The sequence below is a fragment of the Streptomyces sp. NPDC107562 genome, assembly GCF_055657325.1.
Genome location: NZ_JBVKBE010000013.1, coordinates 1 through 113524, shown reverse-complemented (window position 1 = coordinate 113524; position 113524 = coordinate 1). Strand labels below are relative to the sequence as shown.

The window sequence follows — 113524 nt, the reverse complement described above, 5'->3', positions numbered from 1 at the left end:
CCGTCATCACGGCCGGTACGACGTCCGTCTTCGACAGCACGGCCAGCCTCGACGTCGGCGCCGTGTCGAACATCGCTTTCGCCGACCCGGCCGGACGCTTCCACGCCTTCCAGCTACGCAACGGCATCGACGGCCCCATCGTCGCGAGCCCGGACTTCGGCGCCCAGACGCCCGGCGCTACGTCCTTCGTGGACGGCAGCGGCCTCACCTGGACGCTTGCCGGAAACGCCGCCCTGACCAACCGGCACACCCGGCTGAGTCACGAGCTGGCGGCCGCCCCCACGGAGTGGCACCCCTCCGGCAAGCACGTATGGGTCTCGGCCACGACAGCGGGAATCCTGCGCCGCATGCGCCGCAGCAGCAAGGCCCTGGAATCGACGCTCCGCCGGCGTATTCCCTCCGGTAACCCCCTGGCGTATTGGCCCATGGAGGACGGACGGAACGCCACCCAGTTCTACTCGCCGATCCCCGGGGTGCGGCCTTTGACGACGCACGGCATGGACCTCGCTGCGGACGACACTCTCGCGGGGTCCAACGCGCTGCCCGCCGTCCGCGGCGGAGCCTCACTGGCGGGCAACGTGCCGGCCCCCGCTGGCAACCCGGCCCAGTGGCACACCGAGTTCATTTTTTACCTGCCCAACAACGGCCCGGCCACTGCGCGAACTGTCTTGCAGTGGCTGGGCACGGGCACGGTCAAGCGGTGGCGGCTGATGCTCACCACCAACGGGTCGAACGTCTTCGGCTACGACGATGACGACAACGTGATCACGTCCTCACTCCTGAGCCTGACCGGGGTGGGCGTGTTCAACGCGTGGTGCCGCTGGCAGCTGTTCGCCCGGCAGAACGGCGGCAACGTCGAGTGGAACCTTCGCTTCGTGCCGATCGGCGGCCAGGGGTCGGGCCTGATCACGACCAGCTTCCCGGGCACCGTTGGGCGCATCTCCGGGGTGCACGCTGGCAGCTGGCACAGCGACCTCGACGGCCTCCTCCTGGGCCACATCGGCGCCTTCACGACGATGAACACCACCATCTACAACAGCGCCGACCTCGGCTTCACCGGCGAGACAGCAGGCCGGCGCATGCAGCGACTCGTCAGTGAGGAGAACCTTCGCCTCACCGTGACGGGCCGCATCGACGAGCAGACCCGCGTCGGTCCCCAGCGTCCGGCCCAAGTCCTCGAACTGCTGGAAGAGGCCGCAGACGCTGACGGCGGCATCCTGTATGAGGACCGGGAGCGGCCCTCGCTGCGCTACCGGGACCGGAAGTCGATGTACAACCAGTCGCCGGCGCTGGTGCTGGACTACAACGCTCCTGGTCTGGCTCCGCCGTTGCAGCCGACGGGCGACGACGAGGCGACCGAGAACGACGTCGAGGTGCAGCGCGTCAACGGCAGCACTGCCCGCGCTGTCCTGGAGGATGGGCCGCTGTCGGTGCAGGACCCGCCGAGCGGGGTGGGCCCGTATCCCGTGTCGGTGCCGCTCAACTTGCACTCCGACGATCAGGCGGAACCCATCGCTTTCTGGCGGTTGCACCTCGGCACGTTCGAGGGCCGCCGCTATCCCCAAGTGCGGGTGATGGTCCACAGCGCTCCCGGGTTGCTGGACCAGGTCCTCGCGGTCGATGTCGGCGACAAGATCGTCATCAAGAATCCGCCGCCCTGGCTCGCGCCGGGTGACATCGAGTTGATCGTGCAGGGCTACGAGGAAGTTTTCGCCAGCGAGCGGCAGTGGGACATCATCTTCAACTGCACCCCGGGCCAGCCCTGGAACGTCGGCGAGATCGCGATCGCGGAAGACTTCAGCGACGCCACCTACGCGGTCACCATCACCCCCGGCGGAAACCTGCCGTGGGTGCGGTCGCAGGCGCACTACAACTCCGGCACCTGGGCGTTGAGGTCCGGGGCGATCGCCAACAACCAGACCTCCGACGCGATCGTCACCGTGCCGGCCGGGATGACCGCGTTGTCGTTCTGGTACTGGACGTCCAGCGAGGGCTCTGGGCCCGGGTTCGAGGGTGACCGGCTGCTGGTCCTCGTCGACGACGTGCAGGTCCTGCGCGCGCAGGGGAACACCCCGTGGACACCGGCCAGCATCGACGTCACCGGCAAGACTGCCGTGACCTTCCGCTACATCAAGGACAACTCCGCGACCGGCGGCGAGGACGCCGTTTACATCGACGACCTGCTGTTCACCGGGCGGGCACCGGTCCGGATCGACGCCAACGAGGGCGGATCGACGCTCGCCCTGGCGGCGTCGGACACGGCGACGCAGCTGCTCGTACACACGCCCGCCCGCACGGTGATGGCACCCACCCCGTGGATCACGTCCGAGGGGCCGGCGCCCGTCTATCCGGGGGACTTCCCGCTCGACATCCGGCTCGGCGGGGAGGCGGCCCGCGCGACCAAGTGCACGCCGGCAGCGTGGGACACCTTCACGCGCACTGTCGCCAGTTCGTGGGGCACGGCCGACAACGGGTTGCCGTGGGTGGACGCCAACGGGGCCGCCTCCGACCGGTCCGTCAACGGATCGGCCGGAGTGCTGACCCTGGCGTCGGCTCGGGACACGCCGCGCTTCGAGCGGATCGTCGGCAGCATCACGGACTGCGAAGTCCTGGTACGCATCAGCGTTGACCAGGTGGCCACTGGCGCGGCCCTGCTCCCGGCGATTCTGCTGCGCTACGTCGACGTGACGAACTATTACAGGGCGCGCCTGCACTTCGACACGTTGGGATTCCTGGCCGTGTCGATCACGCGCGGGACCACTGCTGTGGGCAGCTCGGTAGCGCTTGTCCCCACTTACAGCGCCGGACAGTGGATCTGGCTCCGCGCCCGCCTGACGGGGCACCGTGTGCAGGTACGCGCGTGGCCCGACGGCACGACCGAGCCGGGCGTCTGGCATGCCGACCAGACGGTCATCACCAGCCCGATCGCGTCCGGCCAGGTCGGCATCGCCGGGTCAGCGTTCGCCACCAACACCAACACCAACCCACAGCTCCGGTTCGACGATTTCCGCATCGTCACGCCCCAGATCATGACCGTCCAGAGGTCCCTCAACGGCATCACGAAGGCGCACACAGTCGGTACCGAAGTGCGTGTGGACCGGCCCGCCGTCATCGCCTTGTAGGAGGACCTCGTGACCTTCATCGCATTCCCGGGCTGGCTGCCCGGCATGATCATGACCGAGGAGCGGGCCAACTCTGCTGCTCTGTCGGGGCGGGTCGTCTTCAAGGCGACGCGCGACACCAACCAGTCCATCCCGACGACCGGGTCCGCCAACCCTGACAACGCCAACTCCCTCAGCTGGGAGACCGTCAACGTCGACGACCTCGGCGGCTGGTCGGCGGCATCACCCACCCGCTACACCTGCCAAGTCCCGGGCTGGTACAAGGTCGACGCGCGGGCCGGCTTCAACGGCTCGGTGGCCGGGACGGCACGCACGCTGGGCATCTTCGTCAGCGGGACACTCGCACCCGGCGGCCACTTCCGCAATTCGAGCTCGTTCACCAACTCCAGCCATACCGTGGACGGCTACCTCACGGCCCTACTGGGGGTAGGCGACTACATCCAGATCGCGCCAGGCCAGGACACCAGCAACCCCCTCCTGACGGCGACGGGCGGTGTCCGGCCCACGATCGAGATCCAGTTCGCGCACCCGGCGTAGCCCCTCACCACCCCGCAGCCCCGAGCCAGCCGGCCGGGGCTTTCTCATGCCCTGGAGGAATGCATGGCCGCAGTGGTCCATCCCGCGATTACCCAGATGCTCCGCAACTTCCGGTTCGACCACCTGCCCCCTCACCTCCAGGAGGTGAGCAAGCCCTTCCACGACCTGGCGCACCGGCTCGCCGGGACGCTGGCCGGTCCGGAAGTCACGAAGGCGCTGGACGACCTGTGGAAGGCGAAGAACTGGGCGGTTGTCGCCGCGTCCAATGGTGGGCAGGAGGGGAGCGGCTGATGGAACTCGTTACACGAGGGCAGCTCGGCTGGCCGGCTTCCGCTGCCCCCGCCCAGGCGACAGCGAAGGGTGTCAAGGTCCACTGGCTCGGCCAGGCGGTCTCCGCTGCCCTGGCCAAGGACCACTCCCGGTGTATCGCCCTTTGGCGCAGCATCCGGGAGGCCCACCTCGCGAACACCGAGGAGAACTACTCGGACATCGCGTACAACCGCGGTGCCTGCGTGCACGGCTACGTCCTCGAGGGCCGAGGGCCGGGCAAGCGAACGGGCGCCAACGGCAATCAGAAGCTCAACCAGGCCCACTACGCGATCGTGGCCCTGATCGGGGACGAAGGGCTTACCGAGCCGACCGATGAGCTCCTGCACGCGCTCCGCGACGGAATCGAGGACCTGCAGAAGCGCGGCGCCGGGAAGGAGATCCTCGGCCACCGGGACGGCTACAGCACCGAGTGCCCCGGCCCGGACCTGTACGCCTGGGTGAAGAAGGGCGCACCCCGCCCGGGCGGGAAGCCCGGCCCGCCATCGCCGGGGGCGACGCACCCGGTAGTCGACCTCTCCCAGCTCGTCGCCGCGCGGAAGGCCGATCCGCCCAAGCCCGGCACACCGGTCTCGTACGCCGGGACGAGGACCGTGGAGGCCGCCCTCGTTGCCGAGGGCCTCCTCACCAAGAGCCTGGCGGACGGCCACTTCGGCACCGCCACCGTCACGGCCTACGCGGCCTGGCAGCGGCGTTGTGGCTGGTCCGGCGCCGACGCCGACGGCACGCCCGGCATCGCTTCCCTCACCAAGCTCGGCAAGCGCCGCGGCTTCGACGTCAAGGAGTAGCCCATGTTCACCCTGCCCTTCTGGAAGGCGACCGGCGAGCGGTCGGTCCGCACCTTCGCCCAGGTCCTCGTCGGTACTCTCGGCCTCGAGGAGCTCGGCCTCATCAGCGCCAACTGGGGTGAGGGCCTGACGCTCGGCGCCGGCGCTGCGGTGCTCACCGTGCTCACGGCCGTGGCGACGTCTGGTGGTTCGGAGGGACCGGGTCTCACCGAGATCGTGAAGCGCCGGTGACCGTTCCGGATGCGACTGTTGCCGTGGAGCTGGAGCGGCTCCGCGGCACGGTCGCAACGGGATTCGCGGAGGTCAAGGGCTCGCTGTCGGTGCTCGTTGAGAGATCGGCGCGGCACGAGCAGGACCTGGTCCAGCTCCGTGACGACACGGAGAAGGACCTCGACGCCATCCGTGAGGATGTCGAGGCCTTGAAGAGGAACCGGTGGCCCCTGGCGGCCGTCGGTGCGCTGACGGGCGTCGCTGGCGCCGCGACGGGCGTGATCGCGCTCCTGACACGTTGATCTGGCCCCCTCCTGCCTTCGGGCGGGAGGGGGCTATTCGTCGTGTCTGGGGTCAGTGCAGGGCCTCGATGGCCCGGAGGACCAGGGCCCGCGCGTCCGCCCCGTACACGGCCATCCCGCGGAGCTTCTCGAAGGCCTTCAGGTAGAGGGCGACTTCTGACGGCTGGGTGACTCGCACGCGGGCGGACATCAGCTCCACGGACACCAGCTGGTCGTCGTAGACGTGGAATACCTCCTGGGGCCAGATCGTCCGCTGTGTCGTCCTCGGGATGATGCCGAGGGACACCGAGGGCAGGGCGCCGGCGGTCAGGAGGTAGCCGAGCTGGGCGGCCATGGCGTCGGCGTCGCCGAGCTGGTGGTAGAGAACGGCCTCTTCGATCACCATCACGAAGCGGTGGCCCGGCTCGTGCACGATCTTCGAGCGCTCCATGCGGGCGGCGGCGGCCTGGTCGACGTCGTCCGGCGCGTCGTACAGCTCGGCGACGCCGGCCAGGATGCCGCGGGCGTATCCCTCGGTCTGGAGTAGGCCTGGCACGAGGGTGGGCGAGTAGACCCTGAAGTGCTGCGTGTTGCGGAAGAGGTCGCCGGCGCTGTCCTGGAGGCGCCGCAGCCCGGCGCGTACTTGGCGTCGCCACTCCATGTAGGCGGACTCGGCGTCCCGCGACTGGGCGATGACGTCGGCGGCCTGGTCGTCGGCCTCGCACGCGTGGCACCAGCGGCGGATGTCGTCTGGCGTCGGTGGCGTGCGGGCGTTCTCGAGTCGGCTCGTCTTGGGGTGGGTCCAGCCACAGCGCGCGGCCAGCTCCTTCCCGGTCAGGCCTGCGTCGGCGCGCAGGTCTCGCAGCCGTCGGGCGACGCGTTCGCGCGCGGCCTGGGCTGAGGAGGAGGGAGAGGTGGCCATGTGCTGGGGCTGGACCCTTCGTGCTAGCTGATCTTGTACTCGTCGTGCGGGATGGCCCGTGCCCAGACCGCCTCGAAGGCGTCGGCGCACAGACGGGCTGCGTCCGGGTCCTCGCTGATCTCTCCTGGCGCGCTGGCCCCGTCCCCGGTGAAGTGGTTCCACCGGATCAGACGGCCGTCGAACAGCCAGAAGTCGTTTCCGGGCAGCGCGATGTCCGAAGCACGGCGTCGGGGCAGCCAGCGGACTTGTTCACCGGCGGCCACGTTCGCGGCCGTGCCCGCGTGCTCGTATCGGATGTATTCGCTGACCGGCTCCGAGACGATCCGGGCCCGCCGCACGGTGACGCCGCGGGCGATGGTCCGACGGATCAGCTCTGTCCACGGTGCCCAGTAGGCGGACTCGGGGTCGTCATCGACTTCGCCGGACATCTTCCAGCGCGTGAAGGCGTCTGCCTCCCCCGTCACGCCGTACGCGTCGCGCATCTCCAGATGGACCGCCGAGTGTTCGGCGGTGTCCAGTAGATCAGGAAAGCTGGGCACGCTCTGCGGCATCGCACGCCTCCCTCAGGATCGGCACCATGCGGGCCGGTACCCGCACAACTTGCTCGGTCTCGGGGATGCCGACGGCGTGGCCCGGCACCGTGAAGGCCGCGCACTCCGCTTCCGTGACCTGGTCGGGCTTCCACCCCTGAATGACCAGCTCGCCCCTGCTCTCGTCGACCCAGACGGTCGGGCTCTCGGACTGACCGGTGTTCGGGTCGATGCCGATGAACCGTAGTGACATGGCGGCCTCCCGCGCTCGGCGTGTACACGAATGTTCACACGCTGACGCGGATGGGCGACGGGGTCAAGAGTGCCTGCAAGCCGCTCAGCTGGATGACCGGATCTCAGCGAACATTCGTGAACATTGCTGGATGTGGCGCGGGTCACGCTCGTAGCGTCGGGAGGCACAAGTAACCCCGGCGAGGCGGCTACCTCCCGGGGCATGGCCGACTGGTTGGAGTCGACATGGCGCACGGTACCGCCCCCACCCACCACGTGTCCGCAGTGCGGCCCGTGGAGACCGAACCCGGGGTGCTGGTCCACCCCTCTTCAGACCGGCGCCTGGCAGTCGAGCACTGGCTCCTGTCGACCCTCCCCCCGTCCGACCACGCCCGAGCCCGCATGGAGTGGCAGGAGCACCAGGTGGCGATGCTGCCCCTGGGCGGCCTCTTCTCCGCCGTACGCATCCCTGGACGGCTGATCTTCGCGCTCGCCGCGAGCGACGACTCCGGCGTCGTCGACCCCTTCCTGGCTGACGCTCTGGGCGGCCCGGTCATCTGCGACCCCCACCATGGCGGCCGGTACTACGCCCTGGTGCCGGGCCGTGTCCCGATCACCTGGCGCGGAGCTGCTGACGACTGGCGCGAGCAGGACGTCGATGTCCTCGGACGCGAGACTCTCCTTGGCGTGCCCCGGGTCGACGCCACGACGTACGTCCCGAAGGTCTCGTACTGGTCAGTGCCGATGCCTTCGGCCGGCGAGTTGTGCGCGCCGCTCACGGTCGCTCGGCTGATCGCCGCGGGCCTCCACCAGCTGGCGGAGGAGGTCGGCGCATGACCGACCCGATGGCTGCCGCCTGGAGCGCCTACTGCGCCCACATCGCCGAGTGCGGGCAGTGCCACAAGGGCTTCGCTGTCCGGCATCCGGTCTGTGACGGAGCCAAGCAGCTCGGCCAGGACTACCTCGCGGCCTATCGGGAGACCCGCAGGCAGCGCGCCAGCGCGGTGTCGAGGGGGGCCGAGCGGTGAACTGCGCCCGGTGCAGCCGACCACTCACCGCAGGGGCCTGCGACGTCATCGCGAACCCTGGAGCCACCGCGGCCGGCGCCGACATCCCTGTCTGCCGTGGGTGGTGCCGGTCGACGCCGCCTCAGGCTCCTCCGAAGCGGGACATCGTCCTCAGTGACCCTGTCCCTCCGTTGCCTCGCTCCCGGAAGCGCCGCCGACCGCGCCGGTAGCGGGTGGGCGGCCGCCCCTCAGTCCCCCGCAGGGGCGGCCGCTTGGGTGCCGTGTTGGTGCCCCGTTGGTCGCGGGGCTGTGTGATGTGCGTCCGCAGTCCCGCAGCGCCAGCCGGTCTCCGGTTGAGCGCGGCCGCCCCGTCCTCCGTACTGGAGGGCGGGGCGGTTTACTGTCCTAGGAAGCGCCCCCCGCCGTATCGTCCGGCGGGGGGCGCCCTTCCGACCAAGGGCCGGGGCAGCCGGCCTCGGGTAGCCTCCCGAGCTCCTCGGCCGGGCAGACCCCTGTGCGCACCTGGGTCGGGCTTGTCTGGGGTTGTGCGTCAGGCGGACGGAGCGATCTCTTCCGCCTCCCCACCACGCACTTTACCCACAGCAGCCCCGCGTCTACAGGGTGTAGACCATTCGCGCACAAATCCTTCGCTGCCTGTTCGACCGACTATGCATGCGAATGTCCCGTTGATCCCCGCATGGTCGTGAGTGAATCTGTCGACTTGAGTGCGGCGAGCGTGGCAGGCTTCCCCTAGCAGCCTATTCGGATGAACGTTCGATTAGGCTGCTACTCGATCCGGTCGAGGACGGGAGGCCACGGCCGGACCGACAGCGCCCCCTGCCGAGTGAGTCGGCAGGGGGCGTCCTGCAAGAGTAGAGGGCCCCGCAGACATCACCCCGACCCAACCGGGCTTTGTTACGGGGTAGTAGTGGGGTAGCAAGATCCACAAATGTAGATGGCCGGTAGATCCTGGGGATCTACCGGCCATCTGACCAGGCGTTACGCCTCGGTGGGGCTAACAGGATTTGAACCTGTGGCCTCATCCTTATCAGGGATGCGCTCTAACCAACTGAGCTATAGCCCCGCCGCGCTCTGCGGTGTGTGTCCCGCGCGCTGACTCCTGAAGATTAGCGCACGACTGCGGCACTCCCAAAATCGATAGTCGCAGGACGTTTAGGGGACCGTCACTCGTCCTCGGCCAGCGTCAGCTCCACCCCGCCGACGAAGCCCGCGGAGAGGTTGTAGATGAACGCGCCGAGCGTCGCCAGCGCCGTCGCGAGGACGACGTCGATGACCGCGATGATCGCCGTGAACATCAGGACGTTGGGCAGCGACAGGAACGCCTGCAGGTCGAAGCCGTTCGACTCGTTCGAGCCGGTCGCCTCGGAGATCGTGCCGCCGACCGTGGAGAAGACACCCATGGCGTCCATGACCATCCACAGCACCGCCGACGCCACGATCGTGCAGATGCCGAGCGCGATGGAGAGCAGGAAGCTGACCTTCATCACGGACCAGGGGTCGGCCTTCGCCACCCGCAGCCGCGCCTTGCGCACCCGCGGCGTGGTGCGCGCGCCAGTGCGCGGCCGGCGTACCGCGTTCGCGGCGCCCGGCGCTGCCGGGTAGGCCTGCGGCGGGTGGTACGGCCCGGAGGCCTGCTGCTCGGCCGGTCGCTCGCCGGGCAGCGGGGAAGCCGTCTGCGGGGCGCCCGCCGGCTGCGGCTGGGCGCCCGCTGGAGCGGCCGGGCCCGCTCCAGCCGCGTAGTGCTGGGTCTGCGGGCCACGGGTGTCCGTCACAGTTCCCCCCTGGGATCCATGAGTGTCAGGCGAGTTGGAGGGCGTCTGAGCATCCTTCGCGGGCGACTTGATCGCCCGCAACTGGGTGGTGTGCGGGTCCGTCGCAGACGCGGCGGAGCCACGGCCGCCGCCGCCCGTCTCCGCGCCGGTCGAACTACCGGCCGGGATACCGGTCGATCCGGCGCCCGTGGCTCCGCTCACGCTGACTCACTCCTCGTGCTACTCGGCCGAGGGCGCCGCGCCCTCGTCCGTGCCGGTGGTAACAGCACCCTCGGCACCCTCGGCGGAGTCGTCGACAGCCAGACCGCCGTCGACCTCTTCCGCCTCGCGTCCCGCCTCGGCGTTACGAGCGATACCGACCACGGCATCGCGCTTGCCCAGATTGATCAGTTGGACGCCCATGGTGTCACGGCCCGTCTCCCTGACCTCGTTGACTCGCGTGCGAATCACACCGCCGGACAGCGTGATGGCGAGGATCTCGTCGGTCTCCTCGACCACCAGCGCGCCGACGAGCGAACCACGGTCCTCGACGATCTTGGCAGCCTTGATGCCGAGGCCGCCGCGACCCTGGACGCGGTACTCGTCGACGACGGTCCGCTTCGCGTACCCGCCGTCTGTGGCAGTGAACACGAACGTACCGGGTCGAACAACATTCATCGAGAGCAGTTCGTCCCCCTCGCGGAAACTCATGCCCTTCACACCGGATGTCGCACGTCCCATCGGGCGAAGCGACTCGTCCGTCGCGGTGAACCTGATCGACTGCGCCTTCTTGCTGATCAGCAGAAGATCGTCGTCCGGCGACACGAGTTCGGCCCCGATCAGTTCGTCGTCGGATCCGTCCTCCCGCTCGCGCAGATTGATCGCGATGACACCACCCGAACGCGGGGAGTCGTAGTCCTTGAGCGAGGTCTTCTTCACCAGGCCGCCCTTGGTCGCCAGGACCAGGTACGGCGCCGCCTCGTAGTCACGGATCGCGAGGATCTCGGCGATCGCCTCGTCCGGCTGGAAGGCCAGCAGGTTCGCGACGTGCTGCCCGCGCGCGTCGCGGCCGGCGTCGGGAAGCTCGTAGGCCTTCGCCCGGTAGACGCGGCCCTTGTTGGTGAAGAACAGCAGCCAGTGGTGCGTGGTGGAGACGAAGAAGTGGTCGACGATGTCGTCCTCCTTCAGCTTCGTCCCGCGCACGCCCTTGCCCCCGCGCTTCTGCGCCCGGTAGTCGACGGTCTTGGTGCGCTTGACGTAGCCACCGCGCGAGACGGTCACCACGATGTCCTCTTCGGCGATCAGGTCCTCGATGGACATGTCACCGTCGTAGGGCACCAGCGTGGTCTTGCGGTCGTCGCCGAACTTCTCGACGATCGCGGCGAGCTCCTCGCTGACGATGCCGCGCTGGCGGACCGGCGAGGCCAGGATCGCGTTGTACTCGGTGATCTTCGCCTGGAGCTCGTCGTGCTCCTGGACGATCTTCTGGCGCTCCAGGGCGGCCAGTCGGCGCAGCTGCATCTCCAGGATGGCGTTGGCCTGGATCTCGTCGATCTCCAGCAGCTCCATCAGGCCCGTACGCGCGATCTCGACCGTGTCGCTGGCCCGGATGAGGGCGATGACGTCGTCGATGGCGTCCAGGGCCTTCAGCAGGCCGCGCAGGATGTGCGCCCGCTCCTCGGCCTTGCGCAGCCGGAAGCGCGTACGGCGGACGATGACCTCGATCTGGTGCGTCACCCAGTGGCGGATGAACGCGTCCAGCGACAGCGTGCGCGGCACCCCGTCGACCAGCGCCAGCATGTTGGCGCCGAAGTTCGTCTGGAGGTCGGTGTGCTTGTAGAGGTTGTTCAGCACGACCTTGGCGACCGCGTCCCGCTTCAGGACGATGACGAGCCGCTGACCGGTACGGGAGCTGGTCTCGTCGCGGACGTCGGCGATGCCGCCGATCTTGCCGTCCTTGACCAGGTCGGCGATCTTCTGCGCGAGGTTGTCCGGGTTCACCTGGTACGGCAGCTCGGTGACCACCAGGCACTGGCGGCCCTGGATCTCCTCGACCTCGACCACCGCGCGCATCGTGATGGAGCCGCGCCCGGTGCGGTACGCCTCCTCGATGCCCTTGCGGCCCACGACCAGGGCGCCGGTGGGGAAGTCCGGGCCCTTGATGCGCTCGATCAGCGCGTCCAGGAGCTCCTCGTGCGAGGCCTCCGGGTTCTCCAGGTACCACTGGGCACCGGCCGCGACCTCGCGCAGGTTGTGCGGCGGGATGTTGGTCGCCATGCCGACCGCGATGCCGGCCGAGCCGTTGATCAGCAGGTTGGGGAAGCGGGCGGGCAGGACGGTCGGCTCCTGGGAGCGGCCGTCGTAGTTGTCCGTGAAGTCGACGGTCTCCTCGTCGATGTCGCGGACCATCTCCATCGACAGCGGCGCCATCTTGCACTCGGTGTAGCGCATGGCCGCCGCCGGGTCGTTGCCCGGCGAGCCGAAGTTGCCGTTGGAGTCGACGAGCGGCATGCGCATCGACCACGGCTGGGCCAGGCGGACCAGGGCGTCGTAGATGGAGCTGTCGCCGTGGGGGTGGTAGTTGCCCATGACGTCGCCGACCACGCGCGCGCACTTGTAGAAGCCGCGCTCGGGGCGGTAGCCGCCGTCGTACATCGCGTACAGGACGCGGCGGTGGACGGGCTTGAGGCCGTCCCGGACGTCCGGCAGCGCACGGGAGACGATGACGGACATCGCGTAGTCGAGGTACGAGCGCTGCATCTCCGTCTCGAGCCCGACGGGCTCGACACGGAGGATCTGGCCCTCGTCCTCAGGCGTGACAGGGGTGTTCTCGTCGGCCATAGCTGGTGAAGATCCTTCCTGGAGCGGTCAGCTGAGACCGACTCAGATGTCGAGGAAGCGGACGTCCTTGGCGTTGCGCTGGATGAACTGGCGGCGGGCCTCGACGTCCTCGCCCATCAGGACCGAGAACAACTCGTCGGCCTGCGCGGCGTCGTCGAGGGTGACCTGGCCGAGGACGCGGTGCTCCTGGTCCATCGTGGTGATGCGCAGCTCCTCGGCGTTCATCTCACCGAGACCCTTGAAGCGCTGGATCGAGTCCTCCCTGATCCTCTTGCCGCGCTGGCGGCCCATCTCGATCAGCGCGTCCCGCTCGCGGTCGGAGTACGCGTAGTCGATGTCCTCCCGGCCCCACTTGATCTTGTAGAGCGGGGGACGGGACAGGAAGACGTGGCCCGCCTCCACCAGCGGCCGCATGAAGCGGAACAGGAAGGTCAGCAGCAGGGTGTTGATGTGCTGGCCGTCGACGTCGGCGTCCGCCATCAGGATGATCTTGTGATAGCGGAGCTTCTCGATGTCGAAGTCCTCGTGCACACCGGTGCCGAAGGCGGAGATCAGCGCCTGGATCTCCTGGTTCTGCAGGATCTTGTCGATGCGCGCCTTCTCGACATTGAGGATCTTGCCTCGGATCGGGAGGATCGCCTGGTACTCCGGGTTGCGGCCGGACTTGGCCGAGCCGCCGGCGGAGTCACCCTCGACGATGAAGATCTCGCACTTGATGGGGTCGTTCGACTGGCAGTCGGACAGCTTGCCCGGCAGCGACGCGCTCTCCAGCAGGCCCTTGCGCCGGGTGAGGTCACGCGCCTTGCGGGCCGCCACGCGCGCGGTGGCCGCCTGGATGCCCTTGCGGATGATGTCGGCGGCCTCGACCGGGTTGCGGTCCAGCCAGTCGTTGAGGTGCTCGTAGACGACCTTCTGCACGAAGGTCTTCGCCTCCGTGTTGCCCAGCTTGGTCTTGGTCTGGCCCTCGAACTGGGGCTCGCTCAGCTTGACCGAGATGATCGCCGTCAGACCCTCGCGGATGTCGTCACCCGTGAGGTTGTCGTCCTTCTCGCGCAGCAGCTTCTTGTCGCGCGCGTACTTGTTGATCAGCGAGGTCAGCGCGGCGCGGAAGCCCTCTTCGTGCGTACCGCCCTCGTGCGTGTGGATGATGTTCGCGAACGAGTAGACGCCCTCGGTGTAACCGCTGTTCCACTGCATCGCGACCTCGAGGGACAGGTTCTTGTCCTTGTCCTCCGCCTGCAGGTCGATGACGGACGGGTGCACCACGTCCCCCTTGCGGGAGTTGAGGTACGTCACGAAGTCGACGATGCCGCCCTCGTAGTGGTACGTGACGGTCTTGGGCTCCTGCTTCTCGTCCGCGCCCGCCTCGTCCGCGCCCGCCGTGGCCTTGGCCGACTCGCGCTCGTCGGTGAGCTTGATCGTGAGGCCCTTGTTCAGGAACGCCATCTCCTGGAAACGCCGCGAGAGCGTCTCGAAGGAGTACTCCGTGGTCTCGAAGATGTCCGCGTCGGCCCAGAACGTCACCGACGTGCCGGTCTCGTCGGTCGCCTCGTGCTGGGAGAGCGGGGCCGTCGGGACGCCCATCTTGTAGTCCTGCGTCCAGCGGTGGCCGTCGGTCCTGACCTCGACGGCGACCTTGGAGGACAGGGCGTTGACGACGGACACGCCGACGCCGTGCAGACCGCCGGAGACCGCGTAGCCGCCGCCGCCGAACTTGCCGCCCGCGTGCAGGACGGTCAGCACGACCTCCAGGGCGGGCTTGTTCTCGGACGGGACGATGCCCACCGGGATGCCTCGACCGTTGTCGACGACCCGGACCCCGCCGTCGGGGAGGATCGTGATGTCGATGGTGTCCGCGTGGCCGGCCAGCGCCTCGTCGACGGAGTTGTCGACGACCTCGTACACGAGGTGGTGAAGGCCGCGTTCACCGGTCGAGCCGATGTACATGCCGGGTCGCTTGCGGACCGCGTCCAGACCCTCGAGGACGGTGATGGCGCTGGCGTCGTACGAGGCCGTGACCTCGCCGCTCGATGCGGTGGCCGCGGCGGTCGCGCCGGCGTCGGTGGACGGGATGTTCTCGTTGGGGTTGCCGGAATCGGCCACGAAGCGCCCTTTCTGGCACAGCACGAGCCGGGCTCGTCGGCGGGTTGCCGGAGCGGCTGCGGCATGTTGCGTTGGTAAGCCTTGTTCAGCGTTGCTCAGCTTTTCCCGGGCGGTCCCCACGATCGGGGCGGGATTGTCTCCCAGTCTACCGGTAGCGCCGACAGTGATGGGGGTTTGCCGGTACCTGAGTCCGCATGTGCCGCCCTGAACCATCCTCTTCCGGGTCCCGATATGTGGAAGGGGGCTCCAAGAGGCTCACGGAGGCACTCAGCGCTTCCGGGCGTCAACCCTTCGCTACTCCGGCGTCAGGTCAGGATTCGCAACCGCGTGCGGTTGTACGACGATCAGAGCGGGCCTGTGGAGAACCCCGGTCGTAGAGGGCAGCAGACGTGGCGTCGGTCACATTCGGGACGTGATGCAGTTCACTTCCGAAAGAGGCGCGACGCAGCCGTGAGCGGCGCGGTTCAGCCGTAGGTGTCGCCGGGGCCGGTGCTCCCGGGGGCGCGCAGGGGGCCGTAGCGACGGGTGGGGCCGCTGGGGCCCTGCACCTTGATCGCCTTGACCGCGCCGTGGCCGAGGTCCTCGTTGAGCCGCGCGACCAGGGTGGGGGCGAGCAGCCGCAGGTTGGTGGCCCAGGCGGTGGAGTCGCAGCGCACGAGCAGCACCCGCTCGTCCTCGTCGTACCTCTCGGGGACGCAGTGCTTGGCCACGTCGTCGCCGACGATCTGCGGCCAGCGGCCCATCACCCCGCCCACCGCGGCCGGCGCCTCCCAGCCGCGCTCGCTGATCAGCCGGTTGATCGCCGAGCCGAGCGCCATGGGGTCGCGGCCGTCGGCGCGTGCGCCGGAGCGCAGGCCGCCGCGGCGCGCCTGTCTCTTCTGCTGCACCGCGTCACCCCGCGCGCGTGCCGCCTCCTTCGCCGCCCGCAGCGCCACCCGCGCGAGGTCGACGCCGGACGGTTCGGGGTTCTTCCCCGGGGCCGGTCCGTCCGCCGTCATACCCGCTCCACCGCCCCGTCGGCCACGGTGTACCGCGCCCCCACCAGCACATGCGGTACGTCGTCGTCGACCGCGGCCGTCACCAGCACCTGCTCGCCGGGCGCGACGAGTTCGGCCAGCCGCTCGCGGCGGCGGGTGTCGAGCTCGGCGAAGACGTCGTCGAGGATCAGCACGGGCTCGTTGCCCTCGGCGCGCAGCAGGTCGTAGGAGGCCAGACGCAGCGCCAGCGCGTAGGACCAGGACTCGCCGTGGGAGGCGTAGCCCTTGGCGGGCAGCGCGCCCAGCTTGAGGTTCAGGTCGTCCCGGTGGGGTCCCACCAGGGTGACGCCGCGCTCGATCTCCTGCTTTCGGGCGTCGGCGAGGGTGGCCATGAGCTGCTCGTGGAGCGCCTCGCGCGTGTGGGCGTCGCCCGGGGACGACGGCTTGTACTCCAGGGCGACCGGACCGCCGCCGGGCGCGAGCTGCTCGTAGGCCTTGTCCGCGAGCGGCTGGAGCGCGGAGATCAGTTCGAGGCGCTGGGCGAGCAGCTCGGCGCCCACGCGCGCGAGGTGCTGGTCCCAGACGTCCAGGGTGGACAGGTCCATGGAGCGGCCGCCGTGCCGCCGGGCCAGCGCGGCGGACTTCAGCAGGGTGTTGCGCTGCTTGAGGACCCGGTCGTAGTCGGAGCGCACGCCGGCCATCCGCGGGGAGCGGGCGGTGATCAGCTCGTCCAGGAAGCGGCGCCGCTCGCCGGGGTCGCCCTTGACCAGGGCGAGATCCTCGGGGGCGAACAGCACCGTCCGGACGATGCCGAGTACGTCACGGGGCCTGACCTGCGAGGACCTGTTGATACGGGCGCGGTTCGCCTTGCCGGGGTTCAGCTCCAGCTCGATGAGTTGCTGCCGTTCGCCCTGGCGGACCTGGGCGCGGATCACCGCCCGCTCGGCGCCCATGCGGACCAGCGGAGCGTCGGAGGAGACGCGGTGGCTGCCGAGGGTGGCCAGGTAGCCGACGGCCTCGACGAGGTTCGTCTTGCCCTGGCCGTTGGGGCCGACGAACGCGGTGACGCCCGGGTCGAGCGGGACCTCGACCCGGGCGTATGAGCGGAAGTCGGCGAGCGACAGATGCGTGACGTGCATGGTGGTGCGCCGACCTCCCCCGGTCCGCTTGGTTGCTGCTTGGTTGCTACTGCTTCGGGCTGCTTCTCGGGACTACTTCTTCTCGACCGCGTGGCCGCCGAACTGGTTGCGCAGCGCCGCGATCATCTTCATCTGCGGGGAGTCCTCCTGGCGCGAGGCGAACCGCGCGAAGAGGGAGGCCGTGATCGCGGGCAGCGGCACGGCGTTGTCGATGGCGGCCTCCACGGTCCAGCGGCCTTCGCCGGAGTCCTGTGCGTAACCGCGCAGCTTGTCCAGGTGCTCGTCCTCGTCGAGGGCGTTGACCGCGAGGTCCAGCAGCCAGGAGCGGATGACGGTGCCCTCCTGCCAGGAGCGGAAGACCTCCCGGACGTCGGTCACGGAGTCGACCTTCTCCAGCAGCTCCCAGCCCTCGGCGTAGGCCTGCATCATGGCGTACTCGATGCCGTTGTGGACCATCTTCGCGAAGTGACCCGCGCCGACCTTGCCGGCGTGTACGGAGCCGAAGTCGCCCTCCGGCTTGAGCGCGTCGAAGACGGGCCGCACCTTGGCGACGTCCGCCGCGGAGCCGCCGTACATCAGCGCGTAGCCGTTCTCCAGGCCCCAGACGCCGCCGGAGACACCGCAGTCGACGAAGCCTATGCCCTTGGCGGCCAGCTCCTCCGCGTGCTTCTCGTCGTCCGTCCAGCGGGAGTTGCCGCCGTCCACAACGACGTCCCCGGGCTCCAGGAGCTCGGCCAGCTGGTCGATGGTCGACTGGGTGGCGGCCCCTGCCGGGACCATCACCCACACGACGCGCGGGCCGCTGAGCTTGCCCACAAGTTCTTCCAGGCTGTGGACATCGGCGAGGTCCGGATTGCGGTCGTATCCGACGACGGTGTGGCCGGCGCGGCGGATCCGCTCGCGCATGTTGCCGCCCATCTTGCCGAGGCCGACGAGACCGAGCTCCATCAGTTGTGTTCCTTAGGTTGCGACAGGTGTTGCGAGGTGGCGTCGGGCACGTTCGTACCCGTGTCCGAGCCTAGACCCGGACGGTCGCGCACATCTGTGGGCATACGCGCTCACGCGTACCGCCCCACCTGCGGCTTTCGCATCCGGTGATCCACAGGACCGCGAGGGCTGTGGATCACCGGACCGCCCGGCCCGGACCTCGTCAGCCGCTGAGCCGCACCGGCATGATCAGGTACTTGTACGCCTCGTCCGCCTCGGCGTCGAGCGCCGGCTTGCCGCTGAGCAGGGCGGGCTTGGTGGACGTCGTGAAGGACAGCTGGGCCACCGGGGAGTCGATGGCGCTCAGGCCGTCCAGCAGGAAGGTGGGGTTGAAGGCGATCGAGATGTCGTCGCCCTCCAGCTGCGCGTCGACCCTTTCCACAGCCTGTGCGTCGTCGCTGGAGCCGGCCTCCAGGATCAGCACGCCCTGCTCGAAGCTCAGCCGCACCGGGGTGTTCCGCTCGGCGACCAGGGCCACGCGCTTGACGGCCTCGACGAACGGCGGGGTCTCGATGACGGCGACGCTGTTGAACTCCGTCGGGAAGAGCGTGCGGTACTTCGGGAGGTCGCCCTCCAGCAGGCGGGTCGTCGTACGCCGTCCGGCGCCCTCGAAGCCGATCAGGCCCTCGCCCGCACCCGAGCCGGACAGCGCCAGCGTGACGCTGTCGCCGCTGGTCAGTGCCTTGGCGGTGTCCAGGAGCGTCTTGGCGGGCACCAGGGCGACCGCGGAGGCCTCCGGGTTCTCCGGCTTCCACAGGAACTCACGGACCGCGAAGCGGTAGCGGTCGGTGGAGGCGAGCGTGACCCGGTCGCCCTCGATCTCGATGCGCACGCCGGTCAGCACGGGCAGCGTGTCGTCCCGGCCGGCGGCGATGGCGACCTGGGCGGCCGCGGAGGCGAAGACCTCGCCGGGGACCGTGCCCGTCGCGTTCGGCATCTGCGGCAGCGCCGGGTACTCCTCCACAGGCAGGGTGTGGAGTGTGAACCGCGAGGAGCCGCACACCACCGTCGCCCGTACACCGTCTGTGGAAATCTCCACCGGCCGGTTGGGCAGGGCGCGGGAGATGTCGGCGAGCAGGCGGCCGGAGACGAGCACCGTGCCGTCCTCGTCGACCTCGGCCTCCACCGACACACGTGCGGAGACCTCGTAGTCGAAGCTGGACAGGCTCAGCTGGCCGTCCTCGGCCTTCAGCAGCAGGCCGGCGAGGACAGGCGCCGGCGGCCGCGCCGGGAGGCTGCGCGCCGCCCAGGCCACGGCCTCCGCGAGTACGTCGCGTTCCACCCGGATCTTCACTGTTGCCGCCTCCTGCTGTTGCCGGCGCTTCTCGCCCTGCCTGGCTTCGTCGTCTGTCTCGGTGTCGCTGGCCCTGGGGTGGGAAGAACACCGGGGACCAGTCTGACGCACCGCACTGACAGTAGGCGCCTCTCGGGGTCAAGTCGTGACGAGGGGCAGCCGGGCCTCGAAGGGCGAGTTGTGCACAGGACCCCCTTCGAAGCGGATTTCTCACTCTCTCTGGTCGGGAGTAGTAGTAGGGGCTGTGGATACCGTGGATAACCGCGTTTGCGCAGCTCAGAGCGGAAATTTTGTCCACGGGCCCTGTGGGCGACGGCGGTGGACAACCGGGGCTGTCTGTGGAGAAAAGAAAGTTCTGCACACCCCGTGCACAGGCCGAGGCGACTTCTCCCCAGCGCCGTCCCCAGCTTTACCCGGCTTTCCCACAGCCCAACCTGGCACCTTTGTGTGACGCCTTTCACTCGACCCGGTGAGCAGGCGCGTCGCGTTGCCGAACAGTGGACAGAGCTGTGGAGAAGCTGGGGATCGCTGGGGACAACCGCCCCCGGCCTGTGGGTTGCCCGTGGACAACTTCGTGCACAGGGTGTGGATCCCTCGTCCGTCCACAGTCTGTGGAGATCCTTCGTCCACCAATCCACAGGCAGTTGACCTGGTCTGATGGTCTTTCAACAGGCACGGCTGTGGACACGATCTGGACAACTTCCCAGTCCCCAGCATGTGGACGGGAAAAACTCGCCGAATCTGTGGAGAGGGGCCGTAACCCGGCACGGATTCGAACAGGGGATGACGGCGGAACGACGAAGGGCGCCCCGGGAGATCTCGTCCCGGGGCGCCCTCAGTGGCCTGTGGCGGCGGCTGTCAGCCGTTCTTGATGCGGTTCGTCAGCTCGGTCACCTGGTTGTAGATGGAGCGCCGCTCGGCCATCAGATTGCGGATCTTGCGGTCCGCGTGCATCACCGTCGTGTGGTCGCGCCCGCCGAACAGCGCGCCGATCTTCGGCAGCGACAGATCGGTCAGCTCACGGCACAGGTACATGGCGATCTGGCGGGCCGTGACGAGCTGGCGGCCGCGGGAGCTGCCGCACAGGTCCTCGACCGTCAGGCCGAAGTAGTCGGCGGTGGCGCTCATGATGGCCGTGGAGGTGATCTCCGGGGTGGAGTCCTCGCCGCCGGGGATCAAGTCCTTGAGGACGATCTCCGTCAGCCCCAGGTCCACGGGCTGCCGGTTGAGCGAGGCGAACGCCGTCACCCTGATCAGCGCGCCCTCCAGCTCCCGGATGTTCCGCGAGATCCGCGAGGCGATGAACTCCAGTACCTCCGGCGGGGCGTTGAGCTGCTCCTGCACCGCCTTCTTGCGCAGAATCGCGATCCGGGTCTCCAGCTCCGGTGGCTGGACGTCCGTGATCAGTCCCCACTCGAAACGGTTCCGCAGCCGGTCCTCCAGCGTCACCAGCTGCTTCGGCGGCCGGTCGCTGGACAGCACGATCTGCTTGTTCGCGTTGTGGAGCGTGTTGAAGGTGTGGAAGAACTCCTCCTGCGTCGACTCCTTGTCCGCGAGGAACTGGATGTCGTCGACGAGCAGGATGTCCATCTCCCGGTACCGCTTGCGGAAGCTGTCGCCCTTGCCGTCGCGGATGGAGTTGATGAACTCGTTGGTGAACTCCTCCGAGCTCACGTACCGCACGCGCGTGCCCGGGTACAGGCTCCGCGCGTAGTGTCCGATCGCGTGCAGCAGGTGGGTCTTGCCGAGCCCCGACTCCCCATAGATGAAGAGGGGGTTGTACGCCTTCGCCGGCGCCTCCGCGACGGCCACGGCGGCCGCGTGCGCGAAGCGGTTCGAGGCGCCGATGACGAAGGTGTCGAAGAGGTACTTCGGGTTCAGGCGCGCCGTCGGCTCCCCGGGACCGGTCGCCGGCGCGGGCTGCGCGGCCAGCGGGCCGGGGGCGCCGCTGGACACCGGCAGCGTGGCGCCGGCCGGACCGCGGTGCTGGCCGCCGCCGACCGACTGCTCGGGCAGTTCCCGCCGGGCGTCGCGCTGGTCGTAGTCACCACGCGACGGCTCGTACTCGGAGCGCTGCTGGTCGTACGGCCGCTCCCGGCCCTGCGGACGGTAGTCCTGCCCGGGCGGGCCGTAGGAGTCGCGGGACGGGGGGCCGTACGAGTCCTGCGAGCCGTAGGTGTCCTGCGGACCGTACGAGTCCTGTGAGCTGTACGTGTCCGGTGGACCGTAGGACTCCGGCGCGTCGTACGACTCCCGGGACGGCGTCGCGTACGGGTCGCGCTCGGGGAAGCCGAGGCGCGGCTGCTGCCAGCTGTACTCGTCCTGCTGCTGCCGCGGCCAGGCACCCGGCTCGGGGCGCTGGTACTCCGAGGGATAGGCGGGGCGCGGGTTGGGGAGCTGATCGCCGGGCGAGTTCTGGAGCTGCTCGGCACGGTGGCGGCCGTACCCCTCGTACTGACCCGGCGAGGGGAGCTGCTCGGGCTCCTCGTAGCGGCGCTGGTGCTGGGCCGGGGGCGGCGAGGGCGGGGGGTCGCCCGCGGAGTCGTCGACGGTGATCGCGATCCGGATCGGGCGGCCGCACTCACGGCTGAGCGTCTCGCTCACGATCGGTGCCAGGCGTCCCTCCAGGACACCCTTCGCGAACTCGTTCGGCACGGCGAGCAGCGCGGTGTCGGCGACAAGCGCGAGCGGCTGGCAACGCCTGATCCAGTGTTCGTCCTTGGTCTCGACGCCCTGTCCACGGCCCTCACCGAGAAGTTGCTCGAGTACTCGTGGCCACACTGCGGCAAGATCGGCAGGTACGTCAGCCACAGGGCACGCTCTCTCACGGGTCCCACGAACGTGTGGTTGTGGGACGGGTCGGGATGTAAATCGGGTCGGGCGGGGATAAGGGAACGAATCGGAGTCCAGTCACGGTAGTCAGGGCGACGGGTACGGTTCAAGTTGTTGTCCCCAGCCTGTGGACAGTGTCTCCCCGCCGCCCCTGGTTTGACCGAATGGCGTAGCCGCGCGTACCGTAACCAGGTCGAGTTGTCGATGGCTGCTGCCGCCTGCCTCCGATGGGCACAGATCGCGTCAAGGTGATCGGAAAGCGGTGCACTCGGGCGTAACGCGAGCTACTCGTGGGCGCACGGTGACAGCCAGGACGGCACCCCGCAAACCCCGATTTCTTCTGGAGCCCCCGAGTGAGCAAGCGCACCTTCCAGCCGAACAACCGTCGTCGCGCCAAGACCCACGGCTTCCGGCTGCGTATGCGTACCCGTGCCGGCCGCGCGATTCTTGCGTCCCGCCGTAGCAAGGGTCGCGCCCGTCTGTCCGCCTGATCCCGATCAGGTCATGACGTCGTGCTGCCCACCGAGAACCGGCTGAGGCGGCGCGAGGACTTCGCGACCGCGGTACGACGAGGGCGCCGGGCCGGACGCCCGCTCCTCGTCGTCCACCTTCGTAGCGGTGCCACGGACCCGCACGCGCCTGGGGAGAGCGCTCCCCGGACACGTGCGGGTTTCGTCGTGAGCAAGGCTGTCGGTGGCGCGGTCGTACGCAACAAAGTGAAGCGCAGACTGCGCCATCTGATGCGTGACAGGGTCGACCTGCTGCCCCCCGGTAGCCTGGTAGTGGTACGAGCGCTGCCCGGTGCGGGCGACGCCGACCACGCACAGCTGGCCCGAGACCTGGATGCCGCCCTACAGCGGCTGCTGGGAGGGGGCGCGCGATGAAGTACCCGCTGCTGGCGCTGATCAAGCTGTACCAGTGGACCATCAGCCCGCTGCTGGGGCCGGTGTGCAAGTACTACCCGTCGTGTTCCCACTACGGCTACACGGCCATTGACCGGCATGGTGCCCTCAAGGGCACCGCACTCACGGCCTGGCGCATCCTGCGTTGCAATCCGTGGTCGCTGGGCGGCGTGGACCATGTCCCGCCGCGTAAGCGCCCGCGGTGGCACGAGATGCTGCGCAACACATGGCGCGCACGCAAGGGCGGGCCCTCCGCCGCCGAAACGGCCACCGAAGAGAGCGTTCACTCGACTACCGCGAGCGACGTCCCTTCAAGCCCGGCCGCAGAGACCCCGTCCCATGCCCAAGGAGCATGATTAGTGGACACGATTGCCAGCCTCTTCAGCTTCATCACCACACCCGTTTCGTGGGTCATCGTCCAGTTCCACTCGCTGTACGGTGCGCTCTTCGGCCCTGACACGGGCTGGGCCTGGGGCCTGTCCATCGTGTCGCTGGTGATCCTGATCCGCATCTGCCTGATCCCGCTCTTCGTGAAGCAGATCAAGGCGACCCGGGCCATGCAGACGCTGCAGCCCGAGATGAAGAAGATCCAGGAGCGCTACAAGAACGACAAGCAGCGTCAGTCCGAAGAGATGATGAAGCTGTACAAGGAGACGGGCACCAACCCGCTCTCCTCGTGCCTTCCCATCCTGGCGCAGTCGCCGTTCTTCTTCGCCCTCTACCACGTGTTGAACAGCATCGCGTCGAACGACACGATCGGCGTGATCAACGAGCGGCTCCTGGAGAGCGCGCAGAAGGCGCACATCTTCGGCGCCCCGCTCGCCGCCAAGTTCACCGACAGCGCGGACAAGGTCGAAGCGCTCGGCTCGTCGATCCTCGACGTGCGGATCGTCACCGCCATCATGATCGTCCTGATGTCGCTGTCGCAGTTCTACACACAGCGCCAGCTGATGACGAAGAACGTCGACACCTCGGTGAAGACGCCGTTCATGCAGCAACAGAAGATGCTGATGTACATCTTCCCGATCATGTTCGCCGTCTTCGGTATCAACTTCCCGGTCGGTGTCCTCGTCTACTGGCTGACCACCAACGTGTGGACCATGGGCCAGCAGATGTACGTCATCCACAACAACCCGACCCCGGGTTCCAAGGCGCAGGCCGCGTACCTGGAGCGGTTGACCAAGCACGTCACGCAGAACGGCAAGACCCGCGGACGTGGTCAGCGCGCCATCGTCAAGGCCATCGTCGCCAAGGGCCGGGATCGCAACGATTACGAGCGCAAGTTCATCAACGGCCTCAGCAAGGCGGGTCTCGCGGCCCAGCCCGACGGCAACGTCGTGAAGAGCGAGGGCGCCGTGGCCACCGTGACCGAGGACGGCACGCCGGCCACCCCCGGCGTCGCGAAGCGTCAGCAGCCCAAGCGGCAGCCGAAGGCGAAGCGCCAGGGCGCCGGCGGTCCCAAGCCCGCGGGCGGTGCCGAGAAGACCGGCGCCGAGAGCACCGCGCCGACGACCTCGCTCAGCAAGTCCGACGACCCGGCGGACGCGGGATCGTCGGACGCGGCCGGCAAGGCGGCCCCCAAGTCCGGCGGCGGCCGCAGTCGGGCCCAGTCCGGCCAGCGCAAGGGCCCGCAGCGACCCAAGTCCTCTTCCAAGAAGTAAGAAGGAGTCCATCCCGTGACGGAAGGCACCACCTCCGCCGCTGCCGAGGGTGCAGACACCCTGACCCGCCTGGAGCAGGAGGGCGAGATCGCGGCGGACTACCTCGAAGGCCTGCTGGACATCGCCGATCTCGACGGCGACATCGACATGGACGTCGAGAGTGACCGCGCCGCTGTCTCGATCATCAGTGACGCGGGTGGCCGTGACCTGCAGAAGCTGGTCGGCCGGGACGGTGAGGTGCTGGAGGCTCTCCAGGAGCTCACGCGCCTGGCCGTGCACCGGGAGACCGGTGACCGCAGCCGGCTGATGCTGGACATCGCGGGCTACCGCGCCCAGAAGCGCTCCGAGCTCTCCGAGCTGGGCGCCAAGGCCGCCACCGAGGTCAGGAACAGCGGCGAGCCCGTGAAGCTCAAGCCGATGACGCCGTTCGAGCGCAAGGTCGTGCACGACGCCGTCAAGGCCGCGGGGCTGCGCAGCGAGTCCGAGGGCGAGGAGCCGCAGCGCTTCGTCGTCGTGCTGCCCGCCTGAGCGGTCCCACGCTTCACCGGCCCCGTCTGTTGCGCAGGCGGGGCCGATCTTTGTCAGCCTGGTAGTCAGCGCGCGAGCGCTGGAGGGTACGGAAGGACGGTCCCCGTGACGGAGGCAGCGGAGCTCCCCCCCGCTCCCGAGGAAGCCCGTGCGGTATTCGGCGATCGCTTCGCGGACGCGGTCCGGTACGCGGAGCTGTTGGCCGAGGCAGGCGTACAGCGAGGGCTCATCGGCCCTCGGGAGGTGCCCCGCCTGTGGGAGCGGCATCTGCTGAACTGTGCGGTTCTCTCGGAGGTCGTCCCCGAGGCCGTCACGGTCTGCGATGTCGGCTCGGGCGCCGGTCTGCCGGGCATCCCGCTGGCCCTGGTCCGCGAGGACCTCAAGATCACGCTGCTGGAGCCCCTGCTGCGCCGGACGAACTTCCTCACCGAGGTCGTCGAGCTGCTCGGCCTCGACCATGTCACCGTCGTACGCGGTCGCGCCGAGGAGGTCATGGGCACGCTCCCCCCGGTGCATGTGGTGACGGCACGGGCGGTGGCCCCGCTGGACCGGCTGGCCACCTGGGGTATTCCGCTGCTGCGTCCCTACGGCGAGATGCTCGCGCTCAAGGGCGACACCGCGGAGGAGGAGCTCAAGGCAGCGGGTACCGCGCTGACCAAGCTCGGGGCGGTGGGCACTTCCATCCTGCATGTGGGTGAAGGTGTCGTGGATCCCCAGTCCACCGTCGTACGGGTCGAGGTCGGGGAGAGCCCTGGCGGTGTGCGGTTCGCCGCCAAGCGGGCGAAGGCCGCGCGGACCGGACGGGTACGCCGGCGCCGCTGATCCGTCCTGAGGACGAGACGTACTCCACACAAGCTGCCAAACCTATGCGACCCGGAGTGTCGCGACAGTCCGGTCACGGCTGCTGTGCATCGTGTTTCACGTGAAACGTCGCTCACTGCTGCACGGCATTATCAGCCGCGGCCGGGCCGCGGCCGAACCCCGAGACCGCAAGCCCCTCGGTTCACTCGGCGAGGCTCCGGCCGTTTCCGATGACGCTCCGCCCCCCTCAGGGGGTCCGGAGTTGTCCACAGAGGTGGATTTCTCCACAGAACAACAGGCCTCACTGGTTCACGACCCCGAAGGCATGGGAGGCTCTGTTCATTGCGAGCCTGAAGTCGAGGAGAGTGAATCCTTGCGGTCCGACGCCAACATCGCGGGACCGATGACCGATCCGGTCCCCGGTCCCCGTACCGAGTCGCCGGGGGAGGATGTTTCACGTGAAACACCGCCCCCGATGGACGACACTCCCATCGGTCGTGCTGCCCAACTGGCGGTCGAGGCTCTGGGCCGGGCCGGGGAGGGTCTGCCGAGACCTGAACAGACCCGTGTCATCGTGGTCGCCAACCAGAAGGGTGGGGTGGGCAAGACGACGACGACCGTCAACCTGGCCGCTTCGCTGGCTCTGCACGGCGGTCGCGTCCTGGTGATCGACCTCGACCCGCAGGGCAACGCGTCCACCGCTCTGGGGATCGACCATCACGCCGAGGTTCCCTCGATCTATGACGTGCTGGTCGAGAGCAAGCCGCTCTCGGAGGTCGTCCAGCCGGTCCCCGACGTCGAGGGTCTCTTCTGCGCCCCCGCCACGATCGATCTCGCCGGTGCGGAGATCGAGCTGGTGTCCCTGGTGGCGCGCGAGAGCCGTCTCGAGCGAGCGATTCAGGCATACGAACAGCCGCTGGACTACATCCTGATCGACTGCCCGCCCTCGCTGGGCCTGCTGACGGTCAACGCCCTTGTGGCGGGCCAGGAGGTCCTCATCCCGATCCAGTGCGAGTACTACGCGCTGGAGGGGCTGGGTCAGCTCCTGCGTAACGTCGACCTGGTGCGGGGGCACCTCAACCCCGCACTGCACGTCTCGACGATTCTGCTCACCATGTACGACGGCCGGACGCGCCTCGCGTCCCAGGTCGCCGACGAGGTGCGTAGCCACTTCGGTGACGAGGTGCTGAGGACGAGCATCCCGCGCTCGGTCCGTATCTCCGAGGCGCCGAGCTACGGGCAGACGGTCCTGACCTACGATCCAGGTTCGAGTGGTGCCCTCTCCTATCTGGAGGCGGCACGAGAAATCGCGCTGAGGGGTGTCGGCGTCAGCTATGACGCGACGCACGCCCATATCGGCGCCCAGAGCGACCACAGCATGGTGGAGGGGATCCAGTGAGCGAGCGACGGAGGGGACTGGGCCGTGGACTCGGGGCACTGATCCCTGCGGCCCCGACCGAGAGGACGCCGGCCCAGGCGGCTGTGGGAGGTGCCGCATCCGCGTCTCCCGCCGCGGTACCGGTGCTGACGTCCGACCGCGGGGTGGCCGCGGCCAAGGTGGCCACACTGCCGCCTGTTTCACGTGAAACCGAAGAGCCGCCGATGGACGACGCGGTGGACATGCCCGCACCTCCCATGGGCGCCCACTTCGCCGAGCTGCCGCTCGACTCCATCACACCCAACCCGCGTCAGCCCCGTGAGGTCTTCGACGAGGACGCGCTCCAGGAGCTCGTCACCTCCATCCAGGAGGTCGGCCTTCTCCAGCCCGTCGTAGTACGTCAGCTGGGGCCCTCGCGCTACGAGCTCATCATGGGCGAGCGGCGCTGGCGAGCCTGTCGTGAGGCGGGCCTGGAAGCCATCCCGGCGATCGTCCGTGCCACGGACGACGAGAAGCTTCTCCTCGACGCCCTGCTGGAGAACCTGCACCGGGCGCAGCTGAACCCGCTGGAAGAGGCCGCCGCCTACGACCAGCTGCTGAAGGACTTCAACTGCACCCACGACCAGCTGGCCGACCGGATCGGCCGGTCCCGTCCGCAGGTATCCAACACCCTGCGTCTGCTGAAGCTTTCGCCGGCGGTGCAGCGGAGGGTGGCGGCAGGCGTGCTGTCCGCCGGACACGCCCGCGCCCTGCTCTCCGTGGAGGACTCGGAGGAGCAGGACCGGCTGGCCCACCGGATCGTGGCGGAGGGTCTCTCGGTGCGCGCGGTCGAGGAGATCGTGACCCTCATGGGATCGCGGCCGACGACGGCCCAGCGCTCCAAGGGGCCGCGGGCCGGTGCCCGGGTCTCCCCGGCGCTGACCGACCTCGCGACGCGGCTGTCGGACCGCTTCGAGACACGGGTCAAGGTCGACCTCGGTCAGAAGAAGGGCAAGATCACCGTGGAGTTCGCCTCCATGGAGGACCTGGAGCGGATCCTCGGCTCGCTGGCCCCGGGTGAGGGCCCCGTCCTGCAGAAGAGTCTCCTGGACGGCGGCGACGCCGAGGAGACGGAGGACTGAGGCCCCGGGCGGCGACATGGTCCCGCTCGGTGACCGCTCGTGCGGGTCGTGTCCGGTGTGTACCGGAACACGGCCCGCACTTTGCTTTCTGGCGGTATCGATGGAATCGCTTCATGGATACGATGCGATCGGGTATGGCGCATCCACCTGGCAGTACGTCTGCGGTACGTCTATGGGGAGGCGGGGCCATGCGAACGATGAGCCGGGCCGGACTGCTGAGCGCGGGACTGGGCCTGGGGGCGGTCGGCGGGTTCGTCGGCAGCCTGCTCAGGGAACGGAGTGCTCTGACTGCCGCTCGTGATGCCGCGAGCGAGGGAAGCGAGGAACAGCCTTCATGGGGCGTCGGCTCGTACCGCTCACGCTGGACAACCTTCCGGACCTTCCCCGGCGCTGCCGCACGTGTGTCTTCTGGGAACTCGACCCGGTCAGCGGCGAGGCCGCGGTAAAGGCAGGCACCGCCGCCGACGAGAAGGAAGCCTGGATCTCGGCCGTCCTGCTGGAGTGGGGCTCCTGCGGCCGGGTCGTCTACGTCGACGACGTGCCGGTAGGTTTCGTGCTCTACGCGCCTCCGGCCTATGTGCCGCGTTCGACGGCGTTCCCCACCAGCCCTGTGTCGCCCGACGCGGTGCAGCTGATGACCGCGTTCATCGTCCCCGGGTATCAGGGTCAGGGGCTTGGGCGGGTGATGGTCCAGACGGTCGCCAAGGACCTGCTGCGGCGGGGCTTCAAGGCGATCGAGGCGTTCGGGGACGCGCGCTGGAAGGAACCCGCCTGTGTGCTTCCCGCAGATCATCTGCTGGCGGTGGGCTTCAAGACGGTCCGGCCGCATCCCGCCTACCCGCGTATGCGGCTGGAGCTGCGGACGACTCTCTCCTGGAAGGAGGACGTCGAGATGGCACTGGATCGGTTGCTCGGCGCGGTCCAGAAGGAGCCGGCGCTGCGACCGCTGTAGCCCGCTTCACCCCGGGCCCGACGGCAAACGAATGGGCCAACCCGAGGGGGTTGGCCCATTCGTGTTTCACGTGAAACATACGCCGCCGACGCGACGGCGCAGTCCGCTACTCGGCGATGAAGTCCTCAAGGTCACGCAGAAGCGCGGCCTTCGGCTTGGCGCCGACGATGGTCTTGGCGACCTCGCCGCCCTGGTAGACGTTCAGGGTCGGGATCGACATGACACCGTACTTGGCCGCCGTGCCCGGGTTCTCGTCGATGTTCAGCTTGACGATCTCGATCTTCTCGCCGTACTCGGCGGCGATCGCCTCCAGGGACGGCGCGATCTGGCGGCACGGTCCGCACCAGGCGGCCCAGAAGTCCACCAGGACGGGCTTGTCGCTCTTGAGGACGTCCTGCTCGAAGGAATCGTCGGTCACATTCTTCAGGGTGCCGGCCACGGCGGGCTCCTTAACTGGTTGGTGCGTGGGGGTGGGGAGGGGATCAGACAGTGGTCTTCTCGGGTTCGGCCTTCTCTTCGTCCGCGAGGGCGGCGAGGAAGCGCTCGGCGTCCAGGGCGGCGGAGCAACCGGTGCCGGCCGCGGTGATGGCCTGGCGGTAGGTGTGGTCCACCACGTCTCCGGCTCCGAAGACACCGGTCAGGTTCGTCCGCGTCGAGGGGGCCTCGACCTTGAGGTAGCCCTCCTCGTCCAGCTCCAGCTGGCCCTTGAAGAGCTCGGTGCGCGGGTCGTGGCCGATGGCGATGAAGAGACCGGTCACCGGCAGGTCCGAGAGTTCACCGGTCTTGACGTTGCGCAGCTTCAGGCCGGCGAGCTTCGGATCGCCCTGGATCTCCGCGATCTCGCTGTCCCAGACGAACGTGATCTTCGGGTCGGCGAAGGCACGCTCCTGCATCGCCTTGGAGGCGCGCAGGGTGTCCCGGCGGTGGACGATCGTCACGGACTTCGCGAAACGCGAGAGGAAGGTGGCCTCCTCCATGGCGGTGTCACCGCCGCCGATCACGGCGATGTCCTGATCCTTGAAGAAGAAGCCGTCACATGTGGCACACCAGGAGACACCGCGGCCGGACAGCGCGTCCTCGTTCGGCAGGCCCAGCTTGCGGTGCTGGGAGCCCGTGCTGACGATCACGGCCTTCGCACGGTGCACCGTGCCGGCGGTGTCGGTGACGGTCTTGATCTCACCGGTCAGGTCGACGGAGACGACGTCGTCCGGAACGAGCTCGGCACCGAAGCGCTCCGCCTGGGCGCGCATGTTGTCCATGAGCTCGGGGCCCATGATGCCGTCCTGGAAGCCGGGGAAGTTCTCGACCTCCGTGGTGTTCATCAGGGCGCCGCCGGCGGTGACGGCTCCCTCGAACACCAGTGGCTTCAACGACGCGCGCGCGGTGTAGAGCGCCGCCGTGTAGCCGGCGGGCCCGGAGCCGATGATGATCACGTTACGGACGTCGCTCACGGCTTGATTCCTCGTCTCTGGACTGCGTCTTCGACCGGTGGGAGACCTCGGCGGACTCTCACCCCACCCAACGGATCCTAAGGGGCTCGCATTCCCGCTGTGCCCGGGCACACGGAGTGCCGTCACAGGAGCGGATACCCCGTGGGAGAACGGGCCAGGCGAGGGGTGGGCGTGCCTTCTCGGAACGGCTTGCCCTCAGGAGCGCCGGCTCTCTCAGGGATGCGTGTAGGACTGCTTCAGGAACACCTCGGCCGACCCCTTGGGGGACTGCTCCACACACGTGGCATCCACGAGGTAGGCCGTCACCTGTGCGGGGTTCACGGTGTCGGGCATGACGACGAGCAGAGCCGTCGTCCCCTTGTACGTGCCGGGCTCGGTCGCCAGGGCGTCGTCGTCGCGACCGATGCCGTTCTGCACGCACTCAGGGACGGGGACCGCGGGCTTGGTGAGGACGCGGGGGCCTTCGGAGACGACGTTCGGGTCCGCACCCCTCTCGCGGGGCGTGCGGGAGGTGCCACCGGATTCGTTCGTGGCCAGAAGATCCGTGACCTGCTTCTCCAGCCGGCTCGCGGCGAAGGTGTCTGGAGCCGTGGAGTGGTGCCCCTCGGCGGTGGTGCCGTGGTCGCCGTCCATCGAGGACACGAGGAGGGACGCCAGTCCCAGAGCGCCGACCGAGAGGACGGCTCCCAGAACGGCCACCTTGCGGCGCCTGCCGGGCTTGCGTTCCTTGCGGCCCGGACCGGTGGTGGAGGTGCGGGCGCGACCCGAGGGGCGGGTGGCGGGAGGCGACGTTTCACGTGAAACATCCACGCCCTCGCCCGTAGCGGCCGCCGCGACGGGTGCGGTGGTGTTCGCCGTATCGGGAGCAGTGTCTGCGGTGTCGGGAGCTGTGGCGTCGAGCAGCGCCTCCGCGGCGAGGGCGGCGTCGATCCGTTCGGCGACGTCGGTGGGCATGCGGGAGGGGCCTGGCAGGGTGCCGAGCATGCCGCGGATCTCCTCCAGCGAGGCGAAGACGTCCGCGCAGAGCTCGCACTCGTCCAGGTGGCGTCGTACATCCGCTGTCCGGTCGGGTGGAAGCAGTCCCTCGGTGAGGTCGGAGATCTCCGAGACGTCCGGGTGCCCGGCCGTGTCCGTCGTGGAAGTCACGCTCGCCCACCTCCGCCCTTCACAGCAGCTGAGTCGCCTGGCCCTGCATTGCCTGGACCCGCGTCGTGCGGGCCCGCTGCCGGTGGGACGGATGTCCCCTCCGCCCGGTTCCGTCCGGCGGCCGGCTCTTCGCCCTCGCCGGTGCTCCCCGGTCGCAGATGGGTGAGCAGCGGCAGGAGTCTGGCTCTGCCGCGGGCACAACGGCTCTTCACCGTGCCGGTCGGGACGTCCAGGACGCGGGCGGCCTCGGCGACGGGGTAGCCCTGCATGTCGACCAGGACGAGGGCCGCCCGCTGGTCGTGGGGAAGGGTGCCGAGCGCTTCGAGGAGCTGGCGGTGCAGGTCGTTGCGCTCGGCGGGCGCGGACGCCGACTCGTGCGGCTCCAGCAGCTGCTCCAGCCGCTCGGTGTCGTCGACCGGGGACGTCTTACGTGACGCCGCCTTGCGGGCCCGGTCGAGGCAGGCGTTCACCGTGATGCGGTGCAGCCAGGTGGTGACGGCCGACTGGCCGCGGAAGGTGTGGGCGGCCCGATAGGCGGAGACAAGAGCGTCCTGGACGGCGTCAGCGGCTTCCTCGCGGTCGCCCAGTGTGCGCAGCGCGACTGCCCAGAGACGGTCGCGGTGCCGCCGCACTATCTCACCGAAGGCATCGGGGTCGCCCTCCACGTGGCGGGCGAGCAGATCCTGGTCGCTGGCCGTCTCGTACCCGGCGCCCTCCGCCATCGGACCCCCTCTCCCCTCGGTGAGACGTCAGCCCGTGAACTTCACATCGGTCACGGCCTGCTTGTAGCCGCTGCCGCTGTAACCGTCGGAGGGCGCGTTGGGCACTGCCGTGATCCACAGCAGCACGTACTGCGTCTTCACCGACTTCGACGCCTTCACGCTCACAGAGGTGCCGCTGGACGTAGCGGTTCCGATCTCCTGCATTCCGTCGACCCCGGTCGAGGGGGTCAGCGAGTCGGTCGCGTAGAGGTGGACCGTCGTGTGGTCACCCGCGTACCGGAGCCCTATCGACGCGGCCGAGATCTGCTGGGCGGAGCCGAGGTCGTAGACGATGCCCACACCGGGCTTGTAGGGAGCCAGCTCCGGGCCGTCGTTGTAGCGCCTGGTACGCCAGTACGTCGAGCTGTCGCCGTCGTAGGTGAGTCCGACGTCGGCGGCCGCCTGGGCCTCGCCGCTGGCGACGTACTCCTGGGCCCCCTCTATGGTGAGCGGCTTGGCCGTGACCTTGTCCTCCGTGGAGCCCTTCTCGTTCCCGTCCGTCGTCTGCGACTTGTTGGGGTCGTCCGACTGGTTGCCGCGTTCCATCAGCGCGTCCGCGAGCTGCCAGCTGCCCAGTCCCAGCGCGGCGATGAGGAGCGCGGAGACGGCCCACTTCAGGGCCTTGCCAGTACGGCTCTGCAGCGGGGGCGGCGGGGACGCCACCGGCTGGGTGGCGCCGGGGTGCGAGGAGGTGCGGCCGTACGTGCCCTGTTGGTACGTGGTGCGCTGGTAGTCCGACGGCGCGCCGAACGCGGGCTCCGGCGGCCGGATGCGGGGCATCTCCCCGATCGCCTTGCCCAGCTCCTCCGGCGTCGTGCACGGGGACTCGTGCCGCGAGGCGGTCGCGCCGTCGTTGGCGAGCGCGCGCATGGCGAGCTCCGACAGTCCGCGGTGGACGCCGGCGCGCACCTGGTCCGGTGGGATGAGGCCGACGTCCTTGGGCAGGCCCGAGAGACCGTAGGCGTCGCTCTCGTAGGGCCAGCGCTGCACCAGCGACGCGTACAGCAGGGCGCCGATCGCCTCGGTGTCGGTGCGCTGCGGGGTGTCGGAACTGATGCCACGCAGCGCGGCGTTCACGGCGAGGCCGCGGATGCGCCACTGTCCGGTGGAGGTGCGCAGGATGGCGTTGGGGTTCAGCCGGAGATGGGCGAGGCCCTCGCGGTGGGCGGCGGCCATGGCGGCGGAGACCTGACTGACCATCTGGTAGGCGTCGTGCGGCTCCAGCGGGCCGGCGGACAGGAGCGTGGTGAGCTCCGTGGCGTCCGGCAGCCACTCGTGCACGACGTAGACGAGGTCGTTCTCCTCGACGGCGTCCAGCACCTGGACGAAGCGCGGGTCGCCGAGCAGGGCGGACGAGCGGGCCGCGGCCAGCACCGCCCGGGCCCGTGTGTGGTCGGCCGGCAGGACGTGCACGCCGACGGCGCGGCGCAGCTTCTCGTCGAACGCGCGCCAACTGCTGAATCCGTCCAGACGGGTGACACAGTCCTCGAGCCGGTAGCGTCTGGCGAGCTTGTGACCGCTGTGCAGTTCGGGCGATGCACCCTTGGCTCCGGGACTCTCGGTCCCCCCACTCCCCTGTGCCTGGTTGTGTTCCGTGTCCCGCTCCGGGTTCTTGGCCACCCCGTCGGCCGTGGACTGGTCCGCCTTGGCGGTCAGCGGCTCGTCGCCGCTGTTGTCTGCCACGTCGACGGCAGCCGTGCTCCGTTCCGCCACCGTCGTTCCCGCCTCCCCATTCATAGCGCGCCGGCGAACTCCGTTGCGCGCCGTCCGACGCCGAAACCAATTGTGCCCACAGTCCGCCGCTATGCACGACACGCGATGGCGGACGATGGTTGTGCGCGTACCCCCCGATTCAGCGGCCCAGACGCCCCCGGACCATACCGACGAGCGAGTTCAGCTCCTCGATGCGCATCCGCCGGGCGGCGACGTAGAAGACGCCCAGCAGGACGGCCCCGCCGGCGACCAGCGCGGCGAGCGATCCGGCGACACCCTGTCCGAGTGCCTTGGAGATGTAGTAGCAGGCCGCGCCGCTCAGCAGTGCGGCGGGTACCGAGGCGATGCTCAAGCGCGCGTACGTCCGCATGACGCGGGCGCCGTCGAGGTCGCCGCCCAACCGCTTGCTCAGCCGGTGCCAGGCGACACCGACGCCGATCACGTAGGCGAGGCCGTAGGAGGCGGCCATGCCGACGACGGCCCAGCGGGAGGGGAGCACGAAGTAACAGAGGGCGGACGCACCGGCGTTGACGGCGGCCACGATCACCGTGTTGTAGAAGGGGGTGCGGGTGTCCTCGTAGGCGTAGAAGGCCCGCAGGACGACGTACTGCACGGAGTAGGGGATCAGCCCGAGGCCGAAGGCCATGAGCATGAAGCCCATGTTGGTGGCCTCGCTGCTGCCCGAGGAGCCGAACATCAGCGTGCACATCGGGATGCCGAGCGCGAGGAAGCCGAAGGCGATGGGCACGATCGCCACCGCCGTCGTCCGCAGGCCCTGGGAGATGTCGTCACGGACGGCGCCGGTGTCCTGCTCCGCCGCGGAGCGCGCGAGGCGGGGCAGCAGGGCGGCCATCAGGGAGACGGTGATGATGGCCTGCGGGAGGCCCCAGATCAGCTGGGCGTTGGCGTAGGCCGCGAAGCCGGTGCCGTCGACGGGTGAGTCCTTGCCGGCCGCCGTGGACAGCTGGGAGACGACGATGGCGCCCGCCTGGTTCGCGAGGACGAACAGGACGGTCCACTTGGCGAGGGTGACCGCCTTGCCGAGGCCGTGGCCCTTCCAGTCGAACCGCAGCCGGATCCGGAAGCCGGTCTCGCGCAGGTACGGGATCATCGCGAGAGCCTGGACGACCAGACCGAGCAGCACACCGACACCGAGGAGCCGCTCGCCCTCCGGCGGGATGTTCGTGACCTTCATCCCCGAGCGCTCGGCCGTGCCGTAGACCCAGAGGAACATGCCGAGCGTGGTGATGATGACGATGTTGTTCAGGACCGGGGTCCACATCATCGCGCCGAACCGGCCACGCGCGTTCAGGATCTGCCCCATCACGACGTGGATGCCCATGAAGAAGATCGAGGGCAGGAAGAAGCGCACGAAGGTGACGCCGACCTCGTTGGCCGCGGGATCGCTGGCCACCGCGCCGGACAGCATGCGGATCAGCAGGGGCGCGCCGAGGAACGAGAGCACGGTGAGCGCGCCGAGCGCCACCATGACGAGCGTCAGCAGCCTGTTCGCGTAGGCCTCGCCGCCGTCGTCGTCCTCCTTCATGGCGCGCACGAGCTGCGGCACGAAGACCGAGTTGAGTCCGCCGCCGACCGTCAGGATGTAGATCATGGTCGGCAGCTGGTACGCGACCTGGAAGGTGTCGCCGAGCAGGCCGACGCCGAGCGCCGAGACGATCATCGCCGACCGGATGAACCCGGTGAGGCGGGACACCATCGTGCCCGCCGCCATCACCGCGCTCGACTTCAGCAGCCCCGCGGCCCGTCCGCTCTTCGCCGGAGCGGCCGGAGCGGCGGGAGCGGCCGGAGGGGTGGCGGGGGCCGGCTCGGCGGCGTGCCGCGGCGTGGGCGCCTGGTACTGCCCTGCGGGAGCCTGGGGACCGCCGTACTGGCCCTCCTGGCCGTGCGCCCCCTCGTACTGACCGGGCGCCGCGGCCGGACCCGGCACGCCCGCGTAGTCCATCGGCGGGCGGGCGCCGGTCTGCTGCTGGTCCCGGAACAGGTGGGCGAAGGCGTCGGGCTCGTGACGCTGGTCACCGGCCTCGGTCACCAGGTCGTCCACGCCCACGTACTGGGTCGTGCGCGGGTCGTCGCCGTACGGCAGGTGTTGCGTGGGGCCCGCCGGCTCGGGGGCCGGAGTCTGGGCCCACACGCGCGGGTCGGGGGCGTACGGCGACTGCGGCGGCTGCGCGTACAGCTGCTGCGGCGGCGGGTACGTCCCCGGCGGCGGCGGGGGGTGTGCGGCGCGGTCGTAGAGCGCCTCGGTGACCGGGTCCTGGGCGGCCAGGTCCTGCGACCGGTAGGGGTCCTGCTCGTAGGCGTCCTGGAGGTACATGTCCGCGGGGTGCTGCGGCGGCACCTGGCCGCGCTCGGGCGGCGGACCCTCGGGGTGCCCCGAGCTGCCCGCGGCCTGGCCGCGGTCACCGTCGTACGGCGCGTTCATGGTTACCCCACCTCATCGTCCCGGGCCCACCGGCCACGACATGTCAACGGTCCACTCTCTCACCCGTCCCGGACGGGTCGGCGCTTTCCGCTGGGGTGTTTGGCCCAGGGTCACTCGGCTGCTCCGGGTCGCCTGCCCCCGGCCGGGAGCCGGACTCCTCCTGGAGACGCTCCGCGGGGTCCTCGGGGTTCTGCGGGGCCTCGTCTGGCTCGCCGGACGGGTCCGTGCTCTCCTCGCCCTCTTCGGCGGCCTCCCGGGAGGCCGCCCGCTTGCGCTGGGTGTACATCCGGAATCCGGCGAGGACAAGGAGCAGGACGCCGCCGCCGATGACCAGCATCACCGTCGCGGTGATCTCGGTGACCTTCACGTCGAAGTACTTGGGCGGCCCGTAGGCCTTGCCGTCCTTGGTGAACAGCTGGGCCTTCACGGTCACCCGGCCGTTGGCGTTGGCCGATGTGCCGAACTTCACCGACTGGCTGTGTCCGCCCGAGACGGTGACGGGCTGCTCGGCATAGCCGGTCCCGCCGAACTCGAGCCGGGTAGGACTGGTCGAGGTGAGTCGCAGGACCAGGTGGTCCACGTCCTGCACCAGGTTGTTCTGGACGGTCACCGGGATCGTGGCGCTGCGGCCGGAAAGCTTGGTCTCCGACTTGTCGATCAGCGTGACCCCCGCGGCGAGGCCGTCCAGGTAGTCCTCCACGCCGTCCCGGTAGTTCTGGGCCTCGGTGGCCCGGCCACGCCAGGACGTCGACATTTCGCGGTTTATGGCCCTGCCGAAGGGGGTCACCACGCGGGACTGGTCGGTGAGGATGACCCGGAAGCTGTCGAGCTTGGCCTGCGTCCGCGCGATCTGGTCGAAGGCCCAGCGCGGCAGCTCCTGCTTGCGCAGGCCGGAGGGGTACTCGGAGGCCGACGGCACCTTCGTGGCGGCCGCGGGGTCCGGCTTGGCCTTCGCGGCCGCGCTCAGGTTCTGCGCCTCGCTCCAGCCGCCGGTCTGCAGCGACGAGATCGCCTCGGCCATGGCCTGGGCCTGGCTCGCGGTCGGCATGCGCTGCGGGGCGACGACGATGCTGCGCTGCTGGTTCGTCTGGAGGTTCAGAGCGAGGCTCTGGGCGAGGAAGCGCTGCACGGACAGCGTCTTCGCGGAGGCCCGCGTCAGATCGCCCTCGAAGGCCCTGGAGAGCCGCGTGTCCGCGACCACCGCCGTGGTGCCGCCGCCGATGGGACGCGCCGCGGACGGCGTGTACGACAGCGCGCCGGTCTCTTCCAGGCTGTCGCTTCGGGCGATCACTTTGTCAGCGCCGGCGGAGGTGGCGACCTTCACGATCGACGGATCGACAGCCCCCTCGACGGGCCACGCGAAGTCCGTGTTCGGCTTCACATGGAGGATCGGCTCCACCGTGTTGGCGACGACGTCCGTGGCCTCCTTGAGGCGGCTCAGCGAGCCGGTGACGTTCGTGCCGTTGTGGGCGAGGGAGGCGAGGTCGGGGTCGGCGTAGGGCAGGGCGACGACCTCCTTGTCCGCCACCGCCTTCTGCAGGTCGGCCAGCCACTGCTTGGCGACCGCCTGCTGCCTGCCCGGAGCGGTGGCGTCGCCCTCGCTCTGGACGCGGTAGCCGCGCGCCATCGCGTCGACGGAGGCCAGGAGGTCAGGGTCGATCACCCAGGTGACGTCGAGGTTCCTGCCCAGCGAGACGAGCTGCTCCAGGCGGCCGCCCCGGGAGATCTCCTTGGCCAGTTCGTCGGTGCGGAAGACCGGCGTCTGCTGCTCGTTCGAACCCGTCTCCGCCGTCATGTGGGCCGTCGAGATCAGCGGCCACAGGAACGTCGTCCTGGTCTTCGTGTCGGCCTCTTCGGGCTGCCAGGGCAGGAACGTCCGCTGGATGCCCAGCACCTGGTCCCAGGGCTGTGCGGCGGTCTCTCCCGAGAGGGTGACGCCGAGCTGGTAGACCCCGGCGTCGCCGAGGTCGAGCTCGTCGACGGGCACGGCGATGTCGAAGCGCTGGGCGACGCCCGGGGTGAGGCTCGCGAAGTCCTGACGGTAGGTGTCGTCGATCTGGGTGCCGTCGGAGTCCGGGGAAAGCCCGGTGCGCTTGGCGACGCTGTCGATCGACGAGCGGGTGTCGATCTCCGGTCCGGTGCGCAGGTCCACATGGGCGTCGGTGATCGGCTGCTTGCCCTTGTTGGTCACCGTGCCGGAGATCGTCAGGATGTCGCCACCGGTGGGCGCGCTGGGGCTGAGCGAGTCGAGGGCGACGGACACGGTGCGGGAGCCGGAGACCTGCTGTGCGGAGTCCTGGCCGGCGGCGTGCGCGGCAGGGGCGGCGGGCAGCTGGAAGAAGCCCGCCAGCAGCGGCGCCCCGGCCAGCAACGCTCCGGTGCGCCTCAGCCACCGGCGGGCAGCTGAGGGACTCGTCCCCTGGAAGTCTGCCGCCTCGGCCACGCGCTTGCCCGTCCCTCGTCGTCGTCAGTGGTCGTCGGATGTGCGTCCACGCATGGTAACGATGCCCGCTGAGGGGAAGTGCCGCGGTCCGGTCCACAAGATCGGGGGAGCCGGGTCCGCTGTCCCCCTATGTGCGCCTATGAAGAGGAACACTTCCGAACGTCGTGAGGGCTGGTCTTGTGCCGGATCGGGGCGGGTGTTCGCACGCTCTTAATCGAGACGCTCGCGGTGGTGCGGGCCACGTACCCTGTTCTGTTGTGCCGAACGCCAACGAAGACACCCGTGCCCTGAGTCAGGTGCCGCCCCATGCGACGAGTGAGCCGCTGCGGGTCGCGCCTGTCGCCGACGACCTCGGCCGCCGCTTCCAGGAGGCCGGGTTCTCACTCGCCCTGGTCGGCGGATCGGTCCGGGACGCACTGCTCGGACGGCTCGGCAACGATCTCGACTTCACCACCGACGCCCGCCCCGAGGACGTGCTGAAGATCGTCCGGCCGTGGGCGGACTCCGTGTGGGACGTCGGTATCGCCTTCGGCACGGTCGGTGCCCAGAAGGACGGCTTCCAGATCGAGGTCACGACCTATCGCTCGGAGGCCTACGACCGCACCTCGCGCAAGCCCGAGGTCTCCTACGGCGACTCCATCGACGAGGATCTCGTCCGGCGTGACTTCACCGTGAACGCGATGGCCGTCGCGCTGCCGGAGAAGGAGTTCATCGATCCGTACGGCGGTCGCGACGATCTCGCGGCGCGGGTGCTGCGCACGCCGGGCACCCCCGAGGAGTCCTTCTCGGACGACCCGCTGCGGATGATGCGCGCGGCGCGCTTCGCGGCCCAGCTCGACTTCGCTGTCGCGCCCGAGGTCGTCACGGCGATGCGGGAGATGGCGGGTCGTCTGGAGATCGTCTCGGCCGAGCGGATCCGGGAGGAGCTGAACAAGCTGATCCTCTCCCGGCACCCGCGCAAGGGCCTGAGGCTGCTGGTCGACACCGGGCTCGCCGAGCATGTGCTGCCGGAGCTGCCGGCCCTGCGGCTGGAGAGTGACGAGCACCACCGCCACAAGGACGTCTACGACCACACGCTGATCGTCCTGGAGCAGGCGATGGAGCTGGAGGAGGAGGGCCCGGACCTGACCCTTCGGCTGGCCGCTCTGCTCCACGACATCGGCAAGCCGAGGACACGTCGCTTCGAGAAGGACGGCCGGGTCTCGTTCCACCACCACGAGGTGGTCGGCGCGAAGATGACCAAGAAGCGGATGACGGCACTCAAGTACTCGAACGATCTCGTGAGGGACGTCTCGCGTCTGGTCGAGCTCCACCTCCGCTTCCACGGGTACGGCACCGGCGAGTGGACCGACTCCGCCGTCCGTCGCTACGTCCGGGACGCGGGGCCCCTTCTCGACCGGCTCCACAAGCTGACCCGCTCGGACTGCACCACGCGCAACAGGCGCAAGGCCGCGGCGCTGTCGCGGGCGTACGACGGCCTGGAGGAGCGCATCTCCGAGCTCCAGGAGAAGGAGGAGCTGGACGCCATCCGCCCCGACCTCGACGGCAACCAGATCATGGAGATCCTGGACGTCAAGCCGGGCCCAGCGGTCGGCCGCGCCTACAAGCACATGCTGGAACTCCGTCTGGAAAACGGCCCGATGGGACACGACGAGGCGGTCGCGGCACTCAAGGAGTGGTGGGCCGAGCAGAGCTGAGACCGTGAAACGGGCCTATGTTTCACGTGAAACATAGGCCCGCCACAGGGTCTTCAGGAGGCCTCCAGGAACGAAGAGGGGCGATGTTTCACGTGAAACATCGCCCCTCTTCGTCTGTTCCCAGGTTCTTACTGGGCCGAGAGCTCCTCCAGGCACAGCGTGAAGTCGCTGCTGCCACCCGTCTCGGTGTACTCGCTGTACTTGGTGCGGTCGCACCCTTCCGACGTGCCGTCCTTCTTGTCGGCGACCTTGAACGCCGCCTTGGCGTCGCCGCAGTCCACGACCTCCAGGTCCGGGTCGGTGATGCTGTCCGGGTTGGAGATGCTCATGCAGTCGCCGACCGACGCGGTGTTGGCGTCGTCGCGGCTGGCTATGAAGCCGCCGATCACGACACCGGCGACCACGACACCCACCACGATGTTCTTGATCTGCTTGAAGCCCAGCTTGCGGCGCGGCTGCTCCGGCGGGACCGGCGCGTACGGGCCGCCCTGCTGCGGGAATCCGGGCTGCGGGGGCTGGCCCTGCGCGTAGGGGTTCTGGCCCTGGGCGAAGGGATTCTGGCCCTGGGGCTGCTGGCCCTGCGCGTACGGATTGCCCTGAGGCGGCGGAGTGGTCACTTGGGGGTCCCCCTGGAAACGTAGACGTGAGAAGCGTGGGAGCAGCCCCCCGCGCATAAGACGCACGTAAGTTACAGCGCCGCACTGACAACTCGGCGGCCAGGAGTGACTCTGTGTCTTTGATGTGACACTTACTGGCGCGCAAAGCGGGCCATAGTCGCCGCAATCAACCCGTAGATCACCGCCACCGTCAGAACGAGGGGCACCGAGCGTCCGTCCGGCGGCAGCATCAGGGCGGCCACGCCGGCGGCGGCGACGAAGGCGACGTTGAACAGGACGTCGTAGAGCGAGAAGACCCGGCCGCGGAAGCCGTCGTCGACCGCCGACTGCACCAGCGTGTCCGTGGAGATCTTCGCGCCCTGGGTGGTGAGGCCCAGGACGAAGGCGGCGACGAGCGTCGGCCCGATGGCGAAGGGCAGGCCGAGCGCGGGCTCCAGGACGGCGGCGAAGGCCGCGCAGAGCACGATCCAGCGCCCGGGACCGAACCGGCCGGCCGCCCACGGCGTCAGCACCGCCGCCACGAAGAAGCCGGCGCCCGAAACACCCACGACCAGCCCCAGCAGGGCGAGTCCGTCGTCCGTGTTCGCGCTGAAGGCGTATCGGCAGAGCATCAGCAGCATGACTGTCAGGGCGCCGTAGCAGAACCGCATCAGCGTCATCGACACCAGTGCCCAGGCGGCCTCCCGCCGTGCGGGAGCGGCGAGATGACGCAGGCCCGCCACGAGATCGCGGGCGGTGCCGCTGAGCGCAGCCCCCAGGCGACGGGGCACCAGGGTGTGGTCGGGGCCCAGCAGTTCGCGCCCGATCCGCAGGGACGCCAGCGCCGAGCAGAGGTACAGCCCGGCGCCGACCAGCACCACGGCGGCGTCCGAGTCCGCGAACACCAGCCGTACGAGGAAGGCGAGGCCGCCGCCGGCGGTCGCGGCGAGCGTCCCGGCCGTCGGGGAGAGGGAATTGGCCATCACCAGGCGGTCCTCGTCGACGACGCGGGGCAGCGCCGCGGACAGGCCCGCGAGGACGAACCGGTTGACGGCAGTGACGCACAGGGCGGAGACGTAGAAGAGCCAGTCCGGGACCTGGCTGACCATCAGGAGCGCCGTCGCCGACGCCAGCAGGGCGCGCAGCAGGTTGCCGTACAGAAAGACCTGGCGGCGGCGCCAGCGGTCCAGCAGGACACCGGCGAAGGGGCCCACCAGGGAGTAGGGAAGGAGCAGTACCGCCATGGCCGAGGCGATCTCCACGGGCGAGGTCTGCCGCTCCGGGGAGAAGACGACGTAGGTGGCGAGGCCGACCTGGTACACGCCGTCGGCGCCCTGGGACAGCAGTCGCACGGCGAGCAGGCGCCGGAAGTTCCGGAAGCGGAGCAGGACGCGTAGATCGCGTACGACGGCCATGGGCACAGCCTCACATACGGGGAGGGCCCCCGGGCACACTGCCTCGGGGACCCTCTGCCCGTGAAGGGAGAGCCTTAGCGCTCGACCTCGCCCTTGATGAACTTCTCGACGTTCTCGCGGGCCACGTCGTCGAAGTACTGCACCGGCGGGGACTTCATGAAGTAGCTCGACGCGGAGAGGATCGGGCCACCGATGCCGCGGTCCTTGGCGATCTTCGCGGCGCGCAGGGCGTCGATGATGACACCGGCCGAGTTCGGGGAGTCCCAGACCTCGAGCTTGTACTCCAGGTTCAGCGGGACGTCACCGAAGGCACGGCCCTCCAGGCGGACGTAGGCCCACTTGCGGTCGTCGAGCCAGGCGACGTAGTCGGACGGGCCGATGTGGACGTTCTTCTCGCCGAGGTCCCGGTCGGGGATCTGCGAGGTGACGGCCTGCGTCTTGGAGATCTTCTTGGACTCCAGGCGCTCACGCTCGAGCATGTTCTTGAAGTCCATGTTGCCGCCGACGTTCAGCTGCATCGTGCGGTCCAGGATGACGCCCCGGTCCTCGAACAGCTTCGCCATCACGCGGTGCGTGATGGTGGCGCCGACCTGGGACTTGATGTCGTCGCCGACGATCGGGACACCGGCCTCGGTGAACTTGTCCGCCCACTCCTTGGTGCCGGCGATGAAGACCGGGAGGGCGTTGACGAAGGCGACCTTGGCGTCGATGGCGCACTGGGCGTAGAACTTCGCCGCGTCCTCGGAGCCGACGGGCAGGTAGCAGACGAGTACGTCGACCTGCTTGTCCTTGAGGATCTGGACGACGTCGACCGGCTCCTCGGCGGACTCCTCGATGGTCAGGCGGTAGTACTTGCCGAGACCGTCCAGGGTGTGGCCGCGCTGGACGGTCACGCCCGTGCTCGGAACGTCGCAGATCTTGATGGTGTTGTTCTCCGAGGCGCCGATGGCGTCCGCGAGGTCGAGACCGACCTTCTTCGCGTCGACATCGAACGCGGCGACGAACTCCACGTCACGGACGTGGTAGTCGCCGAACTGGACGTGCATCAGGCCGGGGACCTTGGACGCCGGGTCGGCGTCCTTGTAGTACTCGACTCCCTGCACCAGCGACGCGGCGCAGTTGCCCACGCCGACGACGGCTACGCGAACCGAACCCATTCCGGTTGCTCCCTGTGTGTATTCGGTGAGGCCCTGACGGGGGCCTCACGTGGCGGTGTCGTCGGGCGAATCCGGCCGGGTGGTGTCCCCGGGCCGGGGCAGGTCGCCCGACGCTCCAGATGTGGTGTCCTGCTGAGCGGACCCCCCGGTGGCGGAACCGTGAAGGTCCCGCCCGGCCCGCTCGCTCTCGATGAGCTCGTTCAGCCAGCGCACCTCGCGCTCCACGGACTCCATCCCATGGCGCTGGAGCTCAAGCGTGTAGTCGTCGAGTCGCTCCCGGGTGCGGGCGAGGGAGGCGCGCATCTTCTCCAGGCGCTCCTCCAGCCGGCTGCGGCGGCCCTCCAGCACGCGCATGCGTACGTCACGAGAGGTCTGGCCGAAGAAGGCGAACCGGGCGGCGAAGGTCTCGTCCTCGTACGCGTCCGGGCCCGTCTGGGCGAGCAGCTCCTCGAAGTGCTCCTTACCGTCCGCCGTCAACCTGTAGACGATCTTGGCGCGACGTCCGGCCAGGGGAGCGGCGAGGGCGTCCTCGGTGGTGTTTCCCGGCTCCTCGATCAACCAGCCGTTGGCGACCAGCGTCTTGAGGCAGGGGTAAAGCGTCCCGTAGCTGAACGCCCGGAACACACCCAGTGACGTATTGAGCCGTTTGCGCAGCTCGTAGCCGTGCATCGGGGATTCGCGGAGCAGGCCGAGTACGGCGAACTCAAGGATCCCGGAACGTCGGCTCATGGTCGCCCCCTCTCTGCAGCGGTCGTGCCGTCACGGTCTCTATGCCGAGCTGATGTATCGACTCGATACATCAGCACGATAGAACGCCTCCTTGAATGCGACAAGAGGGGGAATCGTGAACGGCGTCACATCACTGATTCGTAGGAAGCAAGTTGCCTGTTTTGGGGTGAACTTCAGGACTAGGCGCGTTTTGGAGCTGCGTAGTCTGTGCGGCATGCACACCACCGGGAACCAAGTTGCCTCCGGGGGCGTCCTTGTCCCCGGTGCAGTACGGGTGAATGAGGAACCGACCACATCCGTACTTCGGGGGGACCGGAAACCAGCCGCCGTTTCCAGGCGCGCCAGGGTGCGCCTGCCCTAGGAGTAGTCGTTCGATGAGCGAGCACCGTCGCAAACCGCAGCAGCCGCAGGGAGGCGGACGTGCCGCGGCCCGACGCGGCCAGTCCGGTTCGTCCTCCGGCCGCCGTGCGGCACCGCGAGGCGCCACCGGGTCTCCTTCCGACGCGTACGCGTCGGAATCCTCTGGGCCGGGAGGCGAGGAGCGGCCGTACAGCGGTCGCGCCGAGGCCCGGCGCGCGGCACAGAGGAGTGGTGGCAGTCGCCGCAGAGCAGCAGAGCCCGGACGGGGCGGCGGCCGACGCGCCGCCGCGACCGGACCGGGTCGTGGGCGTGCCGCCTCCGACAAGAAGCGGATCATCGACTATCCGCGCGCCGGCCGCGACGGCTGGCGCCGCTGGACCCCCTCCTGGAAACTCTTCTCCGGCCTGTGCCTGGGCTTCTTCGGCAGCATGATCGCCGTCGCGGGCATCGGGTACGCCATGGTGGGTGTGCCCAACGTCGCCGAGACGGCCAGGGCGCAGAACAACGTCTACTACTGGGCCGACGGCTCCGAGATGGTGTCCACGGGCGGGGAGACGAACCGGCAGATCATCAATCTGTCGCAGATCCCCAAGGACATGCGGAACGCGGTCATCTCGCAGGAGAACAAGACCTTCGAGACGGACAGCGGCATCGACCCCAAGGGCATCGGCCGCGCGGTGTTCAACATGGCTCGGGGCGGCGAGACGCAGGGTGGTTCGACCATCACCCAGCAGTACGTCAAGAACGCCATGCTGGACGACCAGTCCCAGACGGCCACGCGTAAGTTCAAGGAGCTCTTCGTCTCCATCAAGGTGGGCGCCTCCGTCCCCAAGGACCAGATCATGGAGGGCTACCTCAACACCGCGTACTACGGGCGCAGCGCCTTCGGTATCCAGGCCGCGGCCCGGGCGTACTTCAACAAGGACGCCATCGACCTGGACGCGGGCGAGTGCGCCTTCCTGGCGGCCATGCTCAAGGGCGCCACCTACTACGACCCGGCCGGCGCGACGTCCATCGACCCCGCCGCCACCGAGGAAGCCAACAAGCGGCGGGCTCTGCGGCAGCAGCAGGACACGCTGGACAAGATGGTCGAGTACGGCCATCTGGACGCCGCGGAGCGGGCCAAGCACACCAAGCTCCCCAAGGTCGAGAACCCCCGGGCCAACCGGGCCCTGAGCGGGCAGATCGGTTACCTGGTCGACCTCGCGAACGGCTACCTGGTCAACAACAGCGAGAAGACCGGCGTCACCGAGCGCAAGCTCCGGGAGGGCGGTCTCACGATCAAGACGACCTTCGACAAGAAGAAGATCGACGCGCTCGAGAAGTCGGTCAAGAAGGTCCAGAAGGCCAACATCGATCCCAAGAAGCGGCCCGAGAAGGACACACACGTCCAGTTCGGCGGCGCTTCCGTGGATCCGGCCACCGGCGCCATCGTGGCGATCTACGGCGGTGAGGACGCGACCAAGCACTTCACCAACAACGCCAACGAGACCGGCGCCCAGGTCGGATCGACGTTCAAGCCGTTCGTGCTCGCGGCGGCCATGAAGTGGGGCGTCCGCGATCCCGACCTCGGGCCGACCCAGGCCCAGGACGAGCGGACCGTCGTCTCCCCCAAGAGCCTGTACAGCGGCAAGAACAAGCTCAAGATCAAGAACTACGACAAGTCCGTCTGGCACGACGACAAGGGCAAGGAGTGGCTGCAGGTCAACGACGGTGACGAGACCTACGGCGACGCACCGAACCACAAGATCGACCTCCGGGAGGCGATGCAGTTCTCGGTGAACTCGGCCTATGTGCAGCTCGGCATGGACGTCGGCCTGGACAAGGTCAAGGAGGCCGCCACCGACTCGGGCGTCCTGGAGAGCAGCCTGGCGGGCATCGACTACCCGTCGTTCTCCCTGGGCATCTCCGACCCCAGCGCGATCCGCATGGCGGGCTCGTACGCCACCTTCGCCGCCAGCGGCAAGCAGCGCGACCCGTACTCCGTCCAGAAGGTCACCGACAAGGACGGCACGCTCTTCGAGCACGAGACGTCGGCCAAGCAGGCCTTCAGCTCCAAGGTCGCCGACAACGTCACCGACGTGCTGAAGACCGTGGTCGAGGACGGAACGGGCACCAACGCCCAGCTCACGGGCCGGGAGGTGGCCGGCAAGACCGGTACGACCGACGGCAACAAGTCGGCCTGGTTCGTCGGCTACACCCCGCAGCTGTCCACCGCGATCAGCATGTTCCGCTACCCCGACGACGAGAACATCAAGAACCGTACGTTCCTGGAGATGTACGGCACCGGTGGTCAGGAGTCGATTCACGGTGCCTCGTTCCCGTCCGAGATCTGGCACGACTACATGGAGCTGGCGCTCAAGGGCAAGCCGGTCGTGAAGTTCCCCGTTCCCGAGCCCATCGGTGAGGTGCTCAACGAGGACCCGATCCCGACGCCGACTCCCTCGGTCACCGAGACCGAGGAGGAGAGCCCGTCGCCCACCCCGACGCCCACGGAGTCCGAGGTCCTTCCCTCGCCCTCGGTGACCGAGACCTGCCGTCCCTTCGACTGGGACTGTGAGGAGACCGGTGGCACCGGGCCCGGAGGGACGGACGCGGGTGGAACCGACGGCGGAGTGACGACGTCGCCCTCACCCAGTGAGACGGACGAGGACGGCGGCAACAACAACGGCGGCGGTAACAACAACGGCGGCGGCCAGGGCGGGCTCTTCGGAGGCCCGGACGAGTAGCCGACGTATCGCCCATCGTGGGTGTTTCACGTGAAACCGGATCGTTGTTTCACGTGAAACGAGGGCCGCCGCACCTGACAGGTGCGGCGGCCCTCGTCGTATTCCCGGACACGTACGGCAGGATGTGCCCCATGCCCAGTGCACAGACGACGCAAGCGAGCGAGCGCGAGCCCGACCCGGTGCGGCCCACCAGGGTCGACGAGGTCGCCGCGCGTGGCAGTGAGCTGATCGGCGGTCCCCTCGGGCGGCGCGCCCTGCTCGGGACGTCCTGGTGGACCCCGGTGCGGGTGATCGTGCTCGTGGCGATCGGTGTCTTCGTCCTCGGGCTGGTCCAGAAGGCACCCTGCTACGACGGTGCCTGGTTCTACGGAGCCAGTTCGCAGTACACGCACGCCTGCTACTCGGACATTCCGCACCTGTACAGCGGGCGCGGCTTCTCCGAGGGGCTGGTGCCGTACTTCGACCGGCTCCCCGGCGACATGGAGTACCTCGAGTACCCGGTGCTGACCGGTGTGTTCATGGAGGTCGCGGCCTGGATCACGCCCGGCAGCGGCAGCATCCAGGACCAGCAGCAGTGGTACTGGATGGTCAACACCGGGATGCTGATGGTCTGCGTGGCCGTCATCGCCGTCTGTGTGACCCGGACGCACGCGCGCCGGCCCTGGGACGGTCTGCTGGTCGCCCTGGCACCCGCCTTCGCACTGACCGCCACCATCAACTGGGATCTGCTGGCGGTCGCTCTGACGGCCGCGGCGATGCTGATGTGGGCCCGGGGCCGTTCCGTCGCCTTCGGCGTGCTCCTGGGCCTCGCCACGGCTGCCAAGCTCTATCCGCTCTTCCTGCTGGGGCCGCTGTTCGTGCTGTGCTGGCGTGCCGGCAAGTGGCGGGACTTCGGCAAGGCACTGGCGGGTGCGGGCGTCGCCTGGCTGGTCGTGAACCTGCCGGTGATGCTCTTCGCCTTCGAGGGCTGGTCGAAGTTCTACACGTTCAGCCAGGAGCGGGGTGTCGACTTCGGATCCTTCTGGCTGATCCTGGTGCAGAACTCCAGCGACCCGCTCAGCACCGAGACGGTCAACACCCTCGCCACGCTTCTGATGCTGCTGTGCTGCGTCGGCGTCGCGGCACTCACCCTCACCGCGCCGCGCCGTCCGCGCTTCGCCCAGCTGGCCTTCCTGATCGTCGCGGCGTTCATCCTCACCAACAAGGTCTACTCACCGCAGTACGTCCTGTGGCTGGTCCCGCTGGCCGCGCTGGCCCGGCCGAAGTGGCGGGACTTCCTGATCTGGCAGGCGTGCGAAGTGGCGTACTTCCTGGGGATCTGGATGTACCTCGCGTACACGACCAGCGGGGACGCCCACAAGGGACTGCCGACCGACGGCTATCACTGGGCGATCGCCGTACACCTGCTGGGGACCCTGTACCTGTGCGTCCTCGTCGTGCGCGACATCCTCATGCCGGACCGGGACGTGGTGCGCCGCGACGGTGAGGACGACCCCTCCGGGGGTGTGCTCGACCGCGCGGAGGACGTGTTCGTCCTCGGTGCCGCGGCTCATCCCGCGCGGCACGCGGCCCCGTTCGAAGGACCCCACGTGGAGTGGGGCAACGGCAAGGCGACGGACGGTTCGCTCTGAGCGAACAGACCTTCGGGGCGCACCCACGGGAAAGGCCGTACCCGCGGACGGCGTGTACGGCCTTTCGGTCTGTCGGGGCGGGTGGCCGCCGTCAGCGGTCGACGATGCGGTCGAACTGCGTGGTGGTGTGCCGCAGATGGGCCACCAGCTCGTCACCGACCTTCGGCTCCGGGGCGTCCGACGGCACGAACAGGATGGACACCTGCATGTGCGGGGGTTCGGCGAACCAGCGCTGCTTGCCGCCCCAGACGAACGGCGAGAGGTTCCGGTTCACCGTGGCGAGGCCGGCGCGGGCGACGCCCTTGGCGCGCGGCATGACGCCGTGCAGCGCCTTGGGGGCCTCCAGGCCCACCCCGTGCGACGTTCCGCCCGCCACGACCACCAGGAAGCCGTCCGAGGCCACCCTCTGCTGCCGGTAGCCGAAACGGTCGCCCTTGGCGACGCGGGTGACGTCCAGCACGGCGCCGCGGTACTCCGTGGCGTCGTGGTCCCCGAGCCACAGCCGGGTGCCGATACGGGCACGGAAACGGGTCTGCGGGAACTGCTGCCGCAGCCGGGCCAGTTCCTCGGCCTTGAGGTGGCTGACGAACATCGTGTGCAGCGGGAGCCGGGCGGCGCGCAGCCGGTCCATCCAGCCGATGACCTCCTCGACGGCGTCGGAGCCGTCGGTGCGGTCCAGCGGCAGGTGGATGGCGAAGCCCTCCAGCCGGACGTTCTCGATTGCGGAGTGCAGCTGCGCGAGGTCCTGCTCGCTGATGCCGTGCCGCTTCATCGAGGACATCACCTCGATGACGACGCGGGCACCCACGAGGCCGTACACGCCGTCGATCGACGAGACCGAGCGGATGACCCGGTCCGGCAGCGGCACGGGCTCCTCGCCCCGGCGGTACGGCGTCAGCACCAGCAGGTCGCCGCCGAACCAGTCCTTGATGCGCGCGGCTTCGTACGTCGTGCCGACGGCGAGGACGTCCGAGCCCAGACGCGTGGCCTCCTCCGCCAGGCGTTCGTGTCCGAAGCCGTAGCCGTTGCCCTTGCAGACCGGGACGAGACCCGGGAACTGCTCCTGCACGTGCTTGTGGTGCGCCCGCCAGCGCGCGGTGTCGACGTAGAGCGTGAGCGCCATGGCCGGACCTGGAACCTTTCTGGTGGCTGCGGTGAGTCAGCTGCGGTGGTCGGGGGTGGGGCAGCGAGCTGAGCTGCCCAGGCCGGCGGTGGGTTCCGCCGGCGCCGCTCAGCGACGCGACATGTAGATGTCGAGCGCCTTGTGGAGCAACTTGTTCAGCGGGAAGTCCCACTCGCCGAGGTACTCGGCCGCCTGCCCGCCGGTGCCGACCTTGAACTGGATCAGCCCGAAGAGGTGGTCGGACTCGTCCAGCGAGTCGGAGATGCCGCGCAGGTCGTAGACGGTGGCGCCGAGCGCGTAGGCGTCGCGCAGCATCCGCCACTGCATCGCGTTCGAGGGCCGGACCTCACGGCCAATGTTGTCCGAGGCGCCGTAGGAGTACCAGACGTGCCCACCGACGATCAGCATCGTCGCCGCCGACAGGTTCACGCCGTTGTGGCGGGCGAAGTACAGCCGCATGCGGTTCGGGTCCTCGCTGTTGAGGGCCGTCCACATGCGCTGGAAGTACGACAGCGGGCGGGGCCGGAAGTGGTCGCGCACCGCCGTGATCTCGTACAGCCGCTGCCACTCCTCCAGGTCCTGGTAGCCGCCCTGGACGACCTCGACGCCGGCCTTCTCGGCCTTCTTGATGTTGCGGCGCCACAGCTGGTTGAAGTCCTTGTGGACCTCTTCCAGGGAGCGGTTCGCCAGCGGCACCTGGAAGACGTAGCGGGGCTGCACGTCACCGAAGCCGGCGCCCCCGTCCTCGCCCTGCTGCCAGCCCATCCGACGGAGCTTGTCGGCGACCTCGAAGGCGCGCGGCTCGATGAAGTCGGCCTCGATGTCGCGCAGGCGCTTGACGTCCGGGTCCTGGATGCCCCTCTTGATGGACGTGGCCTCCCAGCGCCGGATGATCACCGGCGGGCCCATCTTCACGGAGAAGGCACCCTGCTGCTTGAGGTGGGCCAGCATCGGCTGGATCCAGTCGTCCAGATTCGGCGCGAACCAGTTGATGACCGGGCCCTCGGGAAGGTAGGCGAGGTAGCGCTTGATCTTGGGCAGCTGGCGGTAGAGGACCAGCCCCGCGCCGACGAGCTCGCCCGTCCGCTCGTCGAACCAGCCGAGGTTCTCGGAACGCCACTCCGCCTTGACGTCAGCCCAGGCCGGGACCTGCATGTGGCTAGCCGACGGCAGGCTCTGGATATAAGCCAGATGCTGCTCTCGACTGATGGTCCTCAGGGTCAGGCTCATTCGGGGCGCTCCTCGGGCTGGTGTGTCCCCATGGGTTCAGGGGCTCCGGCTCTCGCGCCGAAGCCTACTGCGCCCCACGAGCGCCCTCACTGGGCGTGCGTCACCTTCGCCGCGGCGGGCGTGGCCGCGGCGGTGCGCTCCGGGCCCTGGGGGGCTCGGCGTCCGGTCGGAGGGCAGGGGGCCGGACGGGTCAGAGACCGCCGAAGAGTCCTCCGTGGGCCATGCCCAGGAAGAAGCCGATGGCCGAGGCGCCGAGGCCCATCACCAGTGCGAAACGTGCGCGCGTCGTCTCCGAGATCCACTGGCCGTAGGCACCGGTGAGGATGCCCACCAGACCGGCCCAGGAGCTGATCAGATGAAGGTTGTCGAACATCGCCGTCACGAACGCGGCTACCCCGAGGACCGCGGTCACCCAGAGCAGCGTGTCCTGGAGGGGACGCCGCTTTCCGTCCGTGGCGAGCAGGGATCCGGCGGTGTTGGGTCGCAAAGCCTGTGCCATGGGGCACCTCCTGCGGAAAACGGCGCATCGTAGCGCCATACACACCCGACGTGTACAGATTGACGGGCACCACGGCCGGATTTCAACCGGAAGCCGCTGTGCGGGTACTCTGTACCGTCCGCACCGGTGTCTGCCCAGGCCCTGGCAGGAAGCCCCGACAAGGGCCTCCGACTGTCAGTGGTGGCCGATACCGTTGCTACGCATCACGACCCTCCTGCCACGGAACGACCGTGGCCGCTGAGTCCAAAGGAGGTGGGTTCCACATGCGTCACTACGAGGTGATGGTCATCCTCGACCCCGATCTCGAGGAGCGCTCTGTCTCCCCGCTGATCGAGAACTTCCTTTCTGTCGTCCGTGACGGCGGCGGAAAGGTCGAGAAGGTCGACACCTGGGGCCGTCGTCGTCTCTCGTACGAGATCAAGAAGAAGCCTGAGGGCATCTACTCGGTCATCGACCTGCAGGCCGAGCCTGCGGTCGTCAAGGAGCTCGACCGCCAGATGAACCTGAACGAGTCGGTCCTCCGGACCAAGGTCCTCCGTCCCGAGACCCACTGAGCTCTCGCTCAGCTGATCCCGGGATTCGAGTAGCACCACCAGCAGCCAGCAGCAAACCCGCCGAGAGGTTCCCCCATGGCAGGCGAGACCGTCATCACGGTCATCGGCAATCTTGTCGACGACCCCGAGCTGCGCTTCACCCCCTCCGGTGCGGCGGTCGCGAAGTTCCGCGTCGCGTCCACGCCCCGGACCTTCGACCGTCAGACCAACGAGTGGAAGGACGGCGAGAGCCTGTTCCTGACCTGCTCGGTCTGGCGCCAGGCGGCGGAGAACGTCGCCGAGTCGCTCCAGCGAGGCATGCGCGTCGTCGTGCAGGGCCGGCTGAAGCAGCGGTCCTACGAGGACCGTGAGGGAGTCAAGCGCACGGTCTTCGAGCTGGACGTCGAGGAAGTCGGCCCCAGCCTGCGCAACGCCACGGCCAAGGTCACCAAGACCGCCGGCCGAGGTGGCCAGGGCGGTTACGGCGGCGGTGGCGGTGGCGGCCAGCAGGGTGGCGGCGGCTGGGGCGGTGGCCCCGGTGGCGGCCAGCAGGCCGGCGGCGCTCCTGCCGACGACCCCTGGGCGACCGGCGCTCCCGCCGGTGGCAACCAGGGCGGCGGCGGTGGCGGCGGCTGGGGCGGTGGCTCCGGCGGCAGCGGTGGCGGCTACTCGGACGAGCCCCCCTTCTAGGCCTCACGGCCGAAGGTGGGCCCACCCACACTTCTTGATCACACAGGAGAATCACCATGGCGAAGCCGCCTGTGCGCAAGCCGAAGAAGAAGGTCTGCGCTTTCTGCAAGGACAAGGTCACGTACGTGGACTACAAGGACACGAACATGCTGCGGAAGTTCATTTCCGACCGCGGCAAGATCCGTGCCCGCCGCGTGACCGGCAACTGCACGCAGCACCAGCGTGACGTCGCCACGGCCGTGAAGAACAGCCGTGAGATGGCGCTGCTGCCCTACACGTCCACCGCGCGATAAGGGAAGGGTGACCGACTCATGAAGATCATCCTCACCCACGAGGTCTCCGGCCTCGGTGCCGCGGGCGACGTCGTCGACGTCAAGGACGGTTACGCTCGCAACTACCTGATCCCGCGGAAGTTCGCTATCCGTTGGACCAAGGGTGGCGAGAAGGACGTCGAGCAGATCCGTCGTGCTCGCAAGATCCACGAGATCCAGACCATCGAGCAGGCCAACCAGGTGAAGGCCCAGCTCGAGGGCGTCAAGGTCCGTCTGGCCGTTCGCTCCGGCGACGCCGGTCGTCTCTTCGGTTCCGTCACCCCGGCCGACGTCGCCTCGGCGATCAAGGCTGCCGGTGGCCCCGACGTCGACAAGCGCCGCATCGAGCTCGGTTCGCCGATCAAGACGCTGGGCGCCCACGAGACGTCCGTGCGTCTGCACCCCGAGGTTGCCGCCAAGGTCAACGTCGAGGTCGTCGCCGCCTGAGTGCGGCGCTCGCTGAAGCAGTGAGTGGGGCCGCACCCTTCGGGGTGCGGCCCCACTCGCGTGGTGTCGTCGGGCGTTTCACGTGAAACATCGGCAATCGGCGGTAAACATCGGCAATCGGCGGTGTTTCACGTGAAACACCGAGGCGAGTGCAACTCCGCCCGCTTCCCCAGCGGTTTGCTCAGCGGGTCGCTCCGGTGACGAGCCAGCGGCCCGAGCGGGTGCGGAGCCACAGGGTGAGCAGACGGACCGTCATCATCAGCGTCATGGCCACCCAGAGTGCGGTGAGCCCTCCTCCGACGGTGGGTATCAGGAGCGCCACGGGTGTGAAGACCGCCAGGGTGACGAGCATCGCCCAGGCGAGATAGGGGCCGTCGCCGGCGCCCATCAGTACGCCGTCCAGGACGAAGACGACTCCGCAGATCGGCTGGGAGAGCGCCACCACCAACAGGGCGGGGAACGCGGCGTCCTTCACGGTGGAGTCACTGGTGAACAGCGGCAGAAAGGCCGGGCGGGACACGATGACGAGGACTCCGAGGACCAGGCCGACCGCGATCCCCCACTGCACCATGCGGCGGCAGACGTCGCGTGCTCCCTGGGGGTCGTCGGCGCCGAGGTAACGCCCGATGATGGCCTGCCCGGCGATCGCGATGGCGTCCAGCGCGAAGGCCAGCAGGCTCCACAGCGAGAGGATGATCTGGTGCGCGGCTATGTCTGCGTCACCGAGACGCGCTGCGATGGCCGTCGCGATCATCAGGATCGCCCGGAGGGAGAGCGTACGGACCAGCAGGGGCACGCCGGCCTGTGCGGACGCCCTGATGCCGGCGGCGTCCGGTCGTAGCGAGGCGCCGTGTCTGCGGGCGCCGCGGACGACGACCACGAGGTAGACCGCGGCCATCGCGCATTGGGCGATCACGGTGCCCCAGGCGGAGCCGGCGATGCCGAAGCCGGCGCCGTAGACGAGCAGTACGTTGAGGACGCCGTTGGCGACGAAGCCTCCGACGGCGACGTAGAGCGGAGTCCTGGTGTCCTGCAGGCCACGCAGTACTCCGGTCGCGGCGAGGACGACGAGCATGGCGGGGATGCCGAGGGATGAGATCCGCAGGTAGGTGATCGCGTAAGGGGCCGCGGTCTCCGAAGCGCCGAAGAGTTCCACGAGGAACGGTGCCGTGGGCAGGACGACGGCGATGACACCGGCCCCGAGCAGCAGGGCCAGCCAGATGCCGTCCATGCCTTGGCGGATGGCTGCCGGCAGATCACCGGCGCCGACCCGACGGGCCACGGCCGCCGTGGTGGCGTAGGCGAGGAAGACGAAAATGCTGACGGCGGTTGTGAGGAGCGCGGACGCGATGCCGAGTCCGGCGAGCTGAGCGGTGCCGAGATGGCCGACGATCGCGCTGTCGGCGAGGACGAAAAGGGGCTCGGCGACCAGGGCGCCGAAAGCCGGAACGGCCAGCGAGACGATCTCTCGATCGTGGTGTCGCCGGCCGGCCCGGGAGGTCGCGGGAGCCTGTGTCATGAGCACCAATCTAATCTTCCACAGGTAAGAGATGCAATGCCGGGGTGACCCTTACTCAGTTCGTCGCTCAGCGTAGTGTCGCGCGCTGTTCGAAGCGATCTTGGGCCGACTGGGGAAGTTTTTCTTCTGCACAGCCGGTGGACGGGAAAGATGCAGGTCAGAGGCATTAACCAGAAGGTGGTGCGGGCTTGTTCACAGGCCTGTCCACCGTGTCGTGCACAGGTTTCGCGGAGTTCTCCACAGCATCGGGGCCGTCGTCCACATGGCCTGTGGATAACCAGATTGGCTGACGGTGCTTGGGGGCCTAACGTGGTCCGGCGCCCGCTCCCTCCGCCGGCTCGTGGAACCGTCACAAAACCGACGCGTCAGAACCGGAGCCGGGCCTCTTAGTTGTCAGTGCCGTGCCGTAGAAAAGAGGGGCACGGCGAGGTCCGCTCGGCGGACGGGAGGAGGTGGCTCGGTGAGCATTTCCGAGCCCTTGGACGACCCGTGGGCCGACAGCGGTCCCAGCGATCGTCTGCCCTCCCGCCGCCGTCCGGAGGGCGGCCGAGGCAGAGAGGAACAACACGAGCGGGGCCGGGAGAGCGACTCCTGGGAGGGCGGGGGAGGTTCGTCCTTCGAGCGGGTGCCGCCACAGGACCTCAACGCCGAACAGTCCGTGCTGGGCGGCATGCTGCTGTCCAAGGACGCCATCGCCGACGTCGTGGAGATCCTCAAGGGACACGACTTCTACAAGCCCGCGCACGAGACGATCTACCAGGCGATCCTCGACATCTACGCCAAGGGCGAGCCTGCCGACCCCATCACCATCGCCGCCGAGCTCACCAAGCGCGGTGAGATCAACAAGGTCGGCGGGGCGTCGTATCTGCACACGCTCGTCCAGACGGTGCCGACGGCGGCGAACGCCGAGTACTACGCGGAGATCGTTCACGAACGGGCCGTACTGCGTCGGCTGGTGGAGGCCGGCACCCGAATCACGCAGATGGGATACGCGGCCGACGACGACGTCGACGAGATCGTCAACCGGGCCCAGGCCGAGATCTACGCCGTCACCGAGCAGCGCACCAGCGAGGACTACCTGCCGCTGGGCGACATCATGGAGGGCGCGCTCGACGAGATCGAGGCCATCGGCTCGCGCACCGGCGAGATGACCGGGGTGCCCACGGGCTTCACCGACTTCGACTCGCTCACCAACGGTCTGCATCCGGGCCAGATGATCGTCATCGCCGCGCGTCCCGCGATGGGTAAGTCGACGTTGGCGCTGGACTTCGCCCGTGCCGCGTCGATCAAGAACAACCTGCCGAGCGTCATCTTCTCGCTGGAGATGGGGCGCAACGAGATCGCGATGCGTCTGCTGTCCGCCGAGGCCCGTGTCGCACTGCACCACATGCGCTCCGGCACGATGACCGACGAGGACTGGACGCGGCTGGCGCGCCGGATGCCCGACGTCTCCGCCGCTCCCCTCTACATCGACGACTCCCCGAACCTGTCGATGATGGAGATCCGTGCCAAGTGCCGCCGCCTCAAGCAGCGCAACGACCTCCGCCTGGTCGTCATCGACTACCTCCAGCTGATGCAGTCCGGCGGCTCCAAGCGCGCCGAGAGCCGTCAGCAGGAGGTCTCGGACATGTCCCGTAACCTCAAGCTCCTGGCCAAGGAGCTGGAACTCCCGGTCATCGCGCTCTCCCAGCTGAACCGTGGTCCCGAGCAGCGCACCGACAAGAAGCCGATGGTCTCCGACCTGCGTGAATCCGGCTCCATCGAGCAGGACGCCGACATGGTGATCCTGTTGCACCGCGAGGACGCCTACGAGAAGGAGTCGCCCCGCGCGGGCGAGGCGGACCTGATCGTCGCCAAGCACCGAAACGGCCCGACCGCCACCATCACGGTGGCCTTCCAGGGCCACTACTCACGCTTCGTGGACATGGCCCAGACCTGACCGAGCTGTTCGACGTACGACTCGTCGTCTGCCACAGCTGGCGCCCGTACAGCGTCTCCGCGCGTCGGTTTCCGGGTACAGACCGACGCGGCCCGCTGTCCGTGCCGGTGTCCGCTGTCGGCGTGGCCCTGTTCACCACCGGCAGTCTGAGCCGCCGGATGAGTGCCCATGCCGAAGCCATGCGTGAACTGGACAGGATCGCGGACGCGGAGAAGGCCTGACTCCGGTGGGTCGCTGTCTCTCGGCTGCCGTTCGCTGAGAAATGTGCTCGACGTTCGTCGTCCGGGCGGATGGACTGGGGGCATGACTTCATCTCAGGAAGAGTTGCTTCCCGGTACGCGTCGGGCTCTGCTTCACCGGCTCGCCGTGGCGCAGTCCGAGGGGCGTGCCCCGTCGATGGTCGCGGCGGTGGTGCGGGACGGACGCGTCGTGTGGCACGGGGCGCGTTCGTCGGTGGAGGGTGAGGTGCCGGACGAGAACGTCCAGTACCGGATCGGTTCGATCACCAAGACCTTCACCGCGGTTCTTGTGCTGCGGCTGCGCGACGAAGGGCTGCTCGACCTCGGTGCCCGGCTGGAGAAGCATCTGCCGGGCACGAGCGCCGGCGAGGCCACCGTCGCCGAACTGCTGGCGCACACCAGCGGACTGGCCGCGGAGTCCCCGGCACCCTGGTGGGAACGCAGCCCGGGGTCGCTGCGACCGGAGCTTTCCGATGTGCTCGGTGACCATCCCTTCCTGCATCCGTCCGGTCGGCGCTTCCACTACTCGAACCCCGGTTACACGCTGCTGGGGGCGCTCGTGGAGAGGTTGCGCGGGGCCCCCTGGGAAGACGTGCTGCGACGCGAGGTGCTCGAGCCTCTGGGCCTGAACCGGACCAGCGGGCAGCCGTCCGCGCCGCACGCGGGGGGCTGGGCGGTGCATCCCTGGGCCGATGTGCTGCTTCCGGAGCCCGCCGAGGACCTCGGACGCATGGCTCCCGCCGGGCAGCTCTGGTCGACGACCGGGGACTTGGCGCGGTTCGCCGTGTTCCTCGCGAGGGGCGACGAGCGGGTGCTGAGCGCGGAGACCGTGCGCGAGATGCGGGCGCCCGCCGCTCCGGCCGAGGCCGCGGATCTCGCCGACGGGGCGTCGTACGGGCTCGGGTTGCAGGTCCAGCAACGGGACGGCCGGCTGCTCGTGGGCCACTCCGGATCGCTGCCCGGCTTCCTCGCGAATCTCACCCTCGGCGTGGCGGACGACGTATCGGCGGTGGTGCTCGCCAACTGCACCTCCGGTCCGTTCCTGTCGATGGTGGGGGCCGACCTCGTGCGCATCGTCGCCGAGGCCGAGCCGCGCATTCCTGAGCCGTGGCGACCGCTGCCCGAAGCCGATCCGACCGTCCTGGAGTTGGCGGGCCAGTGGTACTGGGGGACGTACGCCTTCGGGCTGCGCCTCACCAGCGGGGGTGGGGTGTCGCTGGAGCCGCTGTCAGGGAAGGGGCGTGGCGCCCGCTTCCGGGCCAACGGCGACGGCACCTGGACGGGCCTGGAGGGCTATTACGCCGGAGAGCTGCTGAAGCCGGTACGGCGGCCGGACGGCTCCCTGAGCCACCTGGACCTCGGGTCGTTCGTCTTCACGCGTCAGCCCTACGAGGAGGAGGCGGACGTGCCGGGTGGAGTGGACCCGGAGGGGTGGCGGGGGATCGGCTAGGCGTCGGAGCCCAGGCGGCCGACGAGGGCCATGTTTCACGTGAAACATGGCCCTTCGTCAGAACTGGAGCTTGAAACCGACGTGGGACGCCGTAAAGCCGAGCCGTTCGTAGAAGCGGTGTGCGTCCACACGGGAGGTGTCGGACGTCAGCTGCACCAACTGGCAGCCCAGGCGGCGGGATTCCTCGACGGCCCACTCGATCAGCTGGGTTCCGAGACCGCTGCCCCGCTCGTCGCTGTGGATGCGGACGCCCTCGATGATCGACCGGGTGGCTCCGCGCCGGGACAGCCCGGGAATGATCGTGAGCTGCAGGGTGCCGACGACACGGTCCTGTCGAACGGCGACGACCAGATGCTGGTTCGGGTCGGCGTCGAGGCGCTCCAGTGCCACCCGGTACGGAGCAAGGTCGTCCGGTGATTCGCGCTGAGCGCCCAGCGGGTCGTCGGCGAGCATGCCGACGATCACGGGAAGGTCCTCCGTGACCGCCGCTCGTATTTCAAGATCTCCCATGCTCGCACCCTATGCGGGCACGTTCACCGACTCCACGACCCGGACCAGCGGAGCCAGCTCAGGAACCTTCGCCGCCTCGTCGAGCGCCTCGCGCAGGGCGGCGTCATTGGTCGGCCGCGCCTCCTCCAGCAGCTGCAGCCCCGCCTCGGTCACGTTCGTGTAGATGCCGCGGCGGTCGGTGGGGCACAGATACCGCTCCAGCAGGCCACGGTCCTCGAGACGGGTCACCAGCCGGGTGGTGGCGCTCTGGCTGAGGACGACCGCGTCGGCGACCTGCTTCATCTGCAGATGCCCGCCATCGCCGTCGTGCTGTCGGCTGAGCACGTCGAGCAGGGAGTACTCGCGCACGCTCAAGCCGTGTCGGGCCTGCAGGGCGCGCTCGATGTGCGCCTCGATCCTCCCGTGCAGCAGGGAGAGGGCGCACCAGCCCTGTGCGAGGGCGGTGAGTGCGGGGTCCGTCGCTGTCATGGGTTCCTCCGTCCCGGAGCTGCTACGTCCAGGATAGAGCAGCCTCGCAATAGTCGGCGGTTGCAGATATCCCGCGTGTGCAACTATTGTGGACGCACGCAAAGCGCTCCTGCAATCTTCCGGGAAGGTGTATCCCCACATGCCTCTCGCGCTTCTGGCCCTCGCGATCGGGGCCTTCGGAATCGGCACCACCGAATTCGTGATCATGGGCTTGCTGCCCGAGGTCGCGGCCGACTTCGGGGTCTCCATCCCGACCGCCGGCTTCCTGGTGACCGGCTACGCGCTCGGTGTGATGTTCGGTGCCCCGCTGATGACCGTGCTGGGTACCAAGATCTCCCGCAAGCGCATGCTGATGGTGCTGATGGGACTGTTCATCGTCGGCAACCTGCTCTCGGCCTTCGCGCCCGCTTTCTCGGTGATGCTCATCGGCCGGGTGGTCGCCTCGCTCGCCCACGGTGCCTTCTTCGGCATCGGCTCGGTGGTGGCGGCCGAGCTGGTCGCCCCGGACAAGAAGGCCGGAGCCATCGCGATGATGTTCACCGGCCTGACCGTCGCCAACGTCGTCGGCGTCCCGCTGGGCACGCTCGTAGGGCAGTCCCTGGGGTGGCGCGTCACCTTCACCGTCGTCGCCGCGCTCGGTGTCGTCGGCCTGGCCGGGATCGCCAAGCTCGTCCCGGAGACGCCCAAGCCGGAAGGCGTGCACCTGCGGCACGAACTGGCCGCGTTCAAGAACGTCCAGGTCCTGCTCGCCATGGCGATGACCGTCCTCGGCTTCGGCGGTGTCTTCGCGGCCATCACCTACATCGCGCCGATGATGACCCACGTCGCCGGTTTCGCCGACGGCTCCGTCACCTGGCTGCTGGTGCTCTTCGGCCTCGGCATGGTGGCCGGCAACCTCGTCGGCGGAAAGTTGGCCGACCGGGCCCTGATGCCGATGCTGTACGTCTCCCTGGGCGCGCTCGCGGTCGTCCTCGCGCTCTTCACGCTCACGGCGCACGACAAGATCCTCTCGGCCGTCAGCATCGCGCTGATCGGCGCCCTGGGCTTCGCGACCGTCCCGCCGCTGCAGAAGCGCGTCCTCGACCAGGCACACGGCGCCCCGACGCTGGCGTCCGCCGTGAACATCGGCGCCTTCAACCTGGGCAACGCCCTCTCGGCCTGGCTCGGCGGCCTCGTCATCGCGGCCGGGCTCGGCTACACGGCTCCGAACTGGGTCGGCGCCGTCCTGGCAGCGGCCGCGCTGGTCCTCGCCGTCCTCTCGGCCACCCTGGAGCGTCGCGGCGGCACCGCCAGCGCCCTCGTCGCGGCCGGTGCCCCCGTCGAGGAACGACCGGCCGTCCGTCACTGACCTGCCGGGTCCTCGCGGGGCCAGGGCCGTCCCCGCGCCGCCCGGCCTACCCCCTCACCGGCAACACACGCAAGGAGAGACACGAAATGAGCACCACCACCGCCGTCGCACCCCTGACTACCCAGGACGCCGAGGTACTCGTCAGCGCCGCCCGCCGGGCCGCCGAGGCCGCCGGAGCGACCGTCAGTGTGACCGTTCTGGACGCCGGCGGGCATCTGCTCGCCTTCCGACGCGACGACCAGGCCGTGCTGATCTCCGGCGAGACCAGCACCCGCAAGGCGTACACCGCCCTGCAGCTGAACGCGCCGACCGCCGACCTCGTCGACGTGGTCAAGCCCGACGGGCCGTTCCACTCCCTGCAGACCGCGCTCGACCGGCCGCTGCTCTTCATCGCGGGCGGCCTGCCGGTCCACCGTGACGGTCGGCTGATCGGGGCGATCGGAGTGGGCGGCGGCGCGCCGGAGCAGGACCACGGCTTCGCCACGGCCGCCGTGGAGACGCTTGTCTGACAGCGCTCGTCTGACAGCGCCTGAGCGCGTCGGGTCAGGACGCCGGTCCCCTCGCGGACCGGCGTCCTTGCCGTGCCGTGCGCAAGTCAGCCGGCCGCGACCGTCAGCGGGGCGAAGCGCCGTCGCCAGTCACCCGGGAGTTCCGGCACCCCGTACGTCATCACCGAGTTGAAGGCCACCGATTCCAGCCCGCGCTGCTTCGCCCAGGCCAGCAGCTCCTCGTGCCGTACGTCGATGTCCGTGCGCAGCGGGCGATCGGTATGAGCGGCGAGCGAGGCGATCAGGGCCTTCGCGGTCTCCGTGTCGCGGGCGATGAGCGGGCCCACGACATGTGTCTCCATGTTGGGCCAGACGGCCGCGTAGCCGATGATCCGGCCGTCCTCCTCGGCGACCCGGACCTGATCGGCGAAGGCGGGCAGGCGCGTGACGATGTGTGTGCGGTCGGCACCGAACACCTCGGCGTCGATCCGGAGGATCTTGGGCAGGTCCTCGCCGGTCGCCGGACGGGTAGCCACCCTGGGCTCAGGTCCACCGGGCATGAAAAAGCCGCGCAGCATCTCCGCGCGGCCGGTTGTCTTGAAGCCGAGTTCTTCGTAGAGCGGTTGTCCGTTCGGGGTCGCGTGCAGTGTCAGTGGCGTGGTGCCCATCAGTGACACCACATGCCGCATCAACCGGCGCCCGATGCCCTGGCGTGCGTGTCGCTCGGCGACCAGGACCATTCCCACGGCTCCCAGTTCGGGGCGTTCCTGTGGCCCGTACTCGGTGACCGCGCAGGCGGCCACGAGCCCTCCCTGAGGGTCGTCGATGCCGTATCCCTTCCCGGCGGTGAGGAGGAAGCCCCACTTGTGTTCCTCGCGCGGCCACCCCCGGTCCTCGGACAAGTCGGCGCAGACGTCGAGGTCGCGACGGGTCAGGCGGCGGATCGGCAGTGCAGCGAGGGAAGGAGTAGGCACGCAGGTCAGGCTGTCTGACCGGTGCCCTTGACGTCCACCTGTTTCGGCAGAGACGTACGCCCTTTTGGCCAACTCGTGTGATGCGGCCGGACACATGGACGAGCGCGTGGTGTTTCACGTGAAACATCGGCGAACGGCGAGCGTCCATCAGTCCCGCGATCGGGTATCGGACGGTCCGTTCGGACGTGTCTCGAAAAGGCGGCGATTCGGCCCACTAGCCTCCGGTGTCATGGCGAGACTTCATCTCTTCGATCTCGACGGGACATTGCTCCACGGCAGCACCGCGCCCCTGGAGATCTCGCGACAACTCGGACTGGAAGCCGAGACGGTGGCGCTCGAACGGGAGATCGCGGCGGGACTGATCGGCCCGCCGGAGTATGCGCATCGCGTGCACGCGATGTGGGCCGGACTCACGGAAGCGCATGTGCTGGCCGCTTTCGACGGAGCGCCTTGGCTGAATCGAATCCGAGACGTCTGGGCGGAGATCCGGCGCCGGGGCGACTACTGCGCGGTGGTGTCGTTGTCCCCCTCGTTCTTCGTCGAACGGCTCACCACCTGGGGCGCTCATGCCGCGCACGGCTCGCTCTTCCCTGCCGTGCCCTTCACCCAACCGCTGGACCCCGCCGGGGTGCTCAATGCCGCGGCCAAGGTGCTCATCGCCGACCGCCTGTGCCGGGCGTTCGGGGTGACACGGGCGAACTGTGTCGCTTACGGGGACTCGTCCTCGGACAAGGAACTGTTCGGGGTCGTCCCGGTATCCGTCGCCGTCAATGCGGATCGGCAACTGGCCGGTCTGGCGACGCACTCGTATGCGGGGAGGGATCTGTGGGATGCCTATGAATTGGTGCGGCACGCCCAGTAATTGGGGGAATCGCTGGATCTCCCCATAGTCAAATTCGTGGGCGTGCAAGGGGGGACTTGTGTGCGGGCCGGGGGCCGGTAGGGTCGACTCCGGTTCCCGTGTGGAAGACGGAGCACTCTTCCCGTCGGAACCGAGAGCAGGGCAATGCAGCCTAACGGGACGGAGAGATCGAAGACCCGCATTCTCGGTCAAGCGGCCGGGCGTCCACGGGAAGTGGGACGCTGTGGCGAGAACACTGCGGCCAATGTCACACTCTCCCTCTACTTGTCCGTACGCATCGGGAACAAGAGTTGACTATGGCTGCACGGGCCGCGACGCCGAACGGGGAAAGCAACCGGCTGCGGAGGAAGCAGGCATCTTCCGACTGAGGAAGTGCGCAGACCGACCGAAAGATGTTCGAGGCGAGGCACACCATGGACGCTCCGACCACCAAGTCGGCCGACAACGGCACTTCGGACGGTGGAGGCGGCTGGTTCACGCCGCGCAAACAGCCGGCGCCGGTGCAGGGAACCGATCGGGAAGCCCCGGAGGGCAGCCGCCTGGCCGGCATGCGCACGGTGGGCAGGGCTGCGCCCGGCACCGAAACGGGCGGCCCGGCGGATCAGGCCGAACCGCACCCCGCCTCGCGCCGGCCCGAGCCGCAAGGGCATCCCGAAGCCGAAGAGCCGCTCGCCCGGCCGTACGTCACCGAGGCCCTCTCCAGGCCCCAGGCGCCCGCCCCGTGGGCGCGGGAGACGGAGACAGAGCCCTCGCACGCAGTCCCGTCGGGTGCCATGGGCACGTCGACCGCGCAGGGCGCCGCCGAGGTCGCGGCGGACCATGAACGAATAAGCCGGGCGGCCGTGTCGACGCCCGCGCCGCCCCCGACCCGCACCGAAGCCCGGCCGTACGACCAGCGCGCCACCACCGCCACCGAGGCCCCACCCGCCCCGCGTCGCGTGCCCTCACAGCGTCCGGCCCCGGCAGACCACACCGAGCCGTCGCTCTTCACAGCAGGCGGCAGCCCTTCCGCCGCACCGGCTCCGCACACGACACCGGCTCCGCACGCCGAGTCGGCCGCGGCCCCTCACGCCCCCGCCGCGGCCCCTCACGCGCCTGTTACGGCCTCACCCGCACCGACCCCGGCATCACACCCCTCCGCCCCGGCCGCGCCCCCTCAGGCCGCCCCCGCCCCGCAAGCCGCGCCCGCCGACCCGGCCCCGCGCGCAGAGCCGTCCGTCTCCGGTTCCCCTCGGGACGCCTCCCCGGACGCGGTCCTCATCCGGCGCACCATGGCCACTGTCGCCCCCGTCGCGGACAAGGTCACCTCGTACTTCTACGCCCTGCTCTTCGTACGCCACCCCGACCTGCGCCCCCTCTTCCCCGCCGCGATGGACGCACAGCGGGACCGCCTGCTCAAGGCGTTGCTCACGGCCGCCGAGCACATCGACAACAGTGACGTGCTCGTTCCCTACCTGCAGAACCTGGGCCGTGGCCACCGTAAGTACGGCACGCAGCCCGACCACTATCCGGCCGTGGGCGAGTGCCTGATCGGCGCGCTGAGCCGGTACGCCGAGTCCGTCTGGAACGACGAGACGGAGGCGGCCTGGGTCCGGGCGTACACGACGATCTCCCAGGTCATGATCGACGCTTCGGCCGCCGACGAGCTCCGCTCCCCGGCGTGGTGGTACGCGGAGGTCGTCTCGCACGACCTCAGGACCCCTGACGTCGCGGTCGTCACCGTCCGCCCCGACCAGCCCTACCCCTTCCTCGCCGGGCAGTACACGAGCCTGGAGACATCGTGGTGGCCGCGCGTCTGGCGGCACTACTCCTTCTCGTCGGCGCCGCGTTCCGACGGCCTGCTCAGCTTCCATGTGAAGGCGGTCCCGGCGGGCTGGGTCTCCAACGCCCTGGTCCACCGTGCCCGGCCCGGCGACGTCATCCGCCTCGGCCCGCCGGCCGGGTCGATGACCGTGGACCACACCACGGACAGCGGGCTGCTGTGCCTGGGCGGCGGTACCGGTATCGCGCCGATCAAGGCCCTGGTCGAGGACGTCGCCGAGCACGGCGAGCGGCGGCCGGTCGAGGTCTTCTACGGCGCCCGTACCGACCACGACCTGTACGACATCGACACGATGCTCCGGCTTCAGCAGGCCCACCCCTGGCTCTCCGTCCGCGCGATCATCGACCAGCAGTCGCACCTCCAGCTCCCCGACGCGATAAGGGAGTACGGTCCCTGGACCGAGTACGACGCCTACCTTTCCGGCCCTCCCGGCATGATCCGCAGCGGCGTGCACGCGCTCCGGGACATCGGCGTCCCGTCCACGCGCATACGGCACGACTCGGTGGAGGAACTCGTCGCCACCGGCAGCTGACAGGTGCGGCGGGACCCCGCGACGAGGGGGCTATGCAGGACGCGCCGGACTCCGGCCCGGTGGTCGGTTCAGCCGAGGTCGGGCGCGTGCATGGCCCGTACGCCCTCGATGTTCCCGTCGAGGTAGTGCCGCAGCGACAGCGGTACGAGGTGTACGGAGGCGATCCCGACCCGGGTGAACGGCACTCTCACGATCTCGTACTCGCCCATGGGCTCCTCGACCTCGGGGCCGTGCCGCAGGGACGGGTCCATGGATTCCAGCCGGCAGACGAAGAAGTGCTGCACCTTCACCCCGGTCGAGGCGCTGTCCTCGCCGATGTGCTCCACGGTGTCGACGAAGCACGGCACGACATCGGTGACCTTGGCGCCGAGTTCCTCGTACACCTCGCGGTGCAGGGCGTGGACGACGGTGGGGTCACCGGGCTCGACCCCGCCACCGGGGGTGACCCAGTAGGGATCGACGCCGGGCTTGGTGCGCTTGATCAGAATGAGGTCGTCGCCGTCCAGGAGAACGGCGCGGGCGGTGCGCTTGACCACGGGTCGGACGGTCATGGGAGAAATGTGGCCCGCGATGTTCCACGTGAAACATCGCGGATCGTCACTCCCGGGTATCGGTGAGTGAAGCCCCCGGTTGCCCCGTTCAGCACCAGTCGGCGGCCGCCCGCTGGAGCCACTCGTGCGCCCTCGCGACATGCGGCATCGCCAGCGTTCCGGTGCGTACGACCAGGAAGTACGTGCGCAGCGGCGGTACCGCCGGCTCATGCAGCGCGACCACCTCGCCGTGCTCCAGGGCAGGTCCGCACAGATAGCGGGGCAGCACCGCGAGCCCGGCACCGGCGGCGGCGCACGCGAGGACGGCACGCAGGTCGGGAACGATCACGGTGCCGGAGGCGGCCGGGCGGGAGTCGAAGACGGAGGCCCAGTAGCGGGCCACGAACGGGAGGGACTCGTGCACCTCCACCACGGGGAGGTTCTCCAGGGCGGGTGCGCCCTTGTCGCGCAAGGTCCCGGCGTCGATCTCCTCGGCCCAGCGCGGCGCGGCGACCAGGACGTGCTCCTCGTCGCAGAGTGCAGTCGCGCTGAGCAGAGCGCCGCGTGGGCGGGCGGTGCTGATGGCCAGATCATGATGTCCGGCGGCCAGCCCCTCCAGGGCCTCCTCGGCGTTGCCGAACGAGGCACGTAGGGCGAACCCCTGGCCGTCGTCCCCGGCCAGTTCCACGAGCGCGGGCAGTGCTCGTTCGGCGGTGAACTCCGGCGGGCCGGCCAGGTGCAGCGTACGGAGCGAGGACTCGTCGTCCAGTCCGCTCTCGGCGATCTCCACCAGCGCGTCCAGATGCGGGGCGGCCTTGTGCGCGAGCTCGTCGCCCGTGGTCGTCGGCGTCACGCCACGCGCCTGGCGCAGGAAGAGGGGGCGGCCCAGCTGTCGTTCGAGCGTGCGTATCTGGGAGGTCACGGCCGGCTGGGACAGGCCCAGCAGCGCCGCGGCACGGGTGAAGGAGCCGGCCCGGTGCACGGTCACGAATGTGCGCAGCAGGGCCAGATCCATGATGCGCCCACCCCTTCCCGTGCGCTGCTCCCACCCCTGAGGCAGGGCCCAACTATAAATAAGTCGATAGGTCTCTGTCGCTACTGTGATTGGACACTGACAGAGAGTCAACTAGCCTTGTTCGCGCGGTTCTTAGCGCTGAGAACCGCGGACGGTCCGAGCCACGAGGGGGGAGGCTCGGACCGTCCGATCGGCGTAGCCGGATCCCTCACCGGGCGTCCGGCGGGCGGTCACCGCGCCGACTCGTCCAGGGCCCGCAGCACGTCCGCGACCAGATCCGCGGGGTCCTCGGCTCCGACCGACAGCCGGATGAAGCCCTCCGGTACGGCGTCGCCTCCCCAGCGCCCCCGCCGCTCGGCGGTGGAGCGCACCCCGCCGAAGCTCGTCGCGTCGTCCACGAGCCGCAAGAGGTCCAGGAAGCGGTCCGCACGCGCGCGGCTGGGCAGCGTGAACGACACCACGCAGCCGTAGCGGTGCATCTGCTCGGAGGCGATCTTGTGGGACGGATCGCTCTTCAGCCCCGGGTAGCGCACCCCGAGGTCCTCGTGCCAGTCGCGCAGCGCCTCGGCCACCGCCAGGGCGCCGGCGCTCTGGCGGTCGACGCGCATCTGGAGCGTGGCGATCGACCGATGGGCGAGCCAGGCCTCCATCGGCCCAGGGATCGCCCCGACGATCTTGCGCCACCGGCGTACGGCGGCCATGGCCTCGGCGTCGCGGCCGGCGACGTAGCCCACGAGGACGTCGCCGTGCCCGGTGAGCTGCTTGGTGCCGCTGGCGACGGAGAAGTCGGCGCCCAGCTCCAAAGGGCGCTGCCCGAGCGGCGTGGCGAGCGTGTTGTCGACGGCGACCAGGGCGCCGCGCGCGTGTGCCACGTCGGCGAGGCGGCGCACGTCGCACACGTCGAGACCGGGGTTCGACGGGGTCTCGATCCACAGCAGCTTCGCGCCGTCCAGGACGTCGAGCTGGGCGTCGCCGCCGGTCGGCGCGGTGCGCACCTCGATGCCGAACGCCTCCAGCTGCTGCCGCACCAGCGGCAGGACCTGGTAGCCGTCGCTGGGCAGGACGACCGCGTCACCCGCGCGCAGCTGCGAGAAGAGCACCGACGAGATCGCGGCCATCCCGGAGGCGAACACGAGGGTCTCGGCGTCCCCCTGCCCGGGCGCCTCCAGCTCGCCGATCGCCCGCTCCAGATGCGTCCACGTCGGATTCTCGTCGCGGCCGTAGGCGTACCCTCCCGTCGGGTCGCCGGGCAGGTGAAAGTGGGCGGCGAACACCGGACCCGGCAGGGTCGGCTCATGCTTCACCGGCTCGGGCAGCCCCGCCCGCACCGCGCGCGTGCCCTCACCGAGGCCCCGCTCCGTGCCCGTACCGCCTGCCGCATCAGTCATGCCGCCCGTCCTTCCACGTGCTCGCGTACCGCGGCGAGCAGTCCCGTGCTCGCCGCCTCCACCATCTCAAGGACCTCGTCGAAGCCGTCCGCGCCCCCGTAGTACGGATCCGGGACGTCGAGGTCGTCGCCCGCGTCGGGGTCGTAGGAACGCAGCAGGCGCACCTTCGCCGCCTCCTGTTCGGTGGGCGCGAGGCGGCGCAGCGCCGTCAGATGGCCGGCGTCGAGTGCGACGACCAGATCGAGCCGGGAGAACCACGACTGCTCGAACTGCCGGGCGACGTGCGCACCGTCGTAGTCGTGTGCCCGGAGCACGGCCACGGTGCGCGGGTCGGCCGGCTCGCCCTCGTGCCAGCCGCCCGTGCCGGCGCTGTCGACCTCGACGAGCCCTTCCAGACCGGCCTCCACGACGCGTGCCCGGAAGACGGACTCGGCCATCGGGGAGCGGCAGATGTTGCCGGTGCAGACGAAACAGATGCGGTAGGTCATGGTGCTCAGTCCCGGTCGGGAAGGATGACGTTGAGGGCCCAGGAGACGATCGAGATGATCAGGGCGCCCAGGACGGCCGTCCAGAAGCCCTCGACATGGAAGCTCAGGTCGAGCTTGTCGGCCAGCCACGAGGTCAGCAACAGCATCAGCGCGTTGACGATCAGGGTGAACAGACCCAGCGTGAGAATGAGCAGCGGCAGGCTCAGAAGCCGAACGAGTGGCTTGACCAGAACGTTCACCAGACCGAAGATCAGCGCGACCACGAGCAGCGTCCCGACCTTCTTGGCGGTGCTGTCCCCGGTAAGGGTGATCTTGTCGAGCAGCCACACGGCGACTGCCAGGGCACCGGCATTGGCGAGCGTCTTGACTAGGAAATTCATCATGTGTCTGATCGTGGCAGACGAGATCGGTTACGAGTACGGGCGTGAGGCGACGAAGCGATGAAGGCATTCCGGCTGGACGAACTGGAGGCGGAGCGCGCCGCCAACGACGGCGCCTACCTGCAGTTTCTGCGGGAGCGGAACATGTCGGTCGGTCTCTACGCACTGGACGCGGGCGAGCATGATCCGCAGAAACCGCACAACCAGGACGAGGTGTACTTCGTCGTCAGCGGCCGGGCCGCGATCACCGTCGGCATGGAGACGACCGAGGTGGCTCGGGGCAGCGTGGTGTACGTCCCGGCCGGTGTGGCCCACAAGTTCCACCACATCAGCGAGGACCTGCGGGTGCTCGTGGTGTTCTCGCCGCCCGGGAACTGACCGGCGGGCTCGGGGTTTTCGGTTGCGCCTCCCCCGGATTCCCTAGGGGATCGGTCAGGGGAGGACAAGGGCTGCCGGGCCCCCGGGAGGCGCCCTGCCGGCCCTAGCATCGAGGCAGGACATCAAAGGACCTGGCGGGACCGGAGGGCTCAACGGGAGCCGTGCGGCCGGTGGGCGGAGAGAAGGACAAGGGCGATGGGAGAGATCTTCGCGGGTCTGCCGTGGTGGGTGAAGTGGATCGCGGTGCCGGTCATCGCCCTGGTCGTGTTCGGCGGCGTGATAGCCAGCGTCGTGGGATTCGTGATCGGGCTGCTGTTCAAGGTGCTGGTCTTCGTCGCCCTGGTCGGCGGACTCATCTACGTCGTGCGTAAGTTCACGACGAACTCCTCGTCGCGTGGCGACTGGTAAGAGGAGAGGGTGACGGGAACCGGCGCCAGGTGTCGTCGGTTCCCTCGGGGGAGGGAAGTTTCCCGGGCGGACGGTCTGTGAGCGGTGGCAGGCCAATAGAGTCCGGAACTCGACGCGGGAAGCGCCCCGCGCACGGCGTACGCATCCGTACACCCCCTCCCGTGTTACCCCTGCACGGGCTGCCCCCCTCGCGCTTCGGGAGTGACCCTTGGCCACGGCAGACACCGCACCCGCAGATTCCTACGCACCCCCCACACCCGCTCACCCCACCACCCTCATCGGCTCCGTGCAGCGCGCCATCCGCCTGCTGGAGGCCGTCGCCGCGCACACATACGGCGCCCCCGCCAAGCAGCTGGCCCGCGAGACCGGCCTGGCGCTGCCCACGACGTACCACCTGCTGCGCACCCTGGTGCATGAGGACTATCTGCGCCGGGAGAAGGGGCTGTTCTTCCTCGGTGAGGCGGCGGAACGGCTGAGTGGCAGCGGGGCGGAGCAGAAACGTCGCAGCACGGTCATCGACGCCCTGGCGCGCTGGCGGGACTCCCTCGGTGTGCCCGTCTACTACGCGGTCTACCGCGAGGGTGAGATCGAGGTCATGTGCGTCTCCGACACTCCCGGCAATCCGGCGGTGGAGGAGTGGGCCGACTTCCGCGAGACCGGCCACGCGCACGCGATCGGACAGTGCCTGCTGTCCCAGCTCGACGAGAGCATCCGCCGGGACCACCTCGATCGCTATCCCGTGCAGTCCATCACCCCCTACACCGTCCGGGACAGCCGTACCCTGCTGCAACGCCTCGAACGTACGAACCGGATGGAACCGGTGACCGAGCGCCAGGAGTACGCGCTGGGCACGGTGTGCGCCGCGATTCCCCTCACCGTGGGTGACACGGCCGGAACGATGGCGATCTCGCTACCCAGTCACCAGGCGGACCGACTGTTGCCCGCCGTACGGCAGTTGCGGAGCGAGGTGGGCCGGTCGGCGGGGTCACTCGCGCTCTCTATCAGTATCTGAAAACTCACTCCTTGTGATCTGGTGTGTACTTTCAGCAAGATGCCACCAGGTATTCAGGTTCATTCCCGGCCAATCGAACGGCAAGTGACGGGGTAGGCGATGCGCGAGTCCGTACAGGCAGAGGTCATGATGAGCTTTCTCGTTTCCGAGGAGCTCTCCTTCCGCATCCCTGTGGAGCTGCGCTACGAGACGCGCGATCCCTACGCGGTGCGGCTGACCTTTCACCTGCCCGGGGATGCCCCGGTCACCTGGGCCTTCGGCCGGGAGCTGCTGATCGACGGGGTCGGGCGGCCGTGCGGCGAGGGCGATGTGCGGGTCTCGCCGGTGGAGCCCGAGTCGCTGGGCGACGTTCTGATCCGGCTTCAGGTGGGCAGCGACCAGGCGTTGTTCCGTTCCTCCACGGCGCCGCTGGTCGCCTTCCTGGACCGCACGGACAAGCTGGTGCCGCTGGGCCAGGAGGGGGCGCTCGCCGACTTCGACGCGCATCTCGACGAGGCGCTGGACCGGATTCTGGCGGAGGAGCAGAGTGCGGGGTGAGCGCTGTGACCGATGAGGCTGGTGTAACGCTTCGCCTGGGGTGAGTGGGTGTGGCCCCGGCGGCCCTCGCTGTGGGGGTCGACCTTGCAGGAACGCTTCTGCGGATGTGGGGGCCGGCCGAGCCGCGCCCCGTGTCGCTCAGCGCTTGCGCCGCCGCCCCCTCCCCGTGCGGGCGGGTCCGGGAGCCTCGCCGCTCGCACCGACGGTGGCCGGCGCTGTGCCGGGCGTCTGACCGGACCTGTCGGCCGCCACCACGAGGGCCGCGAGTGCTGTCGTGACCGGCACCGCCGCGACCAGGCCGATCGAGCCGACCAGCGTGCGCACGATCTCCTCCGCGACGATCTCGCTGTTGGCGACGGTCCCCACGCTGCTCTGGGCGATGGAGAAGAGCAGCAGCAAGGGCAGCGCGGCACCCGCGTAGGCGAGGACCAGGGTGTTGACGACGGAGGCGATGTGGTCGCGGCCGATACGGATGCCGGCCCGGTACAGGCCCCGCCAGCCCATCGTGGGGTTGGCCTCGTGCAGTTCCCAGACCGCCGAGGTCTGCGTGACCGTCACGTCGTCGAGGACACCCAGCGAACCGATGATGACGCCGGCCAGCAGCAGACCGCTCATGTCGATCGTCGGATAGAGGCCGTGGATGAGGCCGGTGTTGTCGTCGGTGTTGCCCGTGAGTGCCGCCCAGTCGATGAACAGCAGGCCGAGGATGCCGATCAGCACCAGCGAGATCAGGGTGCCGAGTACGGCCACGGATGTTCGCGCCGACAGGCCGTGACACAGATAGAGCGCGATCAGCATGATGGCGCTCGCTCCGACCACGGCTACGACGAGCGGGTTCGAGCCCTGGAGGATCGCCGGCAGGATGAAGAAGTTGAGCACCAGGAAGCTGATGGCCAGCGCGACCAGTGCCATCACACCGCGCAGCCGTCCCACGGCCACGACGGCCAGCGCGAAGAGGCCGGCGAGCAGAGACATGGGCAGACGGCGGTTCACATCGGTGACCGAGTACTGGAGGTTCTCGGGTGCGGAGGGCTCGTAGGCGACCACGACCTTCTCGCCCTCGTCCAACTGCCGCGACTGGTCGGGCTGCACGATCTCGGTGAAGGTGCGGCCCGTGTCCTCGCCGGTGTCGATACGGATCGTCGCGCGCTTGCAGGTGCCGTTCGCCTGCTGCTGGGCGGAGGAGCCCTCGGCGGTGGAGGTGTCGCCGTTCGGGGTGGGTGCCGAGCCGTTGACGGAGTCGCAGGGCAGTTCCTCGACCTTGGTGACCGTGGCCTGCTGGGTCTGCCGGTCGAATCCGACACCGGTGCGCTCGTGCGGGGGTGCGCCGCCGGGCCACAACACGACGAGGCCGACCACCACGGCGGCGGCGAAGGGGATGAGCACCGCGGCGATGACCTTGCGCAGGTGCTTGGAGACGGGGGCCGCGGGGCCGTGGGCGTGGCTGTGCGAGTGCCCGTGGCCCTGCCCGTGTCCGCCGCCGGAGCCGTGTCCCCGTCCGTCTCCGGGGCCCTGGCCACCGCCGGGTCCGTGGCCGGGTCCCTGGCCGCCGCCGGGCCCGGTGTGCGCGTCGTCGCCGCTCTGGCCGAAACCGTGGCCGGGAGCGTCGCCCCACCCCTGACCCTCACCGGGTACGCCCCCACCGGTCTCGTGCTCGTCCCAGCCGCCGGGTCCCCTGCTCGAGGCGACACCACCCCGGCCGACGTACGACCCTTCCCCCGGACCAGAGCCGCCCGAGCCGGAGCCGCCACCCGGGCCGAAGCCGGACCCGCTCCCTGGACCGAAGCCGGACCCGGCGCCCGTCCCCATGCCGGGGGGACGCCCGCCTCCGCCGCCAGGAGCGCCACCCGGACCCCGGCCCGGAACGCCACCTCCGCCGGCACCGCGAGGACCGCCAGGACCGCCACCGAGCCTCATACCGGGAGCCTGCCCCGTGCCACCGGCCGGAGCGCCACGACCGCCGCGAGTGCCACCCCCGCCCATGTCCGAGCCGCGTCCCGACCCCATGCCGGAGCCGGTTCCGCGCGGTGGTTCGTGCGGCGGGAACGGGGGCTGCTGATTCGTGGTCACCGACCGATCATCGCAAGAACGATGGGGGCCCTCTGTTCACCGCGCCCGAATTGACGCTAGCGTGGAGACACCTTTGTACACGCGGGAGCTCGGAGCACCGGGCTGAGAGGGCGCTGACCTTCGTCTTCGCGATGTTTCACGTGGAACGTCACTCGACACGAGTGATGTTTCCCATGAAACGCCGACAGACGAGAACCGCTGCGTCGACCGCCGAACCTGTTACCGGGTAATGCCGGCGTAGGGAGATCGGTCTCATGGCCAACAAGGACGCACGCACGCCTGCCTCCACCCAGAACGCGACGGACGACGCGCACGACGGGGAGGCCGGGAAGTCCATCGGCTGGCACAAGGCGTATGTCGAGGGCTCCCGCCCCGACCTGCGCGTGCCGGTCCGTCAGGTGCACCTCACCAACGGGCAGTCGGTCACGCTGTACGACACATCGGGCCCGTACACCGATCCACTCGTCGAGACCGACGTCCGCCGCGGTCTGTCGCCGCTGCGGGAGAACTGGATCATCGCCCGCGGCGACACGGAGGAGTACGCGGGCCGTCCGGTCCGCCCCGAGGACGACGGGATCAAGCACACGTCGCCGCGCGGCGGACTGCGCAACCTCGACGCGGTCTTTCCCGGCCGCCCCCGCCTGCCACGCCGCAGCCGCGACGGACAGGCGGCCACCCAGCTCGCGTACGCCCGCAGGGGCGAGATCACGCCCGAGATGGAGTACGTCGCCATCCGGGAGAACGTCTCGCCCGAGGTCGTGCGCGAGGAGATCGCCGCGGGTCGGGCCGTCCTGCCCGCGAACGTGAACCACCCGGAGATCGAGCCGATGATCATCGGCAAGCGGTTCCTGGTGAAGGTCAACGCCAACATCGGCAACTCGGCCGTGACGTCCTCGATCGAGGAGGAGGTCGAGAAGATGACCTGGGCGACCCGCTGGGGCGCCGACACGGTCATGGACCTTTCCACGGGCCGCAACATCCACACCACGCGCGAGTGGGTGCTGCGCAACTCCCCCGTCCCCATCGGCACGGTGCCGCTCTACCAGGCGCTGGAGAAGGTCGACGGCAGGGCCGAGGAGCTGACCTGGGAGATCTACAAGGACACGGTCATCGAGCAGGCCGAGCAGGGCGTGGACTACATGACGGTCCACGCGGGTGTCCGCCTCGCGTACGTGCCGTTGACGGCGAACCGCAAGACCGGGATCGTCTCGCGCGGCGGCTCGATCATGGCGGCGTGGTGCCTGGCGCACCACAAGGAGTCGTTCCTGTACGAGCACTTCGAGGAGCTCTGCGAGATCCTCGCGGCCTACGACGTCACGTACTCGCTGGGCGACGGCCTCAGGCCGGGCTCCATCGCGGACGCCAACGACGAGGCGCAGTTCGCCGAACTGCGCACGCTCGGGGAACTGAACCGGATCGCGAAGCGCTGCAACGTACAGACCATGATCGAGGGCCCGGGACACGTGCCGATGCACAAGATCAAGGAGAACATCGACCTCCAGCAGGAGATCTGCGAGGAAGCCCCGTTCTACACGCTCGGCCCGCTGACGACGGACGTCGCCCCGGCGTACGACCACATCACCTCCGGCATCGGTGCCGCGATGATCGCCTGGTGGGGCACGGCCATGCTCTGCTACGTCACGCCCAAGGAGCACCTCGGCCTGCCCAACCGAGACGACGTCAAGACCGGCGTCATCACGTACAAGATCGCCGCCCACGCGGCCGATCTCGCCAAGGGGCACCCCGGCGCGCAGGAGTGGGACGACGCGTTGTCCGACGCACGCTTCGAGTTCCGCTGGGAGGACCAGTTCAACCTGGCCCTCGACCCGGACACGGCTCGTGAGTTCCACGACGAGACTCTCCCGGCCGAGCCGGCCAAGACGGCGCACTTCTGCTCGATGTGCGGGCCGAAGTTCTGCTCGATGAAGATCTCCCAGGACATCCGCCGTGAACACGGCGGTACGCAGGCGGAGATCGAGGAGGGCATGGCGGAGAAGTCGAAGGAGTTCGCCGCCGCGGGGAACCGGGTGTATCTGCCGATCGCGGACTGACCCGTCCGGTTCGACGGGGTCGCGCAGGCCGTTCAACGGCCCCGGCCCCGTCCTCGCCGGGACGGTCCAGCCCGCACACGGCAGCACACGGCATCGCAGGTCTGTGGCTTGCGCACCACGGGGGGCGCAAGCCGCAGATCATTCCGGCTTGTGGTCCGGGCCTCCGAAATCCGGGCTGGAGTAGTCCGGGCTCGAAAAGCTCGGGCGGGGGCCCGACGGGCCGTCACCGGGGCTGGTGAAGCCCGGACGGTCGTAGCCCAGGTGCGGCATACGACTGGTCGGGATGGTCGGGGCCGCAGGGTGCAGTGCGGCCTGGCCCGGTGTGGCGAGGGCCTCCCGGAGGAACGGCAGGATGCCGTTGTCCAGCAAGGCCTGGCGCCAGGCCTCCCTCGCGGCGGCCACCTCGCCGCTGAGTTCCTCGTAGGGACCGGAGTTCAGTGAGGGCCGGTTGCGCAGAGCGGTGATCAACAGGCCGACGGCGGCGAGCAGGATGGCGACCGCCGTCACGGCGCCGAACACCCAGCCGGTGGTGACCATGGTCTGAGCGATGCCCGGCTCGGGGTCGAGCATCTTCAGGGTGTAGCCGACGAGCAGGAAGATCACCGCGGCCGTGCCGGCCAGGACGGGTGCCAGGACCGCGATGATCGCGACGGCGCCCGCGCCGACCGTCTCGGCGGCGGCCTCTCCCATGGTGGTGGCGAGCCCCATGGCACCCGTGCCCGGCTCGTCGGAGCCGGACTCGCGGGTGGCCGACGGGGTGGACGGCGCCGGGCGGCGCAGTTCCTCGCGGACCTTGACGTAATGCTGGTACTCGGTCGCCGCGGCCGCCGTGATGAGTGCGGTGGCGTTGAGCGCCATGGTGCGCAGCTGTTCCGGGTTGAGCCGCTGTCCGACAGCGGCCAGTTCGGGTCGGTGGTGCGCCGAGCGCAGCGCCTCATCGAGGAGCCGCTCATACTCTTGGCGGTCCTCGCTCAAAAGGTGCTGCGGAACGCTGTTCATGTGCATCCCCCGATGCTCCGTAGGGCTTGGGGCTCGCACGCTGACGAGCCGTCGGGCAGAAACGGAGGGGAGCCTGCTACGGATAAGGCGATGGTAGAGCGGCGACGGTGCGCCGTGACAGGGGGTTTCCAGAAATTGGCCGCAGGTCCGCGCGGTGGTGCGCGGGTCCGGCGCCCGCCGTGCCTGCCCGGGGAACGCTCAGTCGCCGAGGGGAAGTTGCTGGACCAGCAGCTTTCCGGCCATGGTCACGCCGCCGTCCATCGCGATGGCCAGTCCGTCGGCGTAGACGTGCGGTCCGTCGACCACCGGACCCGCGCTGTCCTCGCCGTCCTCGGACCCGACCTCACCCAGCAGATAGGGAATCGGGCTGTGCCCGTGAACGATCCGGGTGCCGCCGTACGTATCGAGCAGGGAGCGGACGGCTTCGGCGCCACCCTCGTCGCGGAAGGAGAAGCGCTTGGTGAACTTGCGGAACAGGTCCCAGACCTCGTCCGCGTCGTTGCGGGTGAGGGCCTCGCGGACGTTGTCGTTGACGGCCTCGATGGAATCGCCGTAGTCGAGGTAGGCCGTGGTGTCCGAGTGGACGAGCAGATGGCCGTCGGTCTCGGTGAGCGCGTCCAGTCGGGCCATCCACTGCAGGTGGTGGTCCTGGAGGCGGTCCATGTCGGTCTTCTGGCCGCCGTTGAGCAGCCAGGCCGCCTGGAAGGTGGCGGTGCCCGCGCCGGAGTTGACGGGGGTGTCGCCGAACCGCTTGGCGCCGAGCAGCAGCAGCTCGTGGTTGCCCATCAGAGCCTTGCAGTAACCGCCGGCCGCGGCGGCCTCGGCGGACAGCCGCATCACGAGGTCGATGACGCCGATGCCGTCGGGACCGCGGTCGGTGAAGTCGCCCAGGAACCACAGCCGCGCGGTGCCCGCGCACCACTGGCCGGCGTCGTCGACGAGGCCCTTCTCGCGCAGTGCCGCCATCAGCTCGTCGAGGTAGCCGTGCACGTCGCCCACCACGAACAGGGGCCCGGGCCCGGTGGTGGACTGCTGCTCCGGCGCCGGCACGGCCGACGGGTCGACGGTCACCTGCACCGTGTCGCCGCGGTTGATGACCGGCAGGTCGCGCTCCGTGGGCGTGTACCCCTCCGGATGCTCCACCGGTTCCGCGACGGGGCTCGCGACGTCACCGGGGTGTGCGCTGAGGTCGTACGGACCGGTCTCGTGGACGTAAGCGGGCACCCGGAAGTCGCGCAGTGTCGCCGTGCGCTCCACCTCGGGTCCCTGACCGGCCCCCTGAGTCATCGACCCCTCCACCATCGCGCCGCATCTGCACCGCGTCGGACTGCCTGGTCGCAGCGGCCCGCGGTGTCGTGCGCCCATCATAGGAATGCGGATCGCGCCGTGTGATGACCCAGGGGTGGTGAATCGGAGCGGGACTCCAGTTCATCGCGGCTTTCGCCCCGTTTGAGCCGGGCTTTCCCCCCGTCCGGTGTCCGTGCGACGTCACCTCTGTGGGGTGCGCTACCCCTTGTCGGGCGTACGCGGTGGACTGACCGTGGTGCGCGGTGAGCGTCGCTGGGACGAGGTGCGCACGATCAGTTCCGTCGGTATCACCTGCTCGACCGGCTGGTCCGAATCGACGCCCTCGATGGCGTCGATCAGCAACTGGACCACGGCCGTGCCGATCCGGCGCGGCTTCAGGGAGAGCGTGGTGATGGGCGGCTCGGTGTTGGCGTACACGGTGGACTCGCTGCAGCAGACCAGCAGCAGATCGTCCGGTACGCGCAGCCCGTAGCGGCGGGCGGCCGCGAGCAGGTCGGTGCCGTTCGGGTCGAACAGGCCGTAGACGGCGTCCGGCCGGTCGGGCCGGGCGAGGAGGCGGTCGGCGGCGACCGCACCCGCGCAGGGGTCGTGGGCCGGGTACGCCTCGTAGACCGGGGTCTGGCCGACCCGCTCGCACCAGCGCAGGTACGCCGTGGTGGACAGGTGGGTGTAGGTGTCCGTCGTGGTCCCGGTCAGCAGGCCGATGCGGCGGGCGCCGGCTTCGGCGAGGTGGTCGAGGATGCCGAGCACCGCGGCCTCGTGGTCGTTGTCGACCCAGGCGGTGACCGGGAGCGGGCCGGCGGGACGGCCGTCGGAGACGACCGGTAAACCCTGCCTGACCAGCTCGCTGACGACCGGGTCCTGGTCGGACGGGTCGATGACGACGGTGCCGTCGAGTGCCACGTTGGACCACACGTCGTGACGCGAGGTCGCGGGCAGGATGACGAGTGCGTATCCACGGGCGAGCGCGGCCGAGGTGGCGGCGCGGGCCATCTCGGCGAAGTACGCGAACTCCGTGAAGGTGAAAGGTTCATCCCCGTACGTCGTCACGGTGAGACCGATCAGGCCGGACTTGCCGGTACGGAGGGTCCGGGCGGCGGCCGAGGGGCGGTACCCCAACCGGTCGGCGACCTCGCGGACATGGCGTCGGGTGGCGTCCGGGAGCCGGCCCTTCCCGTTGAGGGCGTCGGAGACGGTCGTGATGGAGACCCCGGCTGCGGCGGCCACGTCTCTGATGCCCGCCCGGCCTGGCCGACTTCCTCGACGAGAGGTTTCCGCGCGGCTCACCTGGTGCTTCCCTGCTGCTGTCATGGCGAGCCGATAGTAGGGCTCATGCGGTGGGGTAGGGCGGACGCATATGCACCCGTTGACAGGTACGTTTCTGCAAGGTCATTGAGAGTGAAATGCCTTAGAAATAAAGGGAGTTGGGGTCACATATTGATGTACGTGACTTGTCGGCGAGCACCCACCTGCCACGACCCCGATGTTTCGAAGAGGTCTCAACTCACCTGACCGGGCGATGCGCGCCAGGGCGTGAGCCACCGGCGCGTAGATATATGTGCGGCGCGCCCCCTGATTCGTACGCCTTCATGCAGTGATGCCCTTGATGCCGGTGGGGCTGATGTGGTGTGGCCCCACCCATTCGCAGCCGCCCCGAATCCTCATAAGGTGAGAAGCATTGGAAGCCGGCGGCGGTCAGGGGCCGCCGGTGGTCGCGAGGAGGACTGCGGTGAGCGAGACGAGCCCGAAGCTGCGCGCCGAGCTGGAGGGGATTCCCACCTACAAGCCGGGCCGGCCCGCCGCGGCCGACGGCCCGGTTGCCTACAAGCTGTCCTCCAACGAGAACCCCTATCCACCGCTGCCCGGCGTGATGGCGAGCGTGACGGCCGCCGCCACGTCCTTCAACCGCTACCCGGACATGTTCTGCACGGACCTGGTGAACGAGCTGGCCGACCGCTTCGGGGTCCCGGTGTCCCACCTGGCCACCGGCACCGGCTCGGTCGGCGTCGCCCAGCAGCTCGTGCAGGCCACCAGCGGGCCCGGCGACGAGGTGATCTACGCCTGGCGCTCCTTCGAGGCGTACCCGATCATCACGCAGATCAGCGGTGCCTCGTCCGTGCAGGTGCCGCTGACGCCGGGCGCCGTGCACGACCTGGACGCGATGGCGGACGCGATCACGGACCGGACGCGGCTGATCTTCGTCTGCAACCCCAACAACCCCACGGGGACGGTCGTACGACGGGCCGAGCTGGAGCGGTTCCTGGACCGGGTGCCGAGCGATGTCCTGGTCGTGCTCGACGAGGCGTACCGCGAGTTCATCCGCGACCCCGAGGTGCCGGACGGCGTCGAGCTGTACCGGGAGCGGCCGAACGTCTGTGTGCTGCGCACGTTCTCCAAGGCGTACGGGCTCGCCGGGCTGCGCGTCGGGTTCGCCATCGCCCATGAGCCGGTGGCCGCCGCGCTGCGCAAGACGGCTGTCCCGTTCGGGGTGAGCCGGCTCGCGCAGGAGGCGGCGATCGCCTCGCTGCGTGCCGAGGACGAGCTGCTCGGCCGGGTCGGGTCGCTGGTGTGTGAGCGCAACCGTGTCTCCGAAGGGCTGCGCGACCAGGGGTGGACGGTTCCCGAGACCCAGGCGAACTTCGTCTGGCTGCCGCTCGGTGAGCACACGGTTGCCTTCGCGGCGGCGTGCGAGCAGGCAGGCGTGATCGTGCGGCCGTTCCCGGGTGAGGGTGTGCGCGTGACGATCGGTGAGACCGAGGGCAACGACATCTTCCTGAAGGTGACGGAAGGCTTCATCAAAAACCTCTGATCTTCGGAGGTTCCGGTCCTCGGGGGTATCCGGTCCCAGGAACTTCCGAGGCGGAGGAAGGTGGCGACCGCGCCGGCACAGCCGGGAGGGCGGTCGCCCCGACTCCACGAGCGGTCCCACCCGCTCAGGGATCAGGCGTCCATGATCTCCACCCGAATCGGGTCGCCGTGCCGGACCGCGGCCAGGACGTGAGGGTCACCGTCGACGCGGCCGAGGACATTGCACGGGCTCGCCAGACGGCATTCGTCGCCCTGGGAGATGGGCGTGGGCCCGTAGGGGAGTGCCAGGGCGTCGCCGTCGGTCCAGAAGGCCACCGTGCCGGGCTCGACGACCTGGCGGGCGTCCGTTTCACGTGAAACAGCGATGCCGGTGTCGAAGTAGACCTCCTCGCCCCAGGTGTGTGCGGTGGAGGCAAGCGGCAGTGCCTTGGTGAGGGCCTGCGCCGTCGGAGTGTCGTCGAGGGTCGCGGTCAGGTGCCCCGAGGGCCAGGAGATCCGGATCTGTATCGGCTGCGTATGCATGCCGTCAATTCAACAAGATGTTGAAGTTGTCGCCAAGGGGTTGACGTGGAGTAAGGGGACCCCCCTTCGGATGTCGGTCACCTGTGCGGCATAATGGCTTGTGAATGTGAACGCGTTCACAAGCTCGTCCTGATTGCCTTGGATGTGTAGGGCAAAAGGGGCAAACTGCCGCAGTGTCCACGGCGATGTAAGGAGAGACGACGTGGAATTGGCTTTGGCGCCGGAAACCTTGGCGCGATGGCAGTTCGGCATCACCACCGTCTACCACTTCCTGTTCGTTCCCCTGACGATCTCGCTCGCCGCGCTCACGGCCGGCCTGCAGACCGCCTGGGTGCGCACCGAGAAGGAGAAGTACCTCAGGGCGACCAAGTTCTGGGGCAAGCTCTTCCTGATCAACATCGCCATGGGTGTCGTCACCGGCATCGTGCAGGAGTTCCAGTTCGGCATGAACTGGTCCGACTACTCGCGCTTCGTGGGTGACGTCTTCGGCGCACCGCTCGCCTTCGAGGCCCTGATCGCCTTCTTCTTCGAGTCCACCTTCATCGGGCTGTGGATCTTCGGCTGGGACAAGCTGCCGAAGCGGATCCACCTGGCCTGCATCTGGATGGTTTCGATCGGCACGCTGCTGTCGGCGTACTTCATCCTCGCGGCGAACTCGTGGATGCAGCACCCGGTCGGTTACCGGATCAACGAGGAGAAGGGCCGGGCCGAACTCACCGACTTCTGGGTGGTGCTGACCCAGAACACCACGCTCAACCAGGTCTTCCACAGCTTCTCGGCCGCCTTCCTGACGGGTGGCGCCTTCATGGTGGGCATCGCCGCCTTCCATCTGCTGCGCAAGAAGCACATCCCGGTGATGCGGACGTCGCTCCGGCTCGGTCTGGTCACCGTGGCGGTCGGCGGTCTGCTCACGGCGGTCAGCGGAGACACCCTGGGCAAGGTCATGTACGAGCAGCAGCCGATGAAGATGGCCGCTGCCGAGGCGCTGTGGGACGGCGAGGAGCCCGCACCCTTCTCGGTGTTCGCGTACGGGGACGTCGACAAGGGCCACAACAAGGTGGCGCTGGAGATACCCGGTCTGCTCTCCTTCCTGGCCCACAGCGACTTCGAGTCGTACGTCCCCGGCATCAACGACACCAACAAGGCCCTGCAGGAGAAGTACGGCCCCGGTGACTACAAGCCCATCGTCCCCGTCGCCTACTGGGGCTTCCGCTGGATGATCGGCTTCGGTATGGCGTCGTTCTCCATCGGCCTGCTGGGGCTGTGGCTCACACGCAAGAGGTTCCTGCTGCCGGCCGCGTCGCGGACCGGGGAGGACGAGGTGCCCCATCTGGTGCTCCTGAGGAAGCCGCTGCGGCCGCGGCTCACCCGCCTGTACTGGCTGGTCGCGGTCTGGACGATGGCCTTCCCGCTGATAGCCAACGCCTGGGGCTGGATCTTCACCGAGATGGGCCGCCAGCCGTGGGTCGTCTACGGCCTGTTCCAGACCCGCGACGCGGTCTCCCCCGGCGTCTCCCAGGGCGAGGTCCTCACCTCGATGATCGTCTTCACGACGCTCTACGCCGTCCTCGCCGTCATCGAGGTCAAGCTGCTCGTGAAGTACGTCAAGGCCGGCCCGCCCCAGCTCACCGAGGCCGACCTGAATCCGCCCACGAAAATCGGCGGCGACTCCCGTGACGCCGACAAGCCGATGGCCTTCTCCTACTAGGCCGAGGGAGCTGCACAGTCATGGAACTGCACGACGTCTGGTTCGTCCTGATCGCCGTCCTGTGGACCGGCTACTTCTTCCTGGAGGGCTTCGACTTCGGGGTCGGCGTCCTCACCAAGCTGCTGGCCCGCAACCGGTCCGAGAAGCGCGTGCTCATCAACACGATCGGCCCGGTGTGGGACGGCAACGAGGTGTGGCTGCTGTCGGCCGGTGGGGCCACGTTCGCCGCCTTCCCCGAGTGGTACGCGACGCTCTTCTCGGGCTTCTACCTGCCGCTGCTGCTCATCCTGGTCTGCCTGATCATCCGTGGCGTCGCCTTCGAGTACCGGGCCAAGCGGCCCGAGGAGAACTGGCAGCGCAACTGGGAGCACGCGATCTTCTGGTGCTCGCTGATCCCCGCGTTCCTGTGGGGTGTGGCCTTCGGCAACATCGTCGGGGGCGTGAAGATCGACCAGGACTTCGAGTACGTCGGCGGCCTCGGCGACCTGCTCAATCCCTTCGCGTTGCTCGGCGGTCTGGTGACGCTGACGCTGTTCACCTTCCACGGGGCGGTGTTCACGGCCCTGAAGACGGTCGGTGACATCCGCGAACGGGCCCGCAGGCTGGCTGCCCGCGTCGGTCTGGTGGCCGCCGCGCTGGCGCTGGTCTTCCTGCTCTGGACGCAGGTCGAGAGCGGGAACGGCAAGAGCCTGGTCGCCCTGGTGGTGGCGGTGGCCGCACTCGTCGTCGCCCTGGTGGCCAACCAGGCCGGGCGTGAGGGATGGGCGTTCGCTCTGTCCGGCGTCACCATCGTCGCCGCCGTCGCGATGCTCTTCCTGTCGCTGTTCCCGAACGTCATGCCGTCCTCGCTGAACGAGGACTGGAGCCTGACGGTCACCAACGCCTCGTCGAGCCCGTACACCCTGAAGATCATGACCTGGTGCGCCGGGATCGCCACACCGGTCGTCCTGCTCTACCAGTCGTGGACCTACTGGGTGTTCCGCAAGCGGATCGGCACGCAGCACATCGCCGAGCCCGCACACTGAGTCCGGCTGGGGTGTGTTTTCACGTGAAACACACCCCATGGGCCTGAAGGGGCATGTTTCACGTGAAACCCATCGATCCGCGTCTCCTGCGCTACGCCCGCGCCACCCGGCTCTTCCTCGTGGCGGTCGTCGGTCTGGGCGCCGTCGGCGCCGGGCTGGTCATCGCTCAGGCCATGCTCATCGCCGAGACGGTCGTCGGCGCGTTCCAGCATGGGATGTCCGTCGATGAGCTGCGCACCCCCCTGGTGCTGTTGGTGGCCGTCTCCGGCGGCCGCGCGCTGATCTCCTGGCTCACCGAGCTCGCCGCGCACCGGGCCGGCGCGGCGGTGAAGTCGGAACTGCGGGGCCGGCTGCTGGAGCGGTCCGCACAGCTGGGTCCCGGTTGGCTGAGCGGGCAGCGGACCGGATCGCTGGTCGCCCTGGCCACGCGCGGCATCGACGCTCTCGACGACTACTTCTCGCGCTATCTGCCGCAGCTGGGACTCGCGGTGGTCGTACCGGTGGCCGTGCTGGCGCGGATCGTCACCGAGGACTGGGTCTCCGCCGCCATCATCGTCGCCACCCTTCCCCTGATCCCGGTCTTCATGGTGCTGATCGGCTGGGCCACCCAGTCCCGGATGGACCGGCAGTGGCGACTGCTCTCCCGGCTGTCCGGGCACTTCCTGGACGTCGTCGCGGGACTGCCGACCCTCAAGGTGTTCGGCCGGTCCAAGGCGCAGGCCGAGTCGATCAAGCGGATCACCGGTGAGTACCGGCAGGCCACGATGCGGACGCTGCGCATCGCGTTCCTGTCGTCGTTCGCGCTGGAACTCCTCGCCACGATCTCGGTGGCGCTGGTAGCCGTGACGATCGGCATGCGGCTCGTGCACGGTGAGATGGACCTCTACATCGGTCTGGTCATCCTGATCCTCGCGCCCGAGGCGTATCTGCCGCTGCGGCAGGTGGGCGCGCAGTACCACGCGGCGGCCGAGGGGCTCGCCGCGGCCGAGGAGATCTTCACCGTCCTGGAGACACCGGTGAAGGCGTCGGGAACGCGGACCCCGTCGGGGGGTGTGCTGTCCTTCGAGGCCGTGACCGTCCGGTATCCGGGGCGGACCACGGACGCCGTCGCGGAGGTGACCTTCGATGTCGCGCCCGGGGAGACGGTCGCGCTCGTGGGGCCCAGCGGTGGGGGCAAGTCGACCCTGCTGAACGCGCTGCTGGGGTTCGTGCGTCCGGCCGAGGGCCGGGTGCGGATCGGGGGAGTGGATCTCGCCGAGATCGACCTGGAGCAGTGGCGGTCTCGGATCGCCTGGGTGCCGCAACGGCCGCACCTGTTCGCCGGGACGATCACCGAGAACGTCCGGCTGGCGCGTCCCGACGCGGGCGACGCGGCCGTGCGCCGCGCGCTGCGGGACGCGGGGGCGCTCACGTTCGTGGAGGCGCTCCCGCAGGGCACCGACACCGTGCTCGGCGAGGACGGGGCGGGCCTGTCCGCCGGACAGCGGCAGCGGCTCGCCCTCGCCCGGGCCTTCCTCGCGGACCGGCCCGTACTGCTGCTCGACGAGCCGACGGCGGCCCTGGACGGGGAGACCGAGGCCGACGTCGTGGAGGCGGTGGGGCGCCTGGCGGCCGGGCGGACCGTACTGCTGGTCGTGCACCGGCCGGCGCTGCTGCGCCTGGCGGACCGGGTGGTACGGCTGGACGTGACGGAGCGGACGACACGGTTCGGCGGGGCGGAGCGGACGACGCCGGTCGATGCGGCCGTCTCCCCCACCGACCTGGCCGTCGACCGCAGGCCAAAGACCACGCGGCCCGCCCCGACGGAACCGGGCCCGGAAACCTTGCGGAAGACACACGGCGACGGCCCCGCGACGGGCCGCGGCGGTGGCGTCCTTGCCCGGGTCCGTGCGATGTCCGGTGCGCGGCGCGGCCGGATCGGCCTGGCCCTGCTGCTCGCGAGCCTCGCCCTGGGCAGCGCCGTAGGACTCATGGCCACCTCGGGGTGGCTCATCTCCCGGGCATCGCAACAGCCGCCCGTGCTCTATCTGATGGTGGCCGTGACCGCCACCCGCGCCTTCGGGATCGGGCGGGCCGTCTTCCGGTACGCCGAGCGGCTCGTGTCGCACGACGCGGTGCTGCGCATGCTGGCCGACACCCGGGTGGCCGTCTACCGCCGGCTGGAGCGGCTGGCGCCCGCGGGCCTGCGCCGGACCCGCCGAGGCGACCTGCTCTCCCGGCTCGTCGCGGATGTGGACGCGCTGCAGGACTACTGGCTCAGGTGGCTGCTGCCCGCCGGTGCCGCGGTCGTCGTCTCCACGGCCGCCGCCGGCTTCACCGGCTGGCTGCTGCCCGAGGCCGGGGTGGTGCTCGCCGTCGGACTGCTCGCGGCCGGCGCCGGTGTCCCGCTGCTGACCGCCGCCGTGGCGCGGCGCGCGGAACGCAGGCTGGCCCCCGCCCGGGGTGAGCTGGCCACGCGCGTGGCCGACCTGCTCACCGGCACCGCCGAACTGAGCGTCGCCGGGGCCCTGCCGGCGCGTACCGCCGAGACCCGGCAGGCCGACTCCGTTCTCACCCGGATCGCCTCGCGGGCCGCCACCGCCACCGCGATCGGTGACGGACTCACCGCGTTGATCTCCGGTCTGACCGTCACGGCCGCAGCCCTCCTCGGCGCGCAGGCGGTGGCCGACGGCCGGCTGAACGGCGTGGCCATGGCGGCCGTCGTGCTCACCCCGCTGGCCGCCTTCGAGGCCGTGCTCGGGATGCCGCTCGCGGCACAGTTCCGGCAGCGGGTGCGCAAGAGCGCCGAGCGGGTCCACGAGGTGCTGGACGCCCCCGAGCCCGTCCGTGAGCCGCAGCGTCCGCGGCAGGCGCCCTCGTCGCCGTTCCCGGTCGCCGTCAGGGGCCTGACCGCCCGGCACGCCGGTCAGGACCGGGACGCGCTCGCCGGGCTCGACCTGACGCTCGACGAGGGGCGCCGCATCGCCGTGGTCGGGGTCTCCGGGTCCGGCAAGACCACGCTCGCGCAGGTGCTGCTGCGCTTCCTGGACGCGGACGCCGGCTCCTACACGCTGGGGGGCGTGGACGCGTACGCCCTGGCCGGTGACGACGTCCGGCGGCTGATCGGGCTGTGTGCGCAGGACGCGCACCTCTTCGACACCTCGGTGCGCGAGAACCTGCTGCTGGCCCGTCGGGACGCGACCGAGGACGAGCTGCGCGACGCGCTCCGGCGGGCGCGGTTGCTCGACTGGGCGCAGAGCCTGCCCGACGGCCTCGACACGCTCGTCGGCGAACACGGGGCACGGCTGTCCGGCGGCCAGCGGCAGCGACTGGCGCTGGCCCGCGCACTGCTCGCCGACTTCCCCGTCCTGGTCCTCGACGAGCCCGCCGAGCACCTCGACCTGCCGACGGCCGACGCGCTCACCGCGGATCTGCTGGCCGCCACCGAGGGGCGCACGACCCTGCTCATCACCCATCGGCTGGCCGGGCTGGAGGCCGTGGACGAGGTCGTCGTGCTGGACGCGGGGCGCGTGGTGCAGCGCGGGCCGTACGCGGAGCTGACCCGGGTGGAGGGGCCGTTGCGTGCCATGGCCGAGCGGGAGGCGCAGGCGGACCTGCTGGTGGGGGTGGCGTAGCCGGCGCGGATGCCGCGTGCCCGTGTCCGGGCCGGTCCCTCATCAGGTTTTCACGGCATATAGGGATCAATAGGATCGAGGTATGGCCGCTGAGTCGTCTGAGTCGTCTGATTCGTCTGAGCGGGTCCAGCGGTTGCTGGAGGCGATGCGGTCCGTAGGAAGCGGGCTGGAGCTGCACTCGACGCTGGACCGGATCTGCGAGACCGCCGTGTCGCTCGTCGGCGCGCGATACGCGGCGATCGGGGTGATCGCCGAGGACGGAAGAGGCCTCGCCGACTTCGTCTTCCACGGGGTGGACGCGGCGACCGCCCGGCGGATCGGGCGGCTGCCCGACGGGCATCGGGGCCTGCTCGGGGCGCTCATCAGGGACCCGGAGCCGGTCCGGCTGGCGCATCTCACCGAGGACCCGCGCTCCTGCGGCTTCCCGGCCCACCATCCGCCGATGCGCGGCTTCCTCGGCGTTCCCCTCCGCGTCCGGGGCGAGACCTTCGGCAACCTGTACCTGGCCGAGAAGCGCGGCGACGAGCCGTTCAGCGACTACGACCTGGGCATCGTGCAGGTGCTGGCCACCGAGGCGGGCATCGCCATCGGCAACGCCCGCCTCTACGAGGCCGCGCAACTGGGCGAGCGCTGGATCGACGGGTCGGTCGCCGTCACCACCGCCCTGCTCTCCGGCGGGGACACGGACGACGCGCTCCAGGTCGTGGCGGAACAGGCCCGACGCCTGTCCGGTTCGGCGGCCGGACTGGTGCTGTTGCCGACCGAGGAGGGCGGTCTGGAGATCGCCGCCGTCGCCTCGGACCGGCCGACGAAGGCCCTGGGCGCCGTCCTTCCGACGGACAGCCCCCTCACCGCGGAACTCCTCGCCGGACAGGCCGTGTTCCTGGCCGACGGCGCCGCTGACAGCCGCCTGGTCGCCGTGCTCGCGCGGGAGTTCGGGCCGACGATGATGCTGCCCCTGCGCAGCGACGGCAGCGTTCTCGGCGCCCTCGTCATGCCACGGGCCCGCGGGGAGCGGGCGTTCACCGAGACCGAGCGCACGCTCGCCGTCCAGTTCGCCGCGCAGGCCGCGCTCGCCCTGAAGATGGCCGAGGCGCAGCGCGACCGGGAGCGGCTCGCGGTGTACGAGGACCGCGACCGTATCGCCGGCGATCTGCACGACCTCGTCGTGCGACGGCTGTTCGCCACGGCGACGCTGCTGGAGAGCGCGCAGAGCGGATCCGTCGTGCCCGAGGTCCGTGAGGGGGTCGGCAGTGCCGTCGGCGAACTCGACGTCACCATCCAGGAGATCCGCAGCAGCGTCTTCGCCCTTCGGCAGGACCCCGCCGAGGCCCCGTCCGGGCTGGGGACGCGCGTGCTGCGCGAGATCGACGCGGCGGCCGTGCCCCTCGGCTTCCGGCCCTCGCACCGCTTCGTGGGTCCGCTCGACACCGCCGTGTCCGCCGCGACCGGGGAGAACCTCGTCGCGGCCCTGCGCGAGGCCCTCTCCAACGTCCTCCGGCACGCCGACGCCTCAAGGGTCGACGTCGTCGTCGACGCGAACGCGAATCTGCCGGACGGCCGTCGCGGTGTCCGCCTGACCGTCGCGGACGACGGCGTCGGCATCCCCGAGGGCGGCCGGCGCAGCGGCCTGAGGAACCTCGAACGCCGTGCGGAGTCGCTCGGTGGCGGCAGTTGGTACGGGCCGGGCGAAGGCGGTGGCGGTACGACGGTGGTGTGGCAGACGCCCTTGTGATCGAGCGGCATGGCGGCGGTGCCCTGCGCCGCTCACTGGCCGACGTGTCGTCAGGCCTGCCGGTGAAGCCGCCTGTTCGGCCGTACGGCTGCTCCGAACGGGCCGCTTCGGTCCCCCATGCGTACGACTCCGACAGGGCTTCGGGCGGCCGCGCGGGCCAGGATCGCTGGCATGCGCTCCTCCCGCCGCCCTCGCTGGCTCCTCCCGGCGCTGCTGTGCGCGCTCGCCGTGCTCATCGCCCGGCCCAACGACACGCCTGGGGGATTTCCGGCCCGGGGTGGTGCCGATCCCGGGGTCAGTGGCGAGGTGGCGCGGCTGTACGAGGACGCGGCGGCGGCGACCCGGCAGTACGAGGAGGGGCGGCGCGTGGCCAAGGCCCAGCGCAGACGCGCGGGTGAGCTGGAGGGACTCCTCGACCGTGAACGGCGGCAGCTCGCCGTCCTGCACGAGGACCTGGGGCGGCTCGCGCGTGCCCAGTACCGCAGTGGCGGGGACGTCCCGCTCAGCGCGCGAGCGCTCCTGGGGGACGATCCCGAGGCGCTGATGCGCGGTCAGCAAGCGGGCAGACAGGCGAACACCGCGCTGGAGAAGGCGATCAGCAAGAGCCGTGGGGCGGAGGCCCGGCTGGCGGCGGACGAGGCCAGGGCCGCGGCGGAGTGGAAGGCGCTGGAGCGGCGGAACGCCGAGCTGGTGGAGTTGAAGAGCGGCATCGAGCGCAAACTGGAGGAAGCCCGCCGGCGGTTGCAGGCGCAGGCCGACACGTCGGCCGCTAGCGGCAGCTGCCGCCGCGCGGTCCGGCTCGACCAGCCGGACCGTTCCTTCACCCGGGCGTGGGTGGCGCCCGTGGAGAAGTACTGGCTGTCCGCGCGGTTCGGCAGCGGCGGAGCGCGGTGGGCGAACAGGCACACCGGGCAGGACTTCGCGGTGCCGATCGGCACCGCGGTGCGGTCGGTGGGCGGCGGCCGGGTCGTCGAGGTGTCCTGCGGCGGCGCGTTCGGCATCCAGATCGTGATCGCGCACCCCGGCGGCTACTACACGCAGTACGCCCATCTCGCGGCGGTCGCCGTCGACCGGGGCGACACCGTGGTGCCGGGGCAGTGGATCGGCCAGTCCGGCACGACGGGCAACTCCACCGGTCCCCACCTGCACTTCGAGGTACGCGTCACCCCGGAGCTGGGGTCGGGCGTGGACCCGGTGCCGTGGCTCGCGGCACGAGGGGTCCACCTCTGACGACGCGGACGCTGAGACCTGTGATCAGACCCGTGATCAGAGCCTGGGATCAGCTCCATGATCCAAGCCTGTGATCAGACTCGTTCCGCCAGCATCCGCTCGATCACGACCGCCACCCCGTCGTCGTTGTTGGCGACCGTCCGCCCCGAGGCCGCGGCGACGACGTCAGGATGGGCGTTGCCCATGGCGTACGACTGGCCTGCCCAGGTGAGCATCTCGACGTCGTTGGGCATGTCGCCGAAGGCGACGACCTCTTCGTGGGAGATGCCGCGCTCGGCGCAGCACAGGGCGAGTGTGCTGGCCTTGGAGACGCCGGGGCCGCTGATCTCCAGCAGGGCGCTGGGGCTGGACCGGGTGACGTTGGCGCGTTCGCCGATGGCGAGGCGGGCCAGGGTGAGGAAGGCGTCCGGATCGATCGTGGGGTGAAAGGCGAGGATCTTCAGCACGGGCTCGCCCGCTCCGGGCGCGTCCGGCGCCAGCAGCCGCTCGGCCGGCGCGAGCGTGTCGGGGATCTCCATGTGCAGCTTCGGATAGTCCGGCTCCTGGTAGAAGCCGTAGGTCTGCTCGATCGCGTACACCGTGCCGGGCGCCGCGTCACGCAGAAGCCGTACGGCGTCCAGTGCGTTCTGCCGCGCCAGCTCCCGCACCTTGACGAAGCGGTGGGTGCCCGGGCCGCCGTGCAGGTCGACCACGGCGGCGCCGTTGCCGCAGATCGCGAGGCCGTGACCGTGGACGTGGTCACTGACGACGTCCATCCAGCGGGCCGGGCGGCCGGTGACGAAGAAGACCTCGATGCCCGCCTCCTCGGCCGCGGCGAGGGCGGCGACGGTGCGCGGGGACACCGACTTGTCGTCCCGCAGCAGTGTGCCGTCGAGGTCGGTGGCGATCAGCCGGGGCGGAACCGCGGCTGCCGGGGTCTTCGGCTGTCGAGTCGCTGAGGTCACCCGGCCATTCTCGCGCACCCGCCCGCACGGGTGTGCGGGAGCCCGCGCAGGTGAGTGGATACCGCCCTCACCTGCGCCGTTGTCCCGCGACGGCCGTGCCTCACGGAAAAGTCGTCGGCTCAGCCCAGCTGCGCCGGGGCCTCCATCGCGATCTGTTCGAAGACCTTCTCGTCCGCGGCGAAGTCCGAGTCCGGGATGGGCCAGTGGATCACGATGTCGGTGAAGCCCAGTTCCCGGTGGCGCCCCGCGAAGTCCACGAACGCGTCGAGGGAGCCCAACGGCCGACTGCGGTCGGGGGTGAAACCGGTGAGAAGGACCTTGTCCATGCCGGAGCTGTCGCGTCCGATCTCGGCGCAGGCGTCGGCGAGCTTCTCGGTCTGCCGGTGCAGGGCCTGGACCGACTGCTCGGGCGTGCCGTTCTCGTAGAGCTTCGGGTCGCCGGTGGTCACCCACGCCTGCCCGTGGCGCGCGGCCAGTCGCAGACCGCGCGGGCCGGTCGCGGCCACCGCGAACGGCAGCCGGGGGCGCTGCACACAGCCGGGGATGTTGCGCGCCTCGTGCGCCGCGTAGTGGTCGCCCCGGTAGGACACCGAGTCCTCGGTGAGGAGCCGGTCCAGCAGCGGGAGGAACTCGCCGAACCGGTCGGCACGCTCCTTGGGGGTCCAGGCCTCCTGTCCGAGCGCCGTGGCGTCGAAGCCGGTGCCGCCCGCTCCTATGCCGAGGGTGATCCGGCCGCCGGAGATGTCGTCGAGAGAGATCAGTTCCTTCGCGAGGGTCACGGGGTGCCGGAAATTCGGCGAGGTGACCAGGGTGCCCAGACGCAGGCTGTCGGTGACGGCGGCGGCCGCGGTCAGCGTCGGCACGGCACCGAACCACGGGCCGTCCCGGAAGCTGCGCCAGGACAGGTGGTCGTAGGTGTAGGCGGTGTGGAAGCCGAGCTGCTCAGCGCGCTGCCAGGTCGCTCGGCCGCCCTCGTGCCACCGGCGGTGGGGAAGGATCACAGTGCTCAGACGCAGACTCATGGATCCGAGCGTAAGCGGCCTGACCCGTTTCACGTGAAACTGTCACCGTACGTCGCGGCTCGGCCACGAGGCCGGGGGTGCGCCGGGCGGAGCTCGGCCGGCAGGGAATCAGTGCCGTTCGGGAAAGCGCAGGTACTGCGGTGGCACGTGGTGGGTGAGCCAGACGCCGTTGGCGCTGACGTGGAACACGTGGCCGTCGTCGTGCATCGTGCCCGCGTCCACCGCCAGCACCACGGGACGGCCACGGCGGGCGCCGACGCGGGTCGCGGTCTCGCGGTCCGCGGAGAGGTGCACGTCGTGGCGGCTCATGGGCCGGAGCCCTTCGGCGCGGATCGCGTCCAGGCCGGCGGCCACGGTGCCGTGGTACAGGTACGCGGGCGGGGTCGCCGGGGGCAGTCCGAGGTCGACCTGCACGCTGTGGCCCTGGCTGGCACGGATCCGCGTGCCCTCGACGGCGAAGCGCTTCTTGTCGTTCGCCGCGACCACATGGTCCAGCTCTTCCCTGGTGAACCGGAAGCCGTGCGCGGTCGCCGCCGCGATCAGCGTCTCGATCTCGACCCAGCCGCCCTCGTCCAGCGTGAGCCCGATCCGCTCGGGCTGGTGGCGAAGGTGCTTCGAGAGGTACTTCGACACCTTCACGGTGCGTCTTTCGTCCATCCCACCAGCGTGCCGGGCGAGAGCTGGATCACGCACGTGATTTTGCTCCACAGGTTTGATCCACAACCAACTGGAGTTATCCACAGGCTAGTTGGCGAAGCTGTGGACAAGTGCCGCACCGGCCTAAGGACTTTGATCAATATTCGTACCTTTTGCGGCATTTGAGGCCAGCTGATCCAAGGTGCGTGCCCGGATCTCCCGTTCCGCGGCCAGAGTGACGAACGTACCGGCCTGGTCCACGCCAACCAGCGCCTCCACGGCCCGCATCGTCCGCGCCGGTATCCGCACCAGCCGCGTCTCGTCCTCGCTCTTCTCACCGGTGTCCCCGCCGAGGTGCCGGAGCAGATGCCGGGACGACAACACCCGCATGGCACGGGCAAGTTCCGCGTCGAGCGTGTGCCGGGCCAGAGGGCGCAGCCGTCGCACGAGAGAGGCCGCTTCCGCGGCGTCCGCGTCCGTCGGAGGGTGCGCTCCGTCGAGGTAGCGGGCGAAGACGTGCTCCGTCGTGAACTCCAGGAAGCGGGAGGCGATGTGCTCCACCTGCGCCCTCAACTCCCGCAGATGATCGGCGATCGCCGACAGCGGCACCCCGGCCGCGTGCAACTCCACCGCCACGGCCAGCTCTTGAGGGCTCGGGACGACGAAGACGTCCGCGTCCCCCGGCACCGGCTCCAGCACCCCGAGCTCGACGGCCCGCGCGATCGCCGCGTCGTCGGAGGTGCCGCCGAAGCGGTCGGCAAGCTCACCGCGGGTGATCCGGGCGGGCTCCTCGTCGGTCCACGGGCCGTCCACCTCGGCCACGAGTCCAAGGACCCCGCCGAGGCCGCGGCCGGTGTCGTGGGCCTCCAGGAGTTCCTTGATCGAGGCCAGGGTGTAGCCCCGGTCGAGGAGGTCGGCGATCTGGCGGAGGCGATGGACGTGCGTGTCCGTGTAGGCGTTGGCACGCCCACGGCGCTCCGGGCGGGGGAGGACGCCACGGTCCTGGTAGGCGCGGATGGTGCGGACCGTGGTGCCGGTGAGGTGGGCGAGGTCCTCGATGCGGTACGTCGGTCCGCTCACGCGCGTGCTCCCCTCACAACCGCGGTTCCACCCGGGCGATCCTGCGCAGGGCCCCCGGCAGGAAGCGAGACATCAGATGGGCGCCACGGGCCTCCGGGGTCACGGGTACCACCGCCTCGTTGCGCACGACGGCCCGCAGGATCGCGTCGGCGACCTTCTCCGGCGGATAGTTCCGCATCCCGTACAGCCGCGCGGTCCGCTGCCGGCGCCGCTTCTCCTCCGCAGCGTCCACGCCCGCGAAGCGCGCCGTCGAGGTGATGCTGGTGTTGACGATGCCGGGGCATATCGCGGTGACGCCGATGCCCTGCCCCGCGAGTTCGGCGCGCAGGCACTCGCTCAGCATCAGCACGGCGGCCTTGGAGGTGCTGTACGCGGGCAGCACCCGGGAGGGCTGGTACGCCGCCGCCGACGCGATGTTGACGATGTGGCCGCCCTGCCCGCGCTCGGCCATCCGGCGGCCGAAGAGCCGGCAGCCGTGGATCACGCCCCACAGGTTGACGTCCAGGACCTTGCGCCAGTCCTCCGAGGTGGTGTCCAGGAAGGCCCCGGACAGGCCGATCCCGGCGTTGTTCACCAGCACGTCCACGACGCCGTACTCGGTCGCGACCTTCTCCGCGAGCTTCTCCATCGCCTGCTCGTCGGAGACGTCGACGGTCTCGGCCCAGGACTGCGGCGCCCCGATCCGACGGGACATCTCGGCGGTCCTGGCCGCTCCCTCCGCGTCCCGGTCGACGGCGACCACCCGGGCGCCGGCCTCAGCGAACGCGAACGCCGTGGCCCTTCCGATGCCGCTGCCCGCGCCCGTGACCAGCACGAGCTGCCCGCCGAAACGGTCCGCGTGCCGGCCCGTCGCCTCGATCACCGGCCTGCCTCCCTCGTTGGCGATCACGAACTCCTCGATCCAGGCGGCCAGCTGGTCGGGCCGGCTGCGCGGAATCCAGTGCCGGGCGGGCAGGGTCCGCCGGGTCAGCTGCGGAGCCCACCGCTCCAGTTCGTCGTGGAGCCGCTCGGACAGAAACGCGTCGCCCTGAGGCGTGACGAGCTGCACGGGCGCGTGCGCGTACGCGTCCGGGCGGGGCCTGTTCAGCCGGCGTCGTACGTTGTCGCGGTACAGCCACGCCCCGTGCGCGGCGTCCGTGCGCAGCGACGAGGTCGGATAGCCGTCCCCGGGGACCCTCTCCATGAGCTCCAGGATGCGCGGCCAGTGCGTGCCGAGGGGCCCGCGCCAGGCCAGTTCCGGCAGGACCGGCGTGTGCAGCAGGTACACGTACCAGGACCTGGCCCCCTGGCCGAGCAGCTGGCCGACCCGGCGCGGGGTGGGGCGCTTGATCCGCTGTTTGATCCAGTGCCCGAGGTGGTCCAGGGACGGGCCGGACATCGAGGTGAACGAGGCGATCCGGCCCTCGGTGCGCCGGACCGTGACGAACTCCCAGGACTGCACCGACCCCCAGTCGTGCCCCACCAGATGCACCGGTCGGTCCGGGCTCACCGCGTCCACGACCGCGAGGAAGTCGTCGGTCAGCTTCTCCAGCGTGAAGCCGCCGCGCAGCGGTCGCGGCGCCGTCGACCCGCCGTGGCCCCGGACGTCGTACAGCACGACGTGGAAGCGGGCGGCGAGGCGGTTCGCGACCTCGGACCAGACCTCCTTGCTGTCCGGGAAGCCGTGCACGAGCACGACCGTCGGCTGCTGCGGATCACCCAGCTCGGCCACGCACAGCTCGACCCCGCCCGTGCGCACCCGGCGCTCCCGCGCGCCTTCAAGCATGGTCACTTCTCCTCCGCCCAGCGCCGCACGTGCGGCAGATCGTCGTCCAGCCAGAAGGCGCTCTCCTCCTCGAATTTCGCGCCCGTGCCCCGGAAGCCCAGATTCCGAGTAGCGGTACGGCGACCAGAGGGGGGACCAGCCCTCGCGGTGGCCGTGCAGCGCGTCACCGACGAGCCCCTTCAGGGACTGGGTGCCGAATCCGAACAGGCGCGGGGACCAGCGGCGCTCGCGGACCCGGTCCACCTTGTGGGCGATGACCCCGAAGGGGTACGCGCGATGCCGGTTGGCGTAGCTCGTAGATCTCCCGGAGCGGGCGACGCTCACGCACCTCGCGCAGGATCAGCTCACGATGGGCCTCCAGGTCCGCCATCAGCCTGTTCTGCACGGGGTTGATCCCGAGCGAGCCCGAATAGCCGACGTCCGCCGTGTGGCCCTCGAACACCGGTGCCATGTCCAGGATGAACGGCATCCCGGGCTCCAGCCGCCTGTTCTTCACGGGCTTCCGCGTCCCGCTGTAGTTCTTCCCCACGAGCATCCGCGCCGCCTCACGCTCGGTCACGCCCGGCTTCAGCTGGGCGGCCGCGGCCTGCGCGCACGCGTAGGCGAGGCGCTGCACTCTGCGGAACCCGCGCAGCTCCGCCGAGCGTTCACCGGTCACTGCCGTCGCCATGGCACCCCGTCCCACCGGTTGCGGTACGTGTTCGTAACATGACACCGGTGAATGTGACAGTTGTTAGAGGCTGCGTCAATAGGACCGCGTCGCCCTGTGGACGACGGCACGGATGTGGACAACTCATGACGTGCGGTTCGACCTTCAGGGTGACCCTCAGGGTCCCGTAATACTCGAGAGTGACGTGAAGACTGCTCTGGGGTCTGACGACTTGCGCGGCGCTCCTCACTACCGTCGTGGACGTGACTGTGATCGCGACCGAAAGCCTGAGCAAGCGGTTCCCCCGGGTGACCGCGCTTGACCGGCTCTCCGTGGACGTCGGGCCCGGTGTGACCGGACTCGTCGGAGCCAATGGAGCCGGCAAGTCCACACTGATCAAGATCCTGCTGGGTCTGTCCCCCGCCACCGAGGGCCGAGCCGAAGTGCTCGGACTCGATGTCGCCACGAAGGGCGCCGCCATCCGCGAGCGCGTGGGGTACATGCCGGAGCACGACTGTCTGCCGCCCGACGTCTCGGCCACCGAGTTCGTCGTCCACATGGCGCGCATGTCCGGCCTGCCGCCCACCGCCGCGCGCGAGCGCACCGCGGACACGCTGCGCCACGTCGGCCTGTACGAGGAGCGCTACCGCCCCATCGGCGGCTACTCGACGGGCATGAAGCAGCGCGTCAAGCTGGCGCAGGCCCTGGTCCACGACCCGCAGCTGGTCTTCCTCGACGAGCCGACGAACGGCCTCGACCCGGTCGGCCGCGACGAGATGCTCGGCCTGATCCGCCGGATCCACACCGATTTCGGCATCTCCGTGCTGGTCACCTCGCACCTGCTGGGCGAGCTGGAGCGCACCTGCGACCACGTGGTCGTGGTCGACGGCGGCAAGCTCCTGCGCTCCAGTTCCACCACGGACTTCACGCAGACCACGACGACCCTCGCCCTCGAGGTCACCGACACCGACGAGCACCCGGACGGCACCAGCGCGGTGCGCGCCGCCCTCCAGGCGCGCGGGGTGACCGTCGCCGCCGGCAGCGGACTGCCGGGGGCGGGTCATGTCCTGCTCCTCACCGCGCAGGGCGAGGAGACCTACGACCTGGTCCGGGACACGGTCGCCGACCTCGGTCTGGGCCTGGTGCGCATGGAGCAGCGCAGGCACCAGATCTCCGAGGTCTTCACGACCGGCACGGACACCGGCGCGGACACCGATTCCGGCACCGGCACCGACGAGCAGCGGAAGGAGGCGGTCCGCCATGGCGGTTGAGCAGCCCGTACCCACGGCGCCGGGTGACCAGACCCGCATCCACAACATCGGCTACCGCACGTACGACGGCCCGCGCCTCGGCCGCTCCTACGCGACGCGCTCCCTCTACTCGCAGTCCCTGCGCGGCTCCTACGGCCTCGGCCGCTCGGTGAAGTCCAAGGTGCTGCCGATGCTGCTGTTCGTGGTGATGTGCGTGCCCGCGGCCATCATGGTCGCCGTCGCGGTCGCCACCAAGGCCAACGACCTGCCCGTGGACTACACGCGCTACGCGATCATCATGCAGGCCGTGATCAGCCTGTACATCGCCTCGCAGGCGCCCCAGTCCGTCTCGCGCGACCTGCGCTTCAAGACCGTGCCGCTGTACTTCTCGCGGCCGATCGAGACCGCGGACTACGTGCGCGCCAAGTTCGCGGCGCTGGCCTCGGCGATGTTCATCCTGACCGCCGCCCCGCTGCTCGTCCTCTACGTGGGGGCGCTGCTGGCCAAGCTCGACTTCGCCGACCAGACCAAGGGATTCGCACAGGGACTCGTCTCCGTGGCACTGCTCTCACTGCTCTTCGCCGGCATCGGCCTCGTGATCGCCTCGGTCACCCCGCGACGCGGCTTCGGCATCGCCGCCGTGATCGCCGTGCTGACCATCTCCTACGGCGCGGTCTCCACCCTGCAGGCCATCGCGGACGCGCAGGGCACCTCGGAGTCGATCGCCTGGATCGGCCTCTTCTCCCCGATCACCCTCGTCGACGGAGTGCAGTCCGCCTTCCTCGGCGCGCAATCGGCATTCCCCGGTGGGGTCGGCCCGACGAACGCCGAGGGCGTCGTCTACGTCGTCGTCGCCCTCGGTCTGATCGCCGCGAGCTACGGCCTCCTGGTGCGCCGCTACAAGAAGGTGGGACTGTGACCACGCTCTCCCTCGACCATGTCTCCCGCTGGTTCGGCAACGTGGTCGCCGTCAACGACATCACCATGACGATCGGCCCCGGCGTCACCGGACTGCTCGGCCCCAACGGCGCCGGGAAGTCCACGCTGATCAACATGATGGGCGGCTTCCTCGCCCCCTCCACCGGCACCGTCCTGCTCGACGGCCAGCAGGTGTGGCGCAACGAGCAGATCTACCGGCAGATCGGCATCGTCCCCGAGCGCGAGGCGATGTACGACTTCCTCACCGGCCGCGAGTTCGTCGTCGCCAACGCCGAGCTGCACGGCCTGGGCGCCAAGGCGGCCCAGAAGGCACTCGCGACGGTCGAGATGGAGTACGCGCAGGACCGCAAGATCGCCACGTACTCCAAGGGCATGCGCCAGCGCGTGAAGATGGCGTCCGCCCTGGTCCACGACCCGTCGCTGCTGCTGCTCGACGAGCCCTTCAACGGCATGGACCCCCGCCAGCGCATGCAGCTGATGGACCTGCTGCGCCGGATGGGCGACGAGGGCCGCACGGTGCTGTTCTCCTCCCACATCCTCGAAGAGGTCGAGCAACTCGCCTGGCACATCGAGGTCGTGGTCGCCGGACGGCACGCGGCCAGCGGTGACTTCCGCAAGATCCGCCGTCTGATGACGGACCGGCCGCACCGCTACCTGGTGCGTTCCAGCGACGACCGCGCGCTCGCGGCTGCGCTGATCGCCGACCCGTCGACGTCCGGCATCGAAGTGGACCTCACCGAGGGCGCCTTGCGTATCCAGGCGGTCGACTTCGGCCGCTTCACCGCCCTGCTGCCGCGGGTGGCCCGGGACCACGGCATCCGTCTGCTGACGGTCTCGCCGTCCGACGAGTCCCTCGAGTCCGTGTTCTCGTACCTGGTCACGGCGTAGGAGGCCGAAGAATGTACGACCCCACAGTCGCCCGGCTCACCTACCGGGCCCTGCTCGGCCGACGCCGTGCCCTCATCCTCGGGGCCCTGCCCCTGCTGCTGATCGCGATCTCCGTGGTCGTGCGCGCCCTGGCCGGCGCCGACGACCAGACCGCCGCCGACCTGCTGGGTGGCCTCGCGCTCGCGACGATGGTGCCGATCATCGGCGTCATCGCGGGCACCGGCGCGATCGGCCCGGAGATCGACGACGGCTCGGTGGTGTACCTGCTGTCCAAGCCCGTGAAGCGGCCGACGATCATCTTCACGAAGCTGATCGTGGCCATCGCGGTGACGATGGTGTTCTCGGCCGTGCCCACGCTGATCGCCGGCTTCATCCTGAACGGCAACAGCCAGCAGATCGCCGTGGCCTACACGGTGGCCGCGCTGGTCGCCTCCATCGCCTACGCCGCGCTGTTCCTGCTGCTGGGCACGGTGTCGCGGCACGCGGTGGTGTTCGGCCTGGTCTACGCGCTGGTCTGGGAGGCCCTGTTCGGCTCCCTGGTGGCCGGTGCGCGCACGCTCAGCGTCCAGCAGTGGTCGCTGGCCGTGGCCCACAAGGTGGGCAACGGCGAACTGGTCACCTCGGACGTCGGGTTGACGACGGCGACGGTGCTGCTGGTCGTGGTCACCGTCCTCGCGACCTGGTACGCCGGACAGAAGCTGCGGTCGTTGACGCTCGCCGGCGAGGAGTGACACGGACCCGGAAGGTGAGGCCCTCGGTTCTTGACGGGGGCCTCACCTCGTTCCGGGCACACTGGGCGGACGGGGACGCACGGCGGGGAGGTGCCGGCATGACGGAGGAGACGCCCCAGCACGACGATCGCGGGCGCGCGGGCGGCCACGCGGGCGAGGGCGCCGCGAACGGACCGGTCGGCGACACGGGGAGTGCGGGCGACGGATGGGACGACCTCGTCCTGGACGAGGACTTCGTCCGTGGCGCCGGGACGCCCGAGCCCTCGGCCCGTGCCCGCATGCTGGCCGAACGCTGGCGACGGGACGAGCCCGAGCCGCAGCCCTGGCGCTCGGACGAACCGCCTGCCGGGTGGTTCTTCAGCAAGGCCCGTCGGCGCTGGTGGCGCCGCCGGTAGCGGGGCCCGGCCGCCCCTTTAATCGGTGGCGTCCAACTCGCCGTGAGGGCAGAGTGGTTGTGTCCCCGACGCCGGACGATCCGGCGCCACGTACTGGGAGAGGAGCCGGACGATGTCCCTGCACGGCAGTACGTCCCGCTCCCGTCAGGGCAGCCTGCGGCGGGTTCCGGAGTAGTCGCCACCACTCCGCCGAGCCCGCCCCGCACGGGGAGCTGCCCGGGGCGGCCGCTTCGAGCACGCGATGTCGCTCTCGCGTGGGCCGCCCACCCGGAGGATTGGCCGAGTGGTAAGGCACCGGCTTGCTAAGCCGTGGTCGGGCCTCACAAGCCCGCGCACGTTCGATCCGTGCATCCTCCGCGACACCGAACCGGCACCCGGCCGGACCACCACCGAGCCGCCTCGCGCCGAGGCGGCCTGAATCCCCTCGACGCCACCGACAGGCACGCCGACCCGCAGCCGATGCTCAGGCCGGAGCCTCCACCGGCGGGACCGGAGCCCCGCCTGCGGGGCGGAAGGCAACGTTTGTCGGACCGAAGCTCCGCCTGCGGGGCCGAAGGCGACGCCTGTCAGACCGAAGCTCCGCCTGCGAGGGGCGATGCCTGTCAGACCGAAGCTCTGCCTGCGCGGCCGAAGACGACGCTTGTCAGACCGAAGCTCTGCCTGCGGGGCGAAGGCGACGCCTGTCAGACCGAAGGCTCCGCCTGTCGCGCGGGAGCCTCGTCCTGTCGGACGGGAGCCTCGTCCTGTCGGGCGGGAGCCTCGTCCTGTCGGGCGGGAGCATCTGCCTCTCGGACCGCAGAGGCCTTGGCCAGCAACCGTTCCACCACGACCGCGATCCCGTCCTCCTCGTTGGACGCGGTCACCTCGTCGGCCACGGCCCGCAGGTCCTCGTGCGCGTTGGCCATGGCCACACCCCGCGCCGCCCAGGCGAACATCGGGATGTCGTTGGGCATGTCGCCGAAGGCGATGGTGTCCGCGGCCTTCATGCCCAGACGCCGGGCGGCCAGCGAGAGCCCCGTCGCCTTGGAGAGGCCGAGGGGGAGGAGCTCGACTATGCCCTGGCCCGCCATGGTGACGCTGACGAACCCGCCCGCGGCCCGCTGGGCGACCGCCGCGAGCTCGTCGTCGCCGAGGGTCGGGTGCTGGATGTAGATCTTGTTCAGCGGCGCCGACCAGAGGTCCGCCGCCTCCGTGAAGGGCGTCGCCGGCAGGCCGCCGTGGAGCGCGTAGCCCGGCCCGACCAGCACCTCGCCGTCCAGGCCGTCGCGGCTCGCCGCCAGATACAGCGGACCCACCTCGGCCTCTATCTTGGCCAGGGCCACCCCCGCCAGCTGCCGGTCCAGCGTCACCGACGTCAGCAGGCGGTGCTCGCCGGCGTCGTACACCTGCGCGCCCTGGCCGCAGACGGCGAGGCCCGTGTAGCCGAGGTCGTCCAGGATGTGCCGGGTCCACGGGACCGCGCGTCCGGTGACGACGATGTGCGCGGCGCCCGCCGCGGTGGCCGCGGTGAGTGCCTCGCGGGTGCGTCCCGAGACCGACCCGTCGGACCGCAGCAGGGTGCCGTCGAGGTCGGTGGCGAGCAGCCGGTACGGGAACCCGGCGGCGGAAGCCGTGTCGCTCACCTGGCCACCGGTTCCAGGACCTCCCGGCCGCCCAGGAACGGACGCAGCACCTCGGGCACCCGCACGGAACCGTCGGCCTGCTGGTGGTTCTCCAGGATCGCGACGATCGTGCGCGGTACGGCGCACAGGGTGCCGTTGAGGGTGGCCAGCGGGCGCACCTTCTTGTCCTCGCGGACGCGGATCGACAGACGGCGGGACTGGAACTCGGTGCAGTCCGACGTCGAGGTCAGCTCGCGGTACTTGCCCTGCGTCGGGATCCACGCCTCGCAGTCGAACTTGCGCGAGGCGGAGGCGCCCAGGTCACCGGAGGCCACGTCGATCACGCGGTACGGCAGCTCCAGCGAGTTCAGCCACTGCTTCTCCCACTCCAGCAGGCGCTGGTGCTCGGCCTGCGAGTCCTCGGGAGCGACGTAGGAGAACATCTCGACCTTGTCGAACTGGTGCACGCGGAAGATGCCCCGGGTGTCCTTGCCGTGCGAGCCCGCCTCGCGGCGGAAGCAGGGCGAGAAGCCCGCGTAGCGCAGCGGGAGCTTGTCCGCGTCGAGGATCTCGTCCATGTGGTAGGCCGCGAGCGGGACCTCGGAGGTGCCGACGAGATAGAGGTCGTCGTCCGCGAGGTGGTAGACGTCCTGGGCGGCCTGGCCGAGGAAGCCGGTGCCGGCCATCGACTGCGGGCGGACGAGTGCCGGGGTGAGCATCGGGGTGAAGCCGGCCGCCGTGGCCTGGGCCATCGCGGCGTTCACCAGGGCCAGCTCCAGCAGGGCGCCGACGCCCGTCAGGAAGTAGAAACGCGAACCCGAGACCTTCGCGCCGCGCTCGACGTCGATCGCGCCGAGGATCTGGCCGAGCTCCAGGTGGTCCCGCGGCTCGAAGCCCTCGGCGCCGAAGTCGCGGATGGTGCCGTGCGTCTCCAGGGTGACGAAGTCCTCCTCGCCGCCGACGGGTACGTCGGGGTGGACGAGGTTGCCGAGCCGCTGGAGCAGTTCCTGGGTCTCGGTGTCGGCCGCGTCGCGCTCGGCGTCGGCCGCCTTGACGTCGGCGGCGAGCTGGCTCGCCCGCTTCAGCAGCTCGGCCTTCTCGTCACCGGAGGCCTTCCCGATGAGCTTGCCGAGGCCCTTCTGCTCGTTGCGCAACTCGTCGAAGCGGACGCCGGACGACCTGCGCCGCTCGTCGGCAGACAGGAGAGCGTCGACGAGCGCGACGTCCTCTCCACGGGCGCGCTGGGAGGCGCGCACACGGTCGGGGTCCTCACGGAGCAGGCGAAGGTCAATCACGCGCACCAGGCTACCGGTGCGGGGTGAGCGCTCACGACTCACTATTCCGTACTGCGGATTACGCTCCGCTATGCGGCAATTGCCCGCTGTTGTACGCCCTCGTCAATAAAGATCTTCGTGGTCCCTTGATCGAGGCGGCCGTCGGGCGGGCGGTTGACTGGATTTCCTTGTGGGGAACGGGACTTGGGGTCAGCGTTGTCCACAGGAATCCACACCCCCGGAAAAGTTATCCACAGGCTGTGTGGGAGATCTGTGGATTCGGAATTGATCAATCCGAAGGATCTTGCCGGAACTTGGGATTCGCATGGCAAACCTCCCTTACGCCCACTTTCGAGTGGTGGTGCGTCACTCCAAAGGGTTGACCCAAGGAAAAGAGTGGACGAAGGGTGACCTGCGGGCCGGTGGACGCCGAGGGTTCCTGTAGGGCGATTTGTCGACAGGGTCATAGCTTGCTGTCGACTTGTCCCCAGGTCGAGATGCGGACCTGTGGATAACGCCTGTGGATAACGAAAATATGCAGGTCGGACCAACGGTACCGGTTAGAACCGGCCGTCCTGGCAGCGGGCCACCCAGTCCGCCGCCGACGTGAACTCGTCGTCCGACGTGCCGGGAAGCGGAGCCCTCACGTCCACCGGGGACATGTCCGCGCGAGGGTACGAGCCGAGGAACCGCACCTGGAGGCAGATCCGCTTGAGTCCCATGAGGGTCTCGGCGACCCGGCGGTCGGAGATGTGCCCCTCGGCGTCGATGCAGAAGCAGTAGTTGCCGATGCCGGCGCCGGTCGGCCGGGACTGGAGCAGCATCAGGTTGACGCCCCGGGCGGCGAACTCGCCGAGCAGGTCGCGCAGCCCGCCGGGGTGGTCGTCGCGCTGCCACAGCACGACGGACGTCTTGTCCGCACCGGTCGGGGCGGCGGGCCGGGCGGGGCGTCCGACCAGTACGAAGCGGGTCTGCGCGTTCTCCGCGTCGTGGATCCCGGTCTCCAGGGCCGTCAGGCCGTACCGGGCGGCCGCGAACTCGCCCGCGAAGGCGGCGTCGTACCGGCCCTCCTGGACCAGCCGGGCGGCGTCCGCGTTCGAGGCGGCCGACTCCCAGGCCGCGTCGGGCAGGTTCGTGCGCAGCCAGTTGCGCACCTGCGGCTGGGCCGCCGGATGCGCGGAGACCGTCTTGATGTCCGACAGGGAGGTGCCCGGCCTGACGAGCAGCGCGAAGGTGATCGACAGCAGCACCTCGCGGTAGATCATCAGGGGCTTGCCCGCGACCAGCTCGTCGAGGGTCGTGGTGATGCCGCCCTCGACGGAGTTCTCGATCGGCACAAACGCGGCCTCGGCCTCGCCCCCGCGCACCGCGTCCAGCGCGGACTGCACGGACACGTAGGGGATCAGCTGGCGGGTCGCCGCCTCCGGCAGCGTGCGCAGAGCGACTTCGGTGAAGGTGCCCTCGGGGCCGAGGTACGCATAGCTCGCTGGCATGTCCTCACCCTAATGGGCCGCCGCGCACCGGGCTCACGCGTCTCACGAGCGCCCCTGCGGTGAGTGAACGCCGGTGCCCCGCCGATCCCCTCGGCCCTGACGTCGCCCGCTCACCCCTCCAGCAGCTTCTGCCCCACGTACTCCCCCTCCGCCGCCCCGCCCGGCACGGCGAACAGCCCGCTCGCCTCGTGCCGCACGAACTGCGACAGCGCGTCCCCCCGGTCCAGCTTCCGCTGCACGGTCACGAAGCCGCGCAAGGGGTCCGCCTGCCAGCAGACGAACAGCAGCCCGGCGTCCGGGACCCCGTCGCCGTCGATGCCGTCGTGGAACGAGAACGGGCGGCGCAGCATGGCCGCACCCCCGTTCTGGTCAGGCCGGCTGATCCGCGCGTGCGCGTTGATCGGGACCACCAGGTTGCCCTCGGCGTCCGTCTTCTCCAGGTCCATCGCGGCCGTCTCGGTCCCGCCCGACAGCGGCGCCCCGTCGGCCTTGCGCCGCCCGATGACGTCCTCCTGCTCCCTGAGCGAGAGCTGCTCCCAGTCGTCGAGGAGCATGCGGATGCGGCGTACGACGGCATAGGAGCCGCCCGCCATCCAGGCCGGGTCGGCCGCCCCCGACTCCGGCACGAAGATCCGCCGGTCGAAGTCGGGCTCCGCCGGCTTGGGGTTGCGTGTCCCGTCGACCTGGCCCATGAGATTGCGCGCGGTCATGGGGTGGGCCGTGGCCCCCGGCGACCGGTTGAAGCCGTTCATCTGCCATCGGACCCGGGCGGCGCCGCCGGCGTCCCGCTGGATCGCGCGCAGGGCATGGAAGGCGACCAGGGCGTCGTCGGCGCCGATCTGCACCCACAGGTCGCCCTCGCCCCGAGCCGTGTCGAGCTGGTCGGAGGAGAAGGCGGGCAGCGGATCGAGGGCGATGGGGCGCTCCTTCTCCAGGCCTGTGCGGCCGAAGAAGCTGTGCCCGAACCCGAAGGTGATCGTCAGCGACGAGGGCCCGGCGTCCAGCGCCACACCCGTGTCGCCGTCCTTCGCCGGCTCGCCCGCCATCAGCCGCCGGGCCGTCTCCGACCAGCGGCGCAGCAGTGCGGCGGCCTCCTTGCGGCCGGCGCCGGCGGCGAGGTCGAAGGCGAGGAGGTGGCCGCGCGCCTGCATCGGGGTCGTGATGCCGGGCTGATGTTTCCCGTGAAACATCACCTGATCGGCGCCCAGCGAGGTGAGCGGCGTCGCCTGCGCGGGCGTGGGCGCGGCCGCGTAGCCGGCGGCACCGCCCGCCGCACCGAGGACGAGACCGGTGGCGCCGGCGGTACCGAGCAGCGCCCGCCGCGAGATGCCCCCGCCGGGAGGCGCGTCCGCGGGGACGGTGCCGGGCACAGGCGTCTCGTCGGCACGCGTCGGCGGGACGGACCGGTCGGTCGTGTGGTCGGCCATCTGCTCAGCCATGGGTCGTTCAGCCGATCTGCGCGTTCTTGGAGACGGTCACCTGGTCGATGTCGGAGGTGCGCACGGTCACGGCGATCTCCCATTCGCCCGCCATGGGGATCTGCACCCCGCTCGCCGACCAGTGTCCGGTGGTGATGTGGTCGGGGACGACGGGCAGCGGCCCGACGTTCTTGGCCTTGAGGGTGAAGGCGACCTTCACCTCGGGGATGTCGAAGGCCCGCCCGTTGGGGCGCTGCACGTAGACGTGCATCTCGTTGGCGCCGACCCGCGCGGGGTCGATGTCGATGCGGACGACTCCCTTGCCGTCCGAGCCGCCGGTGTCGAAGGGGATGTCCAGCGTGACCACGCCGGTGGTCGAGGCCGCGGCGGACGACGAGGAGGCGGCAGCCGCCTCGGCCTCCTCCACGGTGCGTCCCGGCTCGGTGGACGTCAGCGCGGTCGTCACCGCGAGCAGGACCACCGCGACGCCCGCCTCGGCCAGCACCGAGCGGCGCAGTCCGTATCGGTGCGGATCGGCGTCGCGCTCCCGCTTCTGCCGGGCGGTGTCCACGGCGGCCCGCTGCCGCGCGAGCTGTGCGGCCCGCTTGGCGTCCCCGGAACCGGCGGACCGCGACGACGCCGTGGCCTTGGCGCCCTCCCGCTCCCGCTTGCGGCCCGCGGCACCGGCGGCCACGGTGTCCACGAGCTGCCCGGTCCACCGCCGCGAGATCCACGCCACCCCGACCAGCAGCACCACGAGCGCCACCTTGACCAGCAGCAGCTGCCCGTACCTCGTGCCGGTGAGCGCGGACCAGGAGCCGACCTGCCGCCACGACTGGTAGAGGCCGGTGAGGACCAGCGTGATCACGCTGCCGAAGGCGACCTGGGAGAAGCGCCGTACCGCGGCGGCCTCCAGCGGCGTCTGCGCCGGCGCCCGGTACAGGGACACCAGCAGCGCGGCGAGCCCACCGAGCCACGCCGCCACCGCCAGCAGATGGAGGACGTCGACCGGCATCGCGATCCCCGGCTGGAGCCCGCTGGAGGCGTGCTCGGCCATCGCCCAGGACGCGGCGATCCCCACGGCCACGACACTGCCGCCGAGCGCCAGCCCGAACGTCAGATCCCGCTTCTCGTCGTCGTCCCGCTTCTCGTACGCCCCGAACAGCACGGCGATGAACAGCGCCGCGGCGGCGAGCAGCAGCAGCCGGGAGACGAGCGCCGCACCGGTCTTGGTCTGGAGCACCTGCCCGAGCAGATCGAGGTCGAAGGCGTCGCCGAGCGAGCCGGACCGCGTGTACGCGCCGCGCAGCAGCAGCAGGCCCAGCGTCGCCGCCGTGAGCGTCACCCAGCCCGAGACGACGAGCCGCTGCACGGCGCGCACCCCCGCGCCGCGCGGCCAGCAGGCCAGCACGAAGGCGGCTCCGCCGGCCAGCACGATGAATCCGGCGTAGGACACGTACCGCCCGGTCCCGTACAGCCACCCCACGACCCCGCCCCCGGTCGCCCGGTCCGCCACCGAGACGGAGGTCGACGAGGGGGCGCCGATCGAGAAGGTGTAGGCGCCGGAGATGGGATGGCTGTCGGCGGACACGACCTGATAGGCCACCGTGTAGGTGCCGTCGGGCAGCCCCGAGTGCAGTTTCACGGCGTACGTCGTCCCGCTGACGTTGCCGGCCTCGCCCGTGTCGGCGCGCTCGCCCTGGGGGTCGAGGACCTGGACCGAGTCGTCGGAGAGCGAGACCGCCTCGGAGAAGGTGAGCGAGACCTGTGCCGGGGCCTTGTCGACCACCGCCCCCTGCCGGGGGTCGCTGCCGGTCAGCGCGGCATGCGCGGAGGCGGTGCCGGCGCCGCCGAGCAGCAGCCCGGCGGCGGCCAGGAGCAGCAGCACGATGCTCCGGAAGCGGGGGGCGATGGTCGGTGTCAAGGTGGTCCCTCCCTCAGTGCCCGGAATCCGGGGTGTACGTGGCGGACTTCACCGGCATCTTCACCGTGACCGTGCCGGATTCGGCGAAGCGCAGTACGACGGAGACCGTCTCGCCCTGCTTCGGCTTGCGCTTCAGGTTCTCGAACATCAGATGGTTCCCGCCGCTCTCCAGCACGAGTTCACCGTGCGCGGGCACCGGCAGCGCCTGGACCTCGCGCATCGCCGAGTCGACCGTCTCGTGCACGGTCACCTCGCCGATGTCGCTGGTCACGGACGTCAACTCGTCCGCGGTGCCGCCCTTGTTGGCGATGGTCAGAAAGCCCGCCGCCATGGTGTCCGAGACGGGCTGCGGCATGTAGGCGGCGCTGACGGAGACGTCGGCCCCCGCGTCCGGCCCGCACCCGGTGAGCGCCAGCGCCCCCGTCAGCAGGGCCGTGGTCAGCGCCGTCCGCCTCACGGCTTCTCCCCCTTGGCCAGCTTGGGGAGGTCCGTGATGTAGTCGTCGACGGTGGCGTCCTCGCCGTAGAGGACGTAACCCGCGTCGGTCTTCGGGGAGAAGGCGACCACCTGGGTGCCGTGGGTGGAGACGATCTTGCCCTTCTCCTTGTGCGGCGGCTCGATGGAGATGCCGAGCGTGCGGGCGGCGGCCTGGACGGTGGCGAAGTCGCCTGACAGGCCGACGGCCTGCGGGTCGATGCCCTTCAGCCACGTGCCGAGCGCGGCCGGGGTGTCCCGTTCCGGGTCGGTGGTGACGAACACGATCCGCAGCTCGTCCTGGTCCGCCGCGGGCAGCTTGGTCTTGGCGACGGCGATGTTGTTCATCGTCAGCGGGCACACGTCGGGGCAGTTGGTGTAGCCGAAGTAGATCAGCGTGGGCTTGCCCGCGGTCTCCTTGCGGAGGTCGTACTTCTCGCCCTTCGTGTCCGTCAGCACCAGGTCCGGCTTCTCGAACGGCTGGTCGAGAACGGTGGCGGCCTTGGCGTCGCCGCCGCCCTCCTCGGAGACCACGGAGACGGGCGAGCCGCTGTCGTCGTCCCCGCCCCCGCAGGCGGACAGGGTGAGGGTGGCGGCGGCGAGCAGCGCGGCCGCCGCGAACTTCTTCTTGCGCATAGAGAAATGTCCTGGAAGTGAGATCTCCGGCGTGCGCCGGACGCCGTCCGGCGCACGCCGTCGGAGGGGAGGCGTCAGGCGGAGGTACCGCGCCGACGGCCGGCCAGCACGCCGTACGCCACACCGGCCGCGCCGACGACGATGCCGACGATGCCGAGCACCCGGGCCGTGGTGTCGGTGCTGTCGGCCGGCTCGGCGGCCGCGGTGGTCGACTTGGCGGCGGCCGAGGCGTCGTCGGACGGCGCCTCGGACTCCTTCTGCGGACCCGCGGAGCCGTGGTGGTCCCCCTCGGCGGCGGACAGCTCCAGCACCGGCGCCGGGTGCTCCGGCTCCTCCGCGCCCTCATGGGGCACCTCGATCCAGCGCACGACCTCGTCGTTGGAGTACGTCTGGATCGCCTTGAAGACCAGTTCGTCGGTGTCCTCGGGCAGCGCGCCCAGCGAGACCGGGAACTTCTGGAAGTAGCCCGGCTCGACGCCCTTGCCGGTGGCGGTCCAGGTCACCTTGCTGACCGCCTCGGTGAGCTGCCGGCCGTGCGCCTCGATCGGCTCGTCCAGCTTGGACTTGGTGACGTCGATCTTCCAGCCCGGCACCGGCTCCGGCATCACCGAGGACAGCGGGTGCTCGGTCGGGAGGCTGACCTCCAGCTTGGTGGTCGAGGCGTTGTCCCGCTCGTTGGGGACCTTGAAGTCGACGACCGCGTAGCCGCCCTTGGCGGCCGGGCCCTCCGGCTGCACGCTGACGTGCGCGAAGGCGGGGGCGGACAGGACGACGACGGCCGAGGCGGCGACGACGGCGGCGGCGGTGAGACGGAAAGCCTTCATGGCGATGAGCACTCCACTTCGAGTGAGGGATCCGTTGATGAAGAGGGGTACGCGCGCGTGGAGGTGCCCGTGGGGCTTTCACCGAAAACAGCTCCACGAAAACGGTTCCACCGAGGAGCGTTCGCCGGGCAGCGGGTACGCGCGCGTGCCGCGCGACAGCGGCGGACCACGCAGGGAAGTGGCGGCGCGCGTCGTGTCAGGCGGCGAGAACGAGCACGGCGGCGGGTGGGCCGCGCCGGATCACGGTGTGCTGGAGTGCGGTGGTGCGCGGCTCGGGTGCCGCGAGGACGGGAACGCGCCGGATCCGCGGACGGGCGCCCGACGCCTCCGGGAGCCCGGCACGCAGGGCGCGCGCCAGCGCGAAGGCCGCGCGCAGGGATCGTACGGGCGTCCCCTCCGTGACCGAATGCGCCGAGAGTTCGCTGATCCGCAGCAGGGCGAGATCGCCCCGCCGCAGCACCCACCCCGCGGCGACCGCCGCGAGGGCGTGGCAGAGCAGCATCGGCAGCGACGGCAGCAGTGCGACGGAGGAGTCGGTGGTGGTGGACATGACGTCCGCCGGGTGGTGCGCGGCGTGCGCGCCCGGGCCGCCGCCCGGATACAGCCGGGCCTCGGCGAGGATCTGGCGGGCCTGTGCCGGGCTGATCGCCGTGATCGGGCCCCCGCACACCAGCCGTGCCGCCTGCGCGACCAGCGTGGCGTCGGTGCGCGTGGCCTCGGAGGCCGCGGTGGCGTGCTGGCCGAGCCCGAACAGGGTGTGCAGCACGGTCTGCCCGACCGCCAGCAGCGCCGCGATCCCCGGCAGCGAGCGCTCCCGCCCGGCGAGCGGCACCGCGACCGCGAGCATGCCCAGGAACCCGGCGCCCAGCGTCCACCACGGCACCGTGGCGCAGGAGGCGAGGGCGTGCCCCGCCCCGGACAGCACGACGCAGACCGCGGCGAGGACCGCGGCCCGCGAGATCCGGAGTCCGGCTCCGGGGCGCGCTGTGCGCCGGTGGGGGGCAGGCATGGCGGCCTCATCATCGCACTGCGCCCCTGGCCGCCATACGGCAGGTCCACAAGATTCCGTACGAGACGGAAGGTTCCTTCTTGTGTCGATCTGTCAGGTGCGACGACCGCCGTCGGTCACCCGTCCGGAAGACTCACGTCCCACATACACCGTTCGCCGCCTTCGGCGCATCGCCCGTATGGGCGGCATCACGTTGATTCCGCGCTTACATACGCGTACGGGCGGTAATACGTAACGGTATGTCGAGCCGCAGCCAGGAGGCTGGAGCATGAGCATCTGGTGGTCTCTCCATCTGCGGCGCGAAGCCGCGAGCGTGCCGCTCGCCCGACGCCTGCTGCTCGGCACGATGGAGACGGCGGGCGTCGACCCCGACGTCTCGTACGACCTCTCCGTCGCCCTCACCGAGGCCTGCGCGAACGCCGTGGAGCACGGCGGCGACACCGCGCACGGGGTCTCCACCGGGGCGTACCGCGTCACCGCCTACCTCGACGGCGAGAAGTGCCGTATCGAGGTCACCGACTCGGGCCCCGGCTTCGCGCGTCCCCATCCGCGCCCGGTGCCCGCCCGCACCGACGCCGAACACGGCCGCGGTCTGTGCCTCATCGAGGAGCTCGCCGACCACGTCCACATCGGCAACAACCCCGGCCGGGACGGCGCGGTGGTGAGTTTCGACAAGATCCTCAAATGGAGAGAGGACGCTCCGCTGATGGCCGTGTAGCGGCCCGCAGACCCTCCCGACAGCGACGGCGGCGGGGGGGGGGCCCCCCCGCGGGCCGCCACCCCCCACGCCCCCCCGGCCCCCTTCCGGCCTTCCGCGGGAGACTCCCATCCTCTCCCCCCTCCTCCACCCCGGGGAAACACCCCCAAA

99 protein-coding genes, 2 tRNA genes and 2 pseudogenes (1 of these 103 cut by a window edge) are annotated in these 113524 nt (G+C 69.8%); 48 read left to right on the top strand and 55 right to left on the bottom strand.

Annotation, left to right across the window (positions count from 1 at the left end):
* The 6 genes from ACZ7LV_RS29710 to ACZ7LV_RS29685 all read left to right on the top strand — a co-directional run.
* Nucleotides 1-3122: the 3' portion of a hypothetical protein gene (locus ACZ7LV_RS29710; RefSeq protein ID WP_471943761.1), read on the top strand. Its footprint begins 637 nt before the window's first position; the window shows 3122 of its 3759 coding nt (coding positions 638-3759); its start codon lies off the left edge, out of view; it ends in the stop codon at nucleotides 3120-3122.
* A 9-nt stretch (nucleotides 3123-3131) separates the two neighbouring features.
* On the top strand, nucleotides 3132-3659 hold the full coding sequence (locus ACZ7LV_RS29705; RefSeq protein ID WP_471943759.1) for a hypothetical protein: 528 nt from the start codon (nucleotides 3132-3134) through the stop codon (nucleotides 3657-3659).
* Between the two features lie 63 nt (nucleotides 3660-3722).
* Nucleotides 3723-3950 carry a hypothetical protein gene (locus ACZ7LV_RS29700; protein ID WP_471943757.1) on the top strand — a complete coding sequence of 76 codons (228 nt, stop codon included), beginning with the start codon at nucleotides 3723-3725 and terminating at the stop codon, nucleotides 3948-3950.
* Nucleotides 3950-4774 carry an N-acetylmuramoyl-L-alanine amidase gene (locus tag ACZ7LV_RS29695; protein ID WP_471943755.1) on the top strand — a complete coding sequence of 275 codons (825 nt, stop codon included), beginning with the start codon at nucleotides 3950-3952 and terminating at the stop codon, nucleotides 4772-4774. Before ACZ7LV_RS29700 ends, ACZ7LV_RS29695 begins: the two co-directional genes overlap by 1 nt.
* Nucleotides 4775-4777: 3 nt before the next feature.
* Nucleotides 4778-5005: a holin gene (locus ACZ7LV_RS29690; protein WP_471943753.1), complete on the top strand. Its 228-nt coding sequence runs from the start codon at nucleotides 4778-4780 to the stop codon at nucleotides 5003-5005.
* A complete protein-coding gene (locus tag ACZ7LV_RS29685; protein WP_471943751.1) occupies nucleotides 5002-5286 on the top strand; it encodes a hypothetical protein in 285 nt (94 codons plus the stop codon). Before ACZ7LV_RS29690 ends, ACZ7LV_RS29685 begins: the two co-directional genes overlap by 4 nt.
* Nucleotides 5287-5338: 52 nt before the next feature.
* Here ACZ7LV_RS29685 and ACZ7LV_RS29680 read toward each other — a convergent pair whose 3' ends face one another.
* The 3 genes from ACZ7LV_RS29680 to ACZ7LV_RS29670 are packed head-to-tail and all read right to left on the bottom strand — an operon-like array spanning nucleotide 5339 to nucleotide 6970.
* Nucleotides 5339-6187 carry a helix-turn-helix domain-containing protein gene (locus ACZ7LV_RS29680; protein WP_471943749.1) on the bottom strand — a complete coding sequence of 283 codons (849 nt, stop codon included), beginning with the start codon at nucleotides 6185-6187 and terminating at the stop codon, nucleotides 5339-5341.
* Nucleotides 6188-6210: 23 nt separating this feature from the next.
* Nucleotides 6211-6738 carry a DUF6879 family protein gene (locus ACZ7LV_RS29675; RefSeq protein ID WP_471943747.1) on the bottom strand — a complete coding sequence of 176 codons (528 nt, stop codon included), beginning with the start codon at nucleotides 6736-6738 and terminating at the stop codon, nucleotides 6211-6213.
* Nucleotides 6710-6970, bottom strand: a complete 261-nt coding sequence (locus ACZ7LV_RS29670) for a hypothetical protein (RefSeq protein WP_471943745.1) — start codon at nucleotides 6968-6970, stop codon at nucleotides 6710-6712. Before ACZ7LV_RS29670 ends, ACZ7LV_RS29675 begins: the two co-directional genes overlap by 29 nt.
* Nucleotides 6971-7194: 224 nt before the next feature.
* Here ACZ7LV_RS29670 and ACZ7LV_RS29665 point away from each other — a divergent pair, with 224 nt between their 5' ends.
* On the top strand, nucleotides 7195-7785 hold the full coding sequence (locus ACZ7LV_RS29665) for a hypothetical protein (protein WP_471943743.1): 591 nt from the start codon (nucleotides 7195-7197) through the stop codon (nucleotides 7783-7785).
* Nucleotides 7782-7976 (top strand): hypothetical protein, encoded by a 195-nt coding sequence (locus ACZ7LV_RS29660; RefSeq protein WP_471943741.1) that lies wholly within the window; start codon nucleotides 7782-7784, stop codon nucleotides 7974-7976. The genes ACZ7LV_RS29665 and ACZ7LV_RS29660 overlap by 4 nt, the downstream gene beginning before the upstream one ends.
* Before the next feature lie 989 nt (nucleotides 7977-8965).
* On the opposite strand, the gene ACZ7LV_RS29655 is transcribed toward ACZ7LV_RS29660, so the two are convergent.
* From ACZ7LV_RS29655 to dnaA, 9 genes are all read right to left on the bottom strand, one after another.
* Nucleotides 8966-9039: transfer RNA gene (locus tag ACZ7LV_RS29655), tRNA-Ile, on the bottom strand.
* A 100-nt stretch (nucleotides 9040-9139) separates the two neighbouring features.
* The gene (locus tag ACZ7LV_RS29650; protein WP_401675082.1) at nucleotides 9140-9949 is read right to left on the bottom strand and encodes a DUF3566 domain-containing protein; all 810 of its coding nucleotides are present in this window, start codon (nucleotides 9947-9949) and stop codon (nucleotides 9140-9142) included.
* Between the two features lie 18 nt (nucleotides 9950-9967).
* Nucleotides 9968-12568: a DNA gyrase subunit A gene (gene gyrA / locus ACZ7LV_RS29645; protein WP_471943739.1), complete on the bottom strand. Its 2601-nt coding sequence runs from the start codon at nucleotides 12566-12568 to the stop codon at nucleotides 9968-9970.
* Between the two features lie 42 nt (nucleotides 12569-12610).
* Nucleotides 12611-14695 carry a DNA topoisomerase (ATP-hydrolyzing) subunit B gene (gene gyrB / locus ACZ7LV_RS29640; protein WP_471943737.1) on the bottom strand — a complete coding sequence of 695 codons (2085 nt, stop codon included), beginning with the start codon at nucleotides 14693-14695 and terminating at the stop codon, nucleotides 12611-12613.
* Between the two features lie 440 nt (nucleotides 14696-15135).
* Entirely contained in the window at nucleotides 15136-15669 is a 534-nt protein-coding gene (locus ACZ7LV_RS29635; RefSeq protein WP_401675073.1) for a DciA family protein, read from the bottom strand.
* A complete protein-coding gene (gene recF, locus ACZ7LV_RS29630) occupies nucleotides 15666-16787 on the bottom strand; it encodes a DNA replication/repair protein RecF (RefSeq protein WP_471943735.1) in 1122 nt (373 codons plus the stop codon). The genes ACZ7LV_RS29635 and recF overlap by 4 nt, the downstream gene beginning before the upstream one ends.
* A gap of 72 nt (nucleotides 16788-16859) precedes the next feature.
* Complete coding sequence (gene gnd / locus ACZ7LV_RS29625) at nucleotides 16860-17735, bottom strand: phosphogluconate dehydrogenase (NAD(+)-dependent, decarboxylating) (RefSeq protein ID WP_401675069.1); 876 nt, start codon at nucleotides 17733-17735, stop codon at nucleotides 16860-16862.
* Nucleotides 17736-17937: 202 nt separating this feature from the next.
* Nucleotides 17938-19068 carry a DNA polymerase III subunit beta gene (dnaN, locus tag ACZ7LV_RS29620; RefSeq protein WP_401675066.1) on the bottom strand — a complete coding sequence of 377 codons (1131 nt, stop codon included), beginning with the start codon at nucleotides 19066-19068 and terminating at the stop codon, nucleotides 17938-17940.
* 858 nt (nucleotides 19069-19926) lie between these two features.
* Nucleotides 19927-21879: a chromosomal replication initiator protein DnaA gene (gene dnaA / locus ACZ7LV_RS29615; protein WP_471943732.1), complete on the bottom strand. Its 1953-nt coding sequence runs from the start codon at nucleotides 21877-21879 to the stop codon at nucleotides 19927-19929.
* A 374-nt stretch (nucleotides 21880-22253) separates the two neighbouring features.
* Between dnaA and rpmH the strand changes: the two genes are divergently transcribed.
* From rpmH to ACZ7LV_RS29570, 9 genes are all read left to right on the top strand, one after another.
* On the top strand, nucleotides 22254-22391 hold the full coding sequence (rpmH, locus tag ACZ7LV_RS29610; RefSeq protein WP_003956500.1) for a 50S ribosomal protein L34: 138 nt from the start codon (nucleotides 22254-22256) through the stop codon (nucleotides 22389-22391).
* Between the two features lie 21 nt (nucleotides 22392-22412).
* The gene (gene rnpA, locus ACZ7LV_RS29605) at nucleotides 22413-22784 is read left to right on the top strand and encodes a ribonuclease P protein component (RefSeq protein ID WP_401675061.1); all 372 of its coding nucleotides are present in this window, start codon (nucleotides 22413-22415) and stop codon (nucleotides 22782-22784) included.
* Entirely contained in the window at nucleotides 22781-23158 is a 378-nt protein-coding gene (yidD, locus tag ACZ7LV_RS29600) for a membrane protein insertion efficiency factor YidD (protein ID WP_471943730.1), read from the top strand. Before rnpA ends, yidD begins: the two co-directional genes overlap by 4 nt.
* 3 nt (nucleotides 23159-23161) lie before the next feature.
* A complete protein-coding gene (yidC, locus tag ACZ7LV_RS29595; protein ID WP_471943728.1) occupies nucleotides 23162-24463 on the top strand; it encodes a membrane protein insertase YidC in 1302 nt (433 codons plus the stop codon).
* A 15-nt stretch (nucleotides 24464-24478) separates the two neighbouring features.
* Entirely contained in the window at nucleotides 24479-24991 is a 513-nt protein-coding gene (locus tag ACZ7LV_RS29590) for a Jag family protein (protein ID WP_471943726.1), read from the top strand.
* 105 nt (nucleotides 24992-25096) lie between these two features.
* Entirely contained in the window at nucleotides 25097-25813 is a 717-nt protein-coding gene (gene rsmG / locus ACZ7LV_RS29585) for a 16S rRNA (guanine(527)-N(7))-methyltransferase RsmG (protein WP_401675051.1), read from the top strand.
* Nucleotides 25814-26117: 304 nt separating this feature from the next.
* Nucleotides 26118-27191, top strand: a complete 1074-nt coding sequence (locus ACZ7LV_RS29580) for a ParA family protein (protein ID WP_401675048.1) — start codon at nucleotides 26118-26120, stop codon at nucleotides 27189-27191.
* Nucleotides 27188-28291, top strand: a complete 1104-nt coding sequence (locus ACZ7LV_RS29575; protein ID WP_471943724.1) for a ParB/RepB/Spo0J family partition protein — start codon at nucleotides 27188-27190, stop codon at nucleotides 28289-28291. Before ACZ7LV_RS29580 ends, ACZ7LV_RS29575 begins: the two co-directional genes overlap by 4 nt.
* 334 nt (nucleotides 28292-28625) lie before the next feature.
* Entirely contained in the window at nucleotides 28626-29243 is a 618-nt protein-coding gene (locus ACZ7LV_RS29570; RefSeq protein ID WP_401675044.1) for a GNAT family N-acetyltransferase, read from the top strand.
* A 106-nt stretch (nucleotides 29244-29349) separates the two neighbouring features.
* On the opposite strand, the gene trxA is transcribed toward ACZ7LV_RS29570, so the two are convergent.
* The 7 genes from trxA to ACZ7LV_RS29535 form a co-directional block, all read right to left on the bottom strand.
* Nucleotides 29350-29682 carry a thioredoxin gene (trxA, locus tag ACZ7LV_RS29565; RefSeq protein ID WP_401675042.1) on the bottom strand — a complete coding sequence of 111 codons (333 nt, stop codon included), beginning with the start codon at nucleotides 29680-29682 and terminating at the stop codon, nucleotides 29350-29352.
* Nucleotides 29683-29725: 43 nt separating this feature from the next.
* Nucleotides 29726-30694, bottom strand: coding sequence for a thioredoxin-disulfide reductase (gene trxB / locus ACZ7LV_RS29560; RefSeq protein WP_401675040.1), 969 nt, complete (start codon nucleotides 30692-30694; stop codon nucleotides 29726-29728).
* Between the two features lie 213 nt (nucleotides 30695-30907).
* A complete protein-coding gene (locus tag ACZ7LV_RS29555; protein WP_471943722.1) occupies nucleotides 30908-31840 on the bottom strand; it encodes an anti-sigma factor family protein in 933 nt (310 codons plus the stop codon).
* A complete protein-coding gene (sigM, locus tag ACZ7LV_RS29550; RefSeq protein WP_471943720.1) occupies nucleotides 31837-32562 on the bottom strand; it encodes an RNA polymerase sigma factor SigM in 726 nt (241 codons plus the stop codon). The genes ACZ7LV_RS29555 and sigM overlap by 4 nt, the downstream gene beginning before the upstream one ends.
* A 27-nt stretch (nucleotides 32563-32589) precedes the next feature.
* Nucleotides 32590-34314 carry a protein kinase family protein gene (locus ACZ7LV_RS29545; protein ID WP_471943718.1) on the bottom strand — a complete coding sequence of 575 codons (1725 nt, stop codon included), beginning with the start codon at nucleotides 34312-34314 and terminating at the stop codon, nucleotides 32590-32592.
* A 139-nt stretch (nucleotides 34315-34453) separates the two neighbouring features.
* A complete protein-coding gene (gene murJ, locus ACZ7LV_RS29540) occupies nucleotides 34454-36757 on the bottom strand; it encodes a murein biosynthesis integral membrane protein MurJ (protein WP_471943716.1) in 2304 nt (767 codons plus the stop codon).
* A 43-nt stretch (nucleotides 36758-36800) separates the two neighbouring features.
* Nucleotides 36801-39200 (bottom strand): DUF6049 family protein, encoded by a 2400-nt coding sequence (locus ACZ7LV_RS29535; protein WP_471943714.1) that lies wholly within the window; start codon nucleotides 39198-39200, stop codon nucleotides 36801-36803.
* Between the two features lie 257 nt (nucleotides 39201-39457).
* On the opposite strand from ACZ7LV_RS29535, the gene ACZ7LV_RS29530 reads away from it, so the two are divergent.
* Nucleotides 39458-40897 carry a CCA tRNA nucleotidyltransferase gene (locus ACZ7LV_RS29530; protein WP_471943712.1) on the top strand — a complete coding sequence of 480 codons (1440 nt, stop codon included), beginning with the start codon at nucleotides 39458-39460 and terminating at the stop codon, nucleotides 40895-40897.
* A 128-nt stretch (nucleotides 40898-41025) separates the two neighbouring features.
* On the opposite strand, the gene ACZ7LV_RS29525 is transcribed toward ACZ7LV_RS29530, so the two are convergent.
* From ACZ7LV_RS29525 to ACZ7LV_RS29510, 4 genes are all read right to left on the bottom strand, one after another.
* Entirely contained in the window at nucleotides 41026-41514 is a 489-nt protein-coding gene (locus tag ACZ7LV_RS29525; protein ID WP_471943710.1) for an LppU/SCO3897 family protein, read from the bottom strand.
* Between the two features lie 131 nt (nucleotides 41515-41645).
* Entirely contained in the window at nucleotides 41646-42908 is a 1263-nt protein-coding gene (locus ACZ7LV_RS29520) for an MFS transporter (RefSeq protein WP_471943708.1), read from the bottom strand.
* Nucleotides 42909-42982: 74 nt separating this feature from the next.
* Entirely contained in the window at nucleotides 42983-44065 is a 1083-nt protein-coding gene (locus ACZ7LV_RS29515; protein WP_471943707.1) for an inositol-3-phosphate synthase, read from the bottom strand.
* A gap of 45 nt (nucleotides 44066-44110) precedes the next feature.
* A complete protein-coding gene (locus tag ACZ7LV_RS29510; protein WP_471943705.1) occupies nucleotides 44111-44794 on the bottom strand; it encodes a PadR family transcriptional regulator in 684 nt (227 codons plus the stop codon).
* A 374-nt stretch (nucleotides 44795-45168) separates the two neighbouring features.
* Between ACZ7LV_RS29510 and ACZ7LV_RS29505 the strand changes: the two genes are divergently transcribed.
* The gene (locus ACZ7LV_RS29505) at nucleotides 45169-47883 is read left to right on the top strand and encodes a transglycosylase domain-containing protein (protein ID WP_471943704.1); all 2715 of its coding nucleotides are present in this window, start codon (nucleotides 45169-45171) and stop codon (nucleotides 47881-47883) included.
* Between the two features lie 131 nt (nucleotides 47884-48014).
* The gene (locus ACZ7LV_RS29500; RefSeq protein ID WP_471943702.1) at nucleotides 48015-49514 is read left to right on the top strand and encodes a glycosyltransferase family 87 protein; all 1500 of its coding nucleotides are present in this window, start codon (nucleotides 48015-48017) and stop codon (nucleotides 49512-49514) included.
* Between the two features lie 91 nt (nucleotides 49515-49605).
* On the opposite strand, the gene ACZ7LV_RS29495 is transcribed toward ACZ7LV_RS29500, so the two are convergent.
* From ACZ7LV_RS29495 to ACZ7LV_RS29485, 3 genes are all read right to left on the bottom strand, one after another.
* Nucleotides 49606-50637, bottom strand: coding sequence for an alanine racemase (locus ACZ7LV_RS29495; protein WP_401675005.1), 1032 nt, complete (start codon nucleotides 50635-50637; stop codon nucleotides 49606-49608).
* A 108-nt stretch (nucleotides 50638-50745) separates the two neighbouring features.
* A complete protein-coding gene (gene femX / locus ACZ7LV_RS29490) occupies nucleotides 50746-51867 on the bottom strand; it encodes a peptidoglycan bridge formation glycyltransferase FemX (RefSeq protein ID WP_471943700.1) in 1122 nt (373 codons plus the stop codon).
* Between the two features lie 190 nt (nucleotides 51868-52057).
* A complete protein-coding gene (locus ACZ7LV_RS29485) occupies nucleotides 52058-52366 on the bottom strand; it encodes a hypothetical protein (protein ID WP_471943698.1) in 309 nt (102 codons plus the stop codon).
* 263 nt (nucleotides 52367-52629) lie between these two features.
* Here ACZ7LV_RS29485 and rpsF point away from each other — a divergent pair, with 263 nt between their 5' ends.
* From rpsF to rplI, 4 genes are all read left to right on the top strand, one after another.
* The gene (gene rpsF / locus ACZ7LV_RS29480; RefSeq protein WP_019324683.1) at nucleotides 52630-52920 is read left to right on the top strand and encodes a 30S ribosomal protein S6; all 291 of its coding nucleotides are present in this window, start codon (nucleotides 52630-52632) and stop codon (nucleotides 52918-52920) included.
* Between the two features lie 75 nt (nucleotides 52921-52995).
* Nucleotides 52996-53589: a single-stranded DNA-binding protein gene (locus tag ACZ7LV_RS29475; protein WP_401674998.1), complete on the top strand. Its 594-nt coding sequence runs from the start codon at nucleotides 52996-52998 to the stop codon at nucleotides 53587-53589.
* Between the two features lie 56 nt (nucleotides 53590-53645).
* Entirely contained in the window at nucleotides 53646-53882 is a 237-nt protein-coding gene (gene rpsR, locus ACZ7LV_RS29470) for a 30S ribosomal protein S18 (protein ID WP_003949403.1), read from the top strand.
* An 18-nt stretch (nucleotides 53883-53900) separates the two neighbouring features.
* Nucleotides 53901-54347 (top strand): 50S ribosomal protein L9, encoded by a 447-nt coding sequence (rplI, locus tag ACZ7LV_RS29465; RefSeq protein ID WP_471943696.1) that lies wholly within the window; start codon nucleotides 53901-53903, stop codon nucleotides 54345-54347.
* A gap of 181 nt (nucleotides 54348-54528) precedes the next feature.
* Here rplI and ACZ7LV_RS29460 read toward each other — a convergent pair whose 3' ends face one another.
* Nucleotides 54529-55866 (bottom strand): MATE family efflux transporter, encoded by a 1338-nt coding sequence (locus tag ACZ7LV_RS29460; protein WP_471943694.1) that lies wholly within the window; start codon nucleotides 55864-55866, stop codon nucleotides 54529-54531.
* A 460-nt stretch (nucleotides 55867-56326) separates the two neighbouring features.
* Here ACZ7LV_RS29460 and dnaB point away from each other — a divergent pair, with 460 nt between their 5' ends.
* Both dnaB and ACZ7LV_RS29450 read left to right on the top strand, forming a co-directional pair.
* The gene (gene dnaB / locus ACZ7LV_RS29455; protein WP_471943692.1) at nucleotides 56327-57805 is read left to right on the top strand and encodes a replicative DNA helicase; all 1479 of its coding nucleotides are present in this window, start codon (nucleotides 56327-56329) and stop codon (nucleotides 57803-57805) included.
* Nucleotides 57806-58108: 303 nt separating this feature from the next.
* Nucleotides 58109-59494: a serine hydrolase domain-containing protein gene (locus ACZ7LV_RS29450; protein WP_471943690.1), complete on the top strand. Its 1386-nt coding sequence runs from the start codon at nucleotides 58109-58111 to the stop codon at nucleotides 59492-59494.
* Nucleotides 59495-59551: 57 nt separating this feature from the next.
* Here ACZ7LV_RS29450 and ACZ7LV_RS29445 read toward each other — a convergent pair whose 3' ends face one another.
* Nucleotides 59552-60004 (bottom strand): GNAT family N-acetyltransferase, encoded by a 453-nt coding sequence (locus ACZ7LV_RS29445; protein WP_401674969.1) that lies wholly within the window; start codon nucleotides 60002-60004, stop codon nucleotides 59552-59554.
* A gap of 9 nt (nucleotides 60005-60013) precedes the next feature.
* Nucleotides 60014-60472: a MarR family winged helix-turn-helix transcriptional regulator gene (locus ACZ7LV_RS29440; protein ID WP_471943688.1), complete on the bottom strand. Its 459-nt coding sequence runs from the start codon at nucleotides 60470-60472 to the stop codon at nucleotides 60014-60016.
* Between the two features lie 139 nt (nucleotides 60473-60611).
* Between ACZ7LV_RS29440 and ACZ7LV_RS29435 the strand changes: the two genes are divergently transcribed.
* Nucleotides 60612-61820: an MFS transporter gene (locus ACZ7LV_RS29435; RefSeq protein ID WP_471943686.1), complete on the top strand. Its 1209-nt coding sequence runs from the start codon at nucleotides 60612-60614 to the stop codon at nucleotides 61818-61820.
* An 86-nt stretch (nucleotides 61821-61906) separates the two neighbouring features.
* Nucleotides 61907-62329, top strand: a complete 423-nt coding sequence (locus ACZ7LV_RS29430) for a GlcG/HbpS family heme-binding protein (protein WP_471943684.1) — start codon at nucleotides 61907-61909, stop codon at nucleotides 62327-62329.
* 86 nt (nucleotides 62330-62415) lie between these two features.
* On the opposite strand, the gene ACZ7LV_RS29425 is transcribed toward ACZ7LV_RS29430, so the two are convergent.
* Complete coding sequence (locus tag ACZ7LV_RS29425) at nucleotides 62416-63282, bottom strand: GNAT family N-acetyltransferase (RefSeq protein ID WP_471943682.1); 867 nt, start codon at nucleotides 63280-63282, stop codon at nucleotides 62416-62418.
* Between the two features lie 229 nt (nucleotides 63283-63511).
* Between ACZ7LV_RS29425 and ACZ7LV_RS29420 the strand changes: the two genes are divergently transcribed.
* Complete coding sequence (locus ACZ7LV_RS29420; RefSeq protein ID WP_471943680.1) at nucleotides 63512-64144, top strand: HAD family hydrolase; 633 nt, start codon at nucleotides 63512-63514, stop codon at nucleotides 64142-64144.
* 773 nt (nucleotides 64145-64917) lie between these two features.
* Complete coding sequence (locus ACZ7LV_RS29415; RefSeq protein WP_471943977.1) at nucleotides 64918-66498, top strand: globin domain-containing protein; 1581 nt, start codon at nucleotides 64918-64920, stop codon at nucleotides 66496-66498.
* Between the two features lie 68 nt (nucleotides 66499-66566).
* Here the strand turns inward: ACZ7LV_RS29415 and ACZ7LV_RS29410 are convergent, their stop codons facing one another.
* The 5 genes from ACZ7LV_RS29410 to ACZ7LV_RS29390 all read right to left on the bottom strand — a co-directional run bounded on the left by ACZ7LV_RS29410 (nucleotide 66567) and on the right by ACZ7LV_RS29390 (nucleotide 70302).
* Entirely contained in the window at nucleotides 66567-67049 is a 483-nt protein-coding gene (locus ACZ7LV_RS29410; protein WP_471943678.1) for an NUDIX domain-containing protein, read from the bottom strand.
* A gap of 88 nt (nucleotides 67050-67137) precedes the next feature.
* Entirely contained in the window at nucleotides 67138-68043 is a 906-nt protein-coding gene (locus ACZ7LV_RS29405) for a LysR family transcriptional regulator (RefSeq protein WP_471943676.1), read from the bottom strand.
* Between the two features lie 230 nt (nucleotides 68044-68273).
* Nucleotides 68274-69431 carry a cystathionine gamma-lyase gene (locus ACZ7LV_RS29400; protein WP_471943674.1) on the bottom strand — a complete coding sequence of 386 codons (1158 nt, stop codon included), beginning with the start codon at nucleotides 69429-69431 and terminating at the stop codon, nucleotides 68274-68276.
* Nucleotides 69428-69919 (bottom strand): low molecular weight protein-tyrosine-phosphatase, encoded by a 492-nt coding sequence (locus ACZ7LV_RS29395; RefSeq protein ID WP_471943672.1) that lies wholly within the window; start codon nucleotides 69917-69919, stop codon nucleotides 69428-69430. Before ACZ7LV_RS29395 ends, ACZ7LV_RS29400 begins: the two co-directional genes overlap by 4 nt.
* A 5-nt stretch (nucleotides 69920-69924) precedes the next feature.
* Nucleotides 69925-70302: a phage holin family protein gene (locus ACZ7LV_RS29390; protein WP_471943670.1), complete on the bottom strand. Its 378-nt coding sequence runs from the start codon at nucleotides 70300-70302 to the stop codon at nucleotides 69925-69927.
* A gap of 57 nt (nucleotides 70303-70359) precedes the next feature.
* Between ACZ7LV_RS29390 and ACZ7LV_RS29385 the strand changes: the two genes are divergently transcribed.
* The 4 genes from ACZ7LV_RS29385 to ACZ7LV_RS29370 all read left to right on the top strand — a co-directional run bounded on the left by ACZ7LV_RS29385 (nucleotide 70360) and on the right by ACZ7LV_RS29370 (nucleotide 72634).
* Nucleotides 70360-70677: a cupin domain-containing protein gene (locus ACZ7LV_RS29385; protein WP_401674941.1), complete on the top strand. Its 318-nt coding sequence runs from the start codon at nucleotides 70360-70362 to the stop codon at nucleotides 70675-70677.
* A gap of 195 nt (nucleotides 70678-70872) precedes the next feature.
* Nucleotides 70873-71085, top strand: a complete 213-nt coding sequence (locus ACZ7LV_RS29380; protein ID WP_401674938.1) for a DUF5326 family protein — start codon at nucleotides 70873-70875, stop codon at nucleotides 71083-71085.
* A 208-nt stretch (nucleotides 71086-71293) separates the two neighbouring features.
* The gene (locus ACZ7LV_RS29375) at nucleotides 71294-72097 is read left to right on the top strand and encodes an IclR family transcriptional regulator (protein WP_471943668.1); all 804 of its coding nucleotides are present in this window, start codon (nucleotides 71294-71296) and stop codon (nucleotides 72095-72097) included.
* Nucleotides 72098-72196: 99 nt separating this feature from the next.
* Nucleotides 72197-72634 (top strand): SsgA family sporulation/cell division regulator, encoded by a 438-nt coding sequence (locus tag ACZ7LV_RS29370; RefSeq protein ID WP_401674935.1) that lies wholly within the window; start codon nucleotides 72197-72199, stop codon nucleotides 72632-72634.
* Nucleotides 72635-72772: 138 nt separating this feature from the next.
* Here the strand turns inward: ACZ7LV_RS29370 and ACZ7LV_RS29365 are convergent, their stop codons facing one another.
* Nucleotides 72773-74443, bottom strand: coding sequence for a YibE/F family protein (locus ACZ7LV_RS29365; RefSeq protein ID WP_471943666.1), 1671 nt, complete (start codon nucleotides 74441-74443; stop codon nucleotides 72773-72775).
* 515 nt (nucleotides 74444-74958) lie between these two features.
* Here ACZ7LV_RS29365 and thiC point away from each other — a divergent pair.
* A complete protein-coding gene (thiC, locus tag ACZ7LV_RS29360) occupies nucleotides 74959-76755 on the top strand; it encodes a phosphomethylpyrimidine synthase ThiC (RefSeq protein ID WP_471943664.1) in 1797 nt (598 codons plus the stop codon).
* A gap of 138 nt (nucleotides 76756-76893) precedes the next feature.
* On the opposite strand, the gene ACZ7LV_RS29355 is transcribed toward thiC, so the two are convergent.
* The 3 genes from ACZ7LV_RS29355 to ACZ7LV_RS29345 form a co-directional block, all read right to left on the bottom strand.
* The gene (locus tag ACZ7LV_RS29355) at nucleotides 76894-77760 is read right to left on the bottom strand and encodes a hypothetical protein (protein WP_471943662.1); all 867 of its coding nucleotides are present in this window, start codon (nucleotides 77758-77760) and stop codon (nucleotides 76894-76896) included.
* 192 nt (nucleotides 77761-77952) lie between these two features.
* Nucleotides 77953-79056, bottom strand: coding sequence for a metallophosphoesterase (locus ACZ7LV_RS29350; protein ID WP_471943660.1), 1104 nt, complete (start codon nucleotides 79054-79056; stop codon nucleotides 77953-77955).
* 204 nt (nucleotides 79057-79260) lie between these two features.
* Nucleotides 79261-80373, bottom strand: a complete 1113-nt coding sequence (locus ACZ7LV_RS29345; protein WP_471943658.1) for a LacI family DNA-binding transcriptional regulator — start codon at nucleotides 80371-80373, stop codon at nucleotides 79261-79263.
* A 418-nt stretch (nucleotides 80374-80791) separates the two neighbouring features.
* On the opposite strand from ACZ7LV_RS29345, the gene hisC reads away from it, so the two are divergent.
* Nucleotides 80792-81871 (top strand): histidinol-phosphate transaminase, encoded by a 1080-nt coding sequence (gene hisC, locus ACZ7LV_RS29340; RefSeq protein WP_471943656.1) that lies wholly within the window; start codon nucleotides 80792-80794, stop codon nucleotides 81869-81871.
* Between the two features lie 131 nt (nucleotides 81872-82002).
* On the opposite strand, the gene ACZ7LV_RS29335 is transcribed toward hisC, so the two are convergent.
* Nucleotides 82003-82392, bottom strand: a complete 390-nt coding sequence (locus ACZ7LV_RS29335) for a cyclophilin-like fold protein (RefSeq protein ID WP_471943654.1) — start codon at nucleotides 82390-82392, stop codon at nucleotides 82003-82005.
* Between the two features lie 202 nt (nucleotides 82393-82594).
* Between ACZ7LV_RS29335 and ACZ7LV_RS29330 the strand changes: the two genes are divergently transcribed.
* The 5 genes from ACZ7LV_RS29330 to ACZ7LV_RS29310 all read left to right on the top strand — a co-directional run bounded on the left by ACZ7LV_RS29330 (nucleotide 82595) and on the right by ACZ7LV_RS29310 (nucleotide 91704).
* Nucleotides 82595-84100 carry a cytochrome ubiquinol oxidase subunit I gene (locus ACZ7LV_RS29330; protein ID WP_471943652.1) on the top strand — a complete coding sequence of 502 codons (1506 nt, stop codon included), beginning with the start codon at nucleotides 82595-82597 and terminating at the stop codon, nucleotides 84098-84100.
* Nucleotides 84101-84120: 20 nt separating this feature from the next.
* A complete protein-coding gene (cydB, locus tag ACZ7LV_RS29325) occupies nucleotides 84121-85125 on the top strand; it encodes a cytochrome d ubiquinol oxidase subunit II (protein WP_471943650.1) in 1005 nt (334 codons plus the stop codon).
* A gap of 53 nt (nucleotides 85126-85178) precedes the next feature.
* Nucleotides 85179-88739 carry a thiol reductant ABC exporter subunit CydD gene (gene cydD / locus ACZ7LV_RS29320; protein WP_471943649.1) on the top strand — a complete coding sequence of 1187 codons (3561 nt, stop codon included), beginning with the start codon at nucleotides 85179-85181 and terminating at the stop codon, nucleotides 88737-88739.
* Nucleotides 88740-88884: 145 nt separating this feature from the next.
* The gene (locus ACZ7LV_RS29315; RefSeq protein ID WP_471943647.1) at nucleotides 88885-90474 is read left to right on the top strand and encodes a sensor histidine kinase; all 1590 of its coding nucleotides are present in this window, start codon (nucleotides 88885-88887) and stop codon (nucleotides 90472-90474) included.
* A 171-nt stretch (nucleotides 90475-90645) separates the two neighbouring features.
* On the top strand, nucleotides 90646-91704 hold the full coding sequence (locus tag ACZ7LV_RS29310) for a M23 family metallopeptidase (protein ID WP_471943646.1): 1059 nt from the start codon (nucleotides 90646-90648) through the stop codon (nucleotides 91702-91704).
* 74 nt (nucleotides 91705-91778) lie between these two features.
* Here ACZ7LV_RS29310 and ACZ7LV_RS29305 read toward each other — a convergent pair whose 3' ends face one another.
* The 6 genes and pseudogenes from ACZ7LV_RS29305 to ACZ7LV_RS29280 all read right to left on the bottom strand — a co-directional run bounded on the left by ACZ7LV_RS29305 (nucleotide 91779) and on the right by ACZ7LV_RS29280 (nucleotide 97821).
* The gene (locus ACZ7LV_RS29305) at nucleotides 91779-92648 is read right to left on the bottom strand and encodes an HAD hydrolase family protein (protein ID WP_471943644.1); all 870 of its coding nucleotides are present in this window, start codon (nucleotides 92646-92648) and stop codon (nucleotides 91779-91781) included.
* 119 nt (nucleotides 92649-92767) lie between these two features.
* Complete coding sequence (locus tag ACZ7LV_RS29300) at nucleotides 92768-93670, bottom strand: LLM class flavin-dependent oxidoreductase (RefSeq protein ID WP_471943642.1); 903 nt, start codon at nucleotides 93668-93670, stop codon at nucleotides 92768-92770.
* Nucleotides 93671-93778: 108 nt separating this feature from the next.
* A complete protein-coding gene (locus tag ACZ7LV_RS29295; protein WP_471943640.1) occupies nucleotides 93779-94327 on the bottom strand; it encodes an RNA 2'-phosphotransferase in 549 nt (182 codons plus the stop codon).
* A gap of 123 nt (nucleotides 94328-94450) precedes the next feature.
* Nucleotides 94451-95386: a MerR family transcriptional regulator gene (locus tag ACZ7LV_RS29290; protein ID WP_471943638.1), complete on the bottom strand. Its 936-nt coding sequence runs from the start codon at nucleotides 95384-95386 to the stop codon at nucleotides 94451-94453.
* Between the two features lie 13 nt (nucleotides 95387-95399).
* Nucleotides 95400-97151: an SDR family oxidoreductase gene (locus tag ACZ7LV_RS29285; protein ID WP_471943636.1), complete on the bottom strand. Its 1752-nt coding sequence runs from the start codon at nucleotides 97149-97151 to the stop codon at nucleotides 95400-95402.
* Nucleotides 97152-97153: 2 nt separating this feature from the next.
* Nucleotides 97154-97821: pseudogene (locus tag ACZ7LV_RS29280) on the bottom strand (M24 family metallopeptidase).
* 248 nt (nucleotides 97822-98069) lie between these two features.
* Between ACZ7LV_RS29280 and ACZ7LV_RS29275 the strand changes: the two are divergent.
* The 6 genes from ACZ7LV_RS29275 to ACZ7LV_RS29250 all read left to right on the top strand — a co-directional run bounded on the left by ACZ7LV_RS29275 (nucleotide 98070) and on the right by ACZ7LV_RS29250 (nucleotide 102360).
* A complete protein-coding gene (locus tag ACZ7LV_RS29275) occupies nucleotides 98070-99071 on the top strand; it encodes an ABC transporter ATP-binding protein (RefSeq protein WP_471943975.1) in 1002 nt (333 codons plus the stop codon).
* Entirely contained in the window at nucleotides 99061-99969 is a 909-nt protein-coding gene (locus ACZ7LV_RS29270; RefSeq protein ID WP_471943634.1) for an ABC transporter permease, read from the top strand. Before ACZ7LV_RS29275 ends, ACZ7LV_RS29270 begins: the two co-directional genes overlap by 11 nt.
* Nucleotides 99966-100877 carry an ABC transporter ATP-binding protein gene (locus tag ACZ7LV_RS29265; protein WP_471943632.1) on the top strand — a complete coding sequence of 304 codons (912 nt, stop codon included), beginning with the start codon at nucleotides 99966-99968 and terminating at the stop codon, nucleotides 100875-100877. The genes ACZ7LV_RS29270 and ACZ7LV_RS29265 overlap by 4 nt, the downstream gene beginning before the upstream one ends.
* Before the next feature lie 11 nt (nucleotides 100878-100888).
* Entirely contained in the window at nucleotides 100889-101608 is a 720-nt protein-coding gene (locus ACZ7LV_RS29260; RefSeq protein WP_401674883.1) for an ABC transporter permease subunit, read from the top strand.
* Between the two features lie 98 nt (nucleotides 101609-101706).
* The gene (locus tag ACZ7LV_RS29255; protein ID WP_471943630.1) at nucleotides 101707-102003 is read left to right on the top strand and encodes an SGM_3592 family protein; all 297 of its coding nucleotides are present in this window, start codon (nucleotides 101707-101709) and stop codon (nucleotides 102001-102003) included.
* 269 nt (nucleotides 102004-102272) lie between these two features.
* Nucleotides 102273-102360, top strand: a tRNA-Ser gene (locus tag ACZ7LV_RS29250).
* Nucleotides 102361-102812: 452 nt separating this feature from the next.
* On the opposite strand, the pseudogene ACZ7LV_RS29245 reads toward ACZ7LV_RS29250, so the two are convergent.
* From ACZ7LV_RS29245 to ACZ7LV_RS29205, 9 genes and pseudogenes are all read right to left on the bottom strand, one after another.
* Nucleotides 102813-103625: pseudogene (locus ACZ7LV_RS29245) on the bottom strand (HAD family hydrolase); the annotation flags it as partial.
* Nucleotides 103622-104899 (bottom strand): serine--tRNA ligase, encoded by a 1278-nt coding sequence (gene serS, locus ACZ7LV_RS29240; protein WP_471943628.1) that lies wholly within the window; start codon nucleotides 104897-104899, stop codon nucleotides 103622-103624. The gene serS and the pseudogene ACZ7LV_RS29245, both read right to left, overlap by 4 nt.
* Nucleotides 104900-105438: 539 nt before the next feature.
* Nucleotides 105439-106371, bottom strand: coding sequence for a prephenate dehydratase (gene pheA / locus ACZ7LV_RS29235; RefSeq protein ID WP_471943626.1), 933 nt, complete (start codon nucleotides 106369-106371; stop codon nucleotides 105439-105441).
* Nucleotides 106372-106481: 110 nt separating this feature from the next.
* A complete protein-coding gene (efeB, locus tag ACZ7LV_RS29230; RefSeq protein WP_471943624.1) occupies nucleotides 106482-107810 on the bottom strand; it encodes an iron uptake transporter deferrochelatase/peroxidase subunit in 1329 nt (442 codons plus the stop codon).
* A gap of 7 nt (nucleotides 107811-107817) precedes the next feature.
* Nucleotides 107818-109713, bottom strand: a complete 1896-nt coding sequence (locus tag ACZ7LV_RS29225; protein WP_471943623.1) for a copper resistance CopC/CopD family protein — start codon at nucleotides 109711-109713, stop codon at nucleotides 107818-107820.
* A gap of 13 nt (nucleotides 109714-109726) precedes the next feature.
* Nucleotides 109727-110170, bottom strand: a complete 444-nt coding sequence (locus ACZ7LV_RS29220) for a copper chaperone PCu(A)C (protein ID WP_471943621.1) — start codon at nucleotides 110168-110170, stop codon at nucleotides 109727-109729.
* Nucleotides 110167-110823 (bottom strand): SCO family protein, encoded by a 657-nt coding sequence (locus ACZ7LV_RS29215; protein ID WP_471943619.1) that lies wholly within the window; start codon nucleotides 110821-110823, stop codon nucleotides 110167-110169. The genes ACZ7LV_RS29220 and ACZ7LV_RS29215 overlap by 4 nt, the downstream gene beginning before the upstream one ends.
* A 74-nt stretch (nucleotides 110824-110897) precedes the next feature.
* Nucleotides 110898-111647: a YcnI family copper-binding membrane protein gene (locus ACZ7LV_RS29210; RefSeq protein WP_471943617.1), complete on the bottom strand. Its 750-nt coding sequence runs from the start codon at nucleotides 111645-111647 to the stop codon at nucleotides 110898-110900.
* A gap of 196 nt (nucleotides 111648-111843) precedes the next feature.
* Nucleotides 111844-112656: a hypothetical protein gene (locus ACZ7LV_RS29205; RefSeq protein WP_471943615.1), complete on the bottom strand. Its 813-nt coding sequence runs from the start codon at nucleotides 112654-112656 to the stop codon at nucleotides 111844-111846.
* A 268-nt stretch (nucleotides 112657-112924) separates the two neighbouring features.
* Here ACZ7LV_RS29205 and ACZ7LV_RS29200 point away from each other — a divergent pair, with 268 nt between their 5' ends.
* Nucleotides 112925-113374, top strand: coding sequence for an ATP-binding protein (locus ACZ7LV_RS29200; RefSeq protein WP_471943613.1), 450 nt, complete (start codon nucleotides 112925-112927; stop codon nucleotides 113372-113374).
* Nucleotides 113375-113524: the final 150 nt, after the last annotated feature.

What these genes read in the sequence shown, in the direction of transcription:
- ACZ7LV_RS29700 (WP_471943757.1), top strand. Translation starts at nt 3,723, where the DNA reads ATGGCCGCAGTGGTCCATCCCGCGATTACCCAGATGCTCCGCAACTTC.
- ACZ7LV_RS29695 (WP_471943755.1), top strand. Translation starts at nt 3,950, where the DNA reads ATGGAACTCGTTACACGAGGGCAGCTCGGCTGGCCGGCTTCCGCTGCC.
- ACZ7LV_RS29690 (WP_471943753.1), top strand. Translation starts at nt 4,778, where the DNA reads ATGTTCACCCTGCCCTTCTGGAAGGCGACCGGCGAGCGGTCGGTCCGC.
- ACZ7LV_RS29680 (WP_471943749.1), bottom strand. Translation starts at nt 6,187, where the DNA reads ATGGCCACCTCTCCCTCCTCCTCAGCCCAGGCCGCGCGCGAACGCGTC.
- ACZ7LV_RS29675 (WP_471943747.1), bottom strand. Translation starts at nt 6,738, where the DNA reads ATGCCGCAGAGCGTGCCCAGCTTTCCTGATCTACTGGACACCGCCGAA.
- ACZ7LV_RS29670 (WP_471943745.1), bottom strand. Translation starts at nt 6,970, where the DNA reads ATGTCACTACGGTTCATCGGCATCGACCCGAACACCGGTCAGTCCGAG.
- ACZ7LV_RS29665 (WP_471943743.1), top strand. Translation starts at nt 7,195, where the DNA reads ATGGCGCACGGTACCGCCCCCACCCACCACGTGTCCGCAGTGCGGCCC.
- ACZ7LV_RS29660 (WP_471943741.1), top strand. Translation starts at nt 7,782, where the DNA reads ATGACCGACCCGATGGCTGCCGCCTGGAGCGCCTACTGCGCCCACATC.
- gyrA (WP_471943739.1), bottom strand. Translation starts at nt 12,568, where the DNA reads ATGGCCGACGAGAACACCCCTGTCACGCCTGAGGACGAGGGCCAGATC.
- ACZ7LV_RS29635 (WP_401675073.1), bottom strand. Translation starts at nt 15,669, where the DNA reads ATGACGGCGGACGGACCGGCCCCGGGGAAGAACCCCGAACCGTCCGGC.
- recF (WP_471943735.1), bottom strand. Translation starts at nt 16,787, where the DNA reads ATGCACGTCACGCATCTGTCGCTCGCCGACTTCCGCTCATACGCCCGG.
- gnd (WP_401675069.1), bottom strand. Translation starts at nt 17,735, where the DNA reads ATGGAGCTCGGTCTCGTCGGCCTCGGCAAGATGGGCGGCAACATGCGC.
- yidD (WP_471943730.1), top strand. Translation starts at nt 22,781, where the DNA reads ATGAAGTACCCGCTGCTGGCGCTGATCAAGCTGTACCAGTGGACCATC.
- ACZ7LV_RS29580 (WP_401675048.1), top strand. Translation starts at nt 26,118, where the DNA reads ATGGGAGGCTCTGTTCATTGCGAGCCTGAAGTCGAGGAGAGTGAATCC.
- ACZ7LV_RS29570 (WP_401675044.1), top strand. Translation starts at nt 28,626, where the DNA reads ATGGGGCGTCGGCTCGTACCGCTCACGCTGGACAACCTTCCGGACCTT.
- sigM (WP_471943720.1), bottom strand. Translation starts at nt 32,562, where the DNA reads ATGGCGGAGGGCGCCGGGTACGAGACGGCCAGCGACCAGGATCTGCTC.
- murJ (WP_471943716.1), bottom strand. Translation starts at nt 36,757, where the DNA reads ATGAACGCGCCGTACGACGGTGACCGCGGCCAGGCCGCGGGCAGCTCG.
- ACZ7LV_RS29520 (WP_471943708.1), bottom strand. Translation starts at nt 42,908, where the DNA reads ATGGCCGTCGTACGCGATCTACGCGTCCTGCTCCGCTTCCGGAACTTC.
- ACZ7LV_RS29515 (WP_471943707.1), bottom strand. Translation starts at nt 44,065, where the DNA reads ATGGGTTCGGTTCGCGTAGCCGTCGTCGGCGTGGGCAACTGCGCCGCG.
- ACZ7LV_RS29510 (WP_471943705.1), bottom strand. Translation starts at nt 44,794, where the DNA reads ATGAGCCGACGTTCCGGGATCCTTGAGTTCGCCGTACTCGGCCTGCTC.
- ACZ7LV_RS29505 (WP_471943704.1), top strand. Translation starts at nt 45,169, where the DNA reads ATGAGCGAGCACCGTCGCAAACCGCAGCAGCCGCAGGGAGGCGGACGT.
- ACZ7LV_RS29500 (WP_471943702.1), top strand. Translation starts at nt 48,015, where the DNA reads ATGCCCAGTGCACAGACGACGCAAGCGAGCGAGCGCGAGCCCGACCCG.
- ACZ7LV_RS29495 (WP_401675005.1), bottom strand. Translation starts at nt 50,637, where the DNA reads ATGGCGCTCACGCTCTACGTCGACACCGCGCGCTGGCGGGCGCACCAC.
- femX (WP_471943700.1), bottom strand. Translation starts at nt 51,867, where the DNA reads ATGAGCCTGACCCTGAGGACCATCAGTCGAGAGCAGCATCTGGCTTAT.
- ACZ7LV_RS29485 (WP_471943698.1), bottom strand. Translation starts at nt 52,366, where the DNA reads ATGGCACAGGCTTTGCGACCCAACACCGCCGGATCCCTGCTCGCCACG.
- rpsF (WP_019324683.1), top strand. Translation starts at nt 52,630, where the DNA reads ATGCGTCACTACGAGGTGATGGTCATCCTCGACCCCGATCTCGAGGAG.
- ACZ7LV_RS29475 (WP_401674998.1), top strand. Translation starts at nt 52,996, where the DNA reads ATGGCAGGCGAGACCGTCATCACGGTCATCGGCAATCTTGTCGACGAC.
- rpsR (WP_003949403.1), top strand. Translation starts at nt 53,646, where the DNA reads ATGGCGAAGCCGCCTGTGCGCAAGCCGAAGAAGAAGGTCTGCGCTTTC.
- rplI (WP_471943696.1), top strand. Translation starts at nt 53,901, where the DNA reads ATGAAGATCATCCTCACCCACGAGGTCTCCGGCCTCGGTGCCGCGGGC.
- ACZ7LV_RS29460 (WP_471943694.1), bottom strand. Translation starts at nt 55,866, where the DNA reads ATGACACAGGCTCCCGCGACCTCCCGGGCCGGCCGGCGACACCACGAT.
- ACZ7LV_RS29450 (WP_471943690.1), top strand. Translation starts at nt 58,109, where the DNA reads ATGACTTCATCTCAGGAAGAGTTGCTTCCCGGTACGCGTCGGGCTCTG.
- ACZ7LV_RS29445 (WP_401674969.1), bottom strand. Translation starts at nt 60,004, where the DNA reads ATGGGAGATCTTGAAATACGAGCGGCGGTCACGGAGGACCTTCCCGTG.
- ACZ7LV_RS29440 (WP_471943688.1), bottom strand. Translation starts at nt 60,472, where the DNA reads ATGACAGCGACGGACCCCGCACTCACCGCCCTCGCACAGGGCTGGTGC.
- ACZ7LV_RS29435 (WP_471943686.1), top strand. Translation starts at nt 60,612, where the DNA reads ATGCCTCTCGCGCTTCTGGCCCTCGCGATCGGGGCCTTCGGAATCGGC.
- ACZ7LV_RS29430 (WP_471943684.1), top strand. Translation starts at nt 61,907, where the DNA reads ATGAGCACCACCACCGCCGTCGCACCCCTGACTACCCAGGACGCCGAG.
- ACZ7LV_RS29420 (WP_471943680.1), top strand. Translation starts at nt 63,512, where the DNA reads ATGGCGAGACTTCATCTCTTCGATCTCGACGGGACATTGCTCCACGGC.
- ACZ7LV_RS29415 (WP_471943977.1), top strand. Translation starts at nt 64,918, where the DNA reads ATGGGCACGTCGACCGCGCAGGGCGCCGCCGAGGTCGCGGCGGACCAT.
- ACZ7LV_RS29410 (WP_471943678.1), bottom strand. Translation starts at nt 67,049, where the DNA reads ATGACCGTCCGACCCGTGGTCAAGCGCACCGCCCGCGCCGTTCTCCTG.
- ACZ7LV_RS29405 (WP_471943676.1), bottom strand. Translation starts at nt 68,043, where the DNA reads ATGGATCTGGCCCTGCTGCGCACATTCGTGACCGTGCACCGGGCCGGC.
- ACZ7LV_RS29400 (WP_471943674.1), bottom strand. Translation starts at nt 69,431, where the DNA reads ATGACTGATGCGGCAGGCGGTACGGGCACGGAGCGGGGCCTCGGTGAG.
- ACZ7LV_RS29395 (WP_471943672.1), bottom strand. Translation starts at nt 69,919, where the DNA reads ATGACCTACCGCATCTGTTTCGTCTGCACCGGCAACATCTGCCGCTCC.
- ACZ7LV_RS29390 (WP_471943670.1), bottom strand. Translation starts at nt 70,302, where the DNA reads ATGATGAATTTCCTAGTCAAGACGCTCGCCAATGCCGGTGCCCTGGCA.
- ACZ7LV_RS29385 (WP_401674941.1), top strand. Translation starts at nt 70,360, where the DNA reads ATGAAGGCATTCCGGCTGGACGAACTGGAGGCGGAGCGCGCCGCCAAC.
- ACZ7LV_RS29380 (WP_401674938.1), top strand. Translation starts at nt 70,873, where the DNA reads ATGGGAGAGATCTTCGCGGGTCTGCCGTGGTGGGTGAAGTGGATCGCG.
- ACZ7LV_RS29370 (WP_401674935.1), top strand. Translation starts at nt 72,197, where the DNA reads ATGCGCGAGTCCGTACAGGCAGAGGTCATGATGAGCTTTCTCGTTTCC.
- ACZ7LV_RS29365 (WP_471943666.1), bottom strand. Translation starts at nt 74,443, where the DNA reads ATGGGGACGGGCGCCGGGTCCGGCTTCGGTCCAGGGAGCGGGTCCGGC.
- thiC (WP_471943664.1), top strand. Translation starts at nt 74,959, where the DNA reads ATGGCCAACAAGGACGCACGCACGCCTGCCTCCACCCAGAACGCGACG.
- ACZ7LV_RS29355 (WP_471943662.1), bottom strand. Translation starts at nt 77,760, where the DNA reads ATGCACATGAACAGCGTTCCGCAGCACCTTTTGAGCGAGGACCGCCAA.
- ACZ7LV_RS29350 (WP_471943660.1), bottom strand. Translation starts at nt 79,056, where the DNA reads ATGGTGGAGGGGTCGATGACTCAGGGGGCCGGTCAGGGACCCGAGGTG.
- ACZ7LV_RS29345 (WP_471943658.1), bottom strand. Translation starts at nt 80,373, where the DNA reads ATGACAGCAGCAGGGAAGCACCAGGTGAGCCGCGCGGAAACCTCTCGT.
- ACZ7LV_RS29335 (WP_471943654.1), bottom strand. Translation starts at nt 82,392, where the DNA reads ATGCATACGCAGCCGATACAGATCCGGATCTCCTGGCCCTCGGGGCAC.
- cydB (WP_471943650.1), top strand. Translation starts at nt 84,121, where the DNA reads ATGGAACTGCACGACGTCTGGTTCGTCCTGATCGCCGTCCTGTGGACC.
- cydD (WP_471943649.1), top strand. Translation starts at nt 85,179, where the DNA reads ATGTTTCACGTGAAACCCATCGATCCGCGTCTCCTGCGCTACGCCCGC.
- ACZ7LV_RS29315 (WP_471943647.1), top strand. Translation starts at nt 88,885, where the DNA reads ATGCGGTCCGTAGGAAGCGGGCTGGAGCTGCACTCGACGCTGGACCGG.
- ACZ7LV_RS29310 (WP_471943646.1), top strand. Translation starts at nt 90,646, where the DNA reads ATGCGCTCCTCCCGCCGCCCTCGCTGGCTCCTCCCGGCGCTGCTGTGC.
- ACZ7LV_RS29300 (WP_471943642.1), bottom strand. Translation starts at nt 93,670, where the DNA reads ATGAGTCTGCGTCTGAGCACTGTGATCCTTCCCCACCGCCGGTGGCAC.
- ACZ7LV_RS29295 (WP_471943640.1), bottom strand. Translation starts at nt 94,327, where the DNA reads ATGGACGAAAGACGCACCGTGAAGGTGTCGAAGTACCTCTCGAAGCAC.
- ACZ7LV_RS29285 (WP_471943636.1), bottom strand. Translation starts at nt 97,151, where the DNA reads ATGCTTGAAGGCGCGCGGGAGCGCCGGGTGCGCACGGGCGGGGTCGAG.
- ACZ7LV_RS29270 (WP_471943634.1), top strand. Translation starts at nt 99,061, where the DNA reads ATGGCGGTTGAGCAGCCCGTACCCACGGCGCCGGGTGACCAGACCCGC.
- ACZ7LV_RS29260 (WP_401674883.1), top strand. Translation starts at nt 100,889, where the DNA reads ATGTACGACCCCACAGTCGCCCGGCTCACCTACCGGGCCCTGCTCGGC.
- ACZ7LV_RS29255 (WP_471943630.1), top strand. Translation starts at nt 101,707, where the DNA reads ATGACGGAGGAGACGCCCCAGCACGACGATCGCGGGCGCGCGGGCGGC.
- pheA (WP_471943626.1), bottom strand. Translation starts at nt 106,371, where the DNA reads ATGCCAGCGAGCTATGCGTACCTCGGCCCCGAGGGCACCTTCACCGAA.
- efeB (WP_471943624.1), bottom strand. Translation starts at nt 107,810, where the DNA reads ATGGCTGAGCAGATGGCCGACCACACGACCGACCGGTCCGTCCCGCCG.
- ACZ7LV_RS29215 (WP_471943619.1), bottom strand. Translation starts at nt 110,823, where the DNA reads ATGCGCAAGAAGAAGTTCGCGGCGGCCGCGCTGCTCGCCGCCGCCACC.
- ACZ7LV_RS29210 (WP_471943617.1), bottom strand. Translation starts at nt 111,647, where the DNA reads ATGAAGGCTTTCCGTCTCACCGCCGCCGCCGTCGTCGCCGCCTCGGCC.
- ACZ7LV_RS29205 (WP_471943615.1), bottom strand. Translation starts at nt 112,656, where the DNA reads ATGCCTGCCCCCCACCGGCGCACAGCGCGCCCCGGAGCCGGACTCCGG.
- ACZ7LV_RS29200 (WP_471943613.1), top strand. Translation starts at nt 112,925, where the DNA reads ATGAGCATCTGGTGGTCTCTCCATCTGCGGCGCGAAGCCGCGAGCGTG.